Genomic DNA, 115,343 nt, shown 5'->3' on the forward strand with positions numbered 1-115,343 from the left:
GGCCCGACCGCCGGCTTCGACCCGGCTGCCTGGACGGTGCGGGTGGTGGTGGACGAGCCGGACCGCATGCTGGTTGACCTACGGCGCGCGGTGCTGGCGGCGGCGCAGCACTTCCTGGTGTCCCGCCTGATGGCGGGAACCGGTGACTGGCAGGCCGGTCGGGAGGCCGCCGACCGGGTCGCACTGCACGCCCGCCGGTTCCCGCTGTTCGTCGGGGACGCCCAGTCGGGACTGGCCGCGGCACTCTGGCACGATCTGCACCACCCCGAGCAGGGTGACGTGGTCCACCGCCCGGTGCGGGAGCGGCTGCACCAGGCGGCCCGCGATGCCGACGGTCGGCTGGCCGACGCGGGGAGCGTCCCCGGGTTCAGCCCGCGAGTACGCCGACGGCTGGCGGAGGCACGGGACGAGGCGTGGCGGCGGCTCGCGCACGCCGTGGAGTCGTACCGCAGCTCGTTGGCGCAGACCCAGGCGGACGCGCTCGAACTGGCCGCGTCGCAGCTCGGCTCGGCCCGGGACTGGCACACCGACCTGCTCGGTGCCGACATCGACGCACCGACCGGCCAGTGGCTGCTGCCCCGGCCCGGCGGCCTGTACGTCGGCCCCGACATGCAGCGGCTGGGTGAGCTACCGAACCGCCCGGCACATCCGTCGCGGCTGCGCCTGGTGGTGGACGCCCGGGACGCCGGGTCGCTCCGCCGGGCACGGCGGCAGGTGTGGGCGGCGGTGCAGGCACTGCCCGGTCACCTCGCGGACCGGGTGATGGTGGAACTGCTACCGCCCGCACCGCTGGACACCGCCACCGCGATCAAGCTGGCGGACCGGCTCGGCGGCTCCGGCCGGTCCCTGCTGCTCGGCCGGGACGCGGTAACCGGTGTACCGGCCCGGTCGGAGCGGGTCCGGCCACTTCGCGCCGGAGGTTGGGACAGCCTCGTGGCGACGGCCGTCGAGTTCGAGTTCCGCCCGAGGGACGCCGCACCGCCGTCGACGCTGCGCCTCAGCCCGTCCCTGCACCTGCCGCGTCGGTCGGACGGGACCTACCGGCTCGCCGGTGAGCGCGACCACTGGCTGATCCTGGACGAGGAACTGTCGCTGGACGGCACCGTGCCCGGCCCGGCCCCGTGGGCTGCGCTGGCGCAGGCACGCCGCGTGGCGCGGGCACTGGCCGGGGGCGACGACCTCCACCCGGCGCCGCTCCGGACGCCGGACGACGTGTCCGCACCGCCGCCGATGCCCACGTCGTCCGCCGCGCCGGACACCGCCGGTCCGGACCTGCTCGGCCCGGTCGACCCGGCACGCTACGTCTGGTCCGGCGGTGCCGGCGATCTCGGGTTCGCGCTGCCGGACCTGGTGTACGCGCTCGGTGACCTGGCCGGTGTCGCGTCGGATGCGCCGCCGGACACGGCCCGCGAGGCATGGGGGTGGCTGGCCGAATCCGTCGGCGTCGACTCCGGCGACCCGCTGGCGCTGCTCGACGTCGGGTTCGTGGCCGCGCTCGCGTACGGCATCGGCGGCCTGACCGCGGCCCGGGTGACCGCTGTCCGGCAGCTCGTCGCCCTCGACCGCACGCTCTCCGCCGGTCCGGCGGACGCCTGGTATCGCAGCCCGGCCCAGCTCAATGCCCTGTTGCACGAGCTGTGGGGGCTCTCCGACCCGGACCCGGACACACCCCTGGCCCGGGACTGGTTGATGGTCGCCGTCGAGCTGGCGCCGGGCGCCGCCGACCTCGCCGAGTTGGCTCACCGCAGGCGGCAGCTCTACGCGACGGTCGACGCCTGGATCGACTCGGCCCGTCCGCTGTTCGGCGGCCGGGTGTGGTCGGTCGGCGATGCCGGTCCCGAGGACCCGTGGCCGGATGCGGTGGTGATCGCCTACCCGGCCCACGACGACGGCCGGCCGCGCCCCCTGGATCCGGCGATCGGTGTGCCCGCCGGGGCGGGCTGGCTGACGGTCCTGCTCGACCGGGCCCGCGCCGCCGATCCCGACCTGTTCGGCGGCCCGGTGGTGGTCCGACCGGTCGGCATCGACGCCCGGTGGCTTCCGGAACTGCGTCGGCAGGCCGCCGCACTCGACCACCGGCTGTCGCAGAGCTTCCAGGTGCAGCCTCCCCGCGCCCATGCCGAGCCGATCCTGCGGTTGCGGGGCGGGCGGGGAGCCCGGGAGCTGGAGCTGCCGGTCCTCCTCAAACGCACCGACCCGGGCCGAGGGCGAGGCCGCCGGGACATCGCCCGCTCGTCGCAGGGGCTCCGGCTGGACGCCGACGGTGACGCCGGCGGCATCCTGGAGGTGGTGGAGCCGCCGCTGCTCGTGCTCGACGACGAGGTGGTCGGGGCCGACCCGGCGGCCGTACACGCCGCCACGGCCGAGGCGGTCCGACGCGCCACCCGGTCAGGCAGGCTCGGCTCCCTCTTCCCGGACTACACGGTGGCACCCGAGATGCGGGACATGCCGCTCACCCCGCTTACCGGGCAGCCGTACGTGCAACACAACTACGGCTTCCCGGTCGAGGACATGCACGAGTTCCTCGGGGACCTGGTCGACTACCGCGACCAGACCAGGAACCAGGCGTTCGGGAAGGCCGCCGCGCTGACCACGCAGGGCCTCGTCTTCGGTGAGTACGTCGCCACCGCGTTCAACGGCGGCGTGAAGCCGGACCTGACCCGGCCGTCGCCCGCCACCACCCTGGCCGGTTACCTGGCGCAGGAGTACACCCGGGTGGGCGCGGTCGCGTCGGCCTACCACACCAGGGAACACCGGCCGAAGAACCTGCTGCTCTGGGCCACCCGGGAGACCTGGCGGGCCGCGCTCGCCGCGCTTCCGGCCGAGCTGCGGCGCTACCTGCACACCCACGCCGAGTGGGTGCAGGAGCAGTTCCTCACGCGATACCGGACCCACCACGCCGAACAGCTCTCGCAGGCCGGACGCGGCGCGGACCTGCTGGACGTCGAGGTGCCGGGTAAGTCGTTCACCCTGCGCCAGGTGCTCGACAACGTGGTCCGCACCAACCCCGACCGAGCGATCACGCCGGCCGAGGCGCTGAACATCCGGACCTACACCGACGAGATCGACACCAACGAGGGTCACCTGCGCCATGTCGGGCTGCGCATCGGCGAGGGACGCAATTTCGGGCTGGCGCACTCGATGTTCTCCTCGGTCCTCGAACGTGACGGCCAATGGCTGTGGCGGCGGGTTCGCCGGGGATACCAGAAGGTCGCCTTCGCGCGTACGGCGTCGGCCGCCCCGCCCACCGTCGAGCTGGCCGACCTGGTGGCGGACCTGCGACGCCAGGTGGCGTCCGGTGAACCGGCCCCGGGCGGCGCGGCCGGGCCCGGACCGGTCTGGCAGGGCGCACTCCGGCTGCTGACCGGGCTGCTGGAGCACCCGGACCGGCTCGACCTCTCGGCGGCCGGCGACGTGTTGGACCGGGTGCCGCCACAGCGGCGCATCGACCTGGCGACGGCAGTGTTGGAGAGCGTGCACCTGCGGCTCGACCCCGCGTTGCGCCGCCGGATCCAGATCGTCGACCTGCGCGCGGTCGACCTGCCCGAGCGGTCCTGGCCCAAGATCCACCAGTGGTTCCCGAAGGCGGAACTGCGTGTCGTCGACGAGCCGGTCCAGTTCCCACCGGGCTGGGCGCAGCTCAGCGACCGGTTCGCGGGGGCCAACAGCGCGCCGGTCCGGGTGCCGGTGCGCGAGGTGACCCGGCGCCTGGACGAGCTGGCCGGGGACCGACACCGGCTGACCGGGTTCGCGCGCGGTCTGGGGCTGACCGACGACCCGGCCACCGGCGCCGACGCCCGGGAGGCGCTGCACGATCTGGCGTACCTGACCGCGGCGGTCTCCGGGCCCACGTTCGACCGGGCCGACCTGGAGCGCCTCGCCGGGCTGCTGACGGCGCTGCGCCCGGAGCACCGCGTGGTGACCTGGGGTGACCTCGAAGCGGCGGTCGGCCGGCTCTCCGCCGACCAGCCGTGGACCGTGACGTTGTCCGTGCCGGACGTTCGCTGGCTGCTGAAGGTGCTGGCCGACGGCGACCGGCGGGCGGCGGACGCACTTCTGCGTGCGGCGGCGGCGCTGGCTCGCTGGGTGTACGGCCCCGAGCCGCGCGAGGGCAGCCTGGCCCGGTTGGGTCGAGCCATCGAGGTCTTCACCGGGCGGACCTTCGTCGGGGAGACCGACCTGCGGCAGGCCTTCAGCGCCGTCACCGGCGGCGACCCGGCACAGCTTCGCGGAACCAATGTCGCCCTGACGGCCACGCTCATCACCGATCTGGACAAGCGCGAACCGGTGACGGTCGACCTGCTGCGCGAGGTGCGGGCACTTGCCGCGCGGCTCTTCGACGACGAGGCCAAAGCGGCGGAGCTCGTCGGTACGGCACGGCTGGTTTCCGTGCTGCCGGACCGGCCGAGACTCGACGATCCGGCCGCGTTGATCCCACCGTTCCGACGACTGATCTTCGAGCATCTGCGGATCTCCGAGGTGGAGCCGCGACACCTGCGCTGGCTGGCCCGGACCCTCTATCACTTCCGTGACGAGGCGGTGGAGATGCTCCACATGCTGGCTCGGGACACCAGCGTCCTGTTCGGCCCGACGGCCACCGCCGACGACATGGTCGGGCTGGGACGCCTGATCGGCCTCCTGTCCGGCCCTCGCCGATGGAACCTCAGGCTGGACGACGTCTTCGATCTGGTGAGTCGCCTGGAGGCGCCGGCCGGCCGCAGGCCGCTCCAACTGGCCTACGTCGACGTTCAGGCGCTGACCCAGGTGATCCGGCAGGCTGCCGACGACGGCGCCGTGGCCGCCGTACGCGACACCCTCCGAGCCGTCTGGTCCGTCTTCGGCCCGTCGGACGATACGCAGCCGACGGCGGGGGACCTGGCGGGCCTGGTGCACCTGGTCCGGGCACTGGAGATCGGCCGACCGTCGGTGGACCGGGATGAACTTGTCACCGCCGTACGTCGGGAGATCTCCGCCGACGACCCACTCTGGACGGGCAGCGTCGCCGAGGTCAGGGCGGTGGCGCGGGCCATCCTCGCGCACGGCGGGACCGGCGCGGACGCGCGGCGGCTCCGGCGTCAGGTGTGGGCGTTCGAGCCGCCCGGCAACCCGGCCACCCAGGAACTGGTGCAGAACTGGCGGCGGACACTGCGTGACTGGCTGACGGGTCTCGCTCCGTTGGACGCCGCACCGGGCTGGTTGGCGGAACAGACCGGTCTGCGACACGGGACCAGCCTGCGTAAACGGTTCGGCCGGCTGCTCAACGACGGCCTGCCGGCGGACGGCGACGAGCAGGAGTCGTTGCTCACCCTGGGCGTGTGGGCGCGGGCGCTGTTCGGCACGCGGACCACCGTCACGCAGGTCGCCTCGGTGCGCCGACTCTCGGCCGCGCTGGCGGCGGAGGACAGGCGCCCGGTCCAGTGGGGCAACCGCTTCGACCTGGCGGTGTGGGCGCTGCGCGGTGGCGACTCCGCAACGGTCACCGACAGCGAGCTGAGGCGGCTGCTGGCGGCCGTGGAGCACGCCAAGAACACCCGAGGCGACCTGCCGGTCCGGGTGGCGGACCTGCCGGCGGCCTGGGCGGCGGTGGGCAGCGCGCCGGAGACGGCCGGGGATTCCACTGCGACATCGCGCGGCAGCCGCAAGGACCGGGTCGGTGGCCAGGTGTCCGGCGACGTGTGGGCGGTCGACGACGCGTCGCGCGCCTCGGACGACGGCGACCTGCCGGCCCCGTCCACGCCCGCACTGTACGGCGGCGTCGGCGGAGAGTTCGCTGACGCGGGAGTCGGCTTCCCCGGTGGGCGGTACTGGTCACCCGAGGCGAGCGGCCCGGGAACCGCCGTGCCGCAGTCGCTGTCGGCCATCCCCGGCGCCTTCGTGGCCGCCCTGCACGGCGACGCCCGAGGCGTACGCATCAACGGCCGGCACGTCTCGGTGGCCCGGTTCGCCGAGATCATCCGGATGACGCCGGGGTGGCGGGGACAGCCGCTGGCGCTGGCGATCTGCGACTGCGCGACGGACTCCTGGTCCACCCGCCTCGCCGACACGCTCCGCCGCATCCTGGGCGTGGACGTGTACGCCAGCGACGGCTGGGTGCAGAGCGAGCCGGGGCGGCTGCGGGCGCTGCACGTCGGGTTCGACCCGACCGGCGAGTACGCGCTGCGGCGCGACCTGGCGGCGTTCTGGCGGTACCCGGCCGACGGCGGCGATCCGGCGCGGATCGGACCCGAGCTGACCGGAGTGCCGGCCGTCGGGCAGCCGTCGGCACCGCCCCCGTCGGTCGACCCGCACCCGGCCAGCGGGTTCGCCATGGCCGCTCCCGAGGTGCAGCGGGCCTCCCACGACCTGGCCCGGACCCACTTCGACACGCTGCTGCGAGCCTGGCAGAGCACGGCCATCACGGGGGCGGGCGATGCCGCTGTCACCGCCGCCGAGGACGCGCTGCGGGAACTGGTCGTTCACCTGGCCACCGTCGAGCAGATGCCGTCGCCCTCGGTCGACCTGCTGCCGCCGGACACCGACGGCATCCTCGGCGTGGCCTTCGACCGTTCCGCCTGGACCGTGCGGGTGGTGCTGGACGAGCCGGACCGGATGCTCGTCGGACTGCGGCGGGAGGTGCTGGTCGCCGCGCAGCACTTCCTCGTGTACCGCCTGGTCGCAGGCACCGGAGACGACCGCTCCTGGCAGCAGGTCACGCAGGGGGTGACCGACGAGACCGCGCTGGACGCGGCCCGCACGAACCCGCTGCCCGTCGACGACGACCGGCACGGCCTGGCCACGGCGCTGCGGCAGGACCTGTACGACCCCGAGCACGGCGACTCGGTCCGTCGACCGGCCCGGGAGCGGTTGCACCAGGACGCCCGTGACGCCGACCGGCGACTGGCCGACGCGACGGAGACGCCCGGCTTCAGCCCCCGGACGCTGGCCTGGCTCGGTGTCGCCCGCGAGCAGACCTGGGAGCGTGCGACGACCGCCTCCGCCCTGCACCTCGCGTCGCTGGCCCAGACGCAGGTGGACGAGCTGGAGCTGACCTCGTCGGCCTTCGGCTCGGTCCGGGACTGGCGGGTGGATCTGGCCGACGTGGACCTCACCGCACCGCCCGGACGACACCTGCTGGCCCGCCCCGACGGCCTCTACGTCGGCCCCGACCGCCAGGCCCTCGGTGACCTGCCGGAACGCCCGGCGCACCCGAGCCGCCTGCGGGTGGTGGTGGACGCCCGGGCGGCTGCCGCCGCATCGGCGGTGCAGGCGGCGCTGGACGTGCTGCCCGATCACCTCAGGGCACACGCGATGGTGGAGGTGCTGCCGGCGGCACCGCTGACGACCGATCAGGCCGTGGAACTTGCCGACCAACTCGGCGGGAATCGGACGCTGCTGCTGGGGCGCGATGCGCTGGCCGAGGTGCCGGTGCGATCGGGGTGGATCCGTCCGCTGCGTGCCGGCGGGTGGGACAGCCTCGGTGCGACGGCCACCGAGTTCGAGTTCCGGCCGTTCCGCGCGGCGGCGTACTCGGTGCTGCGGCCCGGTCCGGGCCTGACGCTGCCGTCCACCCGGGGTGACGGCTACGCGCTCGTCGACCACGACGACTGGTGGCTGAGCCTCGACGACGAGCTGACCCTGCGCGCGGGACCGACGCACGAGCCCGCACCCTGGGCTGCGGTGGTGCTGGCTCGCCGGGTCAGCCGGGCCCTGACCGGGGGCGACAGCGTCCACCCGCACCCGCTGCGGGTTCCGGACGTGGTGGCCGGTCGACCGGCCTTCCCCGACCGGCTCGCACCGACAGCGGGCACCTCCGACCTGATCGATGCCCTGTTCGGGCAGGTCGACCCGGGCCGTTACCAGTGGCCCGGCGACGACGGTGGCATCGCCTTCGGCCTGCCGGACCTGGTACGCGCCATCGGTGACCAGGCGAGCACCAGGTCGACTGATCCACCTGCGGTCCGCCTGTCCTGGTCACACCTGGCCGAGGCGGTCGGTGTCGACCCGCGCCGCCCCTCGGCCCTGCTCGACGCCGGTTTCGTCGCCGCGCTCGCGTACGGCATCGGTGGGTTGAGCTGGCCCCGGCTGACCGCAGCCGGACGCCTCCTCGCCCTGGACGGACCGACCGGCGGCGTGGATCCGGCCCGTCTCACCGCCCTCGTACACCGGCTGTGGGGCCTGCCCGCACCGGCGCCGGACGAGCCGCTGGCGTTCGACTGGCTGGTGACGGCGCTGGAGTTGGCCACCGGGGCGGTCGACGCCGACGACCTGGCCAGGCGGGTGACGCAGACGCACGCGACAATCGACGACTGGATCGGCTCGGCGCGGCCCTCGTCGGAGGGACGGGTGTGGACGCTCGGCGGTGTCCGTGCCGAGGAGCCGTCGCCGGACGGGGTGGTGGTCGGCTACCCGGCCCGCGAGGACGGCAGGCCCCGGCAGCAGGACCCAGCGGTGGGGGTACCCGGTGGTGCGGCCTGGCTGACGGTGCTGCTCGACCGGCTGCGGGCCGCCGACCCGGACGCGTTCGACGGGCCGGTGGTGTTCCGGCCGGTCGGCCTTGGTGCCCGGTGGTTCCCGAAGCTGTGGTCCCAGGCCGGCGAGTTGGATCATCGGCTCGGGCTGCGCTTCCAGGTGCAGCCGCCGCGATCGCTGACGGCGGCTGATGACGAGGTGGAGATCGGGCCGGCGACCGGTACGGGATCGGCGTCCGCGCTCGTCCGGCACCGTGCCCTGGTCGAGCTGACGCGGCTGGCGTCGGGCACGAACGCGCTGGCCGACACGGCCCGACGGGAGACGGTCCGGCTGGGGCGCCGGACGGCGGCACAGCTCGAGACCTCCGCCGTCATCTTCGTCGCCGAGCAGAGGCCGATCGGCACGACCTTCCGGCCGGTGCCGGTGGAGGTCGACGGTAGCGTCCTGCACGGCCTCGAACCGGAGACCGGCCTGCCGGACCGGGACTACCGGTGGTCGGGCAACGGCCGCTGGAGCGTCGTCAATCGTCTGCGCGGTGGGCGAGGTGGAATGGAGTGGGAGCTCCCGACGAGGCTGAGAATCCCGGGCTACACCTCTCCTCGGTATTCCCGGGAGATCGCCACGTCCGCGGCCGGGCTGCGACTCGACACCGACGGACCACATGGCGAGCATCTGGAGGTCGTCGAGCCGGCCGGACTCGTCCTCGACGACGAGGAGGTGGGCGCAGACCCGCAGGTCGTGGATGCGGCGGTGACCGAGGCGATCCGACGTACCTGGCAACCGTCCACGCTCGGCGAGGCATTCCCCGACTACTGGGTGGATCCCGTCTTCCGACGCACAGCCCTCGTCCCGACCTATCAGGACGCCATCGAGGCCCAGCACACGTACGGTGTGCCGGTTGAAGACATGTACGCCTTCCTGGCAGACCTGATCGACTACCACCGTGCGAACGCCCGACTGCGCTTTCCCTTGGCGATCGCTCTGGCCGAGGAGGGGATCTCCTTCGGCCGGCTGGTGGCAACGGAGTTCAACGGGGGGCAACTCCCTGCTCTCGGCACGCCGTCCCTGGTGACGACATTGGCCGGCTACCTGGCTCAGGAGTACATGAGAGCGAGTGCGCTCGCCACGACGATCTTCCAGCCGCACAAGCGGATGAAGGACATGCTGCTGTGGGCAACCCGGGAGACGTGGCACAGCGCGTTCATGGCGCTGCCGTACGAGCTGCGACTGTTCCTGGAATCGAATGCGGCGTCGATCGAGCAGATGTTCGCCGATCACTTCACCGCGCACCACGGCCTTCTGCTGCAGCTGAATCGGGTGCCCGGTCGAGTGGGGGAACTGCTGGACTGGCACCTTCTCAGGATCAAGGTGACGCTGCGGCAGGTGCTGGACAACATCCTTCGGCCGGATCCGGAGCGCCTGATCGGGCTCGACGAGACGCTCGGCATTCGCACTGAGTTCTCCGAGGTCGACACCGGCGAAGGACATCTCGTGCATGTCGCGCTGCGCGTTGGGGAAGCACGCTCCATCAGCCCACAGAAGGTCTGGTTCCGCTCGCAGTTGGCCGAGGACACCGAGTGGATCCGGCGACGGGCGCGGCGCGGGTACCGGAAGGTCGTCCTCGAACGCACCACCCTGAACCTGATCAACAGAGTCGATCTCGACGCGGTGGAGGCCGACGTCAGCCTGCAGATGGGACGGCTCGACCTGCTCGCCCCGAGGGCGACTGACCTGCACAGACTGTGGACCGGTGTGCGGCGCATGGTGGGTGGTCTGCAGGATCACCCCGGCAGGCTCGATGTGTCTGCGATCGCCGACGTGCTGGAGGAGATTCCGCACGGTTACCGGCCGGTCCTGGCCTTGGGCGTGCTGGAGAGCGTGAACCTGCGACTCGACCCGGGACTACGCCGTCGGATTCATCTGGTCGACGTCAGCGGCGTCGGCCTCGACGAACCGGCCTTGCTCAAGGTCCAGCGGTGGTTCCCGAAGGCGTGGCTGCGGATCGCCGACGACCAGGTGCGGTCACCGTTGGGCTTTGCGCAGATCAGTGACCGCTTCTTCGGTGTCAACAGCGCCCCGGTGCGGGTGCCCGTACGTCGAGTCGCCGACCGGTTGAAGGAACTGGCCAGAGGTGAGTACCGCCTCCCGGCGTTGGCCGCCGAGACGAGGTTGAACAACGAACCGGGCGGTGACGCGGAGCAGGTGCTGCACGACGTCGCGTACACCACCGCGGCCTTGTTCGGCCCGGAGTTCACCAAGGACGACCTCGAAACGACGGGTGTGCTGCTCCAGGTGTTGGGGCACGACCGGCGGCCAGCCTCCTGGCCACTCATCGAGGACCAGGTCGGCCGGTTGCTCGGCCCCGAGGCACCGTCGATCCCTCTGTCCGAAGCAGATCTGATGGTGCTGCACTCACTGGTCAGGCGAGCTGACACCCGGACACGGAACAGGGCGGCGCTGCGCTACTTCGTGATGTGGGCCGACAGGGTCTTCCGACACGCCCTGAAAGCGGGCGACCTCGCCCGGCTGGACCAAGCGGTGCCGACCCTGCGCTCTCAGGGCCTGAGTGGTGAGCTGGATGCCGATCAGGGTCGGGCCCGTATCGTTGTCGATGCCGTCGCCGCGTTCGGTCGAGGGGTCGACCGGTGGGCGGCCCGGGCCCGATTCGAGCGGGTGCGCTCGCTGGCGCAGCGCATCTTCGGCACGCACTTTCGAGAGTCAGACGTGGTTGGGATGTCCCGGTTGCTGACGGTTCTGCCAGCAGATCTGTCATTAACACGCATGTCTGATGTGCAGCGAGCTGTCGAGTTTCTGCTGAGGGGTGACCTCCCGTCGCTCGGCAGGATCGAGCAGGTACACCTCCGTTCGATGATCCGCCTCCTCGTCGTTTTCCCAGGCGAGATCCTGGAAAGGATCAGGTACCTGGCCCGGGACACGGTGGAGGTGTTCGGCATCGGCGCTTCAGCGGCCGCCCTGCACTCCGTGACTCGTCTCAGTCAGGTTCTCGTCACGATCACCGGAGACCGCTGGCTGGCCGGACCCAGGCTGGCGGCCGAAGTCGCAAGGTTGGGCCCGACTGCCGGTACGGCCCTGCCGGTGGCTCGAGTCGACATGCGCGCACTGGTTAACGTAGTGCTGAGCGCCGACCGGCGCGGCGTCGATCCGGCTGCCGAGGTCGTCGATCTCGTCGCCCTGGCCCGGTCAGCGTTCGGCGGGTTGGCGCGGGCCGGCGATGTCGCTCGGCTCGCCGACCTTCGACAGGCATCTTCACCGTCCGTGCGGGAGGCGGGGCGAGTCCGGGTTCTGACGAGACCCGCCGCTGATCCTGCGCTCGTGGTGGGCGGATCGGGTCCGCCTGCCGGGATGGGCGTGGCCGCAGCTCGCACCAACATGCTGCTCCGCTCCGTCGGCGGGGGAAGCTCGAAGGTGATGCGAACGCTTTCCGATCTGGTCTACGGCACGACCCTCTCCGACGCCGAACGTGCGGCGGTAGCCCTGGTGGACCGGGTCCGTGCCATTCTCGACGGCGTGCCTGGCGAGCACGCCATGCCGGTCGAACTCGTCGTCGCTCTCGAAGCGCACAAGCTGGACGCGGGCCGGTACATCCGCACGCTGGCGTTGAGCAGGCCGGAGCACCACGAACAGCTGGCCGCGCTCGCTCGATCGCTCTTCGTCTGCCCGCCGGGGACGTTCCGGCGGCCATAACGGGGACTGTCGCGCGTCCCGTCCGGGATGCCACGGTCACGGGGAGACGATGAGGAGCCGTGGCGTGGTCACCCACCTTCCCTTGATCACCCGTCCGATGGCGGAGCTCTGCGCCGACGGACGTACGGTGTTCCTGCCCGGCGGGGCGATGGCGGTCGTAACCGACGAGATCCCCACGGCGGACGACCCGTTCCTCCAGTGGGCCGCTGCCGCTGCCCGGGTCTCCGGCCCACTGGCCACTCCGTTGTTCCCGCAGGAGGACTCGGAGCTGCTGCGTCGCATGCTGGCCCGGCAGTCGGCCGAAGACCTCGACCTGACTCCGGTGCACTGGCCGGAGTCGGCCGGGCCGGTGACCCTGCCGGCTCTGGCGGAGTGGGCCGACGACCTGCGACTTCCCGCGCAGGTGCTGCGTGCCCAGCTCGACGGCGACGGCACGACGGACGAGCCGGTGCCGTACGGGCCGCATCGCGTCGTCGACCTGGACGCCGAGGGCCGGATCACCGCCCCCGGCACCGGCGTCACGGTGCGGCTGGCGCCGATGGCACACCGCGAGCCGTCGCCCTGGGCGGACGTACCCGCCGGGGCGTTGGAGATGCTGTCCGGGAAGCCGTACCTCTCCGGGCGGATCGTCTTCTCCGCCGACGGTGTCGAGGTCGGCCTGCCGGCGGCGCTGACCAACCACCGGCACCGCGCGGCACTGCGTACCCACGGCCTGCGCTTCACCTCCGGCGACGACGCCCTCGCGGCGACCGGAGCCGAGCGGGTGGACGAGCCGACCGGGTACGTCGACCTGGCGTACCGGATGGACCAGGCCGGTGCCGGCGCACACGCCGTGGTCGTCGTGGACGGCCCGGACGGCGAGTCGATCCATCTGGCGGTGAACGACGGGGCCCGCAACCTCTCGCTGCTCGGCCCGGACGGGTCGGTGCTGCTGCCCGCCACCGAATCCGGCCGGATCCGACTCGCCCTGTACCCCGGGGAGCCGGTGAGCGTCGAGGAGCGACTGATCCAGATCGCTGCGGCTTCGACTGGTAGCTCGGCCGCGGTGTCCACCGGACCTTCCTGGGCGGAGACCACCCGCAACGAGGTCGCGCTCCACACCTGGCAGGCGGCCGACGGCACGGGCCGGGTCATGGAGATCATCGGCCCGGCGGCGGCGGTGTCCACACACGACCTGGGCGTACTGGCGGAGGCGGCCGAGTACCTCGACCAGCCGATCATCGTGCTGGCCACCGAACGGCCCGGTCGGCGTCCCGCCCCGGAGCAGGTGTCGCTGCTGAACCGGCGTCTCTTCGTGCACCTGGGTGAGTCGGTCCTGGCCGGCGGTCATGACCCGGTGCCGGTCGTCTACACCCGCGCGTCCGCGTCGCCGGAACTCACCAGGGTGCTCGACGAGTACGGCGCGCCACTGGTGTACGAGGCACCCGGGCTCTCCGCGCCGGGTGCGGGCGGAATGCCGCTGCTCAACCTGGGCAGCGCGTGGACGGCGCGGCGACCGGGTGGCTCCCCGGGCGGGGGTGGCCAGACGGCACCGCCCGTCGTGGACGCGCTCAGCGTGGACCTGATCGAGGCGGCCACCGGTCTGCGCCGGGCTCCCGCGTTCACACCGCCGACCGTCCCGGTGGTGTCGTTCCTGTCCGCCTCGCTGACCGATCCGCAGGCCATCGTGTCCGGGCTGGACCGCGCCGGCCCGGCCCTGCCCGACCAGCACTCCCAGTTGCGCGATGCGGTGCACCGGGTTCCGTCCCTCGCCGGCTACCACGCGGTGCTCAGCCTGGCCAAGCCCCTGCTCCTCGACGGCCCGGCCCGGCCCGGCGGCGCGGCGGGCACCCGTGGTGCGGTTGGTGCCGGTGGCGCGGCCGGCTCCGCAGCGCAACTCGGCGCGATGGCGCCGATGCTCGCCGACCTGGCCGGGGTGTCGTTCGACGACCGGGCCAGCCACGCGATCCTGGCCGCGATCGGCGATCTGATCGAGGGCAACCGGTCGGCCGACGAGGTGACGACCGCCATCTGGGCGTTCAAGGACGACCTGCCGCGCGGCGGTGCGGTCCGGGCGAACTGGATCCGCAAGATCAATGCGCTGGTGCCGTTGGTGGCCGAGGGCCACCGGGAACCCCTCACACAGATCCAGGAGGCGATCATGACCTGTCCCGACCCGGACAGATAAGCCCGTCCCGGCGACTGAACGGGAGGTCACCCCGGCCCGTCGTGGAGGACATGAACGAGCGGAGCGTGGCCGGATGAGCCGGGTCGCCTTCCACCGTCCGGCCCGTCACATCCTTCCGGCGCTGCCGACGGACCGGATCGTGCTGCCCGTACCCCCCGAGGTGCCGGACGCCTCGACCGGTTCGCACGCCTGGAACCTGGTCCTGCCGCTGATCAGCAGCGTCGGCATGGCCGCGTACATGGTCAGCTTCGGGCAGCCGGCGACCATCATCCTCGGCTCGGTCTTCTTCTTCTCCTCGATCGCCGCCGTCGTCTTCCTCTTCCTCGGACAGCGGCGTACCCGAGGGGTCACGGCCCGCAAACAGCGCCGCCGGTACCGCAGCCACCTGCGGCTCGTGCGGGACCAGGCGCGGCAGAGCGCCAACGCGCAACGCGCCGCCTCCGCGCTCGCCAACCCCGAACCGGCCCGGCTCTGGTCGATCGGCGTCGGCGGCCACCGCGTCTGGGAACGCCGTCGCGACGACGCCGACTTCCTCCAGGTCCGGCTCGGCCGGGGTACGGTCCGACTGACCACCCCGATCGAACTCGACGCGAAGATCGACCCGCTGACCGACTACGACTGGGAGTCGCAGGAGGCCGCCGAACGACTGGTGGAACGACTCGGCGTGGTACCCGAGCAGCCGATGGTGGTCGACATCGGCCGGGCCGGGGTGATCAGCCTGCTCGGCCCACCGCCGGCCACCGCCGAGGTCGCCCGCGCTCTGCTCTGCCAGGTCAGCGTCTTCCACGCGCCGGACGACGTGCTCGTCGCGGTGGAGGCCGGCGGGGACGACCAGTGGCAGTGGGCGAAGTGGCTGCCGCACACCATCGACCCGGAACTGCGCGGCGAGGCGGGGGAGCTGTCGCTGGTCGGGGAGAGCCCCGCCGCGCTCACCGACTACCTGGAGGCCGAACTCCGACGCCGCCTCGACCAGCAGGGCAACCGGCGCCCGACCACCGGCGGACCGACCCTGCCCCGGCTGATCCTGGTGTTCACCAGCTTCGACCCGTTCTCCGAGTGGGGGCGTGGCGAGCTGATGGCCGCCCTGCTGGCCGGGGCCGGTCCGCATCTCGGCATCACGCTCGTTTTCCTGGTCCAGCGCGAGTCCGACGAACCGAGCCGGGTCAACCTGCGGCTGCGGTGTGGAGCGGACGGCCAGCTCACCACGGAGGGCAGGGCGGACCTGGTCGTCACACCCGCCACCGACTGCCACGTCGACCGGGTGAGTCTGGGCATGGCCGAGCTGGTCGCCCGGACCCTGGCACCGCTGCGGCTCAGCGACGAACGGGAGCAGGTCCTCGCCCGCACCGTTTCGCTGACCGAGATGGTGCTCGGCGGCGACCCGATGAACTCCGAGATCACCAGCCGCTGGATCGGTGCCGGTGACCCACGGCTGCTGCGCGCCCCGATCGGCACCGACGGGGACGGCCACCCGCTGGTGCTGGACATCAAGGAGTCGGCGCAGGGCGGCTCCGGCCCGCACGGCCTGATCGTCGGCGCCACCGGCTCGGGCAAGAGCGAGTTGCTGCGGACGCTCGTCACCGGCCTGGCCCTGACCCACCCGCCGGAGCTGCTCAGCTTCGTGCTGATCGACTTCAAGGGCGGCGCCGCCTTCGCCCCGTTGACCGGGCTGCCGCACGTCGCCGGTCTGATCACCAACCTGGCCGACGACGCCGCGATGATCGACCGGGTGCTCGCCGCGTTGATGGGCGAGCAGCAGCGCCGGCAACGCATGCTGCGCGACGCCGGCAACATCGACTCGGTACGCGAGTACCAGAGCCGCCGCGCGGAGGGTGCCGTCGGCACCGACGGTCGTCCGCTCGACCCGCTGCCGTACCTGCTGATCGTGGTGGACGAGTTCGGCGAACTGCTCTCCGGCCGGCCGGACTTCGCCGAGTTGTTCGTGCAGATCGGCCGGGTCGGTCGAAGCCTCGGCATGCACCTGCTGATGGCCACCCAGCGGCTGGAGGAGGGGCGACTGCGGGGCCTGGACTCCCACCTGTCCTACCGCATCTGCCTGCGTACGTTCAGCGCCAGCGAGAGCCGTACGGTGATCGGCACCACCGACGCGTACAACCTGCCGCCGATCCCCGGATCCGCGTACCTCAAGGTGGACGAGTCGATCTACCAGCGGTTCCGGGTAGCGCACGTGTCGGCCGGGTACGTCTCGGCCGAGGAACGCGAACGGGCCAGCGGTGCGAAGCCCCGCAACACCATCGCGCAGTTCCCGCTGCGGGGATTGACCCGGATGACCGAGGAAGAGCTGGACGAGCCGCCACCGGCAGCGGAGCGGGGCGGCCAGACCGAGCTGGGCATCGTGGTGGACCGGCTCACCTCGATCATCAGCCCGGTGCACCAGGTCTGGCTGCCGCCGTTGCCGAAGGCGCTCGCCCTGGACCACCTGCTCGGCCCGGTCGCCCACCACCCCGGCCGGGGCTACAGCGCGAAGCACTGGCCGATGACCGGCTCGCTGTCCGTGCCCATCGGCCTGCTCGACCTGCCGTTGAAGCAGGAGCAGGAAACGCTGATGATGGACTTCGGCGGGGCACACGGCAACATCGCGATCGTCGGCGCACCGCAGACCGGGCGCAGCACGCTGCTGCGGACCCTGATGCTCGCCGGGATGCTCACCCACAGCCCCGACGAGATGCAGTTCTACTGCGTGGACTTCGGCGGCGGCACGCTGCACACGATGGCCGAGGCGCCGCACGTCGGCTCGGTGGCCGGTCGTAGCGATCGTGACCTGGTCAGCCGCATGATCGTCGAGGTCCGGTCGCTGATCAGCGAACGGGAGCAACTGCTCCGCTCCCTCGGCCTGGACTCCATCGCCGACCTGCGGGACCTTCGCCGCGCCGGCAAACTGCCCGAGGGCGTACGCGCCGCCGACGTCTTCCTCTTCGTCGACAACTGGGGCGCGCTACGGACCGAGTTCGACTGGGCCGACCCGGTCATCAACGAGATCGCGGCCCGTGGACTCGGCGTGGGCGTACACCTGATCATCACCACCGGCCGGTGGAACGACATCCGCCCCGCCCTGCGGGACAGCATCGGCACCCGGATCGAGTTGCGCCTCAACGACCCCGCCGAGTCCGAGGTGAACCGTCGGCTCGCCGCCCGGGTGCCGGCGAAGGTGCCCGGCCGGGGGCTGAGCCTGCCGGGCGTCTACTTCCAGCTCGTCCTGCCCCGGATGGACGGCCAGGACAGCATCGACGGTCTACGCGCGGCCCAGCAGGACGTACTCGGAAAGATCGCCGCCGGGTGGTCCGGCCCCCCGGCCCCACCGGTACGCCTGCTTCCGGCACGGATCGACGCCGCCGAGGTACCCGCGCCGCCGGACGCCGCCCCGACCGCCGTACCCATCGGTATCGGCGAGTCCGACCTGAAGCCGGTGACCGTCGACCTGATCCGCGACGACCCGCACTTCCTCGTCTTCGGTGATGCCGGCTCCGGCAAGTCGACGGCCCTGCGTACCTGGCTGGCGGCGCTCTGCGCGCGCCAGTCCGCCTGGGACGCGCGGGTGGTGCTGCTCGATGCCCGGCTCTCCCTGCTCGACGCCGTGCCGCAGGACCACCTGGCCGCCTACGCCGGCGACCCGGACACCGCCAGCGCCTACGTCCAGCAGGTGGTCGCGAAGCTCACCGAGCGGCTGCCACCGGCCGGGATCAGCCCGCAGCGGCTGCGCCAGCGGGACTGGTGGGAGGGGCCGGACATCTACGTGGTGGCCGACGACTACGACCTGCTGCCCACCGGCTCCGCGGCCCCGCTCGCCCCGCTGTCCCGCTTCCTGCCGCAGGCCCGCGACATCGGCCTGCACCTGGTGCTCGCCCGCCGGGTCAGCGGCATGGCCCGCGCCATGGCCGACCCACTGCTCAACCGGGTCAAGGAGATGGGTTGCAGTGGCCTGATCCTCTCCGGCGACAGCCGAGAGGGCGTCGTGCTGGGCAACGAGCGTGCCGCCGCCCGCCCACCCGGCCGAGGAAGCCTCGTCGAGCGGTCCCAACCGGGCCGACTGATCCAGGTCGCGCTCCCGCCGCCCGTCCCGGAGACACCCGAGCAGGACGGTCCCGACACCGCCCCGGCGTGACCGCCCCGGTGTGACGTGGACGGCGTGGGAGGGCCGGCGTGACGTGGACGCGTGGATTTGCCGGGTATCGGCAGCCACGACCGTCGGCCGGCGACGACGAGCACGGGCTCACGGTCCGTCTCGGGGCCTGTCGAGCTGATAGCGGCAACGAATCACCCTGCTCGACGGCGTGAACGGTTCAGCTCGACAGGGCGACACCCGAAGTAGACGTGGCGCGCGAAGTAGACGTGGCGCGGCGGTGGCCGACTCTCTGCTTCAACGGCGGGCAATTCGCCGGATGTGTTGCGTGGAGTGAAGCAGAGCAGAGGCGGCACACCGGTGGGTACGGACGAGAGCCGGGGAAGGGGAGGGGTGGCGTCCCCATTCCGGGACGTCGGCATGGCCCCCGTATGAGCGTGCGGTGCCACGCCCTGCCGGGGTGGGTGCCGGATGAGGGACTACCGGCTGCTCCGTGTGTCCTGCGAGGCTGGGGCCATCGTCGCCGACGGCCGTGCGCGGTCGTCCGGAGGCGGATCGGCGAGGGAGGGGTTGCTGTGGTCAGCGGGCAGGCGGATTTCAGCGAGATGTTGGCTCGGACCCAGGCGCTTGAGCACGAGGTCGCCGAGCTGGCGCAGTCGATGAGCAACTCCGAGGTGGTCGGGTCGGCGGCCGGCGGGGGCGTGACGGTCACGTTGGCCGACAGCGAGTTCCAGGCGGTGTACATCGACCCGCGCGTGATGGAGACCTGCGACGCGGACGAACTGGCCGACCTGGTGCTGGCGGCGCTGCGGGACGGGACCGAGCAGTTGCGCGTGCAGGCTGCCGAGCGGATGACGCTACTGACCGAGTCGATCAGCAGGCTGGCCGGGTAACAACCGATCGTGGACCCCACCGAGGCGACGCAGACGCCGGCCCGGCGGGCGGTGCGGTGGCGGTCGGACTTCGTCACCGCGTTCGTCGAGCACGCCGGGTCGAAGCCGGCCAGCGACCGGTTGTCGGTCAGGCTACCGACGCTGATCACGGTAACCGCGGTGTGCATGCTGATCTCCCTGGTGGTGGGGATCTTCTGGCAGCTCATCAGCCCACGATCCAAGGCCGGTGCGGCGGACCCGGGCTACGTCGCGACGGCGGGCTGGGGCTGCGACACCACCAACGACCACGGGTTCGACGTGCAGGGACGGACCGACCAGTGGCGTACGGTGGCCGACGGCGGATGGTCCGAGGGCGGCTGTCGGGGTACCTTCCAGACACTGCCGATCAGCAACGACGCCGACCAGTCGGTCCAGTGGTGGTTCGTCCCGTCCACCGGCGGGCAGTGCCGAGTCGAGGTGTACGTGCCGCGTGGCACGTCCGGCGCCGGCACCTGGGTGACCAGCGTCCGCTACGAGGTGCTGGCCGGTCGCGGCGGCGCCGCGTACGCCGAGTTCGAGATGAACCAGGCGCAGAACACCGGGCGGTGGGTGGACGTCGGCGCGTTCCCGCTGCGCACCAACGAGTTGGCGGTACGCGTGACGGCGCGGGCGGCGGGCGAGGCCGACGCGCGACTCGCGGTCTCCGCCGTACGTGCCACCTGCGGCCGGTGACGGCCGCCGGCAGGTAGTGAGCCGGAAGAGGGAGGGGAACAGTGCGAGGGCTGCGCCGGATCGTCGTGGTGTGCCTGACCGCCCTGGCCGTGCTCGGGCCGGTCGGGCCGGTCCACGCCGCCCCGGCCGACACGCCGGCCGGCTCCAAGTACTACGTCGTCGGTGAACCGATCGCCGGCCAGCGCGAGTCGCTGTACGAGATCTCGGCCCGGACCCTCGGCACCGGCCGGCGGCACCTGGAGATCTTCGAGTTGACCAAAGGCCGTCCGCAGCCGGACGGTGGGCAGCTCACCGACCCGATGGTCCTGAAACCCGGCTGGGTGCTGACGCTGCCCGCCGACGCCAGCGGTCCCGGCGTCTACGACGAGTACCCGGTGGCGACGCAGGCGGCCCCGCCGGCGCCCCGGGACCTGTCGACTCCGGGACGGCAGGGCGCCCCCGTCTTCGAGGCCATCGGGGTGTTCGCGGCCGTCATGTTGTTCGCGGTGGCGGTGGCGGTGCTCCGCGGTGGGCGTGGTGCGCGAGGCGCCACGGCACCGGCGGTGTCCGCCGCCCCGCCACCCCTGTCGGACCCGCCGCCGCTCTCCGACCCGCCCGCGCCGTCGGACGCGCCACCCGTACCCGGTCACCCGGCCCGGTCCGGCCCGCCGCCGACCGACGCCGAGCGCGAGCTGGTGCTGGCCGGGGCGCACTCCTCCGCACCGCCGGTCGTGGACCCGTATCCGGCGACCGCCACGTCACGGGCCGCGTACCTCCCACCGACGGCGCCCGAGCGACCGGTGGCACCGGAACGGCCGACCGCACCCGAACGACCGGCGCGACCGTCGCTCGCCGGCCGTCTACGGCCGGTGGGGCCGCCCTCTCCGGAACTACCGCGCCGGACGCCGTCGCCGTCCCCGGTACCACCCCTGCCGGAGCCGTCCGCCGGGCCGCGTCGACCGGAGGTCGCTGTCGACGCCACCGAGCTCAGCGCCGACCTGCGGGCCGAAGGGCTCAAGCTGAGTGTCTCCCTGAACGGGGCCCGGGACGGGGCGGCAGCGCCGTTCGGCTGGTACGGCCCGGGTGAGGCACCGCCGGCCGCCACCATGCCGCTGCTGCTCGGCGACCGCGACGGCTGGCGGCTCTATGTCGACCTGGTCCGCTGCCCGGACGTGCTGACCGTCGCCGGCAACCTGCCCGACGGGCAGCGCTACGCGCGCCGGCTGATCCGGCAGGCCCTGGCCGACGGCAACGAGGTGACCGTGGTCGGGGACGTCCTCGGCGAGTCGCTGCCGAACGGATGCAGCCGGGTGGCGCAACTGTCCGACGTGGAGCCGTCGCCGACTCCGGGCATCGTGATCTGCGCCCGGCTCGCCAACGGCGACGGACGGGTGGCCCGCGAGCTGCGTACGGCCGGAGTGCAGGTGCCGGTGGTGCTCGGTGAGGTGACGCCGTCGCGCTGGTCGATCTCGGTGCGGCCGACGGAGGAGCCCGGTGTCGAGCTGTCGTGAGTGGAGTGGACTACGAGGCGGCGCGCCAGCCGTGCGACAGGTGCCCGTGGGTCAGCCGACCGTGCGTCACGCGTCCCTGGGTCACGTGACCCAACTCGATCGCCATCCGGGTCAGCTCCGCCTTGTTCGTCACGTTGAGCTTGGCCCGGATCCGCTTGGCGTACGTGTTCACGGTCGCCTGGGACAGCCCCATCCGGGTGGCGATCTGCGCGTGGGTGAGCCCGAGCGCGATCCAGCGCAGCGTCTCCACCTCGCGCGGGGCCAGTCCGTTCTCGTCGGCGTCCGCCGGGCGCGACAGGTCGGCCGCGAACCGGTCGGCCAGTTCCGCGCCGATGTGCAGCCCACCGGTGGCGACCACGCGCAACGCCAGGCGTACGTCGGGTTGCTCGGCGTACCGGGTGATCACGCCTCGGGCCCCGGCCCGGACGGCGGAGAGCAGGCCCGGCGGCTGCTCCCAGGTGGCGCAGACCAGCGGGGCGCCACGGGTGGCGAGCTTCCCGATCAGCTCCAGCACGCTCGCGCCGGGCAGCGCCGGCAGGTCGATGAAGATCACCCGGTAGTCCGCCGGTCCGGCCTGCTCCAACTCGCCGACCGAGCCGACCGAGGGGCCGAGCGCGAGGCCCGGCTCGTCCTGCACCAGCCGCTCCATCCCGACCCGCGACAACGGCTGGTCGCAGACGATCGCGACCGTACCCAGATCCTGTTCCATCGCCGTACCCCTTCTCTGCCCGGTGCATCACACGACGGACGCGGGACTCGCCGTGTTCAGTGCGGTGATGGCGGGGACTCGCCGACCTCGGATTGAGAAAACCAGGTACCGCCGTCCGTTGAGAGGACGTGCAAGGGGGGACATCGAGGAACGGACGAGCGTCATGACCGGCAGGCCGCCGCCGACACCGGCTGCCCGGGCGCGCCCGGAGCACCGGCGCATCGACGGGCTCTACGACATCTGGCTGCGTACCGGCCCGGACGGGCTGCCGGTCGCGCTGCGGGGCAGCGGGACGCCGCTCGACGCCGGACAACTCGCCGACCTGGTCCGCCGGGGCGGTGGGGCGGGCGACGACGTCCGGATCATGATGGACGGTGGCGAGGAGCACGCGGAGATCTTCGCCGAGCTGGCCGGGATCCTCGGGCGGGACGTGCTGATCAGCCCGGCCGGCAGCGTGTTGCGGTACGACGGGGACCGCGAGCCGGAGCCCAGCCTGGTGGACGCCCGGACCGGGCGGCCGGCGGAGTGGCTCGTCGTCCAGCCCCCGGCGATGGCCACCGGGCTGCCCGGTTGGTACGAGACGACCGGCGGCGTGCTGCGGCCCCGGTCCGGTGTCGTCGCCGCGCCGCTGCCCGGCGGGCTGACGCTCGCCACCCGGGCCGACTTCGTGGCCCGCCGGGCCGCTGCGGTGGACCTGGCCCCGGGTCACCCGGAACTGACCACGATCGGGGTGTCCGTCCGGGGCGGCGGCTTCGTGGTCGGCGACTACACCGGCTCCTACCAGGTGACCGGTGGGCGTCAGCTCGCCGCCGCCCTGTCGGACGTGCCGCTCTACGGCAGTGAGATCCGGATGTGGCTGCACTGGCCCTCCGACCCGGACGAGCGGCAGCGGCTGCACGCCAACCTGGCCGCGTTCGCGGACAACACCGGGGCGATCGTGTGGGCCCCGGAGCGTACCGCCGCCCTGGAGATCCTGGAGAGTTGCCAGGACCTGAGCGCGGTGGACCGCGCCGGCGGTCCGGCCGAGTGGCGTACCTACCTGCCGCCGATGGCCGCCTCACCGCGCTTCGAACCGGACCAGGACGGTCGGTTGTCCCCGGCCGGGCGGATGGTCGTCACCCCCTATCCGGGTGCGCCCCTGGTCAGCGTCGCGCCCGCGCGCCAGCGGGCGATGAACTCGCGGTACAGCAGCCTGCGGGCCCAGCACGGGCTGTTCCGGATCGATCTGACCATCCTCAACGACGGTCGGTGGGCGGTGCAGTACGCCGACTCCGGGCCGCACGCGCTCGGGCCACGGGTGCTGCAACGGATGCTGCGCACGGCCGGCTGGCAGGGCGAGGACCTGCTGCTGCTGGCGAGCTATCCGGCCTCCGCCGAGGCGGGGGTCCGCCGCTACGGCAGCCGGCTGGTGGAGGGACTCCGCGCCGAGGTGTGGGTGCTGCCGCCGGAGGCCGCGTTCGACAGCGTCGACGGTACGGCCCGCGCCGTCGACGAGCGGGGCCGTCCGGTGGACTGGCAGCGCCTCGACCTGGACGACTCGCAGCGACGCTGGCAGAGCGACGACGGCGTGCTGGTGACGGCCGAGAGCAGCAGCCGTCCGGCCGGCACCGATCGTGTCGCCGGCACCGATCGCATTGCCGTCACCGGCCGTCCGGCGGACGCCCCTTCCCGCGCGCCGGAGAGCATCGCCGCTGTCCCGGACAGCGCTGAGCGGAGCACCGCGTCCGAGGCGACGCCCTCGATCGACCGGCAGCAGGCGGGGGAGCCCGCTCTGTCCACCTCGCCCTCGGCGTCCGACGTCCGGGCGTACCCGGGGTCGCCGTGGACGGGACGCCCTGCGGCGGCGACGTCCGGCCCGGTGTCCCCGGTCCCGGTGCACGCGGTCCTGCCGCTGCCCGCGCCGACGTCCCCGGCCCCGCCTCCGGCCCCGGCGGCGTCACCGTTCCGACCGGCAACGCCGCGACCGGCTCCGGCTGCGCCGGATTCGACGGCCGTGGCCCCCTCGTCGCCGATCGTGCCCTCTACGGCCCCCGCGTCGCCTCCCCCGTCGCCGGTGCCCCCCGCACCTCCGGCCGCGCCGCCGGTGGTCCCGCTGTCTCCGGCCGCCCAGGCGGGTGCCCCTTCGTCGACCGCCGCGCCCCCCGGGGCGGACTCCTATCCGGAGCGGTCCTCGCCCGTGCCGCCGCTTCCACCGCAGGCACGGGCGGGGGGCTGGGCCCAGCCCAATCGGACCGAGCCGAGGCGCGTCGAGCGGCAGGTCGGGCCACCGCGACCGGTGGTCGGGCCGGCGGCGGGCCCGCGTCCGATCGCCGGGCCGGCGCCGACGACCCGGCCGGAGGAGAGCACCGCTCCCGCTCCGACTTCCAACCCTGGGGTCGGCTACGAGCAGGGACTGCCCTCCACCGCCGGTCCGGCCCGGGATCCCCGCTCCGACGCCGGTCCCCGCTCCGACGCCGGTCCCCGCTCCGACGCCGGTCCCCGCTCCGACGCCGGTCCCCGCTCCGACGCCGGGCGGCGTCCCGACCGCCCCGCCCCGCCGGGTGGGCCCGAGCTTCCGGTCAGTGCCGCGCCCCGGCTCGGCACCGTCCGGCGGCCCGTCGCGCACGCGATCTACTGGATCGCCGAGCGCCCGACGGTCAACGCCGAGCCGGTCGAGCTGTACGTGGTCGCCGGCTGTTCGCCCACCGACGCCACCGGCACCGGCGTACCCACCCCGAACCTGTTCCTGGTCGGCACGCTCCGCCCGCCGGTGCCCGCCGCGCTGCGGGCGGACGAACACCTGCTGCGGGTACGCGTCCTCGCCGGTGGCGCGGTGGACATGTCCTCGATCACCGTGCACGAGCCACCGGCCCTGCACGAGCTGCTCGTCGACCGGGACGAGTCGTACCTGCTCCCGGGGGGTCTGCTGGGCCGTACCGAGCTCGTCGCCGGTTACGGCGTCGACGCCTCCGGGCGGTACGTGGAGCAGCCGGTCGCCCCGGCGACTCCACCGCTGGCGATGCGCTGCACCGGCGCCGGGCACGGCATCGAGGGGTTGCCGGCCGACCTTCCCCGCTGGCCGTACGAGGCCGAGGCGTTCGCCTATGCGCTGGTGCGCGACCCCGAGGCCACGACCCGTAGTCAGGGCCTGGTGCTGTTGCGCAACCGGCCGCGTGCCCGTCGGGGGCGGCTGCTGGTGCAGGTGCGGGTGCCGTGGCGGTGCGCCGTCGACGTGCGCGCGACCGTGGCGCAGATCGGCGACCTGCCGCAGATCCACTCGACGGCCGGATCGATGCTGGAGGCCGGCGTGAGTCTGTTGCTGCCACGCGAGGCGAACGAGCAGGTCGAGGTCGTACGGCTGCTCTCGGCGGGCCGGCTCGGCTGGCGGACGGTGGGTGAGCCGGAGATGTCGCTGGCCGACTTCCTCGCCAGCCGGGCCGATGCCACGACCCGGCCGGGCAGCACCGCCCCGATCCGGTAGGGGTAGCGCTGTCCCGACCCGGCCGGACTGCGCCGCCGGGACCAGACCTGGGCCCCACTGAGTCCTTCGGCTCACGCCGCCCGCGGCCCGGATCACTAGCGTCCCGTTTGAGCGGTGCTGGGGAAAGGTCCGGTCCTGGGGAGGGCTGCAACGATGGGTGCCAACGTGGGTGTGCAGGAGCGGGTCGAGGCGGATGCCGACCTCGATCACCGGATGCGTCGCGTCTTCGCGGCGAACGCCCAGCCGTTGTACTACTACCTTCTCCGGCTGACCCGGGGACAGGGTCAACTCGCCGAGGACCTGTTGCAGGAGACCATGCTGCGGGCCTGGTCCCGGCTGAGCGAACTGCCCGCCGACGACGCCACGATCCGCCGGTGGCTGTTCATCGTGGCGCGGAACCTCTCGATCGACGTGGCCCGCGCCCGGGCCGCCCGACCGACCGAGGTCTACGGGATGGACGTGACCTGGGCCCACTCGCCGGACGACGAGTTCGACGGCCTGCTCGACCGGTTCGCCCTGGCAGACGTGCTGCGCAAGCTCACCCCGGAACACCGGGCGGTGCTGGTCGAGCTCTACTACGGCGACGTGACGGTGGCCGAGGCGGCGGCCCGGATCGGCATCCCGGAGGGGACCGTGCGGTCGCGGTCGTTCTACGCTCTGCGCGCCGCCCGGGGCATCATCGGGGAGCCCGCCGAACTGGCGGCGTGACCGCCAAACTCCCGACGCGGCGGCTGAACGACACGGCGGCCGGGACCGTCGTGGAGTCGTGAGTCCGCACCGGGACGGGCACGACGAGGGGGCGAGGGAGATGTTGGTCAGCCGGTACCCGTCACGGGTGGGACGGTATGTGGTGGTGGTGCTCGGCGTACTGCTGGCCGCGCTGCCCGTCCTCCCGGCCCGCGCCCAGGCCGCACCGTACGTCAAGTACTACACGGTGGAGTCCACCTACGTGGGCAAGCCGGAGGGCCTGCGTGACATCGCCGAGCGCTTCCTCGGCAGCCGGGACCGCGCGGAGGAGATCTTCAACCTGAACGTCGGCCGGGCGCAGTCCGGCGGCGGAGCCCTCACCGACCCGAGTCAGCTGCGCGCCGGTTGGCGTCTCGTGCTGCCGTGGGACGCGGTCGGCAGCGGGGTCGAGTACGGCTCGCTGCCGTCTCCGGCACCCCCGAGCACCCGTTCACCGTCACCCGGAGCGTCCGCCGCGCCACCTGCCGGTACTCCGTTGATCCGCCCCACCATCGGCTCCAGCCCCAGCCCGAGCCCGAGCGGCACCAAGAACTCCGGTGCCGGGGGCGCCAAGTGCGGATCGGCCGCAAAGCGCGGTGACAAGGACCGCGCGGACTGGGCGGAGCGGCGCATGTCGCCGGAGCGGGCGTGGTCCCGCAGCCGTGGCGAGGGCCAGATGATCGCGATCGTGGACTCCGGGGTGGACGGCAGCCTCGCCGAGTTGCGGGGCCGGGTCACCCAGGGCATGGACGTGGTGGCCGGCAGCGGCCGGGGCGACGTCGACTGCCTCGGCACCGGCACCGCGATGGCCGGTATCGCCATCGCCCAGTCCGGCTCGAAGCGCACGGTGACGGGGGTGGCTCCGGAGGCGACCGTGATGCCGATCCGGGTGGTCACCACCAAGGCCGAGGCGCAGCCGGCTGACCAGGCGGCCGGCATCGAGGTGGCGGTGGCCGCCGGTGCCACCGTGATCGCGCTCGGGTCGTACGTCGACCCCAACGTCCCGGCCGTCGCCGAGGCGATCGCCACCGCCGTCAAGCACGACATCGTGGTGGTGTCCGCCGCCGACCTGGAGTCGAGCGACCCGGAGTCGGGGCTGCCGGAGCAGGGCATGTTGCGGGTCGGTGGCATCGGCGGGGACGGCAAGATGGCGGACAGTTACCGCGCCGGCGGGGTGGACGTCGTCGCCCCCGGCGTGGACGTGGCCAGCCTCGGCATCGGCGGAGCGGGTGACTTCGTCGGCAGCGGCACCCAGTACGCGGTCGCCTACACGGCCGGCCAGGCCGCCCTGGTGCGCTCCGCGTACCCGAACCTCTCGGCCGCTCAGGTGACCGAACGGATCCGGAGCACGGCCAGCCGGACCGCCGACACCCCGGAGGACCCCGCCTCGTACGGCGACGGCGTCATCGACCCGTTCACCTCGGTGAGTGCCGCGATGGAGAACGACGGAGGGGCGGCTGCCCCGAACGGCCCGTCCGCCGATGACGGCGGATCGTCGACCAGCGGTGGCCAGGTGGCGATCTTCGTGCTCATCGGCCTGGTGCTGGTGGCCGTGACGGTGCTGTCGGTGTTCCGGCTGCGTACCGTGCTGCGCTCCGACGACCGCAAGGATCCCGAACCGGAGTTCGACCCGCCCGCGAACCGTCCGACCGACCACTCCGATCCACAGCGGTTGAGGTGATCGCCCAGTGACGGGGCAGCCCGCGGTCTCCACCCCGACCAGCGCACCGTCCGGCCGGATCGAACGGGTCTCCACCCGCCCGTGGAGTCGGCACCGCACCATCTCCTCGGCGATCCGGGCAGCCCGCGACGGCGGGGTGGTGTCGGTGGTGGCCGGGGTGTACCGCGAGTCGTTGACCGTCGACAAGTCCGTCACGCTGGTGGCCGAGAACGACGGTGGCGCGGTCGAACTGGTCGCGCCGCACGGGCCGGCGCTCGCCGTACGGTCCGGGTCGGCCACGATCCGCGGGTTCGTGTTGAGCGGCTCCGGTGCCGTGGTGGTCGCCGCCACCGGCCGGATCGCGTTGGAGTCGACCACGGTCACCGGGGGCGCGGTCCAGGTCAGCGGGGACGCGTCGGCGACGCTGCGGGACTGCGCCATCCTGCGTACCGGGGCGGCACCCGGGCTCATCGTCGCCGACCAGGCGACGCTGGAGGGCACCTCGGTCGAGGTGACGGAGACCGGCGGCGCCGCCGTCGAGGCCGCCGGCAGCGCCCAGGTCACCCTGGTCGACAGCCGGATGGGCAGCGTCGGCGGTGGCGCGCTGGTGGCGGAGAACGCCACGCTGACGCTCACCCGCTGCGAGATCGGGCCCAGCGGCGGCGTGGGCGTCGAGGTCAGCGGCGGTGGGCAGGCCCGGCTGACCGACTGCCAACTGCACGACCTGGCGGCCGAGGGCATCCGGATCAGCGGCAGTGCGACGTTCGGCCCGGACTGGTGGCCGCCGCTGCGGCCGGAACACGCCGGGACGCCGGGCGCCGGGGAGACCGGCGAGACCGGTGGGGTGCTCGTTCGGCGGTGCACGATCAGCCGCGCGGCCTCCGCCGGGGTGCTCCTCGCCGGGTACGGCCACCTGCACCTGGACGAGTCCACGGTGGACGCCGCGCGGGGTCCCGGCGTGCTGGCCGGTGGCGACAGCCGGCTCTCGATGGCCGGCAGCCGGATCAACCAGGCCGGTCAGACCGCGCTCGCGGTCCGGGAACGCGCCGAGGTCCGCCTCACCGACGGTGCCTTCGCCGACTCGGCCGCCAACGGGCTCTACGCCGCCGACGACGGGCGGATCCTGATGCACGGCTGCGAGGTGCGGCGCTCCGAGTACAGCGCGGTGCACCTCACCGGCACGGCCAGCGCCGCGCTGGTCGAGTGCACGATCGCCGACACCCCCGAGTTCGGGGTACGCGCCTCCGACCGCGCCCTGCTGCGGGTGGAGGGCGGCACGATCACCGGCGCGGGACTCGGCGGGGTGCAGATCGACGGTGGCGCCGACGCCGAGTTGCGTGGACTGACCGTCAGCGACTCCCGGGCCGGCGTACGCGTGGACACCCCGCACCGGCCGCTGCTGACCGACTGCGAGGTCCGCGACGTCGAGCAGACCGGGATCGAGGTCGCTCCGCACGCCGCGCTGCTGGCCCGGAACTGCCGGATCGCCTCCTGTGGCGCGGCCGGGGTGCTCGTCGACGCGTACGCCACGCCGACGCTCGAAGAGTGCGAGATCACCGACATCGGCGGCAGCGGACTGGTGCTCTGGGAGGGCGCTGCACCGATGATCCGCAGCCTGACCGTGCGGGAGTGCCGCAAGAACGGCGTGTACGTCGGTGACGGTGCGCACGGCACCCTGACCGACTGCGACATCTCCCGGACCGACTACCCGGCCGTGCACGTCGGCGTGGACGCCGATCCGGCGTTGCTGCGCTGCCACGTGCACGACGCCGGGGCCGACGTCGACCAGACCGACCAGGGCCGGGCGACCTTCGAGGAGTGCTGGAGCACCGACGTCGCCGAGGCGACCCTGCCGACCGAACCCGTCGCCGCCCGCGCGGTGCCGGCCGGTGCCGGTCCGCGCCGCGCCGCCGCCGTGCCCCGAGCCGGTGCCACCAGCAAGGTGCCGGAGTTGGCCGACCTGCTCGGCCAGCTCGACGACCTGGTCGGGATGGCCCGGGTCAAGCGGGACGTGGGCACCATGGTCAAGCTGGTGCAGACCGTCAAGCGCCGTCGGGAGGCCGGTCTCGCGCCGCCGCCGATGTCCCGGCACCTGGTCTTCGCCGGTAATCCCGGCACCGGCAAGACCACCGTGGCCCGGCTCTACGGGCAGTTGCTCGCCGCGCTCGGCATGCTCGAACGCGGACATCTGATCGAGGTCGACCGGGGCACGCTGGTCGGTGAGTACGTGGGACACACCGCCCCGAAGACCCAGGCGGCCTTCCGCAAGGCCCTCGGCGGTGTGCTCTTCATCGATGAGGCGTACGCCCTGGTGCCCACCGGTGGCGGCACCGACTTCGGCCAGGAGGCGATCTCGACGCTGGTCAAGCTGATGGAGGACCACCGGGACGAGGTGGTGGTGATCGTCGCCGGCTACCCGGACGAGATGCGGCAGTTCGTCGCGGCCAACCCGGGCCTCTCCTCCCGCTTCTCCCGCACGCTGACCTTCGAGGACTACTCGTCGGTCGAACTGGTCCAGATCGTGGAGAAGCAGGCGAGCCGGCACCAGTACCACGTCGCGGAGAACGGCCGTGCCGCGCTGCTCAGCTACTTCGACGGCGTCCTGCGGGGCGAGGGCTTCGGCAACGGCCGGTTCGCCCGCAAGGTCTTCCAGATGATGACCGAGCGCCACGCCGCACGGATCGCCGAGATGGACGCGCCCAGCACCGCCGAGCTGAGCACTCTGGAGGCCGACGACCTGCACGTGGACGACCTGGAGGTGGCCGGATGACACGGCTCGGGTGCAGGGAGGACCGATGAGCGGCGAACGGAGCCGGATCACGGTGGTCGGCACCCGCCGCCGGTTGGACGTGTCGGTGCCCTCCGGGGCACCGGTCGGCGAGTACTCGGCCCGCCTGGCCGAGATGTGCGGCCAGGACCGGGCCGACGTGCTTCCACCGGCCTGGTCCCTGGCCCCCGCCGGCCACCCGCCGCTGCCGCTGGACGCCACCCTGCTCGACGTCGGCGTGGTCGACGGCCAGGTGTTGTACCTCCGCGACGCCGCTCAGGAGCCGAACGACGCGCCACTGGTGGAGGAGATCGAGGAACTCGTCGCCGACGAGACCCACCGGCATCGCCAGCAGCGGCTCCGGGGCGGGACGATCGTCCTGAGCCTGGGTCTGCTCTGGACGACGGTGGCCGCGATCACGGCCGGACTCCGGTTCGAGGGCGGTGCCGGCACCGCCGCGGGGCTCGTCCTGGCCGGGCTGGGTCTGCTCGCCGGAGCGTGGAGCCTCACCCAGCACCGCGAGGTGGTGCCGGACTGGTTGCGGATGGCGGTCGCGTTGACCTCGGTGCCGTGTCTGGCGGCGGCCGGCATGCTGGTGACCCGGGTGTTGGGCGTGACGGCGTACCGCTGGGACGGTGCGGTGTTCGGCGCCTGCCTGGCCGCGCTGATGGCGCTGGTGGTCATCCCGACCGCCGCGTTGGTCGTGGTGCAGTTGCACCTGACCGTCGGCCTGGCGTTGGTGTCCCTGATCCGGGCGCTGGACACCGACCGCGCCGGTGCCGCCGCGGTGGTCACCGTGACGGCGATGGGGATCATCGCGGTGGCCCGACGGATCGCCGCCACCGTGGCGTCCTGGGGACAACGCCGACCGCCTGACCAGTCGGCTGCCCTGCCGGTCACGATCGGGCTGGTCGACCGCTCCCACCGTCTGCTCTCGGTGGTGCTCGTCGGTCCGGCGCTGGCGCTGACCGCCGCGCTTCCGGTGCTGGCCTCCAACGGCGGCGGCTGGGCGGTCGCGTTGACCGCGGTGGCCAGCATCGCCCTGATGGCCCGCTGCCGGCTGGTGGCGTTCTCCGCCGAACTGCTCCTGCTCGGCATCGCCGCACTGGTCGGCTGTTTCAGCCTGATCCTCGCGGTCGTCGGGATGCTCGGCGCGGGCCCCGGCGCGACCCTGGTCGTGCTCGTGCTGGCCGGGCTCGGCGTCGCCGGAGCCGGGGTGGCGCTGAGCCTGCTGCGCCCCTCGTCACCCGAGCCGCCACGCGACGGGCCGATGGTGCACCCCTCGGCCCGGCGCCGCAGCCGGGCCGAGGTGTTCGGGGTGATCACCAGTCTGCTCATGGTGCCGTTGGCGCTGGGCGTGCTCGGCGCGTTCCGACACATGGTCGAGGTGGGTCGCAGCATCTTCTGACCCCCGGGGGGGGACGGGACCACGGCCCGAATGGGGACTTTCGGGCATCCCGCTTAGGGGTGCCATGGTGTACGACGGGTGCGGCGTGCCGCGGTGGCGGCGACCCGCATGAAGTGGCGACAAGGCGAGGTATCAGGTGCCCGGCGGCGACGGTTGCAAGGAGATCATGGCCGTTCCGGGCCGCTTCGTGCTCACCGGCGCGATGACCCAGACGACGCACCCCGTCGCCCGGGCGGTCGCGGTCGCCACTCCGGCGCCGGACGACGGCACGCTGGTCTATCTGATCGAGGAGACGCCGCGCTCCGCCGCCGGCCTGGACTACCTGCGCGGACAGCCGTTCCCCGACGCCCTGGTGCTGGTGCCGTGGGACCTCGACCGCTGGGCCACCGGAGGGCAGCCGCTCCCGGACGACCCGGAGGGCCTCGGTGGCCTCGCCGACCTCTACCGCCTCCAGGTGCAGGTGCCGGTGGGCGAGGCGCGTGCACCGCAACTGGTGCCGGTCGACGCGCGCGGCCGGGAGGCGTCGTGGGACGACGCCACGTCGGTACGGGTGCTGCCGTGGTCACACGTGGCCGGACGAGCGGCGCTGCGGGCCGCGTACGACCGGATCGTCGCCGACGAGGAGTCTGGCCGCCGACGCGTCGAGGCCCTGCTGGCCGACCTGGAGGAGATCCGGCGGGCGCTGCGGGTGAGCATCCCGCCCGGGAGCCTGGCCGCCGCGATCCACCTGGTCCGGTCCGGTGCCGAGCCGGAGGCGGCGGCCCTGCTCCGAAAGGTGCTGCCCGTCGCCGTTGCCGACGTGCCGACGATGGTCGGCGGGTCAGCCCAGCCGATCGCCGCCGACGTGCTGCGTGCCACGCTGCGCGCCGCCCCGGAATCGGCAGCGCTGGTGTCCTACCGGGCACCGAACGGCGGGCCGGCGGTGGCCTGGCTGCTGCCGGACGGCGAGGACGTGCGGTGGGTCGGGGCGTCGGATTCGGACACCATGCCGATCGCCGTCCGGCTCACCGACGACTGGCGGATGGTGGCGCTGCGCGACGCGGCCACCACGGTGGTGCTGATCGACGCGGACCATCGGCCGGTCAGCGTGGACGTCGAGACCCCGCCCGTACCCGCCCCGCCCGCACCTGCCCTGTCCGGCGAGACTGCCGAAGAGTGGGCGGATCACCCGCCGGTCATCGAGCAGCGCTCCGCAGAGGTGGAGGCGCGCCTGGCCGAGATGCGGCGCACGTTCATCGAGACAGGCACCGAGCTCTGGGAGTTGCGCTCCGCATCGACTGCCATAGACCATGGCCGGGACGCCGAGGAACCGGCTGCCTCCTCCGGGACTGCCGACCTGGCCGCACGGGAGTGGGAGATCGCTGCCGAGGTCGATCGTCAGCGGACGCGAATCGCCGAGCTGACCAAGATCACTGAGCACGAGCCGATCGAGGAGACGCCGGACGGCATCCTGCACAGCCACGTCTGGGTGCGGCAGGCGGTGGAGGGGCGCGCCGGATACGTCCGAATCCCAGTGCGCGTCGACGAGGCGGGCGTGCGTAGCAGACACCCGGACACGGGTGCCCTGACCGGTGAGTTCCACCTGGACCGGGGGGAGTGGTTGCGCCCGTTGCGTGGCGGTGGTCCTGGCCTGGCCCCGGCGTGGGGATCCCCGGTCGGCCCTTCCGCGACAGCCGGACCGGTCGATGCCAGTCCCGCCGCCAGCGCCTCGGGGACGACGCCGCGCAGGTTGTTGGATGGCATGCCGCAGCAGTACCGGCCAAGCCAACGGTCGGACTGGACAGCCACCCCGCTGTTCGCCGTCGTCGCACTACCGCCCGAGGTGGCCTTCACGATCGGTCTGGAGGCGAGGACGACCGAGGACCACGCTGGTGTGCACGTGCTGCGGCCCGTGCTCGACGGGTCCGCCGGAATGGCCAACGGGCTGGTGGGATTCGGAGTGGGGCGACTTCCCCGGATCCCGCTGGACGGCGACGTCATCTATGTCGCCCTTGCTCAGGGCGGTATTGACGTATCGGCGAGCCCGGCCTTGGCGGCGGTTTCCCCATCGGTACCCGAGGTGCTGGGTCAGGTAACGGGTAACAACGTGCTCGCCGCGTGGCGGGTGTCCGTCGACGCGTCCGGTGCGGTCCGCTTGGGGCCGGTACGGCCCAACCCGTTGGTCGATGTCCGTGACGAGACCGGTGCGACGGTCGGACTCCCCGACGTCGACCGGCTGGACGCCGAGATCGTCGAACTCCTCCACGTAATGGTGGCCCAGCAGGGCGTAGCGCCGGGCCGAGGACAGGACGATCCGGTCCGGCCGGCGAACTATCGGTCTTTCTGGTCGATGGATCCGGACTACTGGGCGGAGGTGCGTAGCCAGGTCCGGGACAACGTCGCAGCCTTCTCCGACGAAGTCGACGTCATTCGACAACAGGGGGCATGGCAGGAACTCGCCGACCGCTTCGCCGAACGGCTCCGTGCTCCGAGAATCGAAGTGCTGCTCCTCGACATCGACGGCCAGGGGTCCTTCGATCCGAATAGCTGGATCATGCATGTCGGTCGGAGAGGTCCGCTCGACCAACGGCTGACCACGTTCATTCACGAGTCCTTTCACGTCGAGCAGCATCTGGTCATGTTCGGAGCGGTTGCGCGGTCCACGAACGACTTCGCCGTTCTTCGGGCCATGGTGTCGCAGCCCAGCATCGCCGGGTCGCTGTGGAGGCATCCCCTTCCGGTGGAGGACCCGCGTTACGACGCGGCCATCCGCACTCTGTGGGACAGAAAGGTGGTGGACCGCGAAGGCGGCACCATCTTCATGGCGCGGAACTCCGCCTCCGCTGCTCTCAGCAGGGCCAAGCAAAGGTTGGCAACGGCCGATGCCGGGTTCAATCCGGTGGTGCGGGACCGCCTCGCCGCCGACCTGACTCGTTCGTATCGCCTGTGGCTGGAGCGGACCGTGCGCGCTCTGGCGCGTCCGATGGAGATCCCGGCGTACGTGGTGGAGCGGGCCTTCACCACGGGAGGGTCCGTCCGTGACTGGCAACGGGTCCACCCTGAGGCGCCGCGCCTGCCCGGATACCGGGCCGAGACGAACGCGGCCGGTGCCCACCTGTGGCCGGAACACGCCGAGCGGCTGGAGGACCAGGCCCGACTCGTTCATCCGGCGCGCCCGCAGATCGTCGTCGAGGTGGGCGATACCGGAAACGCCGCGTCGGTCCTGTCGCAAGCGGCGGAGGTGCTTCCCGCGTCGGCGATGGTGGTCCTGGTGACACCGCATCGGCTGAGCCCGGAGGAGGCCGTCGAGCTGGCCGGACTCCTCGCCGACGACCAGGTGCTGGCCGTCGGCGCTGCTACGGCCACTCCCCCCACCGGCGATGATCGGCTGATCGAACACTTCGTCGGTCACTCACCTTGGCACGACGTGTCGATGATCCCCTTCGCGGCCTATTTCACCGTGCATCGTGTTCCACAGGCTCCCGAGATCGTGGGCTCCGGGCTACCACAGATGTCCAGCCTCGGTGGTGGGACGTTCGACGTCTTGGGGTGGCAGGCGGTCCCGGTCGGTGACAACCTGCTTGTTCGCCCGGCGGACGAATCGCCGCAGGCGCAACCGGTCCCAGCCGATGCTGCGGCCGGGGTACCCCGCCTGGTCGTCGGGGTCCCGGGCCGCGACACCCCGTGGGGTGTGGTCCAGGTTGCGAACGCACTGGTCGACTACCTCACCGGAGTGCCGAACGCCGCGTCGGATCCACGCCTTCTCCAGGTTCACCGACCTGTCGTCAAGGCACCTCCGTTGCCCGGGCTCTCGATCGAGCCGGAGCCGAACGCACCGGGCTGGACTGACCGGTTGCCCTCGCTGATCTTCGGCGCGGACATCGACCGAAACGAGCCGCGGATCGACGCGTCGGCAGGAGACCTCGGTCTCGACCGGCATCTGCTGACGTACGCCCTGCTCGGTGCAGTGGACGCCCGGCCGGCGGAGGTGATGCCCGAGCAGCTTGTCGTCGCGATCGACGAGTTGACCGACCGGCTCAGCGTGACCCGGTCGGAGTTGCTGACGGTCGGCTACGTCACCGCCATGGCGTACGGCGTCGGTGGGGTGACCGAGCCACGTCTACGCCAGGCGCAGCGACTGCTCAGGGCACTGCTCGACACGGCCCCCGGCGTTCCCATGCCGGCCGGCGATCTCGCGGTCCGGTATCTGCTACAGGCGGTCGGCCACAACTCGGACGATCACGGTGACGTCACCGGTCTCCTACGGCTCTTCGAACTGGTCGAAGCGCGGCACTCGGAGGGGAACGCCGTGAGCCTGACCATGGCCGAGCTGGCCGCCGCCTTCGACGACGACCGTCGGTGGCGGGAGAGCCCGGCGCTGTCGCCCCGGCGACTCGACTCCGGCGAGGAGACCTGGTGGCTGGGGCCACCGACCGAGCAGCACGAGGTGTCCGCAGTTCCCGGCCATATCGTCGTGGGATACGCGGCGAACACGGATCTCATGCCGGCGCAGATGCCGGTACCTGCCGGCGTCGCGGCCCTGGCGATGACCGCCGTGGCGGTCCGGGAACGCCTGCCGAGGCAGTGGGGACCAGATCCCCTTCCCCTGCTGCTGGTGCCGGTGACGTCCGAGTTGGTGGACGCCGACGGGCTGCGGACCGATCTGGCTCGGCTCGATGATCGGGTGCGGTTCGGTCAGTTCCGCATGGAGCGTTTGAACCTGATGCTCGCGGAGCCGGTGATTCGTCCCGAGACGACGCCACCGGTGGCCGTGGGGTCGGCCCATCTCGCCGGAATGCGGCGCGAGCTGATGGCGCGGGCGGAGGAGTTGCGGAGACTGCGGTCGCGCCTGGAAGAAGCGAAGCGGGAGCGTGACCGGGCGGGCCAGGACCAGGTCCGGATGGCCGACGCGATCCGGCGTATAGCCGATCTGTCCACCCGTGAGTGGAACCTCCAGGCCGACATCCACCATCGGCACAGTCGGATCACCGAGTTGACCAGGCTCGTGGGCGACGGTCAGGTGACGGCGACGGCATCGGGCCTGACCAGCCACGCCAGGGTGCGGATCTCGGCATCGGACGGCCGGCTCGATTGGCTGCGAGTCCCGGTGCTCGTCGATGAGGCGGGGGTGCACAGCACCCACCCGGAGACAGGCGAGATCACCGGTGACCTTCGCCTGGTCGACGGTGAGTGGACGCCCCGTCTCCTAGGCGGCGCGCCCGGCTCGTCGCAGCGACGGGTGGGTTCGTCGTCAGCTCGGCGGAGCGGGCCCGGATCATCGTCGGCGGCTAGGACGGCCGTGCCCGGTGCGACACCGAGTGCTTCCGCCATCGTGGTGCCTGCCGGTTACACCGAGCAGAACCTGCGGCGGACCTTGCCCGACCGGTATGTCGAGAGCCGGCGGCCGGACTGGGAGACGAGACCGCTCTGGGCCTCGGTACCGATTCCGCCGGAGCTTGCCTTCACCACCGGCCTGCAGCAGCGCGTGCACGACGGCCCGGACGGCGTCCAGCCGGTGTTCGGCGGCACCGCAGGCATGGCGAACGGGCTGGTGGGCTTCGGAGTCGGCCGGTTGCACCGGATGCCCGCCGACGGCGAGATGGTCTATGCCGTCGTGGCGTCCGGCGGGATCGACGTGTGGGGAAGCCCGGCCACGGCGGCGGCACCGCGCACCGCACCCGACGTCCTGGGCCAGTTCACCGGGACCAGCGTCGTCGCCGGATGGCCGGTGTCGGTGGACCCGCACACCGGTCAGATCATCCTGGGCCAGGCGGCGGCGAACCCCAACCTGGCGGTGCACCGGGAAGGCTCACCCGCAGCCACGTTGACGGCTCTGGACGGTGAGCTCGCCGCCATGCTTACCCGCCTCGCGGGAAAGCATGACACGACGCTCACTCGCGGGGACGCGGTGTGGACGCCGAGCAGGGTGATCGAGGACTACGGGTTGCTGGAGGCGACGAACCCGGCCTACTGGGCGGAGCTGCGGCGTCTAGCCCGGCGTGACCAGGGTGCTCTGGGCAGCGGACGCGAGCAGCACCGTGCCTGGCAGAAGGCCAGCGACCTGCTCTTCCGGTACCTCAACGCCGGTTCCAACGGCATTCCCGCGGCCAGAACCGTCGTCACCGATCTGGCGGGGACGGGCTCCTCAGCCATGTTCGACGGAACGGGCTGGACGGTGGAGGTCGGGGAGTCGGACTCCATCGACGACCGGCTCGCGTTCTTTGCGCACGAGGGACTCCACGCTGAGCAGTATGCGCTGATGGGGCGGCTCGTCGCCGGTGCCAGCAACGACCCCGAGACGCTGGACCTGGTCACTGGGGTCCCCATTGCGCGTGAGGCGCTGTGGGCACGGCCACTCGACCGCGGCGATCCACGCTATTCGTTGGCGCTGCGCCTCTGGTGGCACCACCACTCAGAGCTGGATGGGCGCATCCATGACGTACGCCGGGACGCGGCGCTGCTGCGCAGACGGACCGAGGCCCAACTGGTCAAGGCCCTGGAGATCGGGCAGTTCAGCGCACCCGTACGCCAGCTGCTGACAGCGCGGCTGGTCGGCCGGACGGCACACCACTTCGAACTGGGCATTCTGCTGGTCCGGCTCGGGCTGGAAGGTCCGGCGTACCGTGCGGCTCTGGACTTCTCGACCGGCGGCTCGGTGCGGGACTGGCAGAAGGTCGCTGCTGCCGAGGTGCCGTCGCTCGCCGGCTATCAGGTCGAGAGAAACGAGGCCGGGAGCCACCTGTGGCCGGCGTCGGTCGGGCGGCAGGATTCGTCCTCGCGACTGGTGCACCACTCTCGCCCCACCGTCGTGGTGGAGTTGGGTCGAGCCGGGAACGCGCTGTCGCGTCTTGCCGACGTCGTGCCGCATCTGCCGGCGGACGCTCTGGTGGCGGTGGTGACCTCCGATCCACTGACGCCGACCCAGGCGGTGGAGCTGGCCTCGACAGTCGGTGAGGGACAGACGGTGGCTGTCTCCGTCTCGTCCGGTCCTCGGATCGATCCGGCCGATCCACTGTTCGACCACTTCGTGCCGTACTCGCGGTGGCACGCACAGTCGATGAGCCTCTTCGCCGACTACTTCACCGTGCACACCGAACCGCAACGGCCCTTGCTCCGACTCAACTACGCGCTGAAGCCGCTGTACAACGTCGGAGGCGGGGTCTTCATCCGGCAGGACCTGAGCGACTGGCAGATCAGGCCGGTGGGACAGACGCTCTGGGTGCGTGCCTCCGACGAGCCGGCCGGGGCGTTGCCGGTGCCGGCGGAGCCCGACAACGGAATGCCGAGGATCGTCGTCGGCGCTCCCGGTCGGGACACCCCGTGGGCGATCGTCCAGCTCGGGCTGCTGCTGGCCGAGCAGCTCACCGGTGTTCCGGACAGTCGCGGTATGCCGGACCTGGTGCAGATTCACCGGCCTGTCCTGGAGCCACCCGAGCTGCACGACCTGACCCCTGTCGAGACCGCCGCTCCATTCACCCGGCAGCTCCTGGTCAGTGCCTTCGGTGAGCACGGCGTCGACGATCCGAGGCTCACCCACACGTCGAAGATCGAGGACTTCGACATCGACCCGTACGTGTTGACGGCTGCTCTGGTGGGTGCGGTGGACCCGGCACCGCAGGCGATGTCGGAGTCCCACCTGGTCGAGGTGTTGACCGGCCTGGCCGCCAGGCTCGGCGTGACCCGCGAGGAACTTCTTCCGGTGGGTTTTGTCACGGCGTTCGCTCACGGCATCGGTCATGTCACCGTGCCACGTCTGACCGTGGTGACGCGGGCGTTGCAGGCCCTGCCCGACCGGGGGAGGGAACAGCCGGACGAGAGCCGGATCCTGAACAGTTTCCGCAGCCTGGTGCCGGACGACAACGAGCGTAGTGCCAAGCACGAACTCTTGCGGCTGCTGGAGTGGCTCGGACATCCGGGCACGACCTGGCCCGCCGAGGGACTGTCCTCCGAGTACCTACAGCAGGTGGTCGGCAGGGACAGGAGCTGGACCGACCAGGTGCTGTCGCAGCGGACGCCGGACGGCAGTGGGGTCTGGTGGTTGGGGCCGGTGGTGCAGCGGCACCTCGTCGCTCCCGTCGAGGACACCCTCGTGCTCGCGTACGCGGCTGGTGCTGATCTTCTGCCGGTGGGGATGCCGGTCCCCGGGGGTGCCGCCCTGCTGATGCGGGTGGGCCAACTGGTGCGGCGACAGCTACCGGAGGAGGAGTGGGGCACTCCGGTGCTGCTGGTCCCGGTGATCTCTGCCCCGGCCGACAGCGATCGGCTGCGGGCCGAGTTGACAGAGACGGAGAACCGGCTCAGCCTCGGGGTGACGATGGCCGATCCGGTCGTTGTCGCCGTGGAGGACGATGCGGTCGCCGACCCGATGGACCTCGACGAGAGCGTGGTCGGGTCGGCGATGGGGCAGCAGCCCGAGGACGCCGGTCGGGTGCGCCTGGCCACGATGCGGGAGCATCTCACCAGGTGGGCGGAGCATCTGGTGCGCCTGCGTGCGGACGGTGCCGGCGCTGACACGTCGACGGAGGTGGCGCGGGCCCAGTCGGAGATCGACCGGTTGCGGGAGCGCATCACCGAGCTGACCGAGGTCGTGGCGTACGGTCCGGTCACGGCGACGGGGCGGGGCCTTGTCGGTCGCGTCTCCGTGCGGCAGTGGATGGAGGGCCGCTTCCAGCGGGTCGAGATCCCGGTGTTCATCGACGATGCCGGGGTGCACGGTCTGCACCCGGAGACCAGCGAGCTGACGGTCGACCTTCGCCTGGTCAACGGCGAGTGGATGCCCCGGGTGCTGGGCGGCGCGCCCGGCTCGTCGTCGTCACGGCGGGGCGGCTCCGGGTCGTCCTCAGCGCGGCGGGGGGGCTCCGGGTCGTCCTCGGCGGGGACGGCTGCGGCCGCCTCGGCACCGAGCGTTCCCGCCATCGTGGTGCCTCCGGGGTACACCGAGAAACAACTACGGCGGAACTGGCCCGACTGGTTTGCCAAGAGCCGGCGGCCGGGCTGGGAGACGGAGACGCTCTGGGCCTCCGTGCCGATCCCGCCGGAGCTTGCCTTCACCACCGGTCTGCAGCAGCGCGTGCACGACGGCCCGGACGGCGTCATGCCGGTGTTCGACGGTCTTGCGGGCATGGCCAACGGGCTGGTGGGCTTCGGGGTCGACCGGTTGCACCGGATGCCCGCCGACGGCGAGATGGTGTACGCGGTCGTGGCGCGCGGTGGTATCGACGTGTGGGGGAGCCCAGCCACGAAAGCGGCGCCACCGACGGCCCCCGACGTCCTGGGGCAGTTCCCCGGGAGCACCGTCGTCGCCGGGTGGCTGGTCTCGGTGGACCCGGACACCGGTGAGGTCACCTTGCACAAGGTGGCGGAGAACCCCAACTTCTCGGTACGCCGCAAGGACGACCACTTCCAGCGGGTCACCCCACCGGACCCGGTTGACCTGGATGATGCGCTCGTCGCCATGCTCGCTGCGATGCTCGCCGACCCGGCCGGAAATCGTGGCACGACGCTCGTTCGCGGCGTCGAGGTCTGGCAACCGCGCAAGGCCGCCGATGAGTACGGTTCGCTGTGGGCGAGGGACCCGGCCCTGTGGGCGGAACTCCGAGTTCGGGCACGGAAGGAGTACCGCACCCTGGGCGGCGGGGACCGGCAGCGCCGCGCCTGGCAGGAGAAGACCGACCTGATCTTCCGGCACGTCCGGCGGGGGGCCGACGTCGACCTCACTCCGGCCAGATCCATCATCACCGACGTGTCGGATGAGCACCATGCGGCCAGGTTCGACGGCACGACCTGGGAGTTGGAGGTCGGGCAGTCGGATTCGGTCGACTACATGCTGGAGGGTCTCGCGCACGAGGGGGTCCATGCCGAGCAGTACACGTTGATGGGCCGGCTCGTCGCGGGTGCCACCAACGACCGTGAGGCCATGGACCGGGTGACCCGCGCCGGGCACGTGCAGGACGCCCTGTGGGCACAGCCACTGCGTCTCGACGACGAGCGCTATCCATTGGCACTGAACCTGTGGTGGAACCACTACACGAGAATCGATCTAGACCACAGCAACCTGCACATCAGGGCAGAGGAGCTGTCTTTCCGCAATGCGGCGCAGGTGCTCAAGGTCAGAGGGATCGAGCAGTTCAGTCCGCCCGTACGTCAACTGCTGGAAGCGCGGATGATCGGCCGGGCGGCCCGTGACTTCGACACCGGCGCCATGATGTTCCGGCTCGGTCTGGAAGGTGCGGCGTACCGCGCAGGCCTGGAGTTCTCGACCGGCGGTTCGGTGCGGGACTGGCAGAAGGTCTCTGCCGCGAAGGTGCCGTCGCTCTCCAGGTACCGGGCCGAGACGAGCGAGGCCGGGACCCACCTGTGGCGGGCGTCGGCCGAGCGGCAGGACTTCTCCCCGCGGCTGGTGCACCGCTCTCGCCCGACGGTGGTGGTGGAGCTGGGGCGGGCCGAGAACGCACTGTCACGTCTTGCCGACATCGTGCCCAGACTGCCGGCGAACGCCCTGGTGGAGGTGGTGACCACCGATCCACCGACGCCGACTCAGGCGGTGGAGCTGGCATCGGCGGTCGGCGCGGGACAGGTGCTGGCCGTCTCCGCCTCGGCCGGCCTCCGGATCGACCCGGCCGATGAGCTGTTCGACCACTTCGTCCCGTACTCGCGGTGGCATGCCCAGTCGATGAGTCTCTTCGCCGACTACTTCACCGTGCACCCGGAACCGCAATGGCCCGATTTCCACCTCACCAACACCCTTGCGTCGCTGATCAATCTCGGGGGCGGCCTCTTCACGCGGACAAACCAGGTGGACTGGCAGATCAGGCCGGTGGGGCAGACGCTCTGGGTGCACACCACCGACGTGCCCTCGACCGCGCTGCCGGCGCCGGTGGAGCCCGGTCTCGGCATGCCGAGGATCGTGGTCGGTGCGCCCGACCAGGACACCCCATGGACGATCGTCCAGCTCGGACTGTTGCTGGCCGAGCGGCTCACCGGCATCCCGGACAGTCGGGGTGACCTGGGCCTGGTACAGGTCCATCGGCCCGTCCTCGACCCCCCCGAGTGGGACGATCTGCCCCCTGGTGAGACTGCGGCACCGTGGACCAGGCAGCTCCTGACCAGCGCCTTCGGTGAGGACGCCGTCCACGATTCGCAGCTTGAGCACACATCGGGCGTGGGCGACTTCGACATCGACCCCTTCATGCTGACCGCCGCTCTGGTGGGAGCGGTGGAACCGGCACCGGAAGCGCTCTCGGAGTTCCAACTCGTTGAGGTACTCAACGGCCTGGCCGCCACGCTCGGCATCACTCGTGAGGAACTGCTCCCGGTGGGCTTCGCCACGGCGTACGCCTTCGGCATCGGTCACGTCACCGTGCCACGCCTGGCCCTGGTGACGCGGGCTCTGCTGGCCCTGACCGACTATCGGCCCGACCTCGATTTCGGCGACGGATACGAGTCGAACGCGCCCAGGGACACCGGTGAGCCGATCAGAAGCTGGCTCCTCACCGATTTCCGCCGGCTGGTCCCGCAGGACGACGAGCGTCACGCCAAGCAGGAACTCGCCCGACTCCTGGAGTGGCTTGCCCAGCCGGACACGACCTGGCCGTCCGACGGACTGACCTCCGAGTACGTGCAGCAGGTCCTCGGACAGGACCGGAGCTGGATCGACGGGTCGTTGGCGCGGCGCACCAGGGACGGCAGAGGTGTCTGGTGGCTGGGGCCGGTGGCGCAGCGGCACCTCGTCGCGCCGGTCGAGGGCACTCACGTGCTCGCCTACCAGGCGGACGCCGATCTTCTTCCGGTGGGCTTGCCGGTCCCCGGTGGCGCGGCGTTGCTGGCGCGGGTGGGCCAACGGTTGCGGCGGGACCTACCCGAGGGCGAGCGGGGCAAGCCGGTGCCGGTGCTGCTGGTGCCGGTGACGAGCGGGCCAGTCGAGAACCACTGGCTGCGGTCGGACCTGACGGACTTCGAGAACCGGCTGGCTTTCGGGGTGACGATGGCCGATCCGGTCGTCCTGATGTCGAGCGACGACGTCGACGCGGCACTCGCGCAGATGAGCCTGGACGAGGTGGCGGCCACGGTGGGGCAGCCTTCCGGTTGGCCGGCCTCTGACGAATCGATCGACCCCGAGAGCCCGCTCTGGTGGACCGGCAGTCCGGTGGATCCCGTTGAGGAGCCGGTGTCGATCGGCGGAGCCACGCAGGAGTCCCAGTCATCCCCGCCGCCCGTTCCCATCGGTACGAACGGGGTCGAGGACGAGCTGGTCGTGGCCCGGGCGCAGGCGCGGCTGGTCAGTTGGGCGGTGCCGGACCGACTCGTCGAGCTGCGGCGGTTGGCCGACGAGGGCCGTCCGGGTGCCGTCGAGGCGTTGGCCGCCGTCGAGGCGTACCGGAGCGCGTTGGCGCGGGCCGAGAAGGGATCGCTGAACGAGGCCGGAGAGGTGGCTACCGCCTACCGGAGCATGCACGACCGGTTGGCGGCGTTGAACCTGGCGCATCTCGCTCCGCCGACCTCGCCGACCGAGACGGACGTCGCGCCTGGCGTACCGGTGCCGGCGGCCACCTTCCCGGTGGAGCTGACTCCCCCTGCCGCACCGGCCCGGCCCCGACTCGCCGATCTGATGGCGGATCCGCAGGAGGTGCGGTGGGCCGAGCGCGTGGGGGTTCCGGCTGCCCAGGCCGCCCGACTGCTGACCGACGGACGCCTGCGGTTCGACCCGACCGAGGTCGACCGACTGTCCACCGCTCTGCGATTCGACGAGGACGAGGTCCGTGACCTGGTCGATCTGGTCGAGGTGCTCGGCATGGTGCCGCTCGACCTGCCCGCCAGGTCTCGGGCCATGGGGCTCGCCGGGCTGGGGCCACTCTTCGGTGTGATCCAGGAGTTGGCGGTGTCACCCGACGACGTCGCTGCGATCGGCGACGTGCTGGTGCGGGCTGCGGCGGGCTCCCGGGACGTCGAGCCCGACGAGGGGACCTGGGCCGACCGGTTGCGGTCGGAACTTGCCGACGCCGGGGTACGCACCAACAGCGATCTCGTGTGGTTCATGCGGTTGTCCCGGCGGCTGGAGTTGGCGCCCGCCGACCGGACGAGGTTGGGGGAACTGCGCGAGCTCGGGGTGTCCCTGGAACTGCTGCACGAGTTGCCCGACGAACACGTGCGGGCGGCGCTGGAGGGCCGGCGCCTGGCCGCGACGGGTGTGGCCACCTTGGCCGCTGCCGCCGGCCTGGGCGGTCCCGTCGCGTTGGAGGCGGCGGCCGAGCGGCTGGACGTATCTCCGATCGACCTGGCGGTGGCGCTCGGCGGCCAGCTCCGGGAGGCTGCGGGCGGGGTGCCGCCCACCGGCGCGAGGGACCAACTGCGGCTCCAGGGGCAGCAGGTGGCGGACCGGCTGTTGGACCGGTTCGAACCGGGCGGGCCCACGCTGCGCGACTGGGTGCGGTGGAGCGCCCGACTGGGCTTCCCGGTGGACCAGCTCCGCCCGCTGGCCTCCGCCCCGGTCATGTCCGGGCTGATCTGGGAGGCGCTCGGGGACGTGCCGAGGGGGCGGGTAGCCGACGCGCTGGTGCCGGTGTTCCCCGCGACGGCCGCGTCGGAACGACTTGCCGCAGCGCTGGCCCGGCAGCGGAGTGCGGCGGTACCTCGTCCGGGTGAGCTGGCCGCCTGGGCGGCCCGGCTCGGCGTTCCCGGCCCGTACCTGCGTCGGGTCCTGGTGCGGTCAGACGTCGACGGAAGTGACGTGGTCGCGTTGGCCGACCATCTCGGACTCTCCCCTGACCAGGCGGCGGCCCTGGTCCGGCTGACCGAGGTGACCGGCCGGGTGCCGGGCGACGCGCTGGCTCTCGCCTACAGACTGGGTCTGCCGCACTTCCCCTATCTGCTGATCTGGCTGGCCGCGTACTGGGAGACCGACCCGCGCCGGTTGATGCCACTGCGTCCGCTGTTCGCGAGGATCAAGGAGCTGCCTCCGGACAAGCGACCCGATCCACGGCAGGTGGAGGAACTGGTTCGCACGTGGGCGGCATCGCATGCTCAGGACGAGGCTCTGCCCCGTTCGGCCCCGGACGACCTGGACTTCGACCTGTCGAACATCCTCGTCACCAGCGCCGACTTCGCCGACTTTCCGGACATCTCACACTTTACGCCGGCCTTTCCGGAATTTGGGGACCTCCCTCCGCGGCAGGTTCCGAGCGCGGACGCCAGCAGCGCGAGAAGCGTGCAGGGTGACCGACCGGCCGGTGCGCCCGTGGCCGACTCCGATAGTGACTCGACATCGGGATCAGAGAGCCTCCCGAGCATCTACCGGGGCTCTCTGCCCGGCAACTCGTCGGTGCGGAGCCCTTGGGGAGAGCGGAGGGCAACGGCAGAGCAGCGCGGATTGCTCGCCGCGCTGGACCACGGCAACGGATCGATTCTGATCGACTCCGATGACACCGCCCCGGACCGCCGGGATGTCGCTGCGCTGCTCTGGTTCGCGAGCAATGGCGTGGGCCCGGATGGAGTCGGGCTGCGGGTGGTGAGTCCGCTTCGCCAGAAACGGATGGCGGCCATCACCGAGCGGTACGAGGCGCTGCAGCGGTGGCAGGGCGTCCCCGGTCAGGCAATGACTGAGTTGTGGCGAGACGCCGACTTTGTCGCCAAAGATCCTGACCTGGGGTACCTGATCGGCCGGGTGGCGGTGGTCGCTGCGGCGGCCAGAGCGGCCGTTTCCGCCGTGACACTCGAGACCACCGCCTCGAACCGAGGCGAGGCCGTCCGCGCCGCCAGCCGTGCCGTCGATGCGTTGATCGATGGTGTGCGGTGGTGGACACAGCACCGAGCTGGCCGGTCGATACCTCCGGTCGATGCCGAGACGGTGGCGTCCGGAGACATCCCCGCGCTTATGGCTGACCTGCGCCACGAAGCAGGGCGGAGCCCGGCGTCACGAGGTGACGACTTCGGCCCGATGGTGGCGAAGCTTCGTGGACTACTCGACACGTTGCACGGTGCGGACTCGCCCCGGGACACCTATCAGGTGCTGACCGGACTTCTTCACACCGTGGTGGCGCAGTTCGCCCGCTTGGTCGTGGCAGCCGCCGCCGACAAGCCGGCATCGACGACGCTGGCCGCGTACGGCCTGGTGGCCCAGACGATCGGAAGCGTTCGCAACGTCGCCTTCGCGCTGGCGGACTGGGACCGGCTGGCCGGTGGCCTGACGGCGGTGCAGGTGAGCGGGGCCGCCGCCGACGTCGTCACCAGGGCCGAGGCCATCCGGGACACCTGGGACCAGGACGGGGACGTTCTGCTCACGTCCTGGTGGTCGGAGCGGATCGGTGTGTCCAGGGAGCAGGTCGAATGGAATTATCACGACCGACCCTGGTTGGATCACTCGGCGGTTCTTGAGACGGCCGAAGAGTTGCGGCTTGAGCCGGATCTCGTCTACGAGCACGCCATCCGGCATCAACACCTCTCCCGTCGGACTCCGGAACTGATCAGGCAGTGGAATCCGCACCACGCGAGCCGGACAGCGTACAAGTTGGCGGACGAACTGCAGGTGCCGGTGCGGCTGCTGGAGCCGTTGATGGGCGGGCAACCGCCGGCCAGGACGCGTGAACTCCGCCGCTCATTGGACCAACTGTCCGGCGTCCCGCAGGCGTTCAGCGAGCACTCGGCTCGGCGGCTCGCCTTCCTGACCGACCTCGGGGCCGGCCTGCCCCAGACCATCGCCCCGGATCAACTCCGCGTCCTGGGCGAGCAGTGGCTCACCGAGGTCCTGGCGATCGACCCGGCCGACCTGGAGATCCTCGACCGCTACTGGTTCGACCGGCTGTACTCGGTGGTGGAACTGCTGCGTGAGCACTACGAGGAGCGCGAGCCCAGCGGCGGCTGGAGCGTGCACGACATCGAACTGCTCGCTGACGACCTGGGTCTCAGTAGCCTGTTGGTGACGGGCCTCAGCGTACGGATCGGCCGGGTGCCTCGAGAGTTGGTAGGCCAGGCCGGCGGCAGGATCGCCCTGTTGGTGGCCAGCCGGCTCCAGTCCGACCCGCGCGACCTGGCATCGATCCACAATCTGGTGGCGTCCGTGGATTCCGATGGGCCGCGGCACCTCATGGTGGATGCTCTGGTGGCCGAGCTTCGCCGCGCCGGCCGGGCACCCGCTCCCCGGCCGTCCCTCGCCAGTCGGCTGTTGCGTCTCGGTGTCGAGGCCAAGCGCCTCCCGCCCTCCCTCGGCGAGGTGACACGAGACGCCGGTATGTCCGTCGACGAACTGGTCGAGACGGCTGAACTGGCCGGCAACGTCGACCTTCGGACGGTGTCGGAGTTCGTCAGATTCGCGTTCGGCGGCGACCCCGGGAAGACCGGGCCGAGCCGTTCGCCGGGCACCGGCGGTACAGCCACCTCCCGTGCTGATCTGTCGCCTCAGGTCGTGGCCGGTCAGCTGCGCGACTGGATCGGCCGACTCCACGACGAGTTCCAGGTCGAGCGGCACGACATGCCGACGGTGTTGCGGACCGCCAACCAAGGGCGGTGGACCTCGGCGACACTGACGACGCTGCCGGCCGACTCGGCCGACCGGGTTCTCAGGGCCCTGTCGAGCTTCTCCATCGAGGAAGTGGTCCGCGAACTCCACGACGTCTCCTACGACGAGGCCGACTTCGCGCAGATGTTCGACCGACTCGTTTCGGTGGTGAACGGAGCGGTCGACGCACGCATCGACGAACTACTGCCGCTCTGGCCGGAGGTGGGCGAAACCCCTCCCATGCTCCTGGAGTTCATGCTGCCGGCGACCGCGTCGGAGCAGTCACCAGCGGCCCCCACCGGGTCGTCGACCGGCTATCGGGCGCTGCGTCTGTGGGAGTACTCGCGTGCCGAGGACCTGGAGCAGGTGGCGGACGAACTACGTCGACTGCGGCAGGCGGGTCACCGATCCGTGCCCGCTTTCCTGTCCACCGGCACCGGGGGCGACTCCCGGGGAGAGGTCTGGATCAGCGAACTGGACCCGCACCCGCTGTTGGTCGGCGCCCTGATCGCCGTGAACAGTCTGCCCGGCGGGCTGGCGGGGTATCCCGATCTCCTGGCGTACCTGGGCTACGAGGTCTCTCCGTACGACGTGAAGCGTGTGGACCGCCGAGTCAGCTGGGTCCGACCGTTGCGCCCAGAGGCGTTCGAGCCGTTGCCGGCCGGAGCGGCTCGGACCATGGTGATGACGGCGGCCGTCTGGCACCGACGACAGTCACCACAGTCTGATCCGGTGGCCCGACTGGAACCATCGACGACCTGGCTGCTCGGCGATTCCGAGCCCGGCCCCGGCCCGGCAGCGGCCTACCGGCTCGGCCCGCAGGATGTGGGAGGCGAGGCGGGCAGCCTGCTCCGGTCGATCCTTGCCGGCGCCCGCGCACAGGGAGTGGACCTTCCCGCCGACGTGCGGGACGAGGCCACACTGCTCGAGCGCGCGGCGCAGACCGCGCACGGCGATCCGAATCGATTCGTGCTCCGCAGCATCGGCGCGGTGCTCAGTGCCGACCTCGACGAACGGACGTTACCCCGGCTCGCCGAGGTGCTCTGGCCCACCGAGCGGGCCAGCCCACGACGGGATCTGCTGCGCTCCAGGATCGCGCTTGCTCTCGACCAGGACGATCCGCGGCTCAACCGGCTCCTCGCCATCTCTCCGCCGCCGTCGGGTACCGGTCCGGAATGGATTGTTCGCCGTGCGACGACGAGAGAGAACACCCGGACCCGTGACGTGGCCCGTCTCCTGCAGGATGCGATCCGTGATCCGCGACTCTGGGACTCCACGCTGCGCGAAGAGGTCACTGCGGTTCTCGCTGTCGCACTCGGCGTCGACCTGGTGGTCGTGGAGGACGACACTGCTCGTACCTATCCGGGTGGAGGCTCGACCCTCTATCTGCACCGGGTCGAGCGGGATCGTTTCCAGCCCTATCTTCCGGCCAGCGTTGCCGGCGGAGCGGTCGACCTGGGGGCCGCGCAGGGAATATTCGGCCACTACGGCCCCGCCTCGGACGTGGTACGCCTTCCCGTCGTCCTGGCCGGTGCCGGTGGCCAGCAACAAGGTGGCCTGACCGCGCGCCTCCGCAGCGAGGAGCTGATCGGTCTCTGGGCGAGGCGACAAACCGGCCCCGTGGGCCCCGTGGTGTTGGTCATGGGCGGAGCAGCTCAGCAGGTCGGTGCAGGCGATACGCTCGCCGCCCGATTCCGTGACCGACTCGGCCAGGGCGTCATCGCCAGTGCGGACGACATCGTGCTCGACACCGACGGGCGGGTGTCCGCGGTCGCGCTCCGCCACCTGCCCGACGGCACAGTCGACCTGGACAGTCCGGAGCGAAGCGAGTTCCGGTACTTCCCTCCCGACGGCGGCGCTCCCGTTCCGCTCGGCGACGACCTGGTCTCAGGGGCGGCGTCGGTCGGCCTACGGCTCGTGGTGGACCTTCCGCCGGCCGAGGACACACCGACCGTCCTGGCCGTCCGGCCCGCCCCGGCAGCCGAGGTCGAGGCACCGGGGCCCCGCCTGTTCACGGACGGTGAAGGCGTCTTCCACATCGGTCGGCACGCCACACCGCCGGACGGGTGGCTGCCGCTTGGTGACGCCAGCCCGTACCTTGCCCTCCGCTGGCTGCGGAACGACGGGTCGGCGCGCGTGCCCGACGCAGCCGTCGAGCAACGGGATCTCCAGACCGTCGCGTCGGACGCCGTCGGACTCCGACTGGGTCAACGGTCGGTACGTGATCTGCCGCACCAGATGGCTTCGGCGCTCACGGAGCGGCCCAGGGGCGGAGTGCGGATGCACCGGCGGCTCCCCGCAGTGTTCTCTGGGGACGAGGTCGTCTTCGTCAGCCGTGCGGGTTGGGCACATGCCGCCACCGTGCGACCCAACGGCGAGTTGCTGGTCTACCGGCCCACGCATGACGACGTCTCGGTCGAGCGGATGTCCCATGCCCGGTTCGTCGACGAGTCCGGCCCCGGGTGGTACCTGGTCCGCAGTCGGCTCCGCAGTGACTGGGCTCCGGTGTATCCCGCCGACCGCCCGGCGGTTCCGACCGACTCGGGGTGGTCTGCGCGGCCGCCGGATGTGCTACCCACCCGGGTGCTGGAGGTCGAGCAGGAGCCCTGGAATGAGGAGGTGCGCGGGGCCGACACCCGTGGCGCCGAGGTGCGGCTGAATCCGCTGTGGATGCCCCTGGCCGAGTTCACCCCGGAGGTGTGGGCGGGACGGCCGGGGCACAAGTGGCTGTACCTGGTGCTGGAGCGTCGGGCGTACACCGGCGGCTCGGAGCCCGAGTCCTCTGCCGGACGCCCCGACGACCTGTTGGTCTTCGTCGGCTCGGAAGCGGCCTCCGAGGCGCTCTCCGATAGTCAGTTCAACGACCTGCTGGCGTCGATCCGGCAGGTGGATCCGGACATCACGCCGGGACTGGTCAGAGACATGGTCGACGGTCCCGGGCATCCTTCGCTGGGGGTGCGGTTCACTGCGGCGTCGCCGGGGCAGGGCACCGCAGTGGTGACGTCGGCAGGTGTCGCGGGCGAACTCCGCAGAGTCCCGGCAAACGGGACCTGGGAGATGAACGACTCCTCCGGTAGGTACATGCGAGGAGAACAGCGCTCGACCGACGCGACACAACGATGGATGCGGGTCGTCGCGCAACTCGTCGCAGATCAGGTGGGCGAGCCGGTCCTACCGCGGACGGTGCGGCTGGACGGCGGGATGACGGCGAGCATGAGCCGTCAGCAGATCCACTCCGGACTGTATTTCGCGCATCCCGACGACACCCAGGACACCGTCGCAGCGGTGCGGCGGATGCCTGCGTACGCCGGCTTCAAGTCCGTGTACGCCACCCTGGATCCGCGAACGCTCGAAGTGGTGACGAGGGCGGGACGGTTCGGTCCGAGGAATTTCAACAGCCAGATCGACCACGTCGAGGTGGAGACCCACACGAAGCTGTTGCTGGTGCTGTTCCTACCCGCCGATGCGGACGGGTCGGCGTCGGAGCGCGAGGCGGTGGTGCGGTTCGCAGGGCAGCTCCACGATGTCCGCTCCAGCGACATCGTGACCAACTACGGGGTTGCCCGAATTCTGCCTGACTTCGACGATGTGCAGTTGGGGATCCTGGCGACGGATGATCGCGGTGCACCGGTGGTGGCGCCGGATGGCTTTTTCGTATTGCTCAGCTCGGGTATGCACACCAGTGAGTTGGGACCGTCGGCGTCCATGTCCATGGAAGCGCTCGGTTCCTACCCGGATGCCCACGATGGTGGGGAAACGGGTCAGCAGTACCCGGTTCCGTTCAGCGCACCTGGCATCGAGCTGCCGCCGGGCGCCGACTACGACCGGGGTGTGCTGGTGGTGGGCGACCTGGCCAGGTGGCGGGAGCGGCCGGAGGCCGGCGCGGTGGTGGAGGCTGCGCGAGTGTCGGCCCGACCGATCGTCGTCGCCGAGGTCGGCGCTGTCCCCGCTGCACGGGCTGCCGAGATGGCCACTTTCGCCGAGACGATGCAGCGGTTCGTGCAGTGGCGCCTTCGGCCCCTGGTGGTCACGACCGCGATTGTCGCCGAGCTGAGGGTGGAGGCGACGCTTCACCACGTACCGGTGGTGTTCGCAGAGACCTCCGGCGATGGCACGCGGTGGCACGCGGTCGACTCGGACGGCGTGGTCCGGTGGTCCACGTCAGTGTTCACGCCGGCACTCTTCGTGGCGGCCGGTGAATCCACGTCCGGGCCGGCGGTCGCGTCGCGGCCTGCCGATGTCGGTCAGGTGCGCCTGGCGGAGATGCGGGAGCATCTGGCCAGATGGGAGGGGCATCTGGGGTGGTTGCAGGCGGACGACCGGAGCGGTCGCGCGGGCGGGTCGGCGGATCGGCTCCAGGCTGAGTCGGAGATCGGCCGGTTGACGGCGCGTATCACCGAGTTGAGCGCGATCACCGCCCACTACCCGGTTGAGGAGACCGAACGAGGTCTGATGAGCTACATCAGGGTTCGTCGGCAGCCGGGTGGTGATCGGGGGTTCGACGAATATCGGGTGCTGATCGACGACTACTCGGGGGTGCGGAGCATCCACCCGGAGACGGGCGAGGTGACCGCTTCCTTCTGGTTGTCGAACGGCCAGTGGATGCCCCGCCTTCTGGGTGGCTCGCCCGATTCGACGGTGGTGCAGGACGTCCGGCGGACGCCGCCCATCCCGCCACCGGTTCCCGCCAGCAGGAACGGGGTCGAGGACGAGCTGGTCGTGACCCGGGCGCAGGCGCGGCTGGCCAGTTGGGCGGTGCCGGACCGGCTCGTCGAGCTGCGGCGGTTGGCCGACGAGGGCCGTCCGGGTGCCGTCGAGGCGTTGGCCGACCTGGAGAAGTACCGGGAGGTTCTGGCGCAGACCACCGCACCGAACCGGCAACAGCCCGGCAACGCGCGGCGGAACGTCGCTGCGGTGGCGACCGCCTATCGCGTCGTGCACGACCGGCTGACGGCGTTGGCCTCGGCGCTGGACCTGCCGCATCTGGCACCGCCCGGCCCACCGGCGGTCTCCGTCGACGACAGCGTCGTGCCGGTGCACGCGGTGCCGGTGCTGGCCTTCCCGGTGCAGCTGGTGCCACCCGGGTCCAAGGCGGCAAAGGAGGCACCCGGTTCCAAGACGGCACCCGGGTCCCCAAAGCCACCCGCGATCGCCGACCTGGTGGCCGACCCGGCGACGCGGGCGTGGCTGACCTCGAACACCATCCCACCCCACCAGGTCGCGCGACTGGTGACCGGTGGACGTCTGCGCTTCGACCCGGGACAGGTCGACCAGGTGGTGCGGATGCTGGGCGGGGAGGGAGACGCCCGGGAACTGGTCGCGCTGACCGAGGTCCTCGGCGCGGTGCCGCTGGACCTGCGGGAACGGTCCGAGGCTGCGGGGCTCGCCGGGCCCGGTCCGCTGTTCGGTGTGGTCCGTGAACTCGCGGTGTCCCCCGCAGACGTGGCAGCGCTCGGCGATGTGCTGGCCCGGGTCGCGGACGGCTCGGCAAAGTTCGAACCGGACAAGGGCAGCTGGGTCGACCGGCTCCGGACGGCACTGGCCGACGCCGGTGTCCGCACCGACAGCGACCTGGTGTGGCTGATGCGGCTGACCCGCCGGATGGACCTGGCCCCCGCCGACCGCAGGTGGTTGGGCGAGCTGCGCGACCTCGGGGTACCGCTGGAACTGCTGCACGAACTGCCCGACGAGTACGTCCGGGCGGCGCTGGACGGCCGGCGTCGGGCCGACACCGGTCTGGCTGCGCTGGCCGCCGATGCCGGCTTCGCCGGCCCGGCCGCGTTGGAGACGGCGGCCGAGCGACTCGGCGTACCCCCGGTCGACCTGGCCCTGGCCCTCGGCGACCGGCTGCGGGCGGCCGTGTCCGATGCTCCACCGCTGTCCGACGCGGGGCCGGACGGCCTCCGGGAGCAGGGGCAGCGGGTCGCCGATCGCCTCCTGGCCCAGGTCGCGTCGACCGGACCCGGACTCGACCGCTGGGTGCGCTGGAGTGCGCGGCTCGGATTCCCGGTGGACCGGCTCCGCCCGCTGGCCGAGATTCCGATGCTCGAAGGTCTCATCTGGGAGGCCCTGGGTGACGTGCACGGGGGCCGGGTCGCCGAGGTGCTCGTGCCGTTGGTGCCGGAGGCGGCGGCCCCGGCGCCGATCGCTGCTCGGCACATCGCCGTGCCCACCCCGGAGGAGTTGGCCGCGTGGTCGCAAAGACTCGGTGTGCCCGACTACTACCTGCGGCGGGTGCTGGTCATGCCCGGCGTCGACGGGCGAGCGCTGCCGGCGATGGCCGACCGCCTCGCGTTGCCCCCAGAGCAAGCCGCCGCACTGGTCCGGCTGGTCGAGGTCACCGGTCGGGTGTCGGCCGACGACCTGCTCATGTTCGCCTACCGGCTGGGCACGCCAGCGGGTCCCTATCTGCTGGTCTGGCTCGCCAGCTACTGGGAGATCCATCCGCGCAGGCTGATGCCGCTGCGTCCGCTGTTCGCACGGATCGCGGAGCTGCCCACTCGGAGTCGACCGTCGATGCAGGAGATCGAGGAGCTGGTCGGTCGCTGGGCGGACCCGGGCCGCGCGGGCGCGGGGTATCACGCAGAGCCCGCCGCCGACCTCACGGACGGACTGCTGCTCGACCGGCACGACACCTTCGACGACGACCAGTTCCGGATGTGGCCCACTGCCGAGGAAACGGCGGCGAGCGTCCGCGCCCCTCAGCCTGCCCCCCAGAGGGACAGTGGTCGCGACGACGACTCGGACCGAAGCTCGGCGTCGGAGTCGCACCGCTCACACAGCCTCTTGTCCATCCCGGACGATGACGAGCAACAGGCACAGCACACGAGCCTGGCCGCGCTCGTCTACAGCGGTCGCTCGACCTGGACCAGGGCGGACGGTGCCGGCCGGAGCCGCCGGAACGCCTCGGCACTGTTCTGGGCAGCCGGTCTCGGATCAGGCCCGGAGGGAGCCGGACTGGAGGTCCTGGACGGCCTCCGGACGTTCGTGCCGACGGCGGTCCGCGATCGGCGCGACAGGCTGCGTCGGTGGGCGGAGATCAGTTCCGTCGAGGCCGAGGAACTGTGGCAGGACACCGAGAAGGTCGCCGCCGACCCCGACCTGGGAACGCTGACCCGGCAGGCGGCGATCGTCGCCTCGGCGGCGACCGCAGCGGTACCCGCGCTGACCCGCGACATCACCTCACCCGACGTGACGGAGGTGGTTCGGGGAGCCGTCCAGGCTGCCGACGCCGTGGTCGACGCCGTACGTGCCTGGACCGATCGGCACGCCGACCGGCCGATACCGTCGGCCGGAGACGATCCGGCCCGGCCGGTGCGCGTTCCCGACCTGCTGCGGTCGCTGCCAGCGGGCGAGAGGCGGGCCTCGGCGCAGGCCGGTCGTGACGACCTGGCCGCGATGTTGACCGGGGTACGCACGCTGCTCCACACGTTGACCCGGACGACCGAGGCGGGCAGCGTCTATCGGACGGCTGCCATGGTGATCGAGGCGGCCGCCACGCACATCGCCCGTCTGGTGGTGGGGGCGGGCACACCCGCTCGGCCCGGGACGGCGTTGATCGCGAACGCGGTCGCCGCCCAGGCGATCGAGGCCGCTCAGCGGCTCACCGCGACCGTGGCGGCCTGGGACCGGCTGGCCGGTGGCCTGTCCGCAGCCGAACTCGCCGCGGCCGTGACCGACGGTCAGGCAGAGGCCCGGAACAGAACGGAGACCGACGACCAGAGCGCGGACGTCATCCTGGCCCCGTCGTGGGCGAAGCTCATCGACGTACCCGAGTCCGAGATCGAGGAGGACCGCTACCTCCGCCCCTGGTTGGATCACCTGGCGATCGTGGCGACGGCCGGCAGACTCAAGGTCCCGCCCGGCGTGGTCTACGAGTACGCCCGACGCAACGGGTACCACTCCGAGCGCGCATCTGGTCTGCGGGCGACCTGGAGCCTGGGACCGCCGCACGAGGACCTCTACCGCCTGGCGAACGATCTGTCGGTGCCGGTGCGGTTGCTGTCGCCGCTGCGGGCCCTGCTGAGTGCGAGGGCGGGCACCGCACCCGACCTGGAGCAGGTGAGGGATTCCCTGCTACGGGTACAACTGCCGGACCGGATCGCGAAGTGGCCCCGGCGCCGGCTCGCTTTCCTGGCCGACGTCGGCCTGCGGACCACCCAGGCCACGCGCCCCGGCGAACTCGAGGATTGGCCGCACCGGTGGGTGGCCGACATCCTCGGCCTGGACCCGGAGGATCTGGACGGCGCCGACGGGGTCTCCCTCCGGTCGCTTCTCGAACTCGTCGATCTGGTGCGTCGCGAGTACGCCGTCCGCGAACCCGACGGAAACTGGGCACGGCACGACCTCGAATCGCTGGCCGACGCGCTGGGCCTCAGCAGCTACCTGGTCACCGGCCACAGCGTCCGGATGGGCCGAGTGCCGATGGAACTGGCGGACAAAATGTACGGCGCGTACCTGTTCCTGCTCGCCACCGCGCTCCGGATGGACTCTCGGGAGGTGACGAAACAGTTCGGGACGGTACTCACCGAGGTGATGGATCGGGCACTGCCCCGGCAGGTCGTGGTGGAACGGGCGCTCGCGCGAATCCGGGCGAAGGGGAAGGCCCCGGCGCCGAGGGAGAGCCTCACCGGCAAACTGCTCCGGATCGGTGTGGCCTCGAACGACCGCGTACCGCGACACCTGGGACTCCTCGCACAACAGGCCGGCGTCTCCGCGACGGAACTGGTCGAGACGGCCTACCAGGCAGGTGAGGTCGACCTCTGGCTGACCGCCGACGCCATCGGACTGGCGGTCGGCTCCCGTCCCGTACCCCAGGGCGGCCCGGAGGCCGAGGCGCCCGTCCACACCGTGGACCCCGCGGCGCTGCCACGCATGGTCAACGAGTGGGTCGACTGGCTCGGCGGGATCGCCTGGACGTCCACACGCCTCCACCCTCCGTTGACCGCGCAGGCGCGGCGGGTCGGCTGGACGTTCGACGAGCTGTCGGCGCTGCCCGGAGACGAGCGGAAGAAGGTCCTTGCGGCCCTCGCGGCGTCCGCCTCGGAGGCGGGGCTCAACCGCGTCTACCACAACACCGTCTTCTGGTACGGCCGCAACGTCGAGAAGCTCCTCCCTGTGCTGACCACATTCGTCGCCGATGTCGCCGGTGCCCGCCTCGAACTCCCGATGCCCCGGTGGGCCGAGCCCGATTCACGGTTTCGCGTCAACGTTCACGTGCCGCACTCGGTCGACGCTGACTTCGCGACGTTCGCAGCGGTCGAGACCCGGCGGGAATGGATCCTCACGAACGACCCGGCCACCTGGGAGGAGATGGAGCGGGGCCTGCGTGAGCTCCGACAGGACGGAACACGTGTCGCTGCCGCGACCGTCTCCCTCGCTGCCTCCCCCGATCCGGCCACACGGATCGCGGAACTGGACCTGACGCCGCTGACCGTCAGCGCGTTGATCGCGGTGATCGCCCTCCCGGGCGGCCTCACGATGCACCCCGAACTGCTGGGATACCTGGGGTACGAGGTCGACCCGTATGACTCGACGCGACTGGATCGTCGGGTCAGCCGACCCGAGCGGCTGCGCGTCGACCCGTTCCTGCCCATCGAACATCCGCCGGCCCGGGCGGCCGTCATGGCGGCGGCGATCGTACGCCAGCGGAAGCCCGCACCCCTGGTCGTGGCCGACCGCCCGAGTACGACCACCACCTGGTTCCTGGACGACGGGGATCCCGCCCGCGTCGGGGCCGACGAGCACCACCTGGTGCCGCACGACGTGGGTGACGCACCCGGCAGCCTGGTCCGGGCCGTCCTCGACGGCGCCCGCGCCCAGGGGCTGCGGCTGCCGTCGCAGGTGCGCGACGAGGACGGCCTGATCCGGCACGCGCGGCAGGCGGTCCAGGACGACCCGACCAGGTTCCCGTTGCGGACCATCGGTGACCTGGTCGCCGGAGATCTCGACGATCAGGCACTCCTCGGCCTGGCGCAGGCGCTGCCGATCAGGGTCGAGTCACTAGATGACCTGGCGACCCTGCGGTGGACGATCATGACAATGATCAGCGAGGGCAATCCGCGCCTGCGCAGACTTCTCGGCACCGCCGTCGCTTCGCCGAGCCGGGGCGCGGCATGGACACTGAGTCGCGTCGGCGCTGGCGGTGCCACCGCTGCCAGCCATGTCGCACACCTGTTGCCGGACGCGATCGGGGATCCGACGCTGTGGGACTCCGCGCTGGTCGACGAGATCCTCGGTGTGCTCGCCGTCGTGCTGGAAGTGGACCTGGTCGTGGTGGAGACCGAGGCTGCCCGCCGGTTCTCGGGCGGGGGAGGCTCGACCCTCCACCTGCTCAGGGGCGAGCGGGGCCGATTCCAGTCCTACCGCCCCGCACCGGTGCCGGCCCAACTCACCGCGATCGAACCCGCACAGGTGATCTTCGGCGAGTACGACCCGGCCACCGACGTGACACGGCTGCCTCTCGTGGTGACCGGTATGGACGGTCGGCGCCTGCGGGACCTGACCGCCGACCTCACCGGCCAGGAGCTGATCGACCAGTGGGCGGTCCACCCCGGCCGGGGACCGCAGACGTTGGTCCTGGTGATGGGCGGGGCCGCCGACGAGTCCGGTCCGTACGGTGCGCTCGCCCGCCGTTTCCGGGACCGTTTCGCCACCCCGGTCATCGCCAGCACCGTCGACATCGTGCTGGGCGCCGACGGGAAGGTCTCGGCCGCCTCCGTGGTCCGTGCCCCGGACGGAACCGTCGACCATACCCGGACGGAGCCTGGCGAGTTCCGCTACTTCCCACCGGCCGGAGGCGGGTCGGAGTCGGTCGGGAACGACCTCGCGGCGGGTGCGGAACCCCTCGGGCTGCCGATCGTGGTGAACCTCCCGATCCCCGACACCGGGGCGACCGTCCTGGCGGCCCGACCGGCCCGGCCGGCGGTCGAGGAAGCGCCGGTGCCGCGCCTCTTCGTGGACGACGACGGTACGGCGCGAATCGGTAGTGCCGCCGCACCACCGCCGGGCTGGCTGTCGCTCGGCGACGCCACGCCGTACCTCGCCCTGCGATGGCTGCTCGACGGCGGCCCGGATGAGGGGCTCGACCTGGGCGCACTGGGACAGGAGGAGTTGGAGTTCGCCGCCGCGCAGGCCGTCAAGTTGCGCGGGGGGCGGATGGTGCCGGTGGACCTTACGGAACTGGTGCTGGCCGCGTTCGCCGAAGCGCCCGAGGGGGCGGCTCGGGTGCAGGACTGGCCGACCGACCTATGGCCCAGTGACTCCATCCTCTTCCTCAGCCCGACCGGGACGGCCCGCGCGGCCGTCGTACAGCCCAACGGGGAACTGCTCGCCTACCGGCCGGTCCACGGCGGCGTCGGTGTCACCCGGCTGTCCCAGAGGCAGTTCGTCGAGGAGACCGGACCGGGCTGGTACGTGGTGCGCGAAGGACTTCGGGGCGTTCAGCAGCCGGTGCTGCCGTCCCCGGAGAGCGTGGATCCCCGCGAGTCCCGGCGGTACGACCGGCCGGCCGGAGTGCTGCCGCACCTCGTCCAGTCGATCGAGCAGATCCCTGCCGTCGACGAGATGACCGTCGTGGACGAGATGACCGACGTGGACGGACTGGAGGTGCGACTCAATCCGCTCTGGATGCCGCTGGCCGAGTTCACGCCGCAGGTGTGGGGTAGGCGGCCCGGCCACACCTGGATGTTCGTGGTGCTGGAGCGTCGGGCGCACACCGGGTCGGAGCAGGAGGATCCCGAGGCCGGGACGCATCCCGACGACCTGTTGGTCTTCGTCGGCTCGGAGGCCGCGTCCGCCGCGATGTCGAGCTGGCAGTTCGACGAGCTGTTGGCGACGCTGCGGCGGACCGACCCGGAGGCCACGCCGGGTCACGTCAGAGACCTCGTCGACGGCCCGGGCCATCCCTCCCTGGCAGTGAGGTTCTCCACCGACCCGGCGACACGTGACGCGGCCCTCGTGGCACCTGCCGGTGTCGCGGGCGAACTGCGCTGGAACCCCGGCACCGACATCTGGTATATGAACGACAATTCGGGCAGGTTCAACGACACGGAGGAACGTCACCAGCACAGCCCCCGATCGATGCATGACTGGTTGATCGTCGCGGCGCGGCTCGTGGCCGACCAGGTGCGGGCACCGGTGCTCCCGCTGAGCGTCCGGATCGGGTCCGGCACGGGAAGGCCTGGCGCCCGACACGACATCCCTGCCGGGGTCCACTTCGTCCATCCCGCCGACAACGAGGACACATTCGCCGCCGTCCGGCGAATGCCCAGGTACTCGACCTACACCTCGGTCTTCGCCACCCTGGAGCCGGCGACCGGCGAGGTGGTGACCCGAGAAGGTCGATACGGCCCACAGACCTTCGTCCACCAGCTCCACCGTGCGGGCCTCGACGAGGAGGTCTCCCTGCTGCTGGTGTTCTTCCTGCCCGGCGGCGCCGAGGGATCCGCAACGGATCGGCAGGCCCTGATGCGGTTCGCGCAGGCCGTTCACCGCCACGGGAATTTCGAGGATGTCGTCGTCAACGACGGTCCGGCCCGCATCCTGCCCGGGGACACCGACGTGCGGCTGGGGACGCTGACCGTCGACGTTCACGGCGGTCCGCTGATCCAGGAGGAAGGCCAGTTCGTCAAACTGACCTTGTTCGGCGAGCAGAGGCGACTCGGATCCTCGGCCGATGCGGCGATGACGTGGCACCTGCACCAGCGTCGGGAGGCGTCCGATGCGGAGGTAGCACCTCAGCGGTATCCGGTTCCGTTCGGCGCACCCCGCGTCGAGGCGCCTCCCGGCACGGCTTACGACGGCGGCGTGCTGGTCGTGGGGGACCTGACCCGGTGGCGGGAATGGCCGTTCGCGGAGAGGGTGGCCGAGGCGGCAGCCTCCTGGGCGCGTCCGGTGGTGGTGGTCGGCCCGGAGCCCGAGCCGAAACACGCGGCGTTGACCGCACTCGGCGCGACGCTGACGCTGTTCGGCGCTCGACGTCAGCTACCGCTGGTGCTCGCGGCCACGCACAGTGCCGAACTGACGGCCCTGGTACGCCGGCACGGCCTGCCCGTGATCGGCGCGGACGAGGCGGGTCCCGCCGCACCGTGGCGGGTGATCGGTCCGGACGGTCGGGTGCACTGGTCCACCACCGGTTTCACGCCCGCCCTGTTCGTGGCCGCGCGCGAGGTCACCCCGGCAGAAGCGGCGAGCGTCGACCGCGTCCGCCTCAGTGAGATGACGCGTGCCCTGATCGACAGGGCGAAGGCTCTCACGGATCTGACTGCCGACCGGACAGCCGTCGAGGAGGGCCGCAACCGCGACGAGCTCGAACCGACGGCAGCCGCTGCGCGGATCGCCGATCTGTCGGACGAGATCCTGTCCGTGCAGACGGAGATCCACCGCCTACGGGAACGTAAGGCCGAGCTGACCGAGATCGCCCGGCACCAGCCGGTCGAGGCGACGCCGGAGGGCTTGACCAGCCACATCCGGGTCGAGCAGTCGGTGCCGGGCGCCGATCGGTGGCTGCTCGTGCCGGTGCTGATCGACGACACCGGCGTGCACGGCCGGCACCCGGAGACCGGTGAACGGACCGCCGACTACTTCCTGACCGCGAGCCGGCAGTGGCTGCCCCGCCTGCGCGGTGGCGCACCCGGTGCGATCCGTGATGCGTCCGTCGAGGCGCCGACCGCGAGCCGGACCGACACGGCACCGGCCGGGACGAGCGCATCCCCGGCGGCGGCCGGCGTGGTGCCACCCCGTGGGGCGGCTGGTGCCGCCTCGCCGTCGCCGTCCGATCTGCCAGGCGCACTCGCCACGACCGAGGCCCAGGTGCGATTCGTCGCCTGGGCGGTGCCGGATCGGCTGGCGGCCCTGCGGCGGCTGGCTGCCGAGGGCCATCCCGGAGCCGGTGCGGCCTCGGCAGCCGTGGACGCACACCGGCGCGTGTTGTTCGGAGCTGCCCACGGCCCGGCCCCGCAGGTCTCCGAGGCGGATCGCACCACCAGCTACCAGCGCATGCACGAGCGGTTGGTGGCACTGGACCTGCCCTACCTGGCGCCGCCGACGACCGACCCGTCGGGGGGTGACGACGCCGTCGCGTCGCTGCCCGTCGTGCCCGAGACGGACTTCCCGGTCGTACTGGTCGCCCCCGGAGCGGACGCCGGCCCCGACGGCCGCACGACGGACACCGAGGACGCGCGATGGTTGCGGGGTGTCGGGATCACCGGCACTCAGGCGGCTCGCCTGCTGGACGACGGGGAACTGCCGTTCGACCGGACCGAGGTCGACCGGCTGGCCCAGCGACTGGCCATGGCGGGCGGCGAGGTCGCCGAACTGGTGAACCTGGTCGAGGTGCTCGGCACGGTGCCGCTCGACGTGGGCACCCACGCGCGAGGAATCGGGCTCGCCGGACCCGGACCGCTGTTCGGTGTGGTCCGCGACCTGGGGGTGCCGCCGGAACTCGTCGTGACGGTGGGGGACGCGCTGGTGCGCGTCGCGGGGGACTCCCGCGAGATCGAGCCGGACGAGGGGTCCTGGGTCGATCTGCTGCGCACGGAGCTGGCCGGGGAGGGCGTCCGCACCGACAGCGACCTGGTGTGGTTGATGCGACTGGTCCGCCGGTCGAAGCTGTCGCCCGCCGACCGGTCCGCGCTGGGGGAGCTGCGCGAACTCGGCGTACCGCTGGAACTGCTGTACGAGCTGCCGACGGCCCACGTGCGCGCGGCGCTGACCGGCCGAAGCCGGGCGGCCGGGAGCCTGGCGACGTTGGCCACGGAGTCGGGCCTCGCCGGCCTGGTGGCTCTGGAAGCGGCGGCCGAGCAGTTCGGCGTACCCCCCGTCGACCTGGCGCTGGCCCTGGGGGACCAGCTCCGGGCGGCCGCCGCATCGGTGCCCGTCGCCAGTCCGGACGACCCGGAGGAGCTGCGCCGTCAGGGGCAGCGGGTCGCCGAAGCGGTGTCGGCGCTGCTGCCGGCGGACGCCGACGTCGTCAGATGGGTGCGGTGGACCGCGCGCCTCGGGTTCCCCGTCGAGCACCTACGTCCGCTGGTGGACTCCCCGGCGATCGCGGAGTCGGTCTGGGCCGTCCTGGGCGATGTGCCGAGCGAGCGGGTGGCCGATGCCCTTGTGCCGGTGGCACCCGAGCCGGCGACCACGGCCGAGCTGACCCGGGCGCTCGCCCGGAAGCGGGACGTTCCCGCGCCCGCCCCGACCGACCTGGCGCAGTGGGCGGAACAACTCGGTGTGCGGGTCGCCTATCTCCGTCGGGTGACGGCACTGCCGGGAGTCGACGGCGCGCGCCTGTCGGAGTTGGCCGACCGTCTCGGGCTGTCGGCCACGCAGGCACCGGCGTTGGTGCGACTGGTCGAGGTGACCGGTCGGGTACCGGTCGAGCTGCCCTGGATCGCCTACCGGCTCGGCCTGATGCGGCTCCCGTACGTGCTGGTCTGGCTGGCGGCCACCTGGGAGACGGACCCGCGCGGGCTGCTGTCGTTGCGCCCGCTGTTCGACCGGATCCGGGAGATGCCCCCCGAGGTGCAGCCCTCCCCGGGACAGATCGAGGAACTCGTCACCCGGTGGGCCGCGCTCGGCCGGCCGGCACCGCGTGGCGACGGCGAAGGTGACGCGCAGGAGTGGCCGGTCCGGAGCGACGCGTCCATCATCAGCGAGTCCGCCTCTGATGATCAGCGGCCACGGTACGTCCGGGAACTCCTGCGGTTCGCCGAGGTCGGCACCGGTCCGCAGGGCGGGGGACTGCACCTCGCCGATCGCCTCCGGGCCGTACACGTCGCGGAACTGACCCGCAATGTCGAGCAGTTGCGCCGGTCGCGGGATGTCGCCGTGGCCGACCCGAGCGCGGTGTGGCAGGAGGTCGACGCGGTCGCGGACGATCCGTTCGTCGGAGCGTTGACCCGGCAGGCGGCGATCATCGTCGGTACGGCCCGCTCCGTGACCCTGACGCTCCACCACCCCGTCGCCGATCCGGGCGACGTGATCCAGGCAGCCACCCGTGCGGCCGGTGCCCTGACCGCCGCCGTCCGGTGGTGGACGGAGCACCACGCCGACCGATCGGTACCCGGCATGGACGAGACGACCACGCCGGCTGGTCTCGCCGACCTGGCGGCTGCGCTACCCGGGCCGATGGCGGGCGGGCGACGGGACGCGGCCGGGCAGATGCTGGCCGAGATGCACGCCCGACTCGAACCGCTGAGCCGACCCGGTCCCACCTGGCACAGCCACCGCAGCGCCGACCTGGTGATCCGTACGGCGGCGGTGCACGTCACCCGACTGCTGGTGGCGGCCGGTGCCGCCGCGTCACCGTCGGCGTCGCTGATCACGGCCGCGGTGGCAGACCAGGTGGTCGAGGCGGCTGAGCAACTCGCCACGGCGATGGGCACCTGGGATCGACTGACCGGTGGCATGTCGGCGGCGGAGGTGTCGGCGACGGCGAAAGCTCCGCTCGGTGCCGACGATCTTCCGCCCGCGCAGTTCGTGGACAACCTGCTGGCCGCGTTCTGGGCTCGGCGACTCGGTGTGTACCAGCGCGAGATCGAGGATGATCGACGCGAGCGTCCGTGGCTGGACCCGGAGGTGGTGCACTCGGTGGCAGCCGAGGCACAGGTGTCGCCGGGGCTCGTCTACCAGCAGGCCAAGGCGCAGGGGCAGCTGTCCGAGCGGACGCCGGAGCGGCTCCGGGCATGGGGTGTCCAGCCGCCGTACGAGGCGGTGTACCAGTCGGCCCTGGATCTGCAGGTGCCGGTGCGGCTGTTGCAACCCTTCCTGCGCGCCGGAGGGGTGGCGGCGCAGTCCGATGCCGCCTGGATCCGGGGCGTTCTCGGTAACGTGGCCCAGCGGGTAGGAACGATCACCGAGGAGCCGGGCCAGCAACTGGCCTTCCTGACCGACGTCGATTTCGACTCCCACCAGCCGGTGACCGGGCGCGAGCTACGTTCCTCGGGCAGGCAGTGGACCGCCGACGTGCTGGGCATGGACCCGTCGGACCTGGACCGGATCGGCACGGCGAGGTTCGGCGACCTCGCGCAGGTCGTCGAGAGGGTCCGTGAGTACCACGACGCCAGGACGCCCGACGGTTCCTGGGGCCGGCACGAGATCGAATCCCTGGCGGACGCGCTCGGTCTCAGCTACCCGCTGGTGCTGGGACACAGCGTACGGGTCGGCCGGGTGCCGATGGAGCTGTCGGACGACCCGTACGGACCCCACGTGTTCCTGCTCGCGAACCGGGGCCGGGTGGACTCGCGCGAGCTGGCCCCGATCCGCGGCGAGATCGTGGTCCACGTCGACCGTGGTGGTCCTCGGCACGTGGTGCTGAACGAACTGGCCGACCTGCTGCGCGAGCACGTGGGCGAGGTGCCGCCGCGCGACTCGCTCACCCGTCGTCTGCTGGGCGTCAGCGACGCGGAGGAACTCGCGTCGCTTCAGCTCGGAGCGCAGTACCAGAACGCTGGTACGCCCATCGAGGACGCCCTCACGGTCGCGGAACTGGCCGAGGTCACGCTGGACGTGGCGCTGGAGTTCATCTGGTTGGCGGCCGGCCACCGTCCACCCGGCGCGGACGGTGTGGCGGCACGCGGCGTCGCCGAGCTACCGTCGGCCCCTGGAACGCCCGAGGCGACGGCGACCCGGCTTCGGGAGTGGGTCGGCCGGTTGCACGGCATCCAGGACTTCGACAGCGACGTCGCCGAGGTCTTCTGGGCCGCGCGGGACGTCGGCTGGACCCTCGAAGACCTCTCGGCGCTGTCGGTCGACGACGCGGAGCGGGTGCTTGAGGCCCTGTGGATGGCGCCCAGACTGGACGTCGAGTTCCGGAGCATCACCGTCGGGTACGGCCGCGACGTCGAGGCGATGCACACCCGGCTGAAAGAACTCGTCGCCTACGCCGCCGACAGTCGGGTCGACCAGCGGAACATCATGTGGACGCAGGTCGCGCTCCCCGGTGTCCGGATCGAGGTCGACCTGCCCGAGGCCACCGGATCGCAGCCCGCGTCCCGCGACTGGAATCTGGAAGACGGGGACGAGCGGCAGTCCCTCAACTCCGAACTGAGCCGGTGGCGCAGCGCCGGGACCACGACGGTCTCCGTGGCCTTCCAGAACCCGGCCGGCGACGTCGTCCGGGTGGCGGAGGTGGACACCGCAGGACCGGTCTTCGGCGCGTTGGCCGCGATCCACGGGCTGCCGGGCGGGCTGGCTCGTCATCCCGATCTGCTGGCCCACCTCGGATACGAGTTCGCCCCCTACGACCGCAGCCGGCTGGACCGCCGGGTCAGCGCGGTGCCACCGCTGCCCCTCGCTTCCTTCGCGCGGGTGGCGGATCCGTCGCTACGCGCCGTGATCATGATGGCGGTCATCTGGCGGGAACGGCAGTCCGCGTCTCTCGTGCCCGCGAGTCGCGTGGAGCCGCTCACGACCAGGCTGCTGGCCGACGGCGAACCCACCGTCGTCGACGAGTGGGAATACCACCTGGGTGCCCGGGACCTGGGCACCGAGCCCGGCAGTCTGACCCGGGCGGTGCTCGACAGCGCCCGCGCCCAGGGCCTGGAGCTGCCGGCGCACGTACGGGACGAAGCCACCCTGCTCCAGCACGCCGGACAGGTCGTCCGCGCCGATCCGCACCGGTTCACGATCCGGTCCATCGGCGAGCTGATCATCGGCAGCCTGGCGGACGAGGCGGTCGCGCTGCTCGCCGGGGCACTGGGCCTGAACGAGCCGTCCCTCGGCGAGCCGTCGCTGCGCACCCGGTTGGTCGCGATGGCCGACGAGGACACGGCCCGCCTGTACCGGTTCCTCACCCTGCTCACCCCGGACTCCGACGCGGCGGGGGCGTTGGTGCGCGCGGGCTCGCCCGGGGCGAACCCGGCCCGGGATGCCGCCGCGCTGCTGGTCGCGGCGATCGGTGCGCCCCGGATGTGGAACTCCGCCATCCTCGACGAGGTCGTCGCGGTATTCGCCGTCGCACTGGGAGTCGACCTGGTCGTGCTGGGCGACGAGGACGCCCGCACGTACCCGGGCGGCGGCCCGACACTGTTCGTACGCCGGGTGGGCGGAGACGTCTTCCAGTCGTACCGGCCGACCGGCTCGTGGGGTCAGCCGGCGGCCTTCGGCTCGTCGCCGGCCCTGCTCGCCGAGCACGACCCGACCACGGACGTGGCGCGTGTCCCGGTGGTGCTCGACGGTCGGCGCCACCGGGACGTGACCGCCCGGTTCACCGGAGACGACCTGATCGACCGATGGGTGTCGCAGGCCGCCGACACCTCGGCACCGCTGGTCCTGCTGGTGGGGGGCGCCGCCCGAGGCGACGGCACACACGGCCTGCTGGCCGCTCGCTTCCGCGACCGGTTGCTGAAGCCGGTGATCGCGCCCCTCGACGACATCGCACTCGACCCCCAGGGACGGGTGTCGGCGGTGCGGGCGGATCGACGCACCGACGGCACGGTCGATCTCCACGAGGCGCAGCCCTCGGAGTTCTGGTACTTCCCCGCCACCGGCGGCACCGCGGTACCGCTCGGCGCTGACCTGGTGTCGGGTGCGGCCACGGTCGGCCTGCGGCTCGTGGCGGACCTGCCGCCCTCGGGCGGGGGACGCACCGCGCTGGCGCTGCGGCCCGTACCTCCTCCTGGCGACGACCTGCCGCCCCCGAGCCTGTTCGTGGACGGCGACGGCGCGGTCCGGCTCGGTCGTTTCGCCTCGCCTCCGGAGGGCTGGTGGCCGCTCGGCGACGCGTCGCCGCTGCTCGCCCTGCGCTGGCTGATGGCCGGCGGACCGGTCGACGGGATCGATCCGTCGGCCCTGGGGCAGCCGGACCTCCAGGTCGCTGCCGAACACGCCACCCAGCTGCACGAGCATCAGATGGTGATGATGGACGTGCCCTACCGGCTGCGCTCGCTGCTCGCCGCCGATTCGCCACGGGCGACCACGGTGGACGACAGACTTCGCGCGTTGCAACGAGGCGACGGCGTCATCTTCGTCGGTGTCTCCGGGCAGGCGCAGGCAGCCACCCGACTACGCAACGGTGACCTGCTCGTCTATCGGCCTGCTCGCGGCGACACGTCGACCGAGCGACTGTCCTGGGCCCGGTTCGTCGAGGAGGCGGGCGACGGCTGGTTCCTCGTGCAGCACCGCGCGGCGGACCCGGCGCCGGTGGTGCTTCCCACCGACGGACCCGTCGATCCGACCGCCTCACGGTGGTACGACCGGCCGGAGAACGTCGGAGCCGGCGTGGTGCCGGAGATCGAGCAGGCGCCGCAGAGCAGTGTGGTGCGGGGCGAGAAAACGGACGGGCTCGACGTCCGGCTCAACCCGTTGTGGATGCCGCTGGCCGACTTCACACCCGAGGTCTGGGCCGGGCGTCCGGACCACGACTGGCTCTTCCTCGTCCTGGAACGCGGGTCGTACGCCGAGGCCCAGGAGGGTGAGGACGCCCGCGACCTCCTGGTGTTCGTCGGCTCGGAGACCGCGACCGACGCGATGTCGCCGGCGCAGCTCGACGACCTGCTCACGTCGATGCGGAAGGTCGACCCGACCGTCACCCTGGCCGATGTCCGGGACATGCTCGACGGTCCCGGACATCCCTCGCTGGCCGCGCGGTTCGAGGGCGACGGCACCGCGAGACTGACCCGGGCCGGGGTGGCCGGGAACCTGCGTCGGGATCCGCAGACCGGCACCTGGGCGTTGGACGGTCTCTCCGGCCGGTACTCGTCAGGCCGTCTCGGCCCGCTTGATCATCTGGACCGGTGGTTGCGCGATGTGGCCCGGCTCATCGCCGACCAGGTGCGCGAACCGGTCAGGTCGAGCGTGTACAGCAGCCGGGGACGGATCGAGTCACGGTACGAGTTCGACTCGAAGATCTACTACCCGCACCCTGCGGACACCCTGGACACGTACCACGCGGTGCGGCGGATGCCCGACTTCCGGCCAGGGGTGTGGTCGGTCTACGCCACGCTGGATCCACAGACGGGCGAGGTGGTCACCCGCAACGGACGGTACGGCCCCCGGAACTTCACCCGCGAGTTGGCGCGCAGCAACGCCAGGTACGAGGGCGCGTTGCTGTTGGTGCTCTTCCTGCCCGGCGATGCGGAGGGCACCGAAGCAGAGCTCAAGGCCCTGTCCCGCTTCGGGGAGCGAGTGCAGGAGGCGCGCCGCACCGACGTGACGGTGTCGGTCGGGACCGCCCACATCCTGCCCGGAGACGGGGACGTGCGGTTGGGCACGCTCACCGCCGACGTCGTCGGTGCTCCCATGGTCGAGCCTGCGGGTGCGTTCGTCCGGTTCCGGCAGCCGGAGCCGGGGAGGGAGTCGGAACCCAAGCCTCCGCCGGAGTTGCTCGACGCGTCGGCCGACGCGTCGATGATGGCGCTGCTGGTGATCGGCTACCCGTCGGGCGTGCACGATGCGCCACAGCGGCACCCGGTGCCGTTCGGACCGCCACGGATCGACGCACCCCGGGGTGCCGCGTACGACGGTGGATTGCTGGTCGTGGGCGACGTCGACAGGTGGCGGCAGCGACCGGTCGCCGAGGCGGTGGCGCGGGCGGCCCGCGCGGTACGGCGTCCGGTGGTGGTGGTCGAGGTCGGTGCCCGAGTCGACGAACGAAGCGCCGTGCTGACCGTGCTCGGCATGACGCTGATCAAGCTCGGTGAACGGCAACTCCAGCCGATCGTGGTCGCCACCGCGCCCGCCGCCGCGCTGACCGCACTGGTGAACCGCTACGACCTTCCGCTGATCACTCCAGAGACCACCGAAGCGGACTCCCGCTGGCAGATCACCGGGCCGGACGGTGCGCCACGCTGGTCGACCTCGGCGTTCGTTCCGACGCTTCTCACCAGCGCCGGTCAGGTCACCACGGGCGAGGTCGCGCGTACCAGATCGGTGATCCTCTCCGAGTGGCTGGGGCAGTCCGACTGGCCCACCGCCGAGGAGTACCTCCGCGAGAACGTCGCAGACCTGCGGCACCCGAACGTCGCGGACGAGCTCGCTCAGCTCCAGGCGCGGGACCCGGACAACCGGCTGCTCTCCGCCCACAAGGCGGTGCTCGAACTGGTCGAGGCGGCGAACGGGGCGATCGACCCGACCGAGTCCCGCTATCAGCCGACCGAACCGATCCAGACGTTCGAGATGGAGCCCCGCACCACCGTGCGGGGCCCGATGACGGTCACCTTCGCCCTCGACTACCTCGAACCGAAGCCGAAGCCGTTGCACCGCAAACCCTGGGACGACCGCCTGCTTCGCCTGATGTACACCGACGGTAGGGCCCGCGAACTGGCCGCTGCACTGGCCGCCGGCATCGTCGGCGAACAACCGGACCAGGTCGACGACGGACGCTGGAACGCCACCGTGTTCGGTGCCGTTTCCATCGTGCTGGGGATGACCCCACAGGAAGCCCGGGAGCCTGGCTTCGTCGACGCTTGGAGAAATGCCCTGGAGGACGTGGCCTGCTGCGAGGCCAACCCCACGCACCGCATGTACTGGGTGGACAGACTCGACGAACTCCTCGGGGAGGTCGGCGCGAACGGCATTCCGGGCCACGTGGACGGCCCGGCGCCACACCACGCGGCACTACTGGTGGTGCTGACCTACACCTTGGCCAACTGTTGAGCGCCGTCAGGAGCCGGGCGGGGTGCCGTAACTGTTGCGGTAGACCTTGCCCGGCTTGGGGTGGGTGAACTTCAGGCCGGCCCACACCTCGTCCACCCGCAGGCAGGTGCTCTCGACCAGCCCGAAGTCGTAGCCGATCCGGATCACGCTCTTGAGCTCCAGGTCGGAGCCGAGTCGGCCGCCCTTCGGCCAGGAGAGCCACAGCATTCCGCCCCGGCGCAGGTGCTCCCGCAGCACCGGGAAACGGTGCCGCATCTCCTCCTGCGTGGTGACGAAGAGGTGCAGGTAGTCGAACTCCCCGCTCAGCGTGTCGGCGACGTCCAGCTCGGGCAGCCGCAGCGCCTCGACCGCCGAGGCGGGCGCCGCGTCCAGATAGGCCCGGCTGCCCGGCTTGACGCCCATCTTCTGCGCCACCGTCCGCCCCGACGTCACTCGTTCCCCCGTTGCCTGCGTCATACCGTGGACGCTAACCCGCCCCTGTGACAACGCCCGCTGCCACGACGGGCCACTGAAGGTCGGCGGCCCGCCGCCACCGACGGCGACGACGGGCCGTCCGTGGGTCAGAGCGCGGTGCGGATCGCCTCGGCGAGGGTCACCGGCGGCCGTCCGATCAGCCTGGCCAGGTCGTCGCCCTCGACGTACAGCTCACCCTCGGCGGCACCCCGGTCGCCGTCGGCCAGCACCTCCGCGAACCCCTGCGGCAGTCCGGCGCCGACCAGCACCTCCACGTACTTCTCCACCGGCAGGTCGAGGTAACCCACCTCCCGACCGCTCTGCCGGGACACCTCGGCGGCCAGCTCGCCCAGGGTGAACGCCGGCCCACCCAGCTCGTACACCCGGTTGGTGTGCCCCTCGCCGGTCAGCACCACGGCGGCGGCCTCCGCGAAGTCCGCGCGGGCGGCGGCGCTGATCCGGCCCTCACCCGCCGCACCCGCCACCCCGTGCTCCAGGTACGTCGGCACCTGCGGGAGATAGTTCTCCAGGTACCAGCCGTTGCGCAGCAGGACGTACGGCAGCCCGGAGGCGACGATCTCCTGCTCGGTGGCGCGGTGCTCGGTGGCGAGGATCAGGCTGGACGTGTCGGCCTTCGGGATGCTGGTGTAGACGACCAGCCCGACCTCGGCCTCCCTGGCAGCGGTGACCACGTTGCGGTGCTGCGCCACCCGTCGGCCCACCTCGCTGCCGGAGACGAACATCAGCTTCTCGGCACCGGCGAACGCGGTCCGCAGCGACTCGGGATCGTCGTAGTCCGCCTGCCGGACGGTGACGCCACGCCCGGCCAGGTCGGCGAGGCGGGCGGTGTCCCGGCCGAGCGCCACGATCTGCCCGGCCGGTACGCCCCGATCCAGCAGCGAGGTGACGATGAGCCGGCCGAGGTGCCCGGTGGCACCGGTGACGACGATGGACATGGATCCTGCTCCCTCCACGGAAACTGCCTGACGTCGGAGGCAACCGGAAGATCGCCCGACCACTTCCCGTTGGAGAGTAGGCACCTTGAAGTGCGCCACATCCTGATGGAGAGTAATAGCGTGGAACCCGACCTGTACGACCGGAAGTGCGGCAGCCGACAGGTCCTCGACCGGATCGGGGACCGGTGGAGCGTCCTGGTGGTGCTGACCCTCGCGAACGGCCCCAAACGGTACGGCGAGCTGGCCCAGCGGATCGACGGGGTGAGCCAGAAGATGCTCACCCAGACCCTGCGCGGCCTGGAACGCGACGGCCTGGTCACCCGCACCGTGCACGCCACCGTCCCGCCCCGCGTCGACTACGAGCTCACCGACCTGGGGCGGGACCTGCGGTCACTGGTCGCCGGCCTGGAATCCTGGGCGACGGACCACCTCGCCGAGGTGGAGGCCGCCCGCGCCCGCTACGACGCCCGCCAGCAGGCGTAGTCACCCTTTCCGCCGGTCGGCGTGGTCGCTAGCCGGCGGTCAGCGGCGTCGGGAGGTCGGTGGCGGCGCGGACCACCTGGTCGATCAGGCCGTACTCGCGGGCCTCGTCGGCGGTGAACCAGCGGTCCCGGTCCCAGTCGCGTTGGACCTCGTCCAGCGGTCGCCCGCTGTGCTGGGCGATCAACTCCAGCATGGTGCGCTTGACGTGCAGCATGTTCTCCGCCTGGATGGTGATGTCGCTGACCGTGCCGCCGAAGCCGCCGTGCGGCTGATGCATCACCACCCGGGTGTGCGGCAGCGCGTACCGCTTGCCGGCCGCACCCGCGCAGAGCAGGAACTGGCCCATCGAGGCGGCCAGGCCCAGCGCCAGCGTCGCCACGTCGTTGCGGACGAAGCGCATCGTGTCGTAGATCGCCAGTCCCGCGCTCACCGAGCCGCCCGGCGAGTTGATGTACAGATGGATGTCCCGATCCGGATCCTCCGCCGCGAGCAGCAGCATCTGGGCGTTGATCCGGTTGGCGACCTCGTCGGTCACCTCGCTGCCGAGAAAGACGATCCGCTCCCGCAGCAGCCGCTCGTACACCTGGTCGCCGAAGGACCGCTGACCGTCGTCCAGCATCGTGACCATCTCGTCCACCTCCACCCGCCGGTGGGCGACCTCCGCCGCTCGGGAACCGGCCCGTCCAGCGTGCGCCGCCCGGGTGGCCGTTCCCCAGCACTTCTGCCCGGGGCAGATCCGCCCACGGCAGAACGGCTCCGGCGAGCAGCCTGGGTGGGCAGTCGGCGGGAGTGGGCAGTCGGCGATCCGGTCGAAGGCCACGCCGACGCGCCTGACAGCGTAGGCGGATCAGCTCGACAGCGGTTGCAGGTGCCGTCCTGTCGTAGCGGACCTGGCCTGTTCAGGACCGGTGGCGTCGTCACCGGCGTCGACCTCGGCGGCGTCGCCGAAGACGATGATGCGCAAACCGCCACCGAAGCCGAAGCCGCCGACCGGTCCGGCAGGTACACCACCGGCAACGACACCTCCCGCAGCGGTACCACCGATGCCGAACCCGATGCCGCCGAACTGCGCGACCGGGTGGGCGAAGCCGTCCGTGCCGCGCGGGACGGAGGCGGTGGGGCCGCCACCCCGGACGGCCGGGACGTAACTGCCCTGGGGGGTGGTCGGGGCGGGCCGCTCGGCCCGGCGCAGCTCGTCGCGTACCTCTCCGAGCAGGTCGGAGAGCGGAAGGCCGAGCGCCCGGGAGACGGCGCCGAGCACCTCGGAGGAGGCTTCCTTGCGCCCCCGCTCGACCTCGGAGAGATAGGGCACCGACACGCCGGCGGCCTCGGCCACCTCGCGCAGCGTGCGGCGCTGTCGTTGGCGCTGGCGGCGCAGGACCGCACCGATCACCCGTCGCAGCAACGTCATGCCGGGACCTCACTCTCGCCGGTCTGCGCTGACCGTTCCCATCATGCCGGGCCGCCGCCCGCCGCGCCGCCCCTCGCTGCGCCACCCCGCCGTGCGAATCGGCGGGCAGGGGCTATCTTGTGGGCGTGCAGTCGACCGAGTCTGGCCAGGCCCCGCGGTGATCCACTTTCCCGCGCAGCGGCGGGGCCCGCTCAGCGCGTTGAGTATGCGGCTGGCCGCCGCCGTCGGACTGGTGCTCGCCGTGGTGACGGTGGTCTACCTCGACCGCGACGGGTACCGGGACGTCAACGAGGACGGCATCACGCTCCTCGACTGCTTCTACTACGTGGTCGTCTCGCTCTCCACCACCGGGTACGGCGACATCACCCCGGTCAGCGACTCGGCGCGGCTGATCAACGTCCTGTTCATCACGCCGGCTCGGGTGCTGTTCCTGATCATCCTGGTCGGCACCACCCTCGAAGTCCTGACCGAGCAGTACCGGACCGGCCGCCGCCTGCACCGGTGGGAGAGAAAAGTGAAGGATCACGTCATCATCTGCGGCTACGGCACCAAGGGCCGTAGTGCGGTCTCGGCGCTGCTGGAGAACGGGTTCGAGAAGTCCCGGATCGTCGTGGTGGAACGCAACGGCGCGGCGCTGCGGCAGGCCACCACGAACGGGCTGGTCGCCATCGAGGGCTCCGCCACCCGATCCTCGGTGCTCAACCAGGCGCATGTGCGGACCGCCAAGGCGGTGATCATCGCGACCGACAGCGACGACGCCTCGGTGCTGGTGGCCCTGACCGTACGGCAGCTCACCGCCGGTCAGGTCCGGATCATCGCCGCCGCGCGGGAGGCGGAGAACGCGCCGCTGCTCAAGCAGAGCGGGGCGCACCACGTCATCGTCTCGTCGGCGACCGCCGGGCGTCTGCTGGGCCTGTCGACCTCCGCGCCGCCGTTGATCGACGTGGTCGAGGACCTGCTGACGCCCGGTCAGGGGATGGCGCTGGCCATGCGGTCGGCGGAGCGCAACGAGGTGGGCCGGAACCCGCGCGAACTGGAGTCCCTGGTGATCGCCCTGGTGCGGCGCGGCAAGGTGGTCACCCTGGCCGACCAGGCGGGTGCGGTGGTGGAGACCGGCGACATGCTGGTCCACGTACGCGACGACCGTCCCACCGCCAACACCCTGCCCTGATCGCCGACCCGGGTCAGCAGAGGACGTCGGGGTTGTCCCGGATGGCCTCCGTGCAGGTCGCCGGCCCGCCGCTGCTGGCCCGCCGCAGCAGGTCGTAGAGCGTGTCCCGCTCGGCGGGGTCGAGTGCGGCGAGCACGTCGTCCTCGGCTCCGGCCAGGGCGCACTCGGCCTCGTTGAGCCGCCTGGTCCCGTGCTCGGTGAGGCTGACCACGTGTCGACGGCGGTCCTCGGGGGAGCGGCGACGCTCGACGAGCTCCGCCGTTTCCAGGTCGTTGAGCAGCCCCACCACGTTCGTGCCGTCGAGTTGCAGGCTGCCCGCCAACGCCTGCTGACTCATCTCGCCGGCCTCCCGCAGCACGGTGAGCGCGACCAGGTGCCGGGGGCGCAGACCGAGCGGTGCCAGCACCGACTCCGAGCGCAGCCGCATCCGGCGGGCCAGGAATTCGAGCAGGGCGCCGGAACGGCGCTCCCTGTGCTCGGCCGGCCCGGCAGTCATGTGACCGAGTTTACCCCCCACGGCGAAACATTGGCCTGCTATAAATAGTTGGTGCTACACAAACCATCTGTGAGGGGTTAGCCAATGCCGCACCTGTTGCACATCGACTCGAGCATCCGGGGAGAGCAGTCGGTCAGCCGCCGGCTCACCGCCCGCGCCGCCGCCGCGTGGCAGGCCGCGCATCCCGGCGGCACGATCACCTATCGCAACCTCGGCAAGGAGCCGCTGCCGCACCTCGACGAGGCCGCCGAGACGGCCCGGCACACGCCGCCCGACCAGCGCACCCCGGAGCAGCACCGGATCTGGGAGCTGACCGAGCAGGTGGTCGCCGAGGTGCAGGCCGCCGACACCGTGCTGCTCGGCCTGCCGCTCTACAACTACGGCGCGCCGAGCAGCGTGAAGAGCTGGGTGGACCTGCTGATCGCGCCCGGCCTGTCGTACGATCCGGCCACCGGCGCCGGGCTGCTCGGCGGCCGGGAGTTCATCGTGCTGGCCTCCCGGGGCGGCGGCTACGGCTCCGGCACCCCGCGCGAGGGCTGGGACCACGCCGCGCCCTGGCTGCCGCACGGCCTGTCGATGACCGGCCTGGAGCCGAGGTTCATCGGCTGCGAGCTGACCCTGGCGTCCAGCGTCCCGGCCATGTCCGAGCTGATCCCGCTGCACGAGGAGAGCCTCGCGGTGGCGCAGCGGAGCATCGACGAGCTCTGGGTACCGGCCACGGTCTGACCTGGTACGGAAAACTGCCGGGCCGCCCCCTCAGGGAGCGGCCCGGCAGTTTCGACTGAAGCGGTGGGTCAGAGGATCGTCCAGGTGTCGCCGCTGCCCAGCAGGCCGGCGAGCTGCTGCTCCGGAGTCTCGGTGACCGAGGCACGGGCCTCGTCCAGTTGCGCCTGGACCACGCTGTCGTACGACGGCCGGCGCACCGACCGGAACACCCCGATCGGGGTGTTGCGCAGGTCGAAGCCGGGAAGCCGGGACAGCGCGAAGGCGTACGCCGGGTCGTCGACCGTGGCGTCGTGCACCACGATGTCCTCCGCCGGGGTGGACGCCGTCTCGCGGACCTCCAGGCCGAAGCCGCGCGGCGGGTGCACCACGCAGAACTGCCCGTCCTTGCCGAACGTGATCGGCTGACCGTGCTCCAGCCGGATCAGGTGGTCGTCCCGGACGCCCGGGTCCTTGAGCTGCTCGAACGCGCCGTCGTTGAAGATGTTGCAGTTCTGGTAGATCTCCACGAAGGCCGAACCCTCGTGCTCGGCCGCAGCCCGCAGCACCGACTGGAGGTGCTTGCGGTCCGAGTCGATGGTGCGGCCGACGAAGGTCGCCTCCGCGCCGAGCGCCAGCGACAGCGGGTTGAACGGCGCGTCCGCCGACCCGACCGGCGTCGACTTCGTGATCTTGCCGACCTCGGAGGTCGGCGAGTACTGCCCCTTGGTCAGACCGTAGATCCGGTTGTTGAACAGCAGGATCTTGAGGTTGACGTTGCGGCGCAGCGCGTGGATCAGGTGGTTGCCGCCGATGGAGAGCGCGTCACCGTCACCGGTGACCACCCAGACCGACAGGTCCGGACGGGAGACCGACAGGCCACTGGCGATCGCCGGGGCGCGCCCGTGGATCGAGTGCATCCCGTAGGTGTTCATGTAGTACGGGAAGCGCGACGAGCAGCCGATGCCCGAGACGAAGACGATGTTCTCCCGGGGGATGTTCAGCTCCGGCATGAACTGCTGGACTGCCGCGAGGATCGCGTAGTCACCGCAGCCGGGGCACCAGCGCACCTCCTGGTCGGACTTGAAGTCCTTGGCGGTGAGCTTCAGCGCGACGGGCTCAGACATTCTTCAGGACCTCTTCCAGCATCGACTCCAGCTCGGCGGCGGTGAACGGCAGGCCGCGGACCTGGTTGTAGCCGATCGCGTCGACCAGGTAGCGGGCCCGGATCACGTGGGCGAGCTGGCCGAGATTCATCTCGGGGATGACCACCCGGTCGTACGCGCCGAGCACCGTGCCCAGGTTCGCCGGCATCGGCGCGAGGTGGCGCAGGTGCGCCTGGGCCACCGGCAGCCCGCGCTGACGCAGCGCGCGGCAGGCGGCACCGATCGGGCCGTACGTGGAGCCCCAACCGAGCACCAGCACCCGGGCGTCGCCGTCCGGGTCCTCGACCTCGACGTCCGGAACCGGGATGGTCTCGATCCGGGCCGCCCGGGTCCGCACCATGAAGTCGTGGTTCGTCGGGTCGTACGAGATGTCGCCGGTCTTGTCGGCCTTCTCCAGCCCACCGATCCGGTGCTCCAGGCCCGGGGTGCCGGGCACCGCCCACGGGCGGGCCAGCGTCTGCGGATCGCGGAGGTAGGGCAGGAAGGTGGTGCCGTCCTCACCGTTCGGCGCGGTGGCGAACTCGACCCGCAGGTCGGGCAGGGAATCCACCTCGGGCAGCAGCCACGGCTCGGAGCCGTTGGCGACGTAGTTGTCCGACAACAGGATCACCGGCGTGCGGTAGGTCAACGCGATCCGCGCCGCCTCCAGTGCCGCGTGGAAGCAGTCCGACGGGGACTTCGGCGCGATCACCGCGACCGGCGCCTCGCCGTGGCGTCCGAACAACGCCATGTTCAGGTCGGCCTGCTCGGTCTTGGTCGGCATACCGGTGGACGGCCCGGCCCGCTGCACGTCGACGATGACCAGCGGCAGCTCCAGTGCCACCGCGAGCGAGATCGTCTCGCCCTTCAGCGCGACACCGGGACCGCTGGTGGTGGTCACCCCGAGCGCGCCGCCGTACGAGGCGCCCAGCGCCGCGCCGATCGCCGCGATCTCGTCCTCGGCCTGCATGGTGGTGACGCCGAACCGCTTGTGCTTGCTCAGCTCGTGCAGGATGTCCGAGGCCGGGGTGATCGGATACGCCCCGAGGAACACCGGCAGGCCGGAGCGGACCCCGGCGGCGACGAGACCGAGCGAGAGCGCGGCGTTGCCGGTGATGTTGCGGTACGTCCCGGACGGCATCTTGGCCGGCTTGACCTCGTACCGGACGGCGAAGTCCTCGGTGGTCTCGCCGAAGTTCCAGCCCGCCTTGAAGGCGGCGATGTTGGCGGCGACCAGTTCGGGGCGCTTGGCGAACTTGCGCTCCAGGAACCGCAGCGTCGAGGAGTACGGGCGGGAGTACATCCAGCTCAGCAGCCCGAGAGCGAACATGTTCTTGGCCCGCTCGGCGTCCTTCTTGGACACGTCCTGATCGGCCAGCGCGCCGATCGTCATCGAGGTCAACGCCACCGGGTGCACCGCGTACGCGTCGAGGCTGTCGTCGTCGAGCGGGCTGCTGGCGTACCCGACCTTGGCCAGGTTGCGCTTGGTGAACTCGTCGGTGTTGACGATGATGTCGGCCCCGCGCGGCAGGTCGGCGAGATTGGCCTTGAGCGCCGCCGGGTTCATCGCCACCAGCACGTTCGGCGCGTCGCCGGGCGTGAGGATGTCGTACTCGGCGAAGTGCACCTGGAAGCTCGACACACCCGGCAGGGTGCCGGCGGGTGCCCGGATCTCGGCCGGGAAGTTGGGCAGCGTGGAGATGTCGTTGCCCAACTGCGCGGTCTCCGAGGTGAACCGGTCACCGGTCAGCTGCATGCCGTCGCCGGAGTCGCCGGCGAACCGGATGACCACCCGCTCCAGTTGGCGGATCTGCTTGCTCACGGCCGTACCCCGCTCCGTCGTGCGTGGCCCGCTCGGCTGAGTGGGATGGTGACCTCGCCTTGCCCGGCCACGAGACCTCCTTGACGCGCCGCTGCACCGGCCGTCCGCTAAGGTCCGGCCCGCCTGTCATTCCTCACCCAGAGCCTACGTCGGATCGAGCCCCCGCCTGCCCCGGAGGTCCGCCGACTGGGACTGGAATGTGGGGGTTTATGCGACCCCTTGGGGGGTTTCGCCCGGCACGCCGTAATCCAGATCACCGCCCAATCCGGGCGGACCACCAGGGATTGACCCGGCCCGCCGACGCCTCCCGCCGGTAGGCTGACCGATCGTGACCGGTTACCTGGGCTCGTACGCGACGCTCGGGCTGTTGCTGCTCGCCGGCGTCCTCTTCCTCGTCGTCGCCTTCTCGGCCAACCGGGTGCTGCGCCCGGCCCGCCCGGCGGACCCGCCCGGCAAGCGGGCCAACTACGAGTGCGGTGTCGACCCGGTCGGCGGCGACTGGGCACAGATGCAGATCCGGTACTACGTCTACGCCTACCTGTACGTGCTCTTCGCGGTCGAGGCGGTGTTCCTCTTCCCCTGGGCGGTGGTCTTCGACCGGCCCGGCTTCGGCCTGGTCACGGTCGTGGAGATGGCGATCTTCGTGGCCGTCCTCGCGCTCGGCCTGCTCTACGCCTGGCGTCGCCGGATCCTCGACTGGACCTGATCGCGGTCAGGCCAGCCCACGCCGGGTGAGCGTGGGCGGGCGGGTACCCCGGATGGACGCCACCATGTCGAGTACGCGGCGGGTCTGAAGGACCTGGTGGGCCCGGAAGACCCGGGCACCCAGCCAGGCGGAGACCGCCGTGGCGGCGAGCGTCCCCTCCAGCCGCTCGGCGACCGGCAGGTCCAGCGTCTCGCCGACGAAGTCCTTGTTCGACAGGGCCACCAGCAGCGGCCACCCGGTCTCGGCCAGCTCACCGAGCCGTCGGGTGATCTCCAACGAGTGCCGGGTGTTCTTGCCGAAGTCGTGGGCCGGGTCGATCAGGATGCCGTCGGGGCGTACCCCGAGGGACACCGCCCGCTCGGCGAGCCCGGTCACCGTCGACACGACGTCGACCACCACGTCGTCGAAGGCCGCCCGGTGCGGCCTGGTCCGCGGACTCAACCCACCGGCGTGCGAGCAGACCAGCCCGGCCCCGGTCGCCGCGGCGACCCGGGCCAGCGCCGGGTCCGCACCCGACCAGGTGTCGTTGAGCAGGTCCGCCCCGGCGGCCACCGCCTCCACCGCCACCTCGGCCCGCCAGGTGTCGATGGAGATCACCACGTCCGGGAAGGCGGCCCGGACGGCGGCGATGGTGTCCACCGTCCGCCGGATCTCCTCGGCCACGTCCACCTCGGCACCCGGCCCCGCCTTCACCCCGCCGATGTCGACGATCTGCGCGCCCTCGTCCACGGCGCGGGCCACCGCCCGCAGCGCACTGTCCGCCTCGAACGTCGCGCCCCGGTCGAAGAAGGAGTCCGGGGTGCGGTTGACGATCGCCATCACCACCAGCTCGTCGGGGCCGAACGTCCGTCCACCGAGCCGAAGCTCCCCGGCCACGCCGCCTCCTTGATCGCCGCACGCCGCCGGAGGGTCACCCGGCCGACCTCCACGACGCTATCCGGTGCCAGGTCACGGGCATCGTCCGGTACGGCGCGCCGGGTGGGGTCGCTCCGGGGCCGTCGACATGCCACGATCAGTGGTATGGGTCAGCTTCTGCTCCTGCTGGTCGTGGCGGTCGCCGTCGCGGCGGTGGTGTTCGGGGTGACGGTGCTGGTCACCGGCCGGGATCCCGGCCTGGTGCCGGTCGAGGCGGACGGGCGGGCGGTGCCGCTGCCCGGTGACCGTCCGCTGCGCGAGTCGGATGTGAGCGAGGTGCGTTTCGACACCGCGTTGCGCGGATATCGAATGGCCCAGGTCGACCAGGCGCTGCGCCGGGCGGCGTACGACATCGGTTACAAGACCGAGCTGATCGGGGTGCTGGAGGCAGAGGTGACCGCGTTGCGCGACGGGCGGACGGCCGAGGCCGACGCCCTGCGACGCGCCCGCGAGCAGTCCGCCGGCCTGGCCACCGGCCCGGCCGCCGACACCAGCTCGGCGGTCTCCGACACCTCCACCCCGCCCGTCTCCGACGTCACCGTCTCTGCGGCACCGTCCGACATCTCCGTCACTCCGGCGAGCGCCCCCTCACCCGGTGGCACCGCCGCCACGTCCGGCACCGCCGCGCCCCGCACCGCCACCTTCGCGGGACCGACCGCCGAGGACGCGCCGCCGGCCGCCCCCGCGCCGACCGGCGGCCGGGACGACGCCGCGACCGACGGCCAGGGCGCTACGCCGACCGGCGACCGTCAGGGCGCGTCGTCGGTCGAGGCAGAGGGCCGCACGTCGGACGACGACGCGCCGGAATCCGAGCCACGCGGACCCGTGGTCCGCTCGGAGTCGGCGTGAGCGATCCGGAGGGGCAGGACGATCTGCGCCAGGCGGCCCAGCCGGGCGCCGGTGAGGTCACCGCGACCGTGATCGTCGACGCCCCGGCCGAGAAGGTCTTCGCGGCCCTGCTCGCCTGGGAACGGCAGTCCGACTGGATCCCGTTCACCCGCGTGCGGGTGGTCGAGGGCGACGGCGGCGAGGGCAGCCTGGTGGAGGCGGTCACCGCGCTCGGCCCGGCGGTGCTGCGGGACAAGATGCGCGTCGTCCGGGTGGACGCGCCGTACGAGATCGGCGTGGTGCACTGCGGCACCCTGCTGCGCGGTCCCGGCGTGCTGCGCTGCACGCCGTTGGCGGGCGGGCGGACCCAGGTGGTCTGGCACGAGTGGTTCCACCTGCCCGGCGGCACCGCCGGTCGGGCGGCCTGGCCGGTGCTCTGGCCCGGCTCGAAGTTCAGCCTCACCCAGGCGCTGCGCCGGTTCGCCCGGCAGGTCGAGCAGGGCCGCATACCCTGACCCGGTGCATCCCGCCGAACGCTGAGCCGCCTCACGGTGTCCGGCGGAGGGGTGGGCGCTCGATCTGTTCCGTTTTGGGCAGACCCGCGAGCACCACGAGCTTCCTCGTCAGTGGGCGGCGTGTGGATCAGATCGTGTGGATCGTGATGAGGTCTTCGAGCCCTGCGAGATCCTCGGCGTTGCGGGTGTACACGGCGGCGTCATGGGCGTGTGCAGTTGCCGCGATGAGCAGGTCCATCACCCTCGCTCGCGGCTGGCGGCCGGTCTCGACGACACGTGCGGCCAGCCGCGCGTAGCTATCGGCGATCACTTCGTCGATGGGAAGTGGATCAAATCGACGTTGGATGGCACTCAACCGTGCCAACCGGAGCGCCCTCGCCTCGGCGGTCTTCGCGACCAGGACACCGAACTGGAGTTCGGCGAGGCTGGCGATGCTGATGGCCAGCTCGCCGGGAATCGGGGTCACGTCGGTGGCGATAAGGATGCTGGTGTCGAGGATGCCGCGACTCACCGCTCGACCCATGGATCGGTGATGGCGTCGTCGAGCAGGTCCCGATCGCCCGCCCACCCTGGGTCCGTGGGCTGGTCGAACACGCCGGCGAGGTCGTCCCACTCGCGCCAGGTGCGAGGACTGACCGGGCCGAGCACGGCTGCCGGTCGGCCAGCGACGGTGATCGTCACACGTTCGCCTGCCTGCGCCCGACGCACCAGGTCGCTGGCGTTCTGCCGCATCTCCCGCAGCCCGACCTCATGCATACGGGCACTGTAGCACATGTGCTACCTGCTCCCGAGGGTCAATCAGTACCTCGCTGCGGCCGATCCTCCGGGCCGCGACGGTCACACCCGCGACGTAGCCTCGGGGCCGTGACTGAACTGGTGATCGGTGCCGACGGGCTGGCCCGCTGCGCCTGGGGGGCGAGTACGCCCGACTACGCGGTCTACCACGACACGGAGTGGGGTCGCCCGCTGCGTGGCGACGATGCGCTCTTCGAACGGATGACGCTGGAGGCGTTCCAGTCCGGGCTGTCCTGGTTGACGATCCTGCGGAAGCGTCCGGCGTTCCGGACGGCCTTCGACGACTTCCGGATCGAGGCGGTCGCCGGGTACGGCGAGGCCGACGTGGCGCGGCTGTTGGCCGACGCGGGCATCGTCCGCAACCGCGCCAAGATCGAGGCGGCGATCGCGAACGCGCGGGCCGCGCTGGGGCTGCCGGAGGGGTTGTCCGCGCTGCTCTGGTCGTTCGCGCCGGCCGCCGACCGGGACCGTCCCACCGCGTCGACCGGGGTGCCGGCGTCGACCGACGCCTCCGCCGCCATGGCCAAGGCGCTCAAGCGGCGGGGCTTCCGGTTCGTCGGCCCTACCACGGCGTACGCGCTGATGCAGGCCACCGGAATGGTCGACGATCACCTGGCGGGCTGCCACGTCGTGGCGACCCGGGCGAACGTGATGAGATGAGGACATGACGACCGACACCGCGCACCGGCGCAGCGGCGCGAGCCACGCGGAGGGCCCCGGAGCCTGGGCGGTGCTGCTGCCGCCCGGCAGGTACGACGCCGAGCGCCTCGTGCACCACGACACGCTGGAGCTGACCGGCCTGGACGACCGCCTCCTGCCCGGCCCGGGCGACCAGGTCGCGGTGCTGGCCGACGAGCCGCCCCGGCTGGTGGCGCTGGGTCGGGTCGCGGTGCCGACCGGTGCCGTTCCCGAGGACCCGGAGGACCCGCAGTCCGACCGGGGGCCCGACGCGCTGGTGGTCACGTACACCCGGCGGGCCTTCGACGAGCCGGTGCCGGCGGAGACGCTGGCCCTCGACGGGCCGGTCACCGCGCTCGACCCGGTCACGTTCCGCGAGTTAGCCGACCGGCTCGGCCCGGCGCCGCAGCGGCAGACCTGGCTGGTCAGCCTGGACCTGCCGATCGAGGCCGACTCGCCGGCCGAGGCGGTCCGGCTGTTCTGGGCGTACGTGCAGGAGCTGGGCCCCCGGGAGCTGCCCGCCTTCGTCTCGCCCTCCGGTGACGAGTTGGCCATGCAGGCCTTCGTGCTCGGTGCCGAGGCGAACCAGGACCCGGAGGAGGACGACTGACCCGCTCGGGTCAGCGTCCCTCGAAGACCGGCTTCTGCTTGTTGACGAAGGCCACGGTGGCCGCCCGGTGGTCGGCGGTGCCGCCGCAGATCGCCTGCGCCTTCGCCTCGGCGGCCAGCGCGTCGGTCAGGGTGCCGGCGTCGGCGACGGAGAGTTGGCGCTTGATCGCCGCGTAGGCCACGGTCGGGCCGGCGGCGAGCCGGGTGGCGAGTTCCTGGGCGGTGGGGAGCACCTGCTCGTCGTCGTCCAGCAGCCGGGTGAGCAGGCCCAGCCGGGCTGCCTCGTCGGCGCGTACCGGCTCGGCCAGCATCAGCAGCTCGACGGCCTTGGCGTGGCCGACCAGCCGGGGCAGCGTCCAGGACGCGCCGGTGTCGGCGGCGAGCCCGACCTTGGCGAACGCCATCAGGAAGCTGGTCGACGGCCCGCCGACACGGAAGTCGGCGAGGAACGTCAGCGAGGCGCCCGCGCCGGCAGCCATGCCGCGTACCGCTGCCACGACCGGCTTGGTCAAGTTGGCGAGCCGGGCGGCGATCGGGTTGTAGTGCACCGCCACGGTGTCCAACGGCCGCCCCGCGCCCTCTTCGAGGGTGGTCACGTGCTCGCGCAGGTCCTGGCCGGCACAGAAGTTCCCGCCGGCCCCGGCGAGCACCACCGCCCGGATGCTGCGGTCGGCCTCCAGCTCGGCGAGCGTGTCCCGGAGCGCCTCCTTGAGCGCCACGTCGAGCGCGTTCATCGCCGTCGGGCGGTTCAGGGTGAGCGTGGCGACGGCGTCGGTGCGGTCGACGAGTAGCGGCTCTGTCACGTGTGGCGACCCTTCTGTCGGGCGATCCGGTGTCCTCCGTCGAGGCACTGTTCGACGTACCGGTCGGCGGCCGGCCGGAGCCGGGCCGCGTGCCGGTCGAAGAAGCCGGCCGCGGCGGTGCCGGGCCAGCGTTCGGGGAGCAGCGCCGGTGGCAGCTGCGGGTCCCGGAACAGGAAGGTACGCCACGCGTGCACCAGCCGGAACCGGGCCGCGTACGCCTCCTCGTCGCCGCTACGTGCGGAGACTCCGCTCAGCAGGGCGCGCTGCTCGGTGACGAACTGCTCGTACGCCCGGCCGATCTCGGCGAGGTCCCAGGCCCGACGGACCAGGCCCATCGCGCCCGGCGTCCCGGCGGCGTGCGCCGCGCTGAACCGCTCGAACCGGACGCCCGCCTCGCTGAGCAGCAGGTCGACGTCCTCGGCCGGACGGGTGGCCACCCAGGTCTGCTCGTCGAGCGTGCCGTAGCCGAGGTACCGCAGGTTGGCGGCGAGGCGTTGGCGGTCGCGTCGGGCCGTCGGCGCGTCGAGCACGAGCAGGTCGAACCGCCCGTCCCAGGTGACCCGACCGGTGCGGTAGATCCGGGAGGCCGCCTCGTCCAGTCGTCGGGCCGCCTTGGGTGTGATCGAATAGCCCGGACCGGAGGTCAGTTTGACCGGTTCGAGCCAGCCTTGACGGACCATGCGGGAGACCGCCGTCCGTACGGCGGGTGGGGCGATCCCGAGCGGCGCCAGCAGCTTTACCAGGGCGGCAACGGGTGCGCGGCCGCCCCGAGGCCGGAGGTGGTCGCCGTACAGGTCGAAGAGTGCCGACCGTGCCTGCATGACCGCACATTGTGACAGGCCATCTCGCGATAAGCTAGATGCTGTTACATCAATGCTGCTTCGGTTTGGGTCCGGCGGTGTTCATCAGGGAAAATCGTTGGTCGACACCTCCCGTGCACATCGCGGGTGGTCATGGCGAAGTGGCTGTGGGGCAACCCACCGACCCTGGTGTAGGTCTGAGGGGAGACAACATGGCGGCGATGAAGCCGCGGACGGGCGACGGTCCGCTGGAAGTCACCAAGGAGGGCCGGGGCATCGTCATGCGGGTCCCGCTGGAGGGCGGTGGCCGGCTCGTCGTCGAGATGACTCCCGACGAGGCGACGGCGCTCGGTGACGCGTTGAAGGCGGCCGCCGGCTGAAAGAGGCCGGTGCGTCGGCGACGCTCGCCGCCGCGGACGGTTCGTCACACCCTGAGCCACCGGCTGAGCCGGTGGCTCAGGGCCTTCACACCATCTCGCCGGGCAGCCGCCCCGCGATCGTCCTCAGGAGGTACGGCTCCGCGTGCTCGCCATCCGTCTGACCGCCGAGCCGGACCGGCTCGACGTCCTGGTCCTGCCCGTCCGACCCGCTCCCGGCGACGCCACGTCGGCCGAGCCGGTGCCCGCCGGGGCGACGCTGCCCACGGGGATCGCCGACGAGGCCGCCGCGCTGGTCGGGCCGGCCCGGGTCACCGGCCGCGCCGGTCAGGTGCACGCCCAGGTGCGACCGGGCGGCACTCCGGCCCGGCTGCTGCTGCTCGGTGTGGGCGAGGCGGACGAGGCGGCGTGGCGGGCGGCGGGTGCCGGACTGGTCCGGGCAACGCGAGATGAGACTCATGTCACAGTGGCGTTGCCGGCGGATTTGGCACCCGAGTCGGTGCGTGGGCTGGTCGAGGGCCTGCTGCTCGGTTCGTACCGGTTCCGCCTCGGCGACGACCCGGACGCCCCGACGCTGACCGGGGTCGACCTGGCGGTCGCCGAACCCGACGCGTACGCACAGGCCGTCGCCACGGCCCGCACGACCGCCGAGATGACCCGGCTGGCCCGCGACCTCACCAACACCCCCTCCTCGGTCAAGAACCCGGAGTGGTTCGCCGCCCAGGTCACCGACGCCGCCGCCGACCTGCCCGGACTCCGGGTGCGGGTACGCGAGCCGGAGCAGTTGGCCGCCGAGGGATTCGGCGGGATCGTCGCGGTGGGCGGCGGCTCGGCCAGCGGTCCCCGCCTGGTCGAAATGGACTGGCACCCGGCCGACGCCCGGACCCACGTGGTGCTGGTCGGCAAGGGCATCACCTTCGACACCGGCGGCATCTCGATCAAGCCCGTGCCGGCGATGAAGCTGATGCGCAAGGACATGGCCGGGGCGGCGGCCGTCGTCGCGGCGACTTTGGGCGCGGCGGCCCTGAAGCTGCCGGTCCGGATCACCACGCTCGCCCCGCTGGCCGAGAACATGGTCAGCGGCTCGGCGTTCCGTCCCGGCGACGTCATCCGGCACTACGGGGGCCTGACCAGCGAGACCACCAACTCCGACGCCGAGGGGCGGCTGGTCCTCGCCGACGCGCTGGCGTACGCCGTGCAGGAGCTCAAGCCCGACCTGCTGATCGACCTGGCCACGCTGACCGGGGCGAACGCGGTCGCGCTCGGCACCCGCATCGGCGCGCTCTACAGCGACAACGACCGGTTGGCCGGGGACCTGCTGGCGGCCATCGACGCGGCCGGCGAGTCCGCCTGGCGGATGCCGCTGGGCACCGACTACGTCGAGCACCTCGGCAGCGACGTGGCCGACCTGCACAGCGCACCGACGCAGGGGCCCGGATCCGTGCTGGCCGCGCTCTACCTGCGCGAGTTCACCGGCGAGCTGCGCCAGCAGTGGCTGCACATCGACATGTCGGCGCCGTCCTGGTGCGACCGGGACGACGCGGAGCTGACCCGGGGCGCCACCGGCTGGGGCGTACGCGGCCTGCTGCGCTGGCTGGCGACCCTCTCCTGACCGGCGGCCCGGCCGTGGTGCGCCCGGTTCAGCAGCGCACTGCGGCCAGCAGCCCGTGGCCCACCGGCAGCATCGCCGGGATCCAGTTCTCCGACTCGCGGATGGCCTTGATCGTCTCGCGCACGGTCACCGTCTCCGCGTCCCGGGCCGCCGGGTCACCGATCCGGCCCCCGGCCAGCGTGCCGTTGAGGACCAGCACGCCACCGGGCCGGAGCAGCCGCAGCGCGGCCTCCACGCAGGCGGTGAAGCCGGTCGCCTCGGCGTCGACGAAGACCAGGTCGTACGCCCCGTCGGCGAGCCTCGGCAGCACGTCCAGCGCGCGTCCGGTGATGATGCGGGTCCGACCGGCGACGAAGCCCGCCTCGGTGAAGATCCGGCGGGCGATGCGCTGGTGCTCCACCTCGACGTCGATCGTGGTGAGCACCCCGTCGACCCGCATGCCCCGCAGCAGCCAGACCCCGCTGACCCCGGTGCCGGTGCCGATCTCGACCACCGCCCGCGCATTCCCGGCGGCGGCGAGCAGGCGCAACGCGGCGCCCGCTCCGGGGGTGACCGCGTCGAGTCCGACCTCCCGGGCGAGGCTGCGGGCGGTACGCAGCACGAGGTCCTCGGTGACGTACGACTCGGCGAACTGGAGAGCCGGGTTCGTCGGACTACCGGAACCGGCGACGGTGGCGATGGGACACCTCCGGGCGGCGAGCATGATGCGCAGGGCGGGTGGGCACTGTGACTCTAGAGGCGGCCCGCCACCGGCGCAGCCGGGCGTCCACCCGCAGTGACAACCGCTGACCCCACGCGGCACATCCGTGCAATCCTGGAAGCGGTATCCCGTCGACGGCATCGGAGCGGCGTCCGATCGCCGGATCGCGGGACACCGGGGGACGGACTGGGAGGCACCGAGTGACCGACGGCTGGGACTGGCGCCAGCCCGGCGCGAGCGGCGTACCGGCGGGACAGCCGGTGCCCGGAACTCCGCCGGCAGGCTCGTCGGCGCGCGAGGGGGCCCCACCGGGTGCCTCGCCGTGGTGGTCCGACGCGCTGAGCGACCCGTGGCGGGACCCGTACGCTCCGACGGCGGTGGTGGTGCCGGCGGCACCGGTCGTCGGCGTCGAGCCGGAACGGGTCACCGACCCGGACGCGCCCGGACGCTCGAAACTGCACCAGATGCTGCTGGTTCCCCTGCTCGCCGCGTTGCTCGCCGGCACGCTCGGCGGTGCCCTCGGGTACGCCTTCGCGGTCCGTGGCGGCGCGGCCGGGCCGGTGCTCGGCGCCGCCCCCGGGACCGCCCCCACGCTCGCCCAACGCCCGCCGGAGTCGCTGGCCGGGGTGGCCGAGCGGGTCCTGCCCAGCGTGGTCACCGTCCGGGTGGCCGGGGTGGGCGGCACCAGCGAGGGCTCCGGGTTCATCGTCAGCACCGACGGACACGTGATCACCAACGATCACGTCGTGGCCGGCGGCAGCGGCAAGGCGTCGGTGGTCTTCAACGACGGCAGCACCGACTCGGCGACCGTGGTGGGTCAGGACCCGGAGTCCGACATCGCCGTGATCAAGGTCTCACGTACCGGACTGCGTCCGGTCGAGTTCGGCGACTCCGACGCCCTGGCGGTCGGCGACCCGGTGCTGGCCTTCGGGTCGCCCCTGTCGCTGGCGAACACGGTCACCTCGGGCATCGTCAGCGCGCTGGACCGGACCATGCAGGCCGGCGAGCCGGGCGGCCCGACGCGCTACTACGCCGCGATCCAGACCGACGCCGCGGTCAACCACGGCAACTCGGGCGGCCCGCTGGTCGACGCGGCGGGGCGGGTGATCGGCGTCAACTCGACCATCAAGTCCCTGGTCGCGGACGGCCAGGAGGCCGGCAACATCGGTCTCGCCTTCGCCATCCCGATCAACCAGGCCAAGCGGATCACCCAGGAGATCATCGGCACCGGCAAGGCCCGGCGTACGGTGATCGGCGCCCAGGTGGGCGGACCGGGTGCCAACGCCGGCGGATCGGGTGTCCGCCTCGCCGCGGTGGAACCGGCGGGGCCGGCGGCCGGTGCCGGGCTCCGGGCCGGTGACGTGATCCTGCGGCTCGACGGCCGACCGATGACCGAGCCGACCGACCTGATCGCCCTGGTCCGCAAGTACGCCCCCGGCTCGGTGGTGACCGTCGAGTACCGGCGGGGCAGCGACCGGCAGAACGCCTCCGTCACGCTGGCGGCGGATGCGAAGTGACCTCGCAGAACCCCTTCTGGCCGGGCCCCCGACGTGCGTACTCTGGCTGCGGTAGCCGGGGGAGGAGGACGGGGTGTTCGAGAACCTGAACGTGTGGGAGGTCGGCGCGCTGCTGCTGCTGGCGCTGCTGATCTTCGGCGACCGGCTGCCGCAGGTGATCAGCGATGGCCTGCGGATGGTGCGCAACCTGCGGAACATGGCGCGTAACGCCACCACCGACCTCAGCAAGGAACTGGGCACCGACATCCAGCTCGAGGATCTGCACCCCAAGGCGTTCATCCGCAAGCATCTGCTCAGCGAAGAGGACGAGCAGGCGATCCGCAAACCGTTGCAGGGCGTCTACGACAACCTCCGGGCGGACGTCACCGGCGTGCACAACGACCTCAAGGACGTCGCCACCTCCGCCGACCCGCGAACCCCCGCCGCCACGTCGTCGGCAGCCCGCGCCACCGCCCCGGCGGCGTCCCCGCCGGCCCCGCGCGCCGCCAGCTACGACGAGATCACCTGACGGCGCGCCTTCCGGTCAGCGACCGGCCGGAGTGAGACCGAGCGGCTTGCCCAGCAGCGACTCCCGGCGCAGCGCGAGCCGGTCGGCGACCTGGCCCATCGCCTTCGCCGCCGGAGAGTCCGGCGCGGACAGCACGATCGGGTTCCCCTCGTCGCCGGCCTCGCGGACCCGGGTGTCGAGCGGCACCTGACCCAGCAGCGGCACCTGCGCGCCGATGGTCTGGGTCAGCGAGTCGGCGACGGTCTGGCCGCCACCGGCGCCGAAGACCTCCATCCGGGAACCGTCCGGCAGCTCCAGCCACGACATGTTCTCGATCACACCGACCACCCGCTGGTGGGTCTGCAACGCGATCGCACCGGCCCGCTCGGCCACCTCGGCGGCAGCGGCCTGCGGCGTGGTGACCACCAGGATCTCGGCGTTGGGCAGCAACTGGGCCAGCGAGATGGCGACATCGCCGGTGCCCGGGGGCAGGTCGAGCAGGAGCACGTCCAGGTCGCCCCAGTACACGTCGGCGAGGAACTGCTGCAACGCGCGGTGCAGCATCGGCCCGCGCCACACGACCGCGGCGTTGCCGGCGGTGAACATGCCGATCGAGATCACCTTCACGCCGTGCGACTCCGGCGGCATGATCATGTCCTCGACCCGGGTGGGACGGCCGTCCGCGCCGAGCATCCGGGGCACCGAGTGTCCGTAGATGTCCGCGTCCACCACGCCGACGGAGAGACCCCGGGCGGCCAGTGCCGCCGCCAGGTTCACCGTCACGCTGGACTTGCCCACGCCGCCCTTGCCGCTGGCCACCGCGTACACCCGGGTGCGGGAGCCGGGCTGCGCGAACGGGATGACCGGCTCCTCGGACGCCCCGCCGCCGCGCAGCGTGGCCTGGAGCTCCTTGCGCTGCTCGGCGCTCATCACACCGAAGTCGATCTCGACGCCGGTGACCCCGCTCACCGCGCTCACCGCGGCGGTGATGTCCGCCCGCAGCTTGTCCTTCAACGGGCACCCGGCCACCGTGAGCAGCAGCGCGACCCGGACCACACCGTCGTCGCCGATGTCGGCGGACTTGACCATGCCGAGTTCGGTGATCGGCCGGCGGATCTCCGGGTCGTTGACGGTGGCCAGGGCGGCCTGGACGGCGTCGTGGACGGTGCTGACGGGAGCTGACATGCCCGCAATGCTACGTCGGTCGTGATCCGCCACCGGCGCCAGCGGCGACGGTGTGAGCCAGTCGATGACCAGGGTCAGGAGTGTCGGGGGCTGCCGCTGCCGCGCCGGCCGTCCCCGGGGAGGTCCCCGTCCATCTCGTCACGGGGCTCGTCCAGCGGGTCGGCGTCGTCCCCCCGCGCCGCCGCACCCTCCCGGAGCCGCCGCTCCAACCGCAGGCGCCGCTGCGCCGCCTCGTCCAGCTCCTCGGCCATCCGGGCCAGCTCGGAACGGAGGAAGTCCCGGGTCGCCACCTCACCCATCGCGATCCGCAACGCCGCGATCTCCCGGGCCAGGTACTCCGTGTCGGCCTTCTGCATGCCCGCCCGGCGCCGATCCTCGTCCAACGCCACCCGGTCCCGGTCGGCCTGGCGGTTCTGGGCCAGCAGGATCAACGGCGCCGCGTACGACGCCTGGATGGAGAGGACCAGGGTGAGGAACGTGAAGGTGTACGGGTCGAAGCGCAGGGTCGTCGGGGCGAGCGTGTTCCAGACGAACCACAGGGTGATGAAGAGCGTCATGTAGACGATGAAGTTCGCCGTACCCATGCCCCGCGCGATCGCCTCCGACCAGCGACCGAAGGTCTCCTGGTCGACCCGGGGCAACCTCAGGCCGCGCGGTTCCCGGGGCAGGTCCAGCCGCTCGGTCCGCCGCTGCTCAGTCATCGACTCGCTCCGTGCTCACGTCGGTGGACGCCGCACCGTTCGCGGCCTCCGGTGCAGGGCTCGGCACGGCGTCCCGGTCCCGCCAGTCCGCAGGCAGCAGGTGGTCCAGCACGTCGTCGACCGTGACGGCACCCACCAGCCGGTTGTTCAGGTCGATCACCGGCATCGCGACCAGGTCGTAGGTGGCCATCCGGCGGGTGATCTCCGGCAGCGGCGTGGCCGGGCGCAACGGGTCGATGTCGTTGACCACCACCCCGCCGAGCAGGTCGGCCGGCGGCTCGCGGAGCAACCGCTGGAAGTGCACCATGCCCAGGTAGCGGCCGGTCGGTGTGGCCATCGGCGCGCGGGACACGAACACCTGCGCGGCGACCGCCGGGGAGAGCTGCGGCTCCCGGATCCGGGCCAAAGCCTCCGCCACCGTCGCGTCCGGCGGCAGGATTACCGGCTCCGAGGTCATCACGCTGCCGGCCGTGCCCGGGGTGTACTTGAGCAGTTGCCGCACCGGATCGGCCTCGTCCGGCTCCATCAGGTCGAGCAGCACGTCCTGCTCCGGCGGCGGCAGCTCACCCAGCAGGTCGGCGGCGTCGTCCGGATCCATCTCCTCCAGCACGTCGGCGGCGCGCTCCCGGCCCAGCGCGGTGAGGATCTCCACCTGGTCGCGCTCGGGCAGCTCGCTCAGCACGTCGGCCAGCCGGGGGTCGTCCAGCGCCGCCGCGACCTCGTTGCGGCGGGCGTCCGGCAGGTCCTGCAACGCGTTGGCCAGGTCCGCCGGGCGCATGTCCTCCAGCACCGCCAGCAGGTTGGCGGTCCCCCCGGGCTCGGCGAGGCCGCTGAGCCCGCGAACCTTCTCCCACTCGACCTGCTGGAGGTTGCCCCGGCGGGCCAGCCGGCCGGTCTGCTCCCGGGCCGCCACCCGGGTCAGCGACCATTCCCCGGCCCGGCTGCACTCCATCGCCACGTCCACCACCGTCGCCGCCCGGTTCTCCGGGCCGAGCTGCACCCGACGGTCGAGCAGCTCCTGGAGCACCAGCAACTCGTTCGGGCGCTTCTCGAAGCGGCGCAGGTTCAACGTGCCACTGCCCAGCACCACCGCGTCCGCGTCGATCGAGATGATCCGGTTGATGGAGAGGAAGATGCGCCGCCGCATCGGGATCTCGGCGACCAGGCCCACCACCTCGGGCGGTCGCTGACCGGCGCGGAGGCGGCCCACCGCGTCGCGTACCCGGCCCACCTGGTCACCGTTCGGATCGAAGACGGCGACTCCGGCGAGACGGGCGAGGTAGACCCGAGTCGGCGTGCTCACGGGCACCAGCCTAGGGCGTACGCGGAAGTCAGCGCCCGGCTGTCACTTCCGGACAGCCCGGAGGGCCTAGTCTTTACCAACATGTCGACCTTGGCTTACGAGATCGTGGACGTCTTCACCGACCGTCCGTACGCGGGGAACCCGCTCGCGGTGGTCTTCGGGGCCGACGGGTTGGCCACCGAACAGATGCAGTCGCTGGCCCGGGAGTTCAACCTCTCCGAGACGGTCTTCGTGCTGCCCGCGACCCAGGTCGGCGCCACCTACCGGGCACGGATCTTCACCCCGACCGAGGAGTTGCCGTTCGCCGGCCACCCCAGCGTGGGAGCGGCGGTGACCGCCAGCCGGCGGGGCCTGTTCGGAACGGGTCAGGTCAGCCAGGAGTGCGGTGCCGGGGTGCTCCCGATCGAGGTGACCGACAGTGGCGCCACGCTGACCGGCGGCACCCCCACCCTCGGGCCCGAGTTCGACCCGGAGCCGCTGCTGGAGGTGGCCGGACTGGCGGCCGGCGACCACTTCGGCCCGGCACCCCGGGTCGCCGGCTGCGGGCTGGAGTTCCCGTTCCTGCCGGTGCGCCCCGACGCGCTGGCGAGGGCCGAGGTCAATCCGGTGGCGGCCCGGCGGTACGGAATCGAACACGTGAGCGTCTTCTCCTGGAACGCCGACGCGCAAACCGCACAGGCCCGCGTCTTCGTCCCCGGCCTCGGCGTACCCGAGGACCCGGCGACCGGGTCGGCCGCTCTCGGCCTGGGCGTGTGGCTGGTCGCCAGTGGCCTGCTGCCCGGCGAGGGCCGTTCCACGTACACCGTCCGACAGGGCGTCGAGATGGGCCGCCCGTCGACGCTGAGCTGCACGGTGACCGCCGCCGGTGGCACGGCGCTGGGCGCCAGCGTGGCCGGTCACGTCATGCCGGTGGCCCGGGGCGAGATCCTGGTGCCGCCGTTCGTCGGCTGACCGACCGGGCACTTGTACGGGAGGATGTGGGGCACACGTACGGGAGGATGTGGTGGTGACCGACGAGCGTGACAGCACCCCCCTGGTCGACGAGGCGATGAAGAAGGCCTCGGTGGCCTGGGTCGCGGTGGCGGGTGGACCGTCGCTCGCCCTGTGGTGCGTCCCCCTGGAGAGCGCCCTGTTCGTGGTCAGCGGGCCGGGGGAGCAGTCCGCCCCCGGGTTGGCCGAGGTCGACGAGGCCCGGGTGACGCTCCGGGGCGACCACGGCGGCGCGATCGTCACCTGGCCGGCCCGGGTGACCCGGGTGCGGCCCGGCACCGACGAGTGGGACACCCTGGCTCCGCTGGTCGGAGCGAAGCGGCTGAACGCCACGGGCACCACCGCCGACCTGGTCGCCCGCTGGGCCGCCGACGACTGCGCCCTGGTCCGGCTCTCGCCCGGCGGTACGCCCGTCCACGGTGCCGACCTGCCCGCCGACTCGCTCGCCGAGCCGCCCCGACCCACGCCGGCCGTCCGCGCCGTCCGCAAGCCGTTCCGGCTGCACCGCGTCCGGCGACGCTGACCGCAGCGCCGCCCCGGCTACGGCACCGTCACCGCTGCGGCCCGCCCGGCTGGTAGCCGCTGCCGCCGGTCGACCTCCGTCGACTCGACCAACTCGACGACCTCACCGAGGGCGCCCAACGCCCGACCGGTCCACTCGGTGTCGACGTTGAAGACCAGATGATCGACCAGGTCCGGGGCGGCCAACCGGGCCGCGCTCAGCCCGGCCCGCCGCGCGCCCGTCAGCTCCTGGCTGCCGCCGTCGCCCACGTACAGGCAGTCCTCCGGACGCAGGCCCAGCCGCGCGCACGCCGCCAGGTACAGCGCCGCGTCCGGCTTGCAGCGCCCCACCTGCACCGAGTAGATCCGCACGTCCAGCAGCGGCGCGACGGCCAACTCCGGCAGGAGCACCGGCAGTTCGTGCGTACAGTCGCTGATCACACCGGTCCGGATGCCCCGGTCCCGCAGCGCCCGCAACGTCGGGACGGCCTCGTCCCGCAACCGGGTGTCGCCCCGTACGGCGTCCAACCGGGCCGTGGCCGCCGCCCGCAGCGCGTCCTCGGTCGGCCGTACGCCGGCCTGCTCGCACAGCCAGCGCAGGGTCGCCTCGGCACTGCCGAAGCGCCCGGCGGCGCGCTCGTAGAACGTGCGGTCGAGCAGCTCGACGAAGATGTCCGGCGGACAACCGAGCAACTGGGCGGTGACGCGGTGACCGGGACCGCGCTGGACCGGGCGGGTCAGCGTGCCGAAGAAGTCGAAAAGCACCGCCTGGAACCTGGGCATGGGGGAGCGCCTCCGGACGGGGTGAGGGGGGTCCCGACGGGCTGCGCATGATCGTAACGGACCGCTGACGGAAAGTGGTCATCGCGGTCGTGTGAGGATTGCGTCTCGTGCCACCCGAACCACACCGTCCCCCGGTCGACCTGCTGACCACCGGCGCACTCGCCGTCGCCGTGGTGGCGGTCTCCTCGTCCGCTCCGCTGATCGCGTTCGCCGCCGCGCCCGCACTCGCCATCGCCTTCTGGCGCAACGTGCTCTCGGTCGCCGTGCTGAGCCCGTACGCGCTCACCCGCCGACGGGCCGAGTTCCGCTCCCTGCTGACCGGCGCGAACCGGCGTCAGGGCGTCTTCTGCGTACTCTCCGGGGTCGCTCTGGCCGCGCACTTCGCCACCTGGATGCCGAGCGCGAAACTCACCACGGTCGCCGCCGCGACCGCCCTGGTCGCCACCCAACCGGTCTGGCAGGGGCTGATCGCCCGCCTCCAGGGCCGCCGACTGCCGCTGGGCGTCTGGGCCGGCATCGGAGTGGCGGTGCTCGGCGCGGTCCTCGCCACCGGCGCCGACTTCACCGTCTCCGGCACCGCCTTCGCCGGCGACCTGCTCGCCCTCGCCGGTGGCCTGTTCGGAGCGGTCTACACCGCGCTCGGCGAGCGTGCCCGGGTCACCGTCAGCACCGCCACCTACACCACCATCTGCTACGCGGTGTGCGGACTCGTCCTGTTGGTGATCTGCCTGGTCGGCCGCGTGCCGTTGGGCGGCTTCGACACCGGCACCTGGCTGGCCGTGATCGCGCTTGTCGCCGGGGCCCAACTGCTCGGCCACTCGATGTTCAGCTACGCGCTGCGGCGGATCCCGGCCACCACGGTCAGCGTGCTGATCCTGCTGGAGGCACCCGGCGCCGCCCTCATCGGCTGGGCCTGGCTGGGGCAGTTGCCCGCCGCGTCGAGCGTGCCCGGCCTGCTGCTGCTGTTGGTCGGTGTCGCCGTGGTGGTGCTGGCCAGCGCCCGGTCCGCCCGCCGGGTCACCCGCTAGGAAGGGAGGCCGACCGCCGCCGCGCTGGCCGCCCAGAGCCGGGCCGCGAGCTGCGGATCGGACGCCTTGCGCAGCGGACGACGCGGTCGGCAGTCGAAGTAGTAACCGCCGCCGACCAGGCGGGCCCGATCCTGGTTGGCCAGCCACACCAGCGTCTGCGCCCCCTTCACCGGGCCGCGCAGCGGCAACAACCGCATCCCCAGGGCCACCAACCGGCTGTCGCTGCCGAACCGGGTCCGCACCACGCCGGGATGGAAGCAGTACGAGTCGACGGCCGGCCACCGCCGGGCCGCCTCGGCCGTGAACAGGATGTTGGCCTGCTTGCTGGTCCCGTACGCGCCCATCGGGCGGTACCGCCGCAGCGGCCGGTTCAGGTCGTCCGGATCCAACGAACCACTACGGTGTGCGCCCGAGGCGGTCACCACCATCCGCCCGACCCGGTCGGCCAACAGGTTGCTGAGCAGGAACGGTGCCAGATGGTTGGCCTGGATGGACAGCTCGAAACCGTCGACCGTGGTGATCGGCTGGAGCACGATCGCACCCGCGTTGTTGGCCAACACGTCGATCCGGTCGTACGCGGCCCGCACCTGCTCGGCCAACCGGCGTACGTCGTCCAGGGCCGCGAAGTCGGCGCGGAACGTCTCGGGACGCTCGCCGGACGCCTCGCGTACCTCGTCGGCGGCCGCCCGCAGTCGGGCCGGGTCCCGCCCGACGAGCACGAGCCGGTCACCCCGGCGCGCCAGGTCGATCGCCGCCGCCAGCCCGATGCCGGAACTCGCTCCGGTCACCAGCACGAGTCGACGGCCGGTGACGTCATCCGCAGGTCCATCCACCCCGGTCACGGCACGAGATTACCGTGATCGCCGGTCCCGCCGAACCTCGACTTTCCCACCGACGTGACGACCGCCGGACCGGCCGCCCGCCCCGAATCCCGGCCGGGGCGGGCCCACCTGTTCAGACGGTGGTCACGGCGGTGGCCCAGATGACGAAGATCGCCACGTAGACGAGTACCACCAGCGCGAAGAAGGCGGTGATGATCCAACCGACGATGATGGCCGCCTTCGCCATCCCCTCGCCCTCCTCGCCGGTCTCCCGGATCTGGCGGATGGCGACATGCCCCATGATCGCGCCGATCGGAGCGGTGATGCACGAGCCGATCCCGATCAACGAGAGGATCAGGCCCACCAGGGCCAGCGAGTTGGTGCTCCGCTGCGGGTAGCCGTAGCCGTAGCCGTATCCGGGTTGGACCGGCGGCGGGTAACCGGGCGGCGGGTACGGCGCGGGAGCCGGCGGAAAATCAGACTTCGCGGCGTACGAGTCGATCGGCGGGTAGGGATCGGCCGGCTGGTACGGGTCGTACCCGGCGGGCTGGGAGGGGACCGACAGGAGCGGATCGGCCGGCGGACTGGAAGGCTGACCGGCCGACGCGGGGTCGGGCCAGCCACCGGCCGGTGGGGGCTGTGTCATCGGGCTCACTTCCGTCGCGATGTGGTGGCAGCCAGGGTAGCCATCGCGGGGTAGGGCGCGACGCGCCCGGCAGCGGGTGCGCGTTGCCCGGCACGGCGGCAGCAGGCAGGATCGCGGCATGGGGATTGACGCGCGCGCGGCGGACCGTTCCGGCAGCAGACCGAGGCGGGACGTCAGCCGCCCGGGAGTGGCCCGCCGCCCCCGCCCGGTGACCACACCGAGCGCGGCGGAGGACGACGCCCCGGCATCGTTGCCCGAGCCGGTGACCATGCGACTGGACGGCAAGGTCGCCCTGGTGACGGGGGCAGGTAGCGCGGACGGGATCGGGTACGCCACCGCCCGCCGACTGACCGACCTCGGCGCCCGGGTGGCGATCGTCTCGACCACCCGCCGCATCCACGAGCGGGCCGGTGAACTCGGGGTCACCGGGTTCGTCGCCGACCTCACCGACGAGTCGGAGGTCGGCGCGCTGGCCGACGCCGTCGCCGAGCAGCTCGGCGACGTGGAGGTCCTGGTCAACAACGCCGGGCTGGCCAGCCGGGCGAGCCCGGAGGTGCTCCGGCCGGTCGCCCAGCTCAGCTACGAGGAGTGGCGTGCCGAGATCGACCGGAACCTGACCACCGCGTTCCTGTGCAGTCGGGCCTTCATCGGCGGGATGGCCGAACGCGGCTGGGGTCGCATCGTCAACCTGGCAGCCACCGCCGGGCCGGTCAACGCCCTGCCCACCGAGGCGGCGTACGCGGCGGCGAAGGCCGGGGTGGTGGGCCTGACCCGGGCTCTGGCCATGGAGATGATCGCCGACGGGGTGACCGTCAACGCGGTCGCGCCCGGCACCATCTACACCGCCGCTTCCACGATGGCCGAGATCAAGCAGGGCCTGGGGACTCCGGTGGGCCGCCCCGGCACCCCCGACGAGGTGGCCGCGGCGATCACCTTCCTCTGCTCACCGGCGGCGTCGTACATCACCGGGCAGATGCTGGTGGTCGACGGTGGCAACAGCGTGCGGGAGTCGCAGTTCCGCTGACCGTGGTCAGGTGTTCGTGCCGCTCGATCCGGCCCAGATGACCAGCGCCAACCAGCCGCAGCAGGCCACCAGGTAGAGGCCGGTGAAGATGTAGCTGAGCGCCAGCCCCCAGGTGGCGAGCTGATCGCCGTCCTCGCCGCTGGTGCGGAGCTGGCGCTTGGCCAGGTGACCGAGGGCGATGCCGGCCGGGGCGAAGACGAACGCGAAGACCAGCGACAGGATGGCGAGTACGTTCGTGCCGCCGCCTCCGCTACCCGGCTGGGGTGACGGCGGCCCGTACTGCCCGTACGGGCCCTGCGGCGCGTACGGCGGCTGCTGCCCCCACTGCTGCCCGTGCGGCGGCTGCCCCGGATGCTCGTACGACGGCTGTCCGTACGCAGGCTGCCCGTACTGCTCTCCCGAGGGCCGACCGTACGGGTCACCCTCGGGCAGGCCGTACTGATCACCGGTCGGGCCGTACCGGTCGCCGTACGGCTGTGCGTGCGGTGGCTGGTGACCGCCCGGCGGCGGCTCGTAGGGCGACGGCGGCTGATCCGGCTCCGGTGGCTGGCTCACGTTCGTCGACGTTACCCGCAGTGATGGACCCTGTCCCCACGGTTGTCAGGAAGGCCCCGCCCAGCTGCCCGACCCTCCTCGGCGGCGACTGTCGAGCTGAACCGTCTGCGCCGTCGTCGCCTCCGGCTGTCGGTGGCGTCCGTGTGCTCCGGGGCGACTGTCGAGCTGAACCGTCTGTGCCGTCGTTGCTCTCGGCCGACACGATGCGGGCAGCGTGATCTGTCTTCGCTCTCAGCTCGATAGGGCCCGTGCAGGTATGACACGCCGGTCGCCGGATCGCCACCCGGCTCCGCCGAGGGGCGCCCTGCCCGCATCGGACCCCTCGGGCGCATCTGACCGGCCGCATCGGCTGAGCTGCACCGGCGGCAGCAAGACCGCGCCGGTTCAGTCGCGCCGGCTCAGTCGCGCCGGTTCAGTCGCGCCGGGTCAGGCCGGCGGCGGCGCGCTCGACGATCAGGCAGCGGTCCTCGACGTAGTCGATGCCGGCCTGCTCCGCGATCTCCCGTGCCTGCGCGGAGACGATGCCGAGCTGCAACCAGACCGCCGGGGCACCGATCGCCACCGCCTGGCGGACCACCTCGACGGCGTCCTCCGCCGGGCGGAACACGTCGACCAGGTCGACCGGGTGCGGGATGTCGGCCAGGGAGCGGTAGACCGGTTCACCGAACAACTCGTCGGCGGTCGGATTGACCGGGACGATCCGCCACCCGTACCGCTGCATCTCGGCCGGTATGGCGTGCGCGGCCTTGCTCGGGTCGCGGGACGCGCCCACGACGGCGATCACGGCGGAGTCGGCGAGGATCTGCTGAGCGGTACGCACCAGCCGACTCTATCCGCGCGCCGGAGGGCCCTCAGAGCAGGCTGAGCTGTTCGGGGGCGGCCGGGGCGGGCATGGTCACCTGACGGTGCTCACCCGGACCCGGCCGGTACAGCCCGTGCCGCCGGGCGGCGATGCGCACCCGTGCGGTCAGCTCCCGTTGGTACGACTGCGGGGCGTACGCGCCGGCCCGGTACAGCTCCCGGTAGCGGGGCACCAGGGCGGGATACTCCCGGGCGAGCCAGTGCGCGTACCACTCGCGGGCGCCGGGACGCAGGTGCAGCGGGAGCGGCGTCACGCTGGCCGCACCGGCGGCGGCGATCGCGGCCACGGTGGCGTCGATCGACTCGTCGGAGTCGCTGAGGCCGGGCAGGACCGGCGCCATCAGCACGCCCACCGCGAAGCCGGCGTCGGCGAGCTGGCGAACGGCGTCGAGCCGTCGCCGAGGGCTCGGCGTGCCGGGCTCGACCGACCGCCACAGCCGCTCGTCGACGAAGCCCACCGAGAACGACACGCCGACCCGGGTGACCTCGGCCGCCTGCCGCAACAAGGGCAGGTCCCGCAGGATCAGCGTGCCCTTGGTGAGGATCGAGAACGGGTTCGCGAAGTCGCGCAGCGCCTCGATGATCGGCGGCATGAGGCGGTAGCGGCCCTCGGCCCGCTGGTAGCAGTCGACGTTGGTGCCCATCGCCAGGTGCGCGCCCCGCCAGCGCGGCGCCGCCACCTCCCGCCGGACCAGCTCCCCGGCGTTGACCTTGACGACCACCTGCCGGTCGAAGTCCGCCCCGGCGTCGAAGTCGAGATAGGTGTGGGTCTTCCGCGCGAAGCAATAGACGCAGGCATGGCTGCATCCCCGGTATGGATTGATCGTCCACTCGAACGGGACGCGGGAGGTGCCCGGGACCTTGTTCAGGATCGACTTGGCGCGTACCTCGTAGAAGGTCATGCCGGCGAAGTCGGGGGTGTCGAAGGTGCGCACGATCGCGTCGGGCAGCGCCAGCGGCAGGGGTGGCGTCGCTGGCGCTGCCCTTCCAGGATCTCCCTCGTCCGGGGGAGCGGCGAGGTTCTCCCAGCGCATGACCGCTATTCGAACACACGTACGACACCGCTGCAAGTGGCACGCCGGACACCGTGGTGTGCACGGGCCGGTGGCGGGGGAGGATGGCAGGTATGGAGAGGTCGACCTTCGTCTACGACGGGGACTGCGCGTTCTGCACCCGCTGCGCCGAGTTCATCGAGCGCCGGATTCCGACCGGCGCCACGGTGCTGCCCTGGCAGTTCGCCGACCTCGACCGGCTCGGGTTGACCGAGGCCGAGTGCGAGGAGGCGGTGCAGTGGGTCGGCGTCGACGGGCACCGGGCCGCCGGTCCGGACGCCATCGCCGCGCTGCTGGCCGGCAGCGGCCGACTCTGGCGGATCGCCGGGGCCGGGCTGCGGTTCCCGCCGGTACGTGCCGTCGCCTGGCCGGCGTACCGCTGGGTGGCCCGCAACCGGCACCGGATGCCGGGCGGTACGGCCGCCTGTTCGCTGCCGCAGGAGACGCGCGACCGCCTCTACGGTCCGTCGGCGGGCTGAGCGCCGGACGTCGTCGGCGACGTCTCGGCGCGCGGGGGCGGCGGTGCGCCGATCCCCACGTCCGGTGTGGCGCGGTCGCCCGAGGTCCGACGGGTCAGCAGTCGTCGGGCCAGGACCACCGGACGGACCTTCTCCAGCGGCAGGAAGCTGGTCATGGCGACCAGGTGCGGTGCGAACGAGATGGTGATGGTCGCGATGGTGACCAGGTGGAACGAGTAGAAGAAGCCGACTGTGGCGTGCCGCCACCGGGCCGGGATCACGAATATCGCCGGGCTGAGCAGCTCGAAGGCGAGGATGCCGAACTGGGCGACGAGCAGCAGGTGGGGCACCTGGGCGAGCAGGTCGGCGAGGTCGGTGCCCCGGCGGATGATCGCCTTGGCCAGCACCGAGCCGGTCGCCCAGTCCAGGCCGCCGAAGCGGAACTTGGCCAGGGCGGCGAGGAAGTAGGTGCAGATCACGGCGATCTGGGTGACCCGCAGGGCCCAGCCGCCGGCCTCGGTGGGCGTGGCGTCCCCGTGTCGGGCGCGGCCTGCGGTCGGTAGCACCGCGAGCGCGACGAGCAGGGCGAACCGGTCGTGGTCCACCTTCCCGTAGCTCATCGCGACGATCATCCACTGGAAGTAGAGGGCGAAGACCGTCCACCCGAGTAGCCGGGGCGCCCGTCCGCTGGCGGCGGCCAGGGCGAGCAGCAGCAGGGCCCAGAAGACGACGCCGACCAGCGCGGGCTCGGGTGTGGGCAGCGGCAGCAGGCGGCCGACGAACAGTGGTTGGTACATGTCGCCGGGCACGTCCACCTTGGCGCGTACCCACGGAGTGAAGACGACCAGGTCGGCGGCGACGAAGAGGTAGATCAGGGTGCGGAAGGCGGCGACCCGGCCGCGGGGCACCGCCTCGGTCAGCCAGCGGATCACGGGTTCACCTGCCAGCGCACGACCGTCTCGTCGGACCACAGTCCGGTGGGCCGGCGGTCGGTGATGTCGTGCCAGCGGATCACGATCCGGACCTCGGTCAGCCGGGGCGCGTCGGGCTGACGCCGCGCGTACGCCTCGGCGACCTCGCGCAGTCGACTCGGGTCGGCGACGAACTGGGCCTGCTGGCCCTCGATCTCGGCGCGGCGGATGCCGGTCGCCCGTTCGCCGAGGTCGACCACGCTGCCGGTCTGGTCCACGCCCTCCACCCGGGTGTCCGGGGCGTCGGCGTCGGCCGGGTCCGAGGTGGAGTACATCCGGAAGGGCCCGAACGGGAAGTGGTCGTCGTCGCCCCAGGCCGTCCCGGCGAGCAGGAGGGTCAGGCCGAGTGCGGTGGCCGCCACCCGGATCGCGCGGCCGTGGTTCGTCAACGCGTCCATCGGATGCCGAAGATACGGCACGGAAGCCCTGGTACGGCTCCCGTCGACCGGCCTGTGTCGCAAGTGTGACGGGCCGGGCCGGTGGTGGCGGGCACACGCACCGACGGCCGGGCCCCCGGTTGTCGGGCCCGGCCGTCGGTGGGGGAGGTCAGTGGTTGTGCTCGGCGAGCTTCTTGCGGACGTCGTCCATGTCGAGCGCCTGGACCTGCTCGATGAGGTTCTCCAGGGCCGACTCGGGCAGTGCGCCGGGCTGTGAGAAGACGATCACGCCGTCGCGGATGGCCATGATGGTCGGGATCGAACGGATGTCGAACTTGGCGGCGAGGCCCTGCTGCGCCTCGGTGTCCACCTTGCCGAAGGTGATCTCGGTGTGCTTGTCCGAGGAGCGCTCGTAGACCGGGGCGAACCGCTTGCACGGACCGCACCATTCGGCCCAGAAGTCGACCAGCACGATGCCGTCGCTCTCGGTCACCTGGTCGAAGTTAGCCGTGGTCAGCTCGACGGTTGCCATGTCTATCTCTCCGATCACGCGGAACGTCTACCCCTGGTGGAACCCGACCGTACCCCGACGCATTCCCGCCGGGGTGCCACCAAAACCCGGTCCTGGTCGCCTTGGGAGCCTTTGTCCACATCGATCGTCATCGGTCTTGTGGTGCGTCCGCAGATCGCAAATGCACGTCGCAATTGCGTGACCGGTTGTGATGGGAGCGGTTCCAAGGAGATCAGGCCCAGTAACTGCTACGACACGGTAACTTTGGCGTTGACGAGGACCGATTCGACCTGCGGAGATCGCTTCTGGGCGGATGTTTGGTCACGTTGGGTAATGTAACGAAAAGATAAATGTGACCTCGGTCTCTGTGCAGTCGAAGGGTCGTACGGCAGAATCTTGAAGCATCAGAGCGTGGGCGGCGGGTGCCGGGGAGGGCCCCGCCGCTCATTGCGTCCGGCCCCGGTTGTGACCGCTGAGTCCGACCGGTGTGGCCACCGCAGAACGGCCCTTCTTTCCGCCATCGGCCCGACCCGGCACATATGCTCGAGCCGGAGGTCCCGCCATGAGCGAGCGCAGTGCGCAGGTCACGATCGTCGCGGGCTATTCCGCCACCGAGTGGGAGCTGCTCACCGGGCTGCCCGGCCGCGTGATCGTGGTCGCCGCCCGGCCCGGCCCGGGACGCGCGTACTCGTCGGTGGCCGCCGGTCTCGCCGGACTGGACGCGGTCGCGGCCGGCCGGGTCTTCGACAGCGATCTCATCCGGGCGGTGGTGGCCACCGTCTACGCGCGCCACGACGGTGCGTCGGAGACCGGCGCGGAGCCTGACGATCCGGCGGACCTGCTCGCGGCGTGCCGGACGGCGGTGCGGGTGCTGGAGCGGCGGGCCGACCCGGCCGACTCGGCGGCGTACCGGCAGTGGGTCCAGTCGGTGGGTGCCCGGGTGTGCCGTACCGCGTCGGCGGTGGTGCCGGGCGCGGAGCTGGCTCCGGCCGACCGTCGTTTCCTCGACCGGCTCGGCGGCGCACTCGCCCTGCGCTGAACTCCGTTCCTCGGCCGGGCGTCAGGGGCGCGCCGAAACTGGCGCGGCGGCGCGCGTACCCTGCGTGGTCGTGACCGGTGAGCAGCTCGACGTCGGCGTGGGCCCGTGGCCCGGCCACCCGCCGGACGACCCCCGCTACGACCCGGAACTGCTTGCCGAGGGCGACCGGCGCAACGTGGTCGACCGGTACCGGTACTGGCGTCGCGAGGCGGTGGTCGCCGATCTGGACGAGCGGCGACACGACTTCCACGTGGCGATCGAGAACTGGCAGCACGACTTCAACATCGGCACGGTGGTCCGCAACGCGAACGCCTTCCTCGCCGCCGAGGTGCACATCGTCGGCCGCCGCCGGTGGAACCGGCGCGGGGCGATGGTGACCGACCGCTACCAGCACGTACGGCACCACGAGACGATCGAGCAGTTCGCCGACTGGGCGGCCGGGCAGGACCTGTCGCTGGTCGGGATCGACAACCTGCCGGGCTCGCGTCCGATGGAGACCACCACGCTGCCCCGGCGTTGCGTGCTGCTGTTCGGTCAGGAGGGTCCCGGCCTCTCCGATGCCGCGCGGGCTGCCTGCGACCAGCTCTTCTCCATCGCCCAGTACGGCTCGACCCGGTCGATCAACGCGGGCGTGGCCAGCGGGATCGCCATGCACGCCTGGATCCGCGCGCACGCTGGTCCGCCGCCGGGCTGACCTGCCGCCACGCCGGGGCAAAGGCGCCGCTCCGCTTGACGGCTCGCCCGGACGGGGCGACGGTGGAGTGGTGACTGTTGCGGTGAGTTGTCCCAGATGTGGGGGGTCCGTGCGGGCACCGGACCTGATGCACGCCGAGTCGCGCTGCCCGGACTGCGGGCCGGTGGCGCCGCTGCACGTACCCGAGAACATCGGTGCGGAGATCGTGGCCAGCGTGGTGGAGCGGATCCAGTCGGCGGCACGACCGGCGCAACCGCCGGTCCCGCTGTGGTGCCCGTGGCCGCTGCCTCCCGGCTGGACCACCACCGGCGTGGCGTGGGCCGGCGACGACCGGATCGGGGTACGTGCCACCGCCGTCGCCTGTGCCGGCCCGGCGCCGCTCGGCGGTGGACCGGCCGATCTGGTCTTCGTGGCCGAGGAGCCGGGCGTCGGGCTGGGCACGCGGTACGCGGGAGTTCCCGGCCCGGACGCCGGTCCCGAGTTGGCCGAGGCGTTGACCGAACCCGGTCCCGGGCATCCCGGTCATGTCGGGCGCGCGGGGATCCGGGTGGCCGGTCATCCCACTCCACTGTGGCTCGTGAGTTCCCTGACAGATCGAAGCGCGTACGCCGGCGAAGCTCGGGGAATGTGGCTGTATGCGATAGCCTGGCCGGCGAGTGCGGGGCATCTGCTCGCCGAGGACGTGCTCCTGCACGATCTGGTCGAGTGGACGCCGCCCGAACTCGTGTACGGCGCACCATCTCCGTACCTGCACGGGAAGGCCTGACGGCCCCCCGGAATGTCGGAGAACGGACGCAGATATTCACGGTACGACACCACGCTGATACTCTGGGTGCCGCTGAGGTAATCGGAACCCGGCGCCGTGCGAGAGGATGGCCCCCATGGTCAAGAAGGTCCTCACCTGGGCCGGTATCGCTTTCTTGATCTTCTTCGTAGCCTACCGGCCAAATTCTGCCGCAGACGTGTTCAAGTCTCTGGGCGGCGGGATCATGGACATCGCCCAGGGCTTCGGCGACTTCTTCACCAGCCTGGTCGCCTAGCCTCCGATGGGAAGCCCCTCCGGCCCACCCTTCGACCCCGACGACCCGGACCGGGCGCGCCGGGAACGCGACACCGAGCCGATACCCCGGATCGATCCTGACGACGGTCCGGGCTTCGGGTCCGGTGCGCGGCTCTCCGACGGGCCCGCCTTCTCCGACGACGCCGGCTACGGCGACGGCCCGGCCTACTCCGGGGAGACGCGCTCCGAGCGGGCCTGGGTACGCGATCCCGAGGGCGGCTACCAGCCCCCGCAGATCTCCGAGGAGGAACTGGCGGGGCTGCGCTCCGACGCCAGCGGCATGACACCCCGACGGGTGCTGCCGCTGGAGGACGAACCCAGCTCGCTGGTCGCCCGCTATCTCTTCCCGACCGAGCGTTACCGGGGCGAGTGGAAGCGGCACTGGATCCATCTCGTCACCCCGATCCTGATCGGGATCGCCGCCACCTTCGTGCTCGGCTACCTCTCCGGCTTCCTGGCCGGGCAGAACGTCGGCGCGCTCACCACGATCGCCGTACTCCTCTGGTTCGGTGTGATGGGCTGGGTGGCCTGGAAGGTCGCCGACTGGTGGTACGACAGGTTCATCCTGACCAACAAGCGGGTGATGGTCGTCAACGGCATCATCACCCGGCGGGTCGCGATGATGCCGCTGGTCCGGGTCACCGACATGAAGTACGAGCAGACGCCGGCCGGGCGGGCGCTCAACTACGGCACCTTCGTGCTGGAGTCGGCCGGTCAGGAGCAGGCGCTGCGCGAGGTCAAGAACCTGCCCAACCCCAACGAGCTCTACCTGCGTGTGGTCGAGGAGATGTACGAGCCGCAGGCAGTCGAGGCGCGGTTGGGCAAGGAGCAGGACGAGGCCAAGGCCGACGACGGCGCCTGAAACTTTCCGACCGAACATCGGAGCCACTGCGCACCTTTCGCCCTCGACCCGCGACCCCGGGCCGTGGCAGGCTGCCGAGCAGGATCAGTTCGGGGGTGGCGTGTGGGCGGTAGCAATCCGTTGGAGGACGAGTTCCGCGACTTCGTCACGGCCCGTTCCGCCGCGCTGCTGCGCACCGCGTACCTGCTCACCGGTGACTGGGGCACCGCCGAGGACCTGCTCCAGACCGCGCTGACCAAGACGTACCTGGCCTGGAAGCGCCTCGGTGGTATCGAGGCCATCGAGCCGTACGCCCGGCGCGTCATGGTCAACACGTCGACGAGTTGGTGGCGGCGCCGCTGGCACGGCGAGCGACCGACCGAGGTGCTGCCGGAGCGCGCCGCCGCCGACGCGATCGAGCAGCAACTCGACCGTGACGTGCTCTGGCGGCACCTGCGCGCACTGCCCGCCCGGCAGCGCGCGGTGCTGGTGCTGCGCTACTACGAGGACATGTCCGAGGCGCAGACCGCCGCCCTGCTGGAGATCTCGCCGGGCACCGTCAAGAGCCAGTCCTCCCGCGCCCTGGCCACCCTGCGACGGCGACTCGGCGCGGAGGAGGCGATCACCCTCCCCGGCGCACCGACGCCCCCGGCCTCATCAGCGGCCACACCCGCGCCGGCGGCCCGCCGGGCCGGTCGCCCGACCACCCGGTCCACGCCCACCACCAGGGCCACGCCCACCACCCGGTCCACGCCCACCACCAGGGCCACGCCCACCACCCGGTCCACGCCCACCACCAGGGCAACGCCCACCACCCGGTCCACGCCCACCGCCAGGCTCCGCCCGGCCGCCGGGTCCGACGTACCACCTCCGGCCGACGCGCCGCCTTCTACCGGCCGAGGAGACCCGCAGGTTCCGGCCCTACGACCCGGGTCACCGCCCGAGGCGGCGGCGCGGCAGCCGGACGACGCCCTGGTCGGAGAGCACCGGTGAACACCGTCTCCGGAGGTCGTGACAACCAGAGCGGGGCGCCGGAACGTCTCGTCAACATGTCGCAGGACGAGTTGGAGCGCGCCGTCCGGGAGACGTTCTCCCGGCAGGTGGCGACCCCGCGCGCCCCGCACGACCCGGCGGGTGCCGTGCTCCGCCGGGCCCACCGCATCCAACGTCGCCGCACGGTGGCCGGAATGAGCCTGGCCGCATCCGCGATCGTGCTGGTCAGCGTCGGTGCGATGCACCTACGCGACGACCACCCGCCGCCCGGCGGCACGGTCGTGATCGCGGATCCGTACCCGGCACCGGACACGTACCGCACCGTCCTCCCGTCGCCCGGCCCGCGCACCGAGACTCCGCTGGCCGAGGTCGATCTGCTGGTGAACCGGACGATCGCCACCGCGCAGGGCCGCCGGGTGACCCTGATCGGGATCGGTGCGGTGGAGCGCGCGCACCGTCTCACCGACGGGCGGGGCTGGCTGGCGGTCGGCGAACCGTCGCTGGCCGGGCGATCGCTCTGGGCGGTGGCGGCCGACGGGACCGCCCGGGTGCTGCTGGCGGGCGCCGACGAGATCGTCCTCGACCGGGACGGCCGGCAGGTCGCCTGGAAGCAGGACCGGGTGCTGGCCGCCGCCCGCATCGTGGACGGCGAACTGGCCGGCACCGTACGCGCCGACGCGCCGACCACGGCCGTACCGCTGCGGTTCGTCGACGGCGCGGTGCTGGTGCGACTCGACCCCGACCTTCCCGGGCACGTGCTCTGGCCGCTGCGGCCGGGCCCACTCGACGAGGGCACGGACCGGACCAGCCAGCGGATCTTCGGCGCACTGCCGGACGGACGCCTGGTCGGCGAGGTGTCCGCCGAGACGCCCGAGGACGCCTGCCTGACCCTGCTCGATCCGGTGGCCCTTCGCCCACCCGAGCCGCCGGCCTGCGGCCCCACGATCGAGGGAGCCGGCCTCGGTGCGGTCTCCCCGGACGGGCGGTGGCTGCTGGTCAACGGGCGCGTCGGCGAGCAGGACCGGGCGCTGCTGGTCGACCTGACCCGACTCGATTCGACCCGACTCGATCCGACCGTCCCGGTCCGGCCGGCCGGACCGGCGATGACCGGAGCGGTGTCCTGGAACCTGCCGGACGTGGCGCACTACGCCGACGCGACCGGTGCCCTGGTCCGGGTGGACGCCGAGCGGGTCCGCGCCGGTCGGTCCGCCGTCCGGGTCACCGTCCCCGGTCTGCGCGACGACGAGCCGCTGGTGGTGGTGACCGGTGGCTGACCGCCGGCCCGGTAGCGTCGGGCGATGACCCACCGGATCGACCTGCACACGCACTCCACGGCCAGCGACGGCACGCTCGCTCCCGCCGAGCTGGTCCGGGCCGCTGCCGAGGCCGGGCTGGACGTGGTGGCGATCACCGACCACGACACCACCGCCGGCTGGGCGCCGGCCCTGCGGGCGCTGCCGCCCGGACTGCGCCTGATCCGCGGTGCGGAGCTGTCCTGCCGGTGGTACGGCGAGCAGCCACCGATGTCGCTGCATCTGCTGGCGTACCTGTTCGACCCGGACCATCCGGAGCTGGTCGCCGAGCTGACCCGGATGCGGGCCGCCCGGCTGGCCCGTGGCGAACGGACCGTGGAACTGCTGCGTGCCGACGGTGTCGACGTGCGATGGCCGGAGATCCTCGCCACGGCGGGCGGTGGGACCGTCGGGCGACCACACATCGCCCAGGCGCTGATTCGGGCCGGGCTGGTCGCCACCACCAGTGCGGCGTTCGGACCGGAGTGGCTGGGCGAGCGGTACCGCCTGCCGAAGGAGGACATCGACGTCTTCCACGCGGTCCGGCTGGTCCGGGCGGCCGGCGGGGTGCCGGTCTTCGCCCACCCCCGCGCCAGTCGACGTGGCCCGGTCGTGCCGGACACGCTGATCGCCGAACTGGCGGCGATCGGCCTGGCCGGTCTGGAGGCCGACCACGAGGACCACTCGCCCGCCGAGCGGGCCCACGTCCGTGGACTCGCTGCCGACCTGGGCCTGCTGGTGACCGGGTCGTCGGACTTCCACGGCACGCACAAGACCGTCCGGCTCGGCGCCTTCACCACCGCGCCCGAGGCGTACGAGCGTCTCGTCGCCGCCGCGTCCGGGGTGACCGAGGTCGCTTCGGGCTGACCTCGCGTTCCGCCCCGCCGACCGCCGCTACGGTGACCGGGTGGATCTCAAGCTCTTCGGCGAGGTCTTCGTGACCCTGCTGGTGATCGTCGACCCGCCCGGCATGATGCCGATCTTCCTGGCGTTGACCGGTCCGCTGTCGGCCCGCGAGCGCAACCGGGCTGCCTGGCAGGCGGTCGCGCTGGCGCTCGGCGTGATCGTGGTCTTCGCGGTCGCCGGCCAGACCCTGCTCGCCTACCTGCACGTCGACCTGCCGGCGTTGCAGGCGGCCGGTGGGCTGCTGCTGATCCTGGTGGCGTTGGAGCTGCTCACCGGCAAGACCGACGACCCGACCAAGCAGGCCACCTCCAACATCGCCCTGGTGCCCCTGGGTACGCCGCTGCTGGCCGGTCCCGGCGCGATCGTGGCGACCATGCTCTTCGTCCAGCGGGCGGACCGGACGGCCGACTACACCGCCATCGCCGCCGCGATCGTCGCGGTGATGCTCGCGGTCTGGGTGGTGCTGCGCTTCTCCGGCGGGATCGTCAAGGTGCTACGCCCGGGCGGCATCGAGGTGCTCACCCGGATCGCCGGCCTGCTGCTGGCCGCGATCGCCGTGCAGCTCATCGCGGACGCGATCGCCGCGTTCGTGGCCCAGTACAGCGGCGCCGGTTGAGATCGGCCGGCCCTGTCGCCGGTCGCGCTGAGCGCCGCCGCTGCGACTGTCGGAGGTGGATGGCAGGATCGGGAACGTGCGACGAGCCTCCCCCGCAGGACGACCCGCCGCCGGTGGCCGTGCCCCCCGGCCCCGCGACGCGCAGCCCGAGCAGCTCGGATTCGAGGGCATGCCGGAGCGGCTGTTCGTCTGCACCCCGAGCAAACTCGGTGCGTACGCGGACTGTCCCCGGCGCTACCGCTACTCCTACGTCGACCGTCCCGCCCCGCCCAAGGGGCCGCCGTGGGCGCACAACTCCCTCGGCGCCAGCGTGCACACCGCCCTGAAGAACTGGTATGCGCTGCCCGTCGACCGGCGCCGCCCGGAGGTGCTGCCCACCCTGCTCAAGGGCACCTGGGTGCGGGACGGCTACCGCGACGACGCGCAGGAACGGGACGTCTACCGGCGGGCACTGGGTTGGCTGGAGACGTACGTCGGCGGGCTCGACCCGGCTGACGAGCCGCTCGGCGTGGAGCGGGTGGTGGCCACCAAGACCGGGGTGCTGGCGTTCAACGGGCGCACCGACCGGATCGACTCCCGACCCGGCCCGGACGGCCCCGAGCTGGTCATCGTCGACTACAAGACCGGCCGCACCGGGCTGGACGCCGACGACGCCCGGGGCTCGCAGGCGTTGGCGCTCTACGCGTACGCGGCCGAGCGGGTGTTCCGTCGCCCGTGCCGTCGGGTCGAACTGCACCACCTGCCCAGTGGCACGGTCGCCGCGCACGAGCACACCGTCGACTCGCTGGCCCGGCAGGTGACCCGGGCCGAGCAGACCGCCCAGGACATCATGGCCGCCGAGCGGTCGGTCACCGACGGCGGCGACCCGGACACCGCCTTCCCGACCACGCCCGGCCCGCGCTGCTCCTGGTGCGACTTCCGGCGTACCTGCCCGGCCGGTGCCGAGCAGCCGGGCAAGGAGCCCTGGGCGGCCGTCGACCGTCCCACCGCGCCGCCGGCCGAGCCGGGCTGAGCCCGCGCTGAGCCTGACTGAGCCGGAGCCGCGCCGAGCCGTCCCGCCAGGATCTCGCCGAGCGAGCCAGGGGAGCAGCCGTCCGGTCAGCCGGACAGGGCTGCCACCCGGGCCGCCCGTTCCTCGGCGGCGCGCCGCATCGGTCCTTCCCGCCAGTCGCGTGGCAGGGCGGTGAGGGCGAGCCGGAGCGCGCGTACCGTCACGTCCGCCGACAGGGCGGTGGTCGGCAGGCCCAGCCCGCCGTACAGTCGCCGGGCCCAGCCGGGCAGCAGCGCCAGCGCGGTGCCGGCCACGCCGAAGTACGCCCACCTCAGCGGCCCGAGGTTGAGCCCGAACCGGGCGGGCAGGCTGAGTTTCCACGGCAGCGGCGGCGCGGTCAGGAACAGGGCCGTCTCGGCGGCCTCCTTGGTCATGCGCAACTCCGGGCGAACCCGGCGGTAGTACTCGGCCACCTCGGCGGCGGTGCCCGGCACCGTCTCCGGATCCAGCCCGACCAGTGCGGCGGACCGGCGCTGCTCGGTGTAGTAGCCGTCCACCTCGGCGTCGTCCAGTGGTACGCCGGCCCGGCGCGCGGTGTCGAGGAACGACTCCACCTCGGTGACGTGCACCCAGCGCAGCAGGTCCGGCTCGTCGACCCGGAACCGCTCCCCGGTGGCCGGGTCGACGGCCGTCATCCGGGCGTGCAGCCGACGCAGCCGTAGCCCGGCCTCCTCCGCCTCGGCCGTGGTGCCGTAGACGGTGGTGCCGACGTAGTTGGCGGTGCGGATCAGCCGGCCCCAGGCGTCCCGGCGGTAGTTGCTGTTCTGGGCGACCCCGGCCATCGCCCGGGGGTGCAGTGCCTGGAGGTAGAGCGAGCGCAGCCCGGCGAGGAGCAGGATCGGCTCCGCGTGCAGTTTCCAGGTGACCGAGTCGGGACCGAACAGGCCGGTGTCAGTGGAATCCACCCACCAAGGGTGCCACGGCCTGCCGAAACGTTCAGGAGTCGGCGGAGCGGCGGGCCTGGCAACCGGGACAGAGCCCCCAGAAGGTGACTTCCGCCTCGTCGACGTGGAAGCCGACCGCGACCCGCGGATCCAGGCAGGGGGCCTCGCCGACGGCGCAGTCCACGTCGGCGATCTCGCCGCAGCCACGGCACACCATGTGGTGGTGGTTGTCACCGACCCGGGCCTCGTAACGGGCGGGACCGCCGGCCGGTGCGATCCGGCGGGACAGCCCGGCGCGGGAGAGCGCCCCCAGCACGTCGTAGACCGCCTGCGTGGAGACCGAGTCGATCCGCTCGCGTACCCGTCGGGTGATCTCGTCGACGTCCAGGTGACCGCCGTCCGCCAACACGTCGAGTACGGCGAGGCGTGGCCGGGTGACCCGCAGGCCGTGCGACCGCAGCAGATCCTCACCCCTGGACATGTGTCAATGACAGCACGCTCGCACCGACCGGACAACAGACCGGCGGGTTCGGTGGCTCGGGCCACAACCAGCCCCTTCCGGGTGACGTGTCGGTGAACCCTGGGCGCCGATGGGCCGTGTCAAGCAGAAGCGCACTGGGCGGGGCCCACCCCGGTCCGTACGCTGACAGGTCACGATCACCTACCGCCGGAGGTGCGGATGTTCGAGAAGGCGCTGGGCCTGCCCATGCACGTGCTCGTCGTGCATGCGGTCGTGGTCTTCGTACCACTGCTGGTGTTGCTCGCCGCCGCGTACATCGCGCTGCCGAGATTCCGTTCCCGCCTGGACTGGGCGGTGGCGGTCCTCGCGATCGCCGCGCCGATCACGGCGTTCGTCGGCAAGCAGTCCGGCGAGGCCCTGCAGGAACGGCAGATCGCCAGAGGCTTCTCCGGCGAGATCATCGACCAGATGAACGC

The 115,343-nt window shown here is 72.1% G+C and carries 68 protein-coding genes (2 of these 68 cut by a window edge); 40 read left to right on the forward strand and 28 right to left on the reverse strand.

All coding sequences use genetic code 11. From position 1 onward, the window contains the following. The 6 genes from ABZ738_RS06365 to ABZ738_RS06390 form a co-directional block, all read left to right on the forward strand. Nucleotides 1-12,153, forward strand: the final stretch of a protein-coding gene (locus ABZ738_RS06365; protein WP_357211498.1) for a hypothetical protein. The gene continues 39,348 nt to the left of window position 1, outside the view; the window shows 12,153 of its 51,501 coding nt (coding positions 39,349-51,501); its start codon lies off the left edge, out of view; the stop codon is at nucleotides 12,151-12,153. Between the two features lie 64 nt (nucleotides 12,154-12,217). Continuing rightward, complete coding sequence (locus tag ABZ738_RS06370; RefSeq protein WP_350696016.1) at nucleotides 12,218-14,320, forward strand: hypothetical protein; 2,103 nt, start codon at nucleotides 12,218-12,220, stop codon at nucleotides 14,318-14,320. Between the two features lie 73 nt (nucleotides 14,321-14,393). After that, on the forward strand, nucleotides 14,394-18,443 hold the full coding sequence (gene eccCb, locus ABZ738_RS06375) for a type VII secretion protein EccCb (protein ID WP_357211502.1): 4,050 nt from the start codon (nucleotides 14,394-14,396) through the stop codon (nucleotides 18,441-18,443). Nucleotides 18,444-19,006: 563 nt separating this feature from the next. After that, a complete protein-coding gene (locus ABZ738_RS06380; RefSeq protein WP_161594869.1) occupies nucleotides 19,007-19,294 on the forward strand; it encodes a YbaB/EbfC family nucleoid-associated protein in 288 nt (95 codons plus the stop codon). A gap of 9 nt (nucleotides 19,295-19,303) precedes the next feature. Beyond that, nucleotides 19,304-20,005 carry a hypothetical protein gene (locus ABZ738_RS06385; protein ID WP_176092457.1) on the forward strand — a complete coding sequence of 234 codons (702 nt, stop codon included), beginning with the start codon at nucleotides 19,304-19,306 and terminating at the stop codon, nucleotides 20,003-20,005. A gap of 41 nt (nucleotides 20,006-20,046) precedes the next feature. Next, complete coding sequence (locus tag ABZ738_RS06390) at nucleotides 20,047-21,495, forward strand: hypothetical protein (RefSeq protein ID WP_131051006.1); 1,449 nt, start codon at nucleotides 20,047-20,049, stop codon at nucleotides 21,493-21,495. A gap of 10 nt (nucleotides 21,496-21,505) precedes the next feature. Here ABZ738_RS06390 and ABZ738_RS06395 read toward each other — a convergent pair whose 3' ends face one another. Then, nucleotides 21,506-22,204 carry a response regulator transcription factor gene (locus ABZ738_RS06395; RefSeq protein ID WP_131051007.1) on the reverse strand — a complete coding sequence of 233 codons (699 nt, stop codon included), beginning with the start codon at nucleotides 22,202-22,204 and terminating at the stop codon, nucleotides 21,506-21,508. 163 nt (nucleotides 22,205-22,367) lie between these two features. Between ABZ738_RS06395 and ABZ738_RS06400 the strand changes: the two genes are divergently transcribed. The 6 genes from ABZ738_RS06400 to ABZ738_RS06425 all read left to right on the forward strand — a co-directional run bounded on the left by ABZ738_RS06400 (nucleotide 22,368) and on the right by ABZ738_RS06425 (nucleotide 71,283). Then, nucleotides 22,368-25,664: a hypothetical protein gene (locus ABZ738_RS06400; RefSeq protein WP_357211508.1), complete on the forward strand. Its 3,297-nt coding sequence runs from the start codon at nucleotides 22,368-22,370 to the stop codon at nucleotides 25,662-25,664. A gap of 153 nt (nucleotides 25,665-25,817) precedes the next feature. Further along, complete coding sequence (locus ABZ738_RS06405; RefSeq protein ID WP_131055982.1) at nucleotides 25,818-26,372, forward strand: sigma-70 family RNA polymerase sigma factor; 555 nt, start codon at nucleotides 25,818-25,820, stop codon at nucleotides 26,370-26,372. A gap of 127 nt (nucleotides 26,373-26,499) precedes the next feature. Further along, nucleotides 26,500-28,071: a S8 family serine peptidase gene (locus tag ABZ738_RS06410; protein ID WP_357211511.1), complete on the forward strand. Its 1,572-nt coding sequence runs from the start codon at nucleotides 26,500-26,502 to the stop codon at nucleotides 28,069-28,071. A 7-nt stretch (nucleotides 28,072-28,078) separates the two neighbouring features. Next, on the forward strand, nucleotides 28,079-30,820 hold the full coding sequence (locus ABZ738_RS06415) for a right-handed parallel beta-helix repeat-containing protein (RefSeq protein ID WP_357211513.1): 2,742 nt from the start codon (nucleotides 28,079-28,081) through the stop codon (nucleotides 30,818-30,820). Nucleotides 30,821-30,845: 25 nt separating this feature from the next. Next, complete coding sequence (locus ABZ738_RS06420; protein WP_357211515.1) at nucleotides 30,846-32,225, forward strand: EsaB/YukD family protein; 1,380 nt, start codon at nucleotides 30,846-30,848, stop codon at nucleotides 32,223-32,225. A 166-nt stretch (nucleotides 32,226-32,391) separates the two neighbouring features. Continuing rightward, complete coding sequence (locus ABZ738_RS06425) at nucleotides 32,392-71,283, forward strand: hypothetical protein (RefSeq protein ID WP_357211518.1); 38,892 nt, start codon at nucleotides 32,392-32,394, stop codon at nucleotides 71,281-71,283. A gap of 6 nt (nucleotides 71,284-71,289) precedes the next feature. Here the strand turns inward: ABZ738_RS06425 and ABZ738_RS06430 are convergent, their stop codons facing one another. Both ABZ738_RS06430 and ABZ738_RS06435 read right to left on the reverse strand, forming a co-directional pair. Beyond that, nucleotides 71,290-71,739, reverse strand: coding sequence for a hypothetical protein (locus ABZ738_RS06430; RefSeq protein ID WP_357211521.1), 450 nt, complete (start codon nucleotides 71,737-71,739; stop codon nucleotides 71,290-71,292). A gap of 104 nt (nucleotides 71,740-71,843) precedes the next feature. Next, nucleotides 71,844-72,692, reverse strand: coding sequence for an SDR family oxidoreductase (locus ABZ738_RS06435; RefSeq protein ID WP_357211524.1), 849 nt, complete (start codon nucleotides 72,690-72,692; stop codon nucleotides 71,844-71,846). A 120-nt stretch (nucleotides 72,693-72,812) separates the two neighbouring features. Between ABZ738_RS06435 and ABZ738_RS06440 the strand changes: the two genes are divergently transcribed. Next, nucleotides 72,813-73,175, forward strand: a complete 363-nt coding sequence (locus ABZ738_RS06440; protein WP_357211526.1) for a helix-turn-helix domain-containing protein — start codon at nucleotides 72,813-72,815, stop codon at nucleotides 73,173-73,175. Between the two features lie 28 nt (nucleotides 73,176-73,203). Here ABZ738_RS06440 and ABZ738_RS06445 read toward each other — a convergent pair whose 3' ends face one another. Both ABZ738_RS06445 and ABZ738_RS06450 read right to left on the reverse strand, forming a co-directional pair. Then, a complete protein-coding gene (locus ABZ738_RS06445; protein WP_357211528.1) occupies nucleotides 73,204-73,803 on the reverse strand; it encodes an ATP-dependent Clp protease proteolytic subunit in 600 nt (199 codons plus the stop codon). 219 nt (nucleotides 73,804-74,022) lie between these two features. Then, entirely contained in the window at nucleotides 74,023-74,586 is a 564-nt protein-coding gene (locus tag ABZ738_RS06450; protein ID WP_357211532.1) for a helix-turn-helix transcriptional regulator, read from the reverse strand. A gap of 157 nt (nucleotides 74,587-74,743) precedes the next feature. Between ABZ738_RS06450 and ABZ738_RS06455 the strand changes: the two genes are divergently transcribed. Then, nucleotides 74,744-75,757: a potassium channel family protein gene (locus ABZ738_RS06455; protein ID WP_131052010.1), complete on the forward strand. Its 1,014-nt coding sequence runs from the start codon at nucleotides 74,744-74,746 to the stop codon at nucleotides 75,755-75,757. A 13-nt stretch (nucleotides 75,758-75,770) separates the two neighbouring features. Here ABZ738_RS06455 and ABZ738_RS06460 read toward each other — a convergent pair whose 3' ends face one another. Beyond that, nucleotides 75,771-76,253: a MarR family winged helix-turn-helix transcriptional regulator gene (locus ABZ738_RS06460; protein ID WP_131052011.1), complete on the reverse strand. Its 483-nt coding sequence runs from the start codon at nucleotides 76,251-76,253 to the stop codon at nucleotides 75,771-75,773. Between the two features lie 84 nt (nucleotides 76,254-76,337). Here ABZ738_RS06460 and ABZ738_RS06465 point away from each other — a divergent pair, with 84 nt between their 5' ends. Beyond that, nucleotides 76,338-76,979 (forward strand): NAD(P)H-dependent oxidoreductase, encoded by a 642-nt coding sequence (locus ABZ738_RS06465; RefSeq protein ID WP_176092465.1) that lies wholly within the window; start codon nucleotides 76,338-76,340, stop codon nucleotides 76,977-76,979. A 68-nt stretch (nucleotides 76,980-77,047) separates the two neighbouring features. On the opposite strand, the gene ABZ738_RS06470 is transcribed toward ABZ738_RS06465, so the two are convergent. Then, nucleotides 77,048-78,082, reverse strand: a complete 1,035-nt coding sequence (locus ABZ738_RS06470; protein WP_131052013.1) for a 2-oxoacid:ferredoxin oxidoreductase subunit beta — start codon at nucleotides 78,080-78,082, stop codon at nucleotides 77,048-77,050. Next, nucleotides 78,075-79,922: a 2-oxoacid:acceptor oxidoreductase subunit alpha gene (locus ABZ738_RS06475; RefSeq protein ID WP_131052014.1), complete on the reverse strand. Its 1,848-nt coding sequence runs from the start codon at nucleotides 79,920-79,922 to the stop codon at nucleotides 78,075-78,077. The genes ABZ738_RS06470 and ABZ738_RS06475 overlap by 8 nt, the downstream gene beginning before the upstream one ends. A 328-nt stretch (nucleotides 79,923-80,250) precedes the next feature. On the opposite strand from ABZ738_RS06475, the gene ABZ738_RS06480 reads away from it, so the two are divergent. Then, entirely contained in the window at nucleotides 80,251-80,628 is a 378-nt protein-coding gene (locus tag ABZ738_RS06480; protein ID WP_131052015.1) for an NADH-quinone oxidoreductase subunit A, read from the forward strand. Nucleotides 80,629-80,634: 6 nt separating this feature from the next. Here ABZ738_RS06480 and folP read toward each other — a convergent pair whose 3' ends face one another. After that, entirely contained in the window at nucleotides 80,635-81,504 is an 870-nt protein-coding gene (gene folP / locus ABZ738_RS06485) for a dihydropteroate synthase (protein WP_176092466.1), read from the reverse strand. A 144-nt stretch (nucleotides 81,505-81,648) separates the two neighbouring features. On the opposite strand from folP, the gene ABZ738_RS06490 reads away from it, so the two are divergent. Next, complete coding sequence (locus ABZ738_RS06490) at nucleotides 81,649-82,392, forward strand: DivIVA domain-containing protein (RefSeq protein WP_357211537.1); 744 nt, start codon at nucleotides 81,649-81,651, stop codon at nucleotides 82,390-82,392. Then, nucleotides 82,389-82,886: an SRPBCC family protein gene (locus tag ABZ738_RS06495; protein ID WP_176092467.1), complete on the forward strand. Its 498-nt coding sequence runs from the start codon at nucleotides 82,389-82,391 to the stop codon at nucleotides 82,884-82,886. Before ABZ738_RS06490 ends, ABZ738_RS06495 begins: the two co-directional genes overlap by 4 nt. Nucleotides 82,887-83,013: 127 nt before the next feature. On the opposite strand, the gene ABZ738_RS06500 is transcribed toward ABZ738_RS06495, so the two are convergent. Beyond that, nucleotides 83,014-83,397, reverse strand: coding sequence for a PIN domain-containing protein (locus tag ABZ738_RS06500; protein ID WP_176092468.1), 384 nt, complete (start codon nucleotides 83,395-83,397; stop codon nucleotides 83,014-83,016). Then, on the reverse strand, nucleotides 83,394-83,642 hold the full coding sequence (locus tag ABZ738_RS06505; protein WP_131056284.1) for a type II toxin-antitoxin system prevent-host-death family antitoxin: 249 nt from the start codon (nucleotides 83,640-83,642) through the stop codon (nucleotides 83,394-83,396). Before ABZ738_RS06505 ends, ABZ738_RS06500 begins: the two co-directional genes overlap by 4 nt. Before the next feature lie 108 nt (nucleotides 83,643-83,750). Between ABZ738_RS06505 and ABZ738_RS06510 the strand changes: the two genes are divergently transcribed. Further along, nucleotides 83,751-84,341: a DNA-3-methyladenine glycosylase I gene (locus ABZ738_RS06510; protein ID WP_357211540.1), complete on the forward strand. Its 591-nt coding sequence runs from the start codon at nucleotides 83,751-83,753 to the stop codon at nucleotides 84,339-84,341. Between the two features lie 4 nt (nucleotides 84,342-84,345). Further along, entirely contained in the window at nucleotides 84,346-84,969 is a 624-nt protein-coding gene (locus tag ABZ738_RS06515; RefSeq protein ID WP_357211542.1) for a hypothetical protein, read from the forward strand. 10 nt (nucleotides 84,970-84,979) lie between these two features. Here the strand turns inward: ABZ738_RS06515 and ABZ738_RS06520 are convergent, their stop codons facing one another. After that, a complete protein-coding gene (locus ABZ738_RS06520) occupies nucleotides 84,980-85,771 on the reverse strand; it encodes an enoyl-CoA hydratase-related protein (protein WP_131056290.1) in 792 nt (263 codons plus the stop codon). Next, on the reverse strand, nucleotides 85,768-86,592 hold the full coding sequence (locus ABZ738_RS06525) for a PaaX family transcriptional regulator C-terminal domain-containing protein (RefSeq protein ID WP_131056292.1): 825 nt from the start codon (nucleotides 86,590-86,592) through the stop codon (nucleotides 85,768-85,770). Before ABZ738_RS06525 ends, ABZ738_RS06520 begins: the two co-directional genes overlap by 4 nt. 191 nt (nucleotides 86,593-86,783) lie before the next feature. Between ABZ738_RS06525 and ABZ738_RS06530 the strand changes: the two genes are divergently transcribed. Both ABZ738_RS06530 and ABZ738_RS06535 read left to right on the forward strand, forming a co-directional pair. Continuing rightward, a complete protein-coding gene (locus ABZ738_RS06530) occupies nucleotides 86,784-86,951 on the forward strand; it encodes a DUF3117 domain-containing protein (protein ID WP_013283866.1) in 168 nt (55 codons plus the stop codon). Between the two features lie 142 nt (nucleotides 86,952-87,093). Further along, the gene (locus ABZ738_RS06535) at nucleotides 87,094-88,560 is read left to right on the forward strand and encodes a leucyl aminopeptidase family protein (protein ID WP_357211545.1); all 1,467 of its coding nucleotides are present in this window, start codon (nucleotides 87,094-87,096) and stop codon (nucleotides 88,558-88,560) included. Between the two features lie 28 nt (nucleotides 88,561-88,588). Here the strand turns inward: ABZ738_RS06535 and ABZ738_RS06540 are convergent, their stop codons facing one another. After that, nucleotides 88,589-89,263, reverse strand: a complete 675-nt coding sequence (locus ABZ738_RS06540; protein WP_343232792.1) for an O-methyltransferase — start codon at nucleotides 89,261-89,263, stop codon at nucleotides 88,589-88,591. A gap of 257 nt (nucleotides 89,264-89,520) precedes the next feature. Here ABZ738_RS06540 and ABZ738_RS06545 point away from each other — a divergent pair, with 257 nt between their 5' ends. Together ABZ738_RS06545 and ABZ738_RS06550 are read left to right on the forward strand one after the other, a co-directional pair. Continuing rightward, nucleotides 89,521-90,777 carry a trypsin-like peptidase domain-containing protein gene (locus ABZ738_RS06545; protein WP_236146000.1) on the forward strand — a complete coding sequence of 419 codons (1,257 nt, stop codon included), beginning with the start codon at nucleotides 89,521-89,523 and terminating at the stop codon, nucleotides 90,775-90,777. Nucleotides 90,778-90,850: 73 nt separating this feature from the next. Then, entirely contained in the window at nucleotides 90,851-91,285 is a 435-nt protein-coding gene (locus ABZ738_RS06550; protein ID WP_176092473.1) for a preprotein translocase subunit TatB, read from the forward strand. A gap of 15 nt (nucleotides 91,286-91,300) precedes the next feature. On the opposite strand, the gene ABZ738_RS06555 is transcribed toward ABZ738_RS06550, so the two are convergent. The 3 genes from ABZ738_RS06555 to ABZ738_RS06565 all read right to left on the reverse strand — a co-directional run bounded on the left by ABZ738_RS06555 (nucleotide 91,301) and on the right by ABZ738_RS06565 (nucleotide 94,453). Continuing rightward, the gene (locus ABZ738_RS06555) at nucleotides 91,301-92,449 is read right to left on the reverse strand and encodes an Mrp/NBP35 family ATP-binding protein (protein WP_131053968.1); all 1,149 of its coding nucleotides are present in this window, start codon (nucleotides 92,447-92,449) and stop codon (nucleotides 91,301-91,303) included. Nucleotides 92,450-92,523: 74 nt separating this feature from the next. After that, nucleotides 92,524-93,150 (reverse strand): DUF1003 domain-containing protein, encoded by a 627-nt coding sequence (locus tag ABZ738_RS06560; protein ID WP_131053967.1) that lies wholly within the window; start codon nucleotides 93,148-93,150, stop codon nucleotides 92,524-92,526. Then, nucleotides 93,143-94,453 carry a CBS domain-containing protein gene (locus tag ABZ738_RS06565; RefSeq protein WP_131053966.1) on the reverse strand — a complete coding sequence of 437 codons (1,311 nt, stop codon included), beginning with the start codon at nucleotides 94,451-94,453 and terminating at the stop codon, nucleotides 93,143-93,145. Before ABZ738_RS06565 ends, ABZ738_RS06560 begins: the two co-directional genes overlap by 8 nt. A gap of 81 nt (nucleotides 94,454-94,534) precedes the next feature. Between ABZ738_RS06565 and ABZ738_RS06570 the strand changes: the two genes are divergently transcribed. Then, nucleotides 94,535-95,404 (forward strand): PhzF family phenazine biosynthesis protein, encoded by an 870-nt coding sequence (locus tag ABZ738_RS06570; RefSeq protein ID WP_357211550.1) that lies wholly within the window; start codon nucleotides 94,535-94,537, stop codon nucleotides 95,402-95,404. Nucleotides 95,405-95,459: 55 nt separating this feature from the next. Continuing rightward, nucleotides 95,460-95,966: a hypothetical protein gene (locus tag ABZ738_RS06575; RefSeq protein WP_357211552.1), complete on the forward strand. Its 507-nt coding sequence runs from the start codon at nucleotides 95,460-95,462 to the stop codon at nucleotides 95,964-95,966. Between the two features lie 17 nt (nucleotides 95,967-95,983). Here ABZ738_RS06575 and ABZ738_RS06580 read toward each other — a convergent pair whose 3' ends face one another. Continuing rightward, nucleotides 95,984-96,727 carry an HAD family hydrolase gene (locus tag ABZ738_RS06580; protein WP_357211555.1) on the reverse strand — a complete coding sequence of 248 codons (744 nt, stop codon included), beginning with the start codon at nucleotides 96,725-96,727 and terminating at the stop codon, nucleotides 95,984-95,986. A gap of 107 nt (nucleotides 96,728-96,834) precedes the next feature. Here ABZ738_RS06580 and ABZ738_RS06585 point away from each other — a divergent pair, with 107 nt between their 5' ends. Beyond that, nucleotides 96,835-97,755 (forward strand): DMT family transporter, encoded by a 921-nt coding sequence (locus ABZ738_RS06585; protein ID WP_176092478.1) that lies wholly within the window; start codon nucleotides 96,835-96,837, stop codon nucleotides 97,753-97,755. Here ABZ738_RS06585 and ABZ738_RS06590 read toward each other — a convergent pair. Both ABZ738_RS06590 and ABZ738_RS06595 read right to left on the reverse strand, forming a co-directional pair. Beyond that, nucleotides 97,752-98,597, reverse strand: a complete 846-nt coding sequence (locus ABZ738_RS06590; protein WP_201272402.1) for an SDR family NAD(P)-dependent oxidoreductase — start codon at nucleotides 98,595-98,597, stop codon at nucleotides 97,752-97,754. The two genes, ABZ738_RS06585 and ABZ738_RS06590, sit on opposite strands and share 4 nt — an antisense overlap. 112 nt (nucleotides 98,598-98,709) lie before the next feature. Continuing rightward, nucleotides 98,710-99,222, reverse strand: coding sequence for a DUF4190 domain-containing protein (locus ABZ738_RS06595; RefSeq protein WP_357211560.1), 513 nt, complete (start codon nucleotides 99,220-99,222; stop codon nucleotides 98,710-98,712). 118 nt (nucleotides 99,223-99,340) lie between these two features. On the opposite strand from ABZ738_RS06595, the gene ABZ738_RS06600 reads away from it, so the two are divergent. Continuing rightward, a complete protein-coding gene (locus ABZ738_RS06600) occupies nucleotides 99,341-100,246 on the forward strand; it encodes an SDR family NAD(P)-dependent oxidoreductase (protein ID WP_131053961.1) in 906 nt (301 codons plus the stop codon). Nucleotides 100,247-100,252: 6 nt separating this feature from the next. On the opposite strand, the gene ABZ738_RS06605 is transcribed toward ABZ738_RS06600, so the two are convergent. The 3 genes from ABZ738_RS06605 to ABZ738_RS06615 all read right to left on the reverse strand — a co-directional run bounded on the left by ABZ738_RS06605 (nucleotide 100,253) and on the right by ABZ738_RS06615 (nucleotide 102,696). After that, nucleotides 100,253-100,801, reverse strand: coding sequence for a DUF4190 domain-containing protein (locus ABZ738_RS06605; RefSeq protein WP_357211564.1), 549 nt, complete (start codon nucleotides 100,799-100,801; stop codon nucleotides 100,253-100,255). A gap of 412 nt (nucleotides 100,802-101,213) precedes the next feature. Beyond that, on the reverse strand, nucleotides 101,214-101,621 hold the full coding sequence (locus tag ABZ738_RS06610; RefSeq protein WP_176092482.1) for a CoA-binding protein: 408 nt from the start codon (nucleotides 101,619-101,621) through the stop codon (nucleotides 101,214-101,216). A gap of 31 nt (nucleotides 101,622-101,652) precedes the next feature. Beyond that, nucleotides 101,653-102,696 carry an Rv2578c family radical SAM protein gene (locus tag ABZ738_RS06615; RefSeq protein ID WP_357211567.1) on the reverse strand — a complete coding sequence of 348 codons (1,044 nt, stop codon included), beginning with the start codon at nucleotides 102,694-102,696 and terminating at the stop codon, nucleotides 101,653-101,655. Between the two features lie 92 nt (nucleotides 102,697-102,788). Here ABZ738_RS06615 and ABZ738_RS06620 point away from each other — a divergent pair, with 92 nt between their 5' ends. After that, on the forward strand, nucleotides 102,789-103,193 hold the full coding sequence (locus ABZ738_RS06620) for a DUF393 domain-containing protein (RefSeq protein ID WP_176092484.1): 405 nt from the start codon (nucleotides 102,789-102,791) through the stop codon (nucleotides 103,191-103,193). Here the strand turns inward: ABZ738_RS06620 and ABZ738_RS06625 are convergent. From ABZ738_RS06625 to trxA, 3 genes are all read right to left on the reverse strand, one after another. Continuing rightward, on the reverse strand, nucleotides 103,172-104,104 hold the full coding sequence (locus tag ABZ738_RS06625; protein ID WP_357211570.1) for an HTTM domain-containing protein: 933 nt from the start codon (nucleotides 104,102-104,104) through the stop codon (nucleotides 103,172-103,174). The two genes, ABZ738_RS06620 and ABZ738_RS06625, sit on opposite strands and share 22 nt — an antisense overlap. Next, nucleotides 104,101-104,541, reverse strand: coding sequence for a hypothetical protein (locus ABZ738_RS06630; protein ID WP_131052626.1), 441 nt, complete (start codon nucleotides 104,539-104,541; stop codon nucleotides 104,101-104,103). The genes ABZ738_RS06625 and ABZ738_RS06630 overlap by 4 nt, the downstream gene beginning before the upstream one ends. A gap of 148 nt (nucleotides 104,542-104,689) precedes the next feature. After that, nucleotides 104,690-105,052: a thioredoxin gene (trxA, locus tag ABZ738_RS06635; RefSeq protein WP_131052627.1), complete on the reverse strand. Its 363-nt coding sequence runs from the start codon at nucleotides 105,050-105,052 to the stop codon at nucleotides 104,690-104,692. A 541-nt stretch (nucleotides 105,053-105,593) separates the two neighbouring features. On the opposite strand from trxA, the gene ABZ738_RS06640 reads away from it, so the two are divergent. The 10 genes from ABZ738_RS06640 to ABZ738_RS06685 all read left to right on the forward strand — a co-directional run bounded on the left by ABZ738_RS06640 (nucleotide 105,594) and on the right by ABZ738_RS06685 (nucleotide 113,484). After that, nucleotides 105,594-106,070 carry a hypothetical protein gene (locus ABZ738_RS06640; protein WP_357211574.1) on the forward strand — a complete coding sequence of 159 codons (477 nt, stop codon included), beginning with the start codon at nucleotides 105,594-105,596 and terminating at the stop codon, nucleotides 106,068-106,070. Nucleotides 106,071-106,140: 70 nt separating this feature from the next. Then, nucleotides 106,141-106,764: an RNA methyltransferase gene (locus ABZ738_RS06645; RefSeq protein ID WP_357211577.1), complete on the forward strand. Its 624-nt coding sequence runs from the start codon at nucleotides 106,141-106,143 to the stop codon at nucleotides 106,762-106,764. A gap of 82 nt (nucleotides 106,765-106,846) precedes the next feature. Further along, a complete protein-coding gene (locus ABZ738_RS06650) occupies nucleotides 106,847-107,530 on the forward strand; it encodes a TFIIB-type zinc ribbon-containing protein (RefSeq protein WP_357211784.1) in 684 nt (227 codons plus the stop codon). Nucleotides 107,531-107,645: 115 nt separating this feature from the next. Beyond that, complete coding sequence (locus ABZ738_RS06655) at nucleotides 107,646-107,804, forward strand: hypothetical protein (protein ID WP_007455302.1); 159 nt, start codon at nucleotides 107,646-107,648, stop codon at nucleotides 107,802-107,804. 6 nt (nucleotides 107,805-107,810) lie between these two features. Beyond that, nucleotides 107,811-108,686 (forward strand): PH domain-containing protein, encoded by an 876-nt coding sequence (locus ABZ738_RS06660; RefSeq protein ID WP_131052630.1) that lies wholly within the window; start codon nucleotides 107,811-107,813, stop codon nucleotides 108,684-108,686. Nucleotides 108,687-108,788: 102 nt separating this feature from the next. Continuing rightward, nucleotides 108,789-109,658, forward strand: a complete 870-nt coding sequence (locus tag ABZ738_RS06665) for a SigE family RNA polymerase sigma factor (RefSeq protein WP_357211580.1) — start codon at nucleotides 108,789-108,791, stop codon at nucleotides 109,656-109,658. Continuing rightward, the gene (locus ABZ738_RS06670; RefSeq protein ID WP_357211583.1) at nucleotides 109,655-110,932 is read left to right on the forward strand and encodes a hypothetical protein; all 1,278 of its coding nucleotides are present in this window, start codon (nucleotides 109,655-109,657) and stop codon (nucleotides 110,930-110,932) included. The genes ABZ738_RS06665 and ABZ738_RS06670 overlap by 4 nt, the downstream gene beginning before the upstream one ends. Nucleotides 110,933-110,956: 24 nt before the next feature. Beyond that, a complete protein-coding gene (locus ABZ738_RS06675; RefSeq protein WP_131052633.1) occupies nucleotides 110,957-111,817 on the forward strand; it encodes a PHP domain-containing protein in 861 nt (286 codons plus the stop codon). A 40-nt stretch (nucleotides 111,818-111,857) separates the two neighbouring features. After that, the gene (locus ABZ738_RS06680) at nucleotides 111,858-112,472 is read left to right on the forward strand and encodes a MarC family protein (RefSeq protein ID WP_131052634.1); all 615 of its coding nucleotides are present in this window, start codon (nucleotides 111,858-111,860) and stop codon (nucleotides 112,470-112,472) included. Between the two features lie 76 nt (nucleotides 112,473-112,548). Further along, a complete protein-coding gene (locus ABZ738_RS06685; RefSeq protein WP_131052635.1) occupies nucleotides 112,549-113,484 on the forward strand; it encodes a PD-(D/E)XK nuclease family protein in 936 nt (311 codons plus the stop codon). A gap of 86 nt (nucleotides 113,485-113,570) precedes the next feature. Here ABZ738_RS06685 and ABZ738_RS06690 read toward each other — a convergent pair whose 3' ends face one another. Together ABZ738_RS06690 and ABZ738_RS06695 are read right to left on the reverse strand one after the other, a co-directional pair. Beyond that, nucleotides 113,571-114,428 carry an oxygenase MpaB family protein gene (locus ABZ738_RS06690; RefSeq protein ID WP_131052636.1) on the reverse strand — a complete coding sequence of 286 codons (858 nt, stop codon included), beginning with the start codon at nucleotides 114,426-114,428 and terminating at the stop codon, nucleotides 113,571-113,573. Nucleotides 114,429-114,459: 31 nt separating this feature from the next. Further along, the gene (locus ABZ738_RS06695) at nucleotides 114,460-114,888 is read right to left on the reverse strand and encodes a Fur family transcriptional regulator (protein ID WP_131052637.1); all 429 of its coding nucleotides are present in this window, start codon (nucleotides 114,886-114,888) and stop codon (nucleotides 114,460-114,462) included. Between the two features lie 198 nt (nucleotides 114,889-115,086). On the opposite strand from ABZ738_RS06695, the gene ABZ738_RS06700 reads away from it, so the two are divergent. Then, a protein-coding gene (locus ABZ738_RS06700) for a DUF2231 domain-containing protein (RefSeq protein ID WP_131052638.1) crosses the window boundary here: on the forward strand, nucleotides 115,087-115,343 show its 5' portion. It continues 229 nt past the right edge of the window; only the first 257 of its 486 coding nucleotides appear in the window; its start codon is at nucleotides 115,087-115,089; its stop codon lies beyond the right edge, outside the window.

The organism is Micromonospora sp. NPDC047793 (assembly GCF_040642635.1).
Lineage (GTDB): Bacteria > Actinomycetota > Actinomycetes > Mycobacteriales > Micromonosporaceae > Micromonospora.

What these genes read in the sequence shown, in the direction of transcription:
- ABZ738_RS06555 (WP_131053968.1), bottom strand. Translation starts at nt 92,449, where the DNA reads ATGTCAGCTCCCGTCAGCACCGTCCACGACGCCGTCCAGGCCGCCCTG.
- ABZ738_RS06525 (WP_131056292.1), bottom strand. Translation starts at nt 86,592, where the DNA reads ATGCAGGCACGGTCGGCACTCTTCGACCTGTACGGCGACCACCTCCGG.
- ABZ738_RS06530 (WP_013283866.1), top strand. Translation starts at nt 86,784, where the DNA reads ATGGCGGCGATGAAGCCGCGGACGGGCGACGGTCCGCTGGAAGTCACC.
- ABZ738_RS06430 (WP_357211521.1), bottom strand. Translation starts at nt 71,739, where the DNA reads ATGACGCAGGCAACGGGGGAACGAGTGACGTCGGGGCGGACGGTGGCG.
- ABZ738_RS06380 (WP_161594869.1), top strand. Translation starts at nt 19,007, where the DNA reads ATGTTGGCTCGGACCCAGGCGCTTGAGCACGAGGTCGCCGAGCTGGCG.
- ABZ738_RS06420 (WP_357211515.1), top strand. Translation starts at nt 30,846, where the DNA reads ATGAGCGGCGAACGGAGCCGGATCACGGTGGTCGGCACCCGCCGCCGG.
- ABZ738_RS06400 (WP_357211508.1), top strand. Translation starts at nt 22,368, where the DNA reads ATGACCGGCAGGCCGCCGCCGACACCGGCTGCCCGGGCGCGCCCGGAG.
- ABZ738_RS06620 (WP_176092484.1), top strand. Translation starts at nt 102,789, where the DNA reads ATGGAGAGGTCGACCTTCGTCTACGACGGGGACTGCGCGTTCTGCACC.
- ABZ738_RS06505 (WP_131056284.1), bottom strand. Translation starts at nt 83,642, where the DNA reads ATGCATGAGGTCGGGCTGCGGGAGATGCGGCAGAACGCCAGCGACCTG.
- ABZ738_RS06445 (WP_357211528.1), bottom strand. Translation starts at nt 73,803, where the DNA reads ATGGTCACGATGCTGGACGACGGTCAGCGGTCCTTCGGCGACCAGGTG.
- ABZ738_RS06515 (WP_357211542.1), top strand. Translation starts at nt 84,346, where the DNA reads ATGACGACCGACACCGCGCACCGGCGCAGCGGCGCGAGCCACGCGGAG.
- ABZ738_RS06490 (WP_357211537.1), top strand. Translation starts at nt 81,649, where the DNA reads ATGGGTCAGCTTCTGCTCCTGCTGGTCGTGGCGGTCGCCGTCGCGGCG.
- ABZ738_RS06570 (WP_357211550.1), top strand. Translation starts at nt 94,535, where the DNA reads ATGTCGACCTTGGCTTACGAGATCGTGGACGTCTTCACCGACCGTCCG.
- ABZ738_RS06465 (WP_176092465.1), top strand. Translation starts at nt 76,338, where the DNA reads ATGCCGCACCTGTTGCACATCGACTCGAGCATCCGGGGAGAGCAGTCG.
- ABZ738_RS06425 (WP_357211518.1), top strand. Translation starts at nt 32,392, where the DNA reads ATGGCCGTTCCGGGCCGCTTCGTGCTCACCGGCGCGATGACCCAGACG.
- eccCb (WP_357211502.1), top strand. Translation starts at nt 14,394, where the DNA reads ATGAGCCGGGTCGCCTTCCACCGTCCGGCCCGTCACATCCTTCCGGCG.
- ABZ738_RS06695 (WP_131052637.1), bottom strand. Translation starts at nt 114,888, where the DNA reads ATGTCCAGGGGTGAGGATCTGCTGCGGTCGCACGGCCTGCGGGTCACC.
- ABZ738_RS06540 (WP_343232792.1), bottom strand. Translation starts at nt 89,263, where the DNA reads ATGCTCGCCGCCCGGAGGTGTCCCATCGCCACCGTCGCCGGTTCCGGT.
- ABZ738_RS06560 (WP_131053967.1), bottom strand. Translation starts at nt 93,150, where the DNA reads ATGACTGAGCAGCGGCGGACCGAGCGGCTGGACCTGCCCCGGGAACCG.
- ABZ738_RS06580 (WP_357211555.1), bottom strand. Translation starts at nt 96,727, where the DNA reads ATGCCCAGGTTCCAGGCGGTGCTTTTCGACTTCTTCGGCACGCTGACC.
- ABZ738_RS06675 (WP_131052633.1), top strand. Translation starts at nt 110,957, where the DNA reads ATGACCCACCGGATCGACCTGCACACGCACTCCACGGCCAGCGACGGC.
- ABZ738_RS06615 (WP_357211567.1), bottom strand. Translation starts at nt 102,696, where the DNA reads ATGCGCTGGGAGAACCTCGCCGCTCCCCCGGACGAGGGAGATCCTGGA.
- ABZ738_RS06435 (WP_357211524.1), bottom strand. Translation starts at nt 72,692, where the DNA reads ATGTCCATCGTCGTCACCGGTGCCACCGGGCACCTCGGCCGGCTCATC.
- ABZ738_RS06600 (WP_131053961.1), top strand. Translation starts at nt 99,341, where the DNA reads ATGGGGATTGACGCGCGCGCGGCGGACCGTTCCGGCAGCAGACCGAGG.
- ABZ738_RS06640 (WP_357211574.1), top strand. Translation starts at nt 105,594, where the DNA reads ATGAGCGAGCGCAGTGCGCAGGTCACGATCGTCGCGGGCTATTCCGCC.
- ABZ738_RS06655 (WP_007455302.1), top strand. Translation starts at nt 107,646, where the DNA reads ATGGTCAAGAAGGTCCTCACCTGGGCCGGTATCGCTTTCTTGATCTTC.
- ABZ738_RS06630 (WP_131052626.1), bottom strand. Translation starts at nt 104,541, where the DNA reads ATGGACGCGTTGACGAACCACGGCCGCGCGATCCGGGTGGCGGCCACC.
- ABZ738_RS06405 (WP_131055982.1), top strand. Translation starts at nt 25,818, where the DNA reads ATGGGTGCCAACGTGGGTGTGCAGGAGCGGGTCGAGGCGGATGCCGAC.
- ABZ738_RS06470 (WP_131052013.1), bottom strand. Translation starts at nt 78,082, where the DNA reads ATGTCTGAGCCCGTCGCGCTGAAGCTCACCGCCAAGGACTTCAAGTCC.
- ABZ738_RS06395 (WP_131051007.1), bottom strand. Translation starts at nt 22,204, where the DNA reads ATGGAACAGGATCTGGGTACGGTCGCGATCGTCTGCGACCAGCCGTTG.
- ABZ738_RS06595 (WP_357211560.1), bottom strand. Translation starts at nt 99,222, where the DNA reads ATGACACAGCCCCCACCGGCCGGTGGCTGGCCCGACCCCGCGTCGGCC.
- ABZ738_RS06660 (WP_131052630.1), top strand. Translation starts at nt 107,811, where the DNA reads ATGGGAAGCCCCTCCGGCCCACCCTTCGACCCCGACGACCCGGACCGG.
- trxA (WP_131052627.1), bottom strand. Translation starts at nt 105,052, where the DNA reads ATGGCAACCGTCGAGCTGACCACGGCTAACTTCGACCAGGTGACCGAG.
- ABZ738_RS06460 (WP_131052011.1), bottom strand. Translation starts at nt 76,253, where the DNA reads ATGACTGCCGGGCCGGCCGAGCACAGGGAGCGCCGTTCCGGCGCCCTG.
- ABZ738_RS06450 (WP_357211532.1), bottom strand. Translation starts at nt 74,586, where the DNA reads ATGACGTTGCTGCGACGGGTGATCGGTGCGGTCCTGCGCCGCCAGCGC.